The following is an 82264-nucleotide window of genomic DNA, read 5'->3' as shown; positions in this document are numbered from 1 at the left end:
AAATCCTGGCAAGTGGGCTACCAGAAAGTGTCAACCATGTCTCCGTACACGTGTCCACCATGTGTCCGGTCTCTACACCCTGTGAAAGGGGCACCAAGCGCCCCTGCCCATCACAGCCCCTCCAGTTCCGCCATCAGGTCACTGAGCCGGTCGACCTTGTCGTCATCCAGCGCACTGCCCTGCAACCCCTGCACATACTCGGCCAGCTCCTCCACCGTGCTGCACTCGAACATCGCCCGCAGCGGCACGTTCAGTTGCAGCTGCTTCTGCACCCGCGAAGCGATCTGCGTGGCCAGCAGCGAATGCCCGCCCAGCTCGAAGAAGTTGTCGTGCACCCCCACCCGCTCGGCTTTGAGCACATCGGCCCAGATACCCGCCAGCACCTCCTCCAGCTCATTGCGCGGCGCCTGATAGGCCTGACTGTGCTGGCCGCCGATGTCGATGACCGGCAGGGCCTTGCGGTCGAGTTTGCCGTTGGCGTTGTGCGGCAGGCTGTCGAACCAACCCCAGTGCAGCGGCACCATGTACTCCGGCAACTCGGCACGCAGGCGCTGCTTGATCTGCTCCAGCAATGCGGCATCGGCGGCGATACCCTGGTGTGCCACCAGGTAACCGACCAGGTGCTTGCCGTTGACGCCTTCCTGCACGCCCACCGCCGCATCACGAATCTCGGCCTGCTCGTGCAGGCGGGCTTCGATTTCGCCCAGTTCGATGCGGTAGCCGCGAATCTTCACCTGGTGGTCGATGCGCCCGACGTACTCCAGCACACCGTCCGGGCGCTGGCGCGCCAGGTCACCGGTGCGGTACAGGCGCTCGCCCGCGGCACCATGGGGGTGTGGGATGAACGCCAGGGCAGTGCGCACCGGATCGCCGACATAGCCACGGCCCACGCCGGTACCCGCCACGCACAGCTCGCCCACCGCGCCCAGCGGCACCAGCGCCTGCTCCTCGCCGAACAGGTATAGGCGGTTGTTGTCGGTCGGCGTGCCAATCGGCAGGTAGCTGCCTTGGGTCGATGCGGCATCGACGCGGAAGAACGCCACATCATCGGAGCATTCTGCCGGGCCGTAGGCGTTGACCAGGCCGATCTGCGGGTACCGCTGCAACCACTGCGAGGCCAGCTCAGGTGGCATGGCCTCGCCGGTCGGCAGCATCCAGCGCAGGCCGTCGAGGGCCTGGTGGTCGTTGGCCAGCATGCCCTGGATCAGCGACGGCACGCTTTCCAGCACGGTGATGCCGGTGGCTTGCACATGCGCCAGCAGGCCCTGCGGATCATGGGCGATGGCATTGGGCACGATCTCGACCCTGGCGCCGAACAGCGGCGCGGCAAGGAACTGCCACACCGAAATGTCGAAGCTTTGTGAAGCTGTCTGGGCAATGACGTCCTGATTGCTCAACGCCAGATACGGCACCTTGCTCAACTGGTTGTTGAGCATGCCGCGCTGCTCGACCATCACCCCTTTTGGCAGGCCGGTCGAGCCGGAGGTGTAGATCACATAGGCAAGGTTGTCCGGGCCACTGTGGATGCCTGGGTTGTGGCTGGCAACCTGGCTGGCCTGGGTGTCTTCCCACACCAGCAGTTGTGGCCGTACCGCAACGTCCAGCTCACCCAGCAACTGCCGGCCTTGCTCGGCACAGGCCGCGCTGCACACCAGCACCGGGGTACGGCTGAGCTGGATGATGCTTTGCAGGCGCGCAGCCGGCAGCCCCGGGTCCAGCGGCAGATAGCCGGCGCCCGCCTTGAAGCTGCCAACGATCATGCCCAGCAGCGGCAACCCGCGCTCGGCCAGCAACGCCACCGGCTGGTCCACCTTTACGCCGGCCGAGATCAAGGCGTGGCCCAGGCGGTTGGCCGCCAGGTTCAGCCCGGCGTAGTCATAGGAGGCCTCCAGGCAGCGGGCCACAGTACGTTCAGGGTGCGCAGCCACCTGCGCTTCGAACTGCGCGATGTAGCTCTGCTCCAGCGGATAAGCCCGCTCGGTGCGGTTGCAGTCTTCCAGCAGGAAGCGCTGTTCGTCTGCCCCCATCAGAGGCAGCGCACTCACCTCTCCATCGAAGCCCTGCACCAGCGCCAGCAGCAGGCGCTTGAACTCGGCCAGCAGGCGCTCGACGGTCGGGTAATCAAAGTAACGCTGGTCAAACGACAGGTGCAGGCCCAGGTCATCACCCGGGTAGCACACCGCCGTCAACGGGAAGTTGGTGTGGGTACGGCCCGAGTCGGAGCTGGCGTTCAGGTGCTGGGCGTGGTCGAGCACGGCGGTTTCCACCGGCGCGTTCTCGAACACGAACAGGCTGTCGAACAGCGGCTGGCCCTTGGGCAGCTCGCTGCACTCCTGGATCGCCACCAGCGGCAGGTACTCGTACTCGCGCAGCTCCATGTTGCTTTGCAGCAGGCCCTGCAACCACTGGCGCACACTGCAACGCTCACCCGATACGGGCAACTGCACACGCAGGGCAACGCTGTTGATGAACAGGCCAACGGTGCGCTGCATCTGCGGCATGCTCACCGGGCGCCCGGCCACGGTCACGCCAAAGGCCACATCGCGGTCGCCACTGTAGCGCGCCAGCACCAGCGCCCAGGCCGCCTGGGCGAAGGTGTTGACGGTAAGCTGGTGAGCCTGGGCCAGTTCGCGCAGGCGCACGCCATCACTTACCTCCAGGCGGGTGTAGCAATCGCCGACGATCATGCCGCTACCGGCGTGGTCATGGCGCAGCGGGCGGTCGCTGGGGATGGCCGTGGCGCGCTCGAAGCCGGCCAGGTTGGCCTGCCACCAGGCGCGTGCGTCGTCCAGGCCCTGGCGCTGCAACCAGCCGATGTAATCGCGGTAACGCGGCGGCACCGGCAACTGGGCCTGACGGCCTTCGCCGAGGGCCTGGTAGACCTCGAAGAAATCGTTCATCAGCAGCGAGCGGCACCAGGCATCGATCAGGATGTGGTGGTTGCTCATCATGAACCAGTAGCGCTCGTCGGCCACGCGTACCAGGCGCAGGTGGAACGGTGCTTCACTGAGCAGGGCAAACCCGGCCTCGCGCTCCTGCTTGTGCAGGGCTTGCAGGCGCTGCTCCTGGGCGTCGTCAGCAAGGCCGCGCCAGTCCTGGTAGTCCACCGCGAGGTTGCCCGGTTTGTGGATGATCTGCAGCATCGCCTCGCCGCTGTTCCAGCTGAACGAGGCGCGCAACGCTTCGTGGCGCGCCACTACCGCCTGCCAGGCCTGGGCGAAACGTTCAGGGTCCAGGGCGCTGTTGATGCGGTAGCGGTCCTGCATGTAGTAAAGGCCGGTGCCCGGCTCCAGCAGGGTGTGCAGCAACATGCCTTCCTGCATCGGCGTCAGCGGGAAAACGTCCTCGATCTGCGCAGCCGGAACCGGCAATGCGTCGATCTGCTCCTGGGTCAGGTGCGCCAGCGGGAAGTCCGACGGGGTGAAGCTGCCGTTGCCATCGGCCAGGCAATGCGCGACCAGCGCCAGCAACTCCTGGCGATAGGCCTCGGCCAGGCGGGCGATGGTCTGCGGGTCATAGCGCTCGGCGCTGAAGGTCCAGCGCAGTTGCAAGGCGCCGCCGTACACCTGGCCATCGACGCTCAGCCAGTTTGGCAGCGGTGCGTCGAGGTCATGCGCCAGACCGGCCGGTGCCTCCAGCGGCTGGAACAGCGCCGCACTGTCGAACTGCTGGTCGAACTGGCCCAGGTAGTTGAAGGTGATACGCGCCTGCGGCAAGGCTGCCATCTGTTCGCGCCAGGCCGGGTCGGCGAGGTAGCGCAGCACCCCGTAACCCAAGCCCTTGTGCGGCACCTGGCGCAGTTGTTCCTTGATGCGCTTGATCGAGCCGGCCCGCGCCGCGTCGTCCTCGCCCGGTAGCGGGCGCAGGCTCAGCGGATAGGCGTTGGTGAACCAGCCGACGCTGCGGGTCAGGTCCATGTCTTCGAACAGCCCGTCACGGCCGTGGCCTTCAAGCTGCACCAGCACTTCCTCATCGCCGCTCCAGCGGCACAGCGCCCGCGCCAGTGCAGTCAGCAGCAGGTCGTTGGCCTGGGTGTGGTAGGCGGCCGGGGCCTGTTGCAGCAGTTGCCGGGTCTGCTCCACGTCCAGGCCGATGGCCAGTGTCTGGGCGTGGCGGTGCAGGTTGCCACCCTGCGGATGATCGCACGGCAGTTCGCGGCGCACGCCGCCCAGCTGGCTTTGCCACCAGCCCAGTTCGTCCCGCAGCGAATCGCTGCCGGCGTAGCTGGCCAAGCGCGCGGCCCAGTCGCCCATGCTGTGAGTCTTGGCCGGTAGCGGTTGGCCACGGTAAAGCGCCTGCAGGTCTTCCAGCAGCACCCGCCAGGACACGCCATCGACCACCAGGTGATGGATCGCCACCAACAAACGCTGGCTGCCTTGCCCGTCCCGCACCAGCAAGGCGCGCAGCAGCGGGCCTTGCTGCAGGTCGAGGCTGCGCTGCAGGTCGGTGTACAGCGCCTGACAATCGGCAAAATCGGCCACGGTGGCGGTCCACAGCAATTGCCTCGCGTCAGGCTGGGCGTATTCGGCCTGCCAGCGGCCACGGGCCTCGTCGAAGCGCAGGCGCAGGCTGTCGTGGTGCTGCACCAGCGCAGCCAATGCCTGGCCAAGTGCGGCCTCATCCAATGGTTGGCGAGCTTCCAGCAGCACCGCCTGGTTCCAGTGCTGCGGCTGTGGCACTTCACTGTCGAAGAACCAGTGCTGGATCGGCGTCAGGCCGGTCTGGCCTTGGCGCAAGCCCTGCTCGATGCTGCTCGCGGCTTCGCTGTACCGAACCACGGCCGCCAGGGTCTGGATGGTCTGGTGCTGGAACAGGTCGCGCGGGGTGAATTGCAAGCCGGCCTGACGGGCCCGGCTGACCACCTGGATCGACAGGATCGAGTCGCCGCCCAGTTCGAAGAAGTTATCCTGCACCCCTACCCGGGCAACGTTGAGCACGTCGCGCCAGATCTGCGCCAGTTGCGCTTCCACCTCGTTGCCGGGGGGCTGGTACTGTTGACGCGCCTGCTCCAGGTCTGGCAGTGGCAGCGCACGGCGGTCGAGCTTGCCGTTACCCATCAGCGGCAAGCTGTCGAGCAACACCAGATGCGCCGGCACCATGTAATCCGGCAGGTGCTGGCGGGCATCAGCCTTCACGGCTTCACGCAGCTGGCTTTGCGCCTCGCTGCCAGCCGTGGCCTGCTTGCACAACAGGTAACCCACCAGCTGCTTGCCGCCCGGTAGATCCAAGGCCAGCACCACGGCCTCGTCGACATCGGCATGCGCCTGCAAGCGGCTCTCGATCTCGCCCAGTTCGATGCGGAAACCGCGAATTTTCACCTGCTGGTCGGCACGGCCGACGTACTCGACAAGGCCGTCAGTGCCCAGGCGCACCAGGTCGCCCGTGCGATACAAGCGGCCCCCTTCGGCGCTGAACGGGTCCGCGACGAATCGCTCGGCGCTCAGGCCCGGCCGGTCGTGATACCCCTGAGCCAGCCCGGCGCCGCCGACATACAGCTCACCGATGCCACCTTGCGGCAACAGGGCCAGGTCTTCGTCGAGGATGTAGGCCGAGCGGCTACCGATGACATGGCCAATCGGCACACTGCCAAGGTTTGCAGGCAACGCCTCTGGCGCCAGGCAGGCCAGCGGCATGACCACGGTTTCGGTCGGGCCGTAGGCGTTGAAGAACTGCTGCGGCGCAAAGGCCTGGCGAATACGCTGCAGGTGCTCACCGGTCAGCGCTTCGCCACCGGTGATCACCAGGCGCACCGGCAGTTGCTCGCCCTGCCCGCCCAGGTATTGCGCCAGCTGGCTACCGTAGCTGGGGGTAAAGCCCAGGATGCTCACCTGCTGCTCGCGCACCAGCTGGCAGATGTCCTCGGCGCCCCACTGCCCCTGGGCGCGCAGCACCACGCGGGCACCGCACAGCAACGGCACCCACAGGCGCTCGCTGGCAGCGTCGAAGTTGATCGAATAGAAATGCAGCTCGCAATCATCGCTGCGCATGCCGAACGCGGCGATGACCGCCTGGCAATGCATGGCGAACTCACCATGGCTGACCACCACGCCCTTGGGCTTGCCGGTGGAGCCGGATGTGTAGATCAGGTACGCCTGATGCTGCGGCAGGTTGAGGTTGTCCAGCGGCGCATCGCTGTAGGCCGACAGGCTGGCGGCATCGTCCTCCAGGCTCCAGCGGGCCACGCCCTCGGGCAGCTCGCCCAGGGTTTGCAACAGCTCACGCTGGCTGAGCAGCAGGCCGATGCGGCTGTCTTCGATCATGTAGCGCAAGCGGTCGAGCGGGTACTCGGGGTCAAGCGGCACGTAGGCGCCGCCGGCCTTGAGGATGGCCAGCAGGCCGACGACCATTTCCAGCGAGCGCTCCAGTGCCAGGCCCACGCGCACCTGCGGGCCGACGCCACGCTCACGCAGGGCACGGGCCAGGCGGTTGGCCTGCTGGTCGAGCTCGGCATAGCTCATGTGCTGGCCGGCGAAGGTCAGCGCGCCAGCCTGTGGTGTGCGGGCCGCCTGGGCGGCGAACAGGCCGTGCAGGGTCTGGTCGAGGTCGAAGTCCTGCTCGCCCTGCAACTGGCCCGCCAGCACCTGCTGTTCGGCGCTGCTCAGCATCGGCAGCTCGCACAGGCGCTGCTGCGGGTTGTCTAGCAGGCTGACCAGCAGCTGCTGCCAGTGCTCGGCCATGCGCGCTATGCGGGGTTCGTCGAACAGGTCGCGGCTGTAGGTCAGGCAGCAACCCAGGCGGCCGTCGAGGTCGGTGACCTCCAGGTACAGGTCGAACTTGGTGGCACTGGCGTCATTGAGCAGGTAATCCACCTGCATGCCGGCCAGTGTGCGGCTTTGCTGGAAAGCCCAGCGCTGCACGTTGCACATCACCTGGAACAGCGGGTTGTAAGCGCTGCTGCGCGGCGGTTGCAACGCCTCCACCAACTGGTCGAACGGCAGGTCCTGATGCGACTGGCCTTCGATGGCTGCCTGGCGCATCTGCTCCAGCAGTGCGTTGGCGGTCATCTGGCCATCCAGCTCGCAGCGCAGCACCTGGGTATTGAGAAATGCGCCAATCAGGCCTTCGCTTTCCGGGCGGATGCGGTTGGCCACCGGCGCGCCGATGCGCAGGTCACGCTGGCCGCTGTAGCGGTGCAGCAAGGCGGCCAGGGTGGCGGTCATGGTCATGAACAAGGTCAGGCCGCGCTGGCTGTTGAAGGCATGCACGCGGGCGACCAGCGCCGGGTCGAGTTCAAAGCGGTAGAGCTCGCCGCGGTGGCTCTGTACTGCCGGGCGCGGGCGGTCGGCAGGCAACGCCAGCACCGGGTGCTCGTCGCCCAGGCGGTCCTTCCAGTAGGCCAGTTGACGAGCGCCCTCGCCGCTTTCCAGCCATTGCCGTTGCCACACGCTGTAGTCCAGGTATTGCACCGGCAGCGGCGCCAGCGGCGACTCGCGGTCATCGACAAAGGCTTCGTACAGTTCGCCTAGCTCGCGGGCGAAAATGTCCATGGCCCAGCCTTCGGTGACGATGTGGTGCAGGGTGAGCACGAAGAAATGCTCGCGCTCGTCAGCCTTGACCAGGCAGGCGCGCAGCAGCGGGCCGCGCTCCAGGTCGAACGGCTGGTGCGCCTGGTCGTCGGCAAGTTGTTGCAGGTGTTGCTGGCGGGCATCAATGGGCAAGGCACTGAAGTCCTGCCAGTCGAGGTGCAGGCCACTGTCTTCGGCCACGCACTGGTACGGCACCCCGTCGACGCTGGGGAAGGTGGTGCGCAAGGTTTCATGGCGCACGATCAGCGCCTGCAGCGCACGCTCGAAAGCGTCCACATGCAGGGTGCCGCGCAGGCGTGCCATGCCGCCGACGTTGTACGCCGGGCTGTCCGGCTCCATTTGCCAGAGGAACCACATGCGCTGCTGTGAATACGACAGCGGCACCGCCTGACGGCGGTCGACGCGGGCGATTGCGCCTTGCAGGTTGCGCTCGCCGGCCGCGCGGATACGTGCGATCTCGGCACAGAAAGCGCCCAGTTCGCTGGCTTCGAACAGCGCCTTGAGCGGCAGCTCGACATCGCAGGCCTGGCGGCTGCGCGAGACGATCTGAGTGGCCAGCAGCGAGTGCCCGCCCAGGGCGAAGAAGTCGTCCTGCAGGCCGACGCGCGGCAGGTTCAGCACCTCACGCCAGATGGCGGCGACCTGTTGCTGCAACTCGGTGTGGGGCTCGACATGTTCGCGTTGCTGCCACACCGGGGCCGGCAGTGCCTTGCGGTCGACCTTGCCGCTGGGGCCCAGCGGCAGCTGTGCCAACGGGATAAGCTGGGCCGGCACCATGTACGCGGGCAGTTGCTCAGCCAGCACGGCCAGGACTTCGGCTGGCTGTGCACTGCCACTGTAGTAACCCACCAGCTGCGCGCCAACGGCGTCCTTGTGAATCTGCACCAGCGCCTGTTCCACACCCGGCTGTGCCAACAGGCAAGCCTGCACTTCTTCTGGCTCGACGCGGAAACCCCGCACTTTTACCTGCTGGTCGAGGCGACCGAGGTATTCCAGGGCCTCAAGCTGCACCTGCCAGCGGGCGCGGTCGCCGCTGCGGTACAGGCGCTCGCCATGGCCGTCGGCCTGGGGCACGAAGCGCTCGGCAGTGAGGCCGGGGCGGCCCAGATAGCCACGGGCCAGGCCCGCGCCACCGAGGTACAACTCGCCCGGTACACCGGGGGCGGCCAGTTCAAGCTCATCGTCCAGCACACGGCACAGCACATTGCCCAACGGGCGGCCGATGGGCGAGCGCTCGCCGTCCGCCGCCTGACAGTGCCAATGGGTGACGTTGATAGCGGTTTCGGTCGGGCCATAGCGGTTGTGCAACTGCACCTGCGGCAACACTTGCAGCACGCGGTCACGCAGCGCCGCAGGCAATGCTTCGCCACCGGAGAACACCCGGCGCAGGCTGCTGCAGGCGCCCGCCTGCGGCTCTTGGGCAAACACCTGCAATAGCGGCGGCACGAAGTGCAGCGTGGTCACGCCATGGGCCTGTACCAGCGCGGCGATGCGCTGCGGGTCGCGGTGTTCGCCGGGGCCGGCGAGTACAAGCTTGCAGCCGGTTACCAGCGGCCAGAAGCATTCCCACACTGACACATCGAAGCTGATCGGCGCCTTTTGCATCAGCACATCGCTGTCATTCAGCGCGTAGGTGGCCTGCATCCACTGCAGGCGCTCGGCCAGCGCCGCATGGGTATTGCCCACGCCCTTCGGCTGGCCGGTGGAGCCGGAGGTGTAGATCACGTAGGCCAGGTTGTCGCCGTGCAGGTGCAGGCCAGGCGCGTGGCTGGGCCAGCTGTCCAGGTGCAACTGGTCGAGGGCAATGGCGCTGACCCCGTCGACTTGCGGCAGCTTGCCCAGCAGGCTGCTGTGGCTCAGCAGCAGGCCGGCGTTGCAGTCGGCGAGCATGTAGGCCAGGCGTTCGGCCGGGTAGTCGACGTCCAGCGGCACGTAGGCGCCGCCGGCCTTGAGGATGGCCAGCAGGCCAACCAGCAACTGTGGCGAACGCTCGATGGCAATGGCTACGCAGGTGTCGGGGCCGACGCCTTTGTCGCGCAGGTAATGGGCCAGGCGGTTGGCCTGCTGGTGCAGTTCGGCGTAGTCGAGGCTGCCGCCGTCCCAGGCCAGTGCAGTGCGTTGAGGGGTCCGGCGGGCCTGTTCGTTGAGTTGTTCGACCAACAGGCTTGGCGGCGCGGCAGCCGGTGCGCGGCCCCAGCCCAACAGTTGCGCGCGGCCAGGCTCGTCGAGCAATTGCACTTCGCCCAGCGGCCGCTGCGGCGCGGCGCACACCTGCTCCAGCAGCGCCAGCAGGTGATGGGCCAGACGTTTGACGGTGCTGGCTTCGAACAGCTCTGCGGCATAGTCGAAGGCCAGGCTCAGGCGGCCCTGATGATCTTCTTCGCTGTGCAGCTGAAGGTCGAACTTGGCTTCGCGGCTGTGCCACGGCAGCTCCTCGGCCAACAGCCCCGGCAGGCGGCGCAGGGCCGACAGGTCGCGTTGCTGGTGGTTGAACATGACCTGGAACAAGCCTTGCTCACGGGCGTCAGGCAGGGCTTCGACCAGCTGTTCGAACGGCAGGTCCTGGTTAGCCTGCGCCGCGAGGGTGGCCTGGCGCACCTGGGCCAACAACTGCGCGAATGGCAGGCGGCCATCGAGCTGCGCGCACAGTACCTGGGTATTGATGAAGAAGCCGACCATGCCTTGGGCTTCCAGGCGCGGGCGGTTGGCGTTGGGCACACCGACGCGGATGTCAGCCTGGCCGCTGTAGCGGTGCAACAGCGCCTGCCAGCCGGCCAGCAGGACCATGAACAGGCTGGCCTGCTGTTCGCGGGCCAGGCCCTTGAGTGCTTCGGCAAGCTTGGCAGGCACCTTGAGGTTGAACCGCGCAGCACTGTACTCGCGCTGGCTGGCGCGGGGGTGGTCGGTGCACAGGTCAAGCACCGGCAGTTCATTGCCCAACTGTGCCTTCCAGTACTGCAGTTGGCGCTCGGCTTCACCGGCGGCCAGCCATTGTCGCTGCCAGGTGCCGTAGTCGGCGTAACCCAGGGTCAGCGGCGCCAGGTTGGCCTCAAGGCCTTGGCAGCGGGCGGCGTAAAGCTTGGCAAATTCATCCAGCAGGATATTCAGCGACCAACCGTCAGCGACGATATGGTGCAGGGTCACCCACAGCTGGTGGTGTTCGTCGTCCAGGCGTGCCAGGGTCACCCGCAGCAACGGGCCCTGGGTCAGGTCGAACGGCTGACGGGCTTCGGCTTCACGCTCGGCGCTGACCTGCTCGGGGGTTTGGCCTTCGAGACCCAGGCGGCGCAGGCTGAACGGCTGGTGCGGCAAAATGCGTTGCAGGGCCAGGCCGTTTTCTTCGCTGAATACGGTGCGTAGGGATTCGTGGCGCACCACCAGCATGTGGAAGGCGGCTTCCAGGGCGCTTTCATCCAGCTCGCCGCGCAGTTGCAGGCCGGCCGGGATGTTGTAGGCGGCCGATTGTGGCTGCAGCTGCCACATCAGCCACAAGCGGTTTTGCGCCAACGACTGGGGCAAGGCCTGGGCGCGTTCCAGCGTTGCGATGGTGGCGGTGCCGGCTGCGCCTTCAGCGATGATCGAGGCCACGGCGTTACTGTAATCAGCCAGCACTGGCACTTCGAACAGGGTGCGCAGGCTCAGGTTGATGCCCAGCTCATCGGCCAGGCGTGCGGTGGCCTGGGTGGCGGCGATGGAGTTGCCGCCCAGCAGCAGGAAGTGGTCGTCTGCTGCAACCGCCTCCAGCTTGAGGATGTCGCGCCACACGGCGGCGATGCGTGTTTGCAGTTCATCGCCAGCAGCCGCGCTTGCAGCGGCTTCGCTCACATCAGGAAAGCGGGCGTAGCAGTCCAGGCTGCCATCGTCCATGCGCAGGCGGCAGGCCGAGCGCTGCAGCTTGCCACTGGAGGTCTTGGGCAGCGCGCCCGGGTTCAGCAACAGGACCACAGCCGGGGCCTGGCGGCAGGCGTCGGCGATCACTTGGCGCAGGGTTTTGATCAGGTCCTGGGGCTTGATTGCCTTTTGCACGTTGCGGCTGATCTCCACCGCCACGCCGATGCCCTCCTCGCCCTGCTGCTCGACGGCAAACACGGCCACCCGGCCTTTGCGCAGCACCTCGACTTCGCGTTCGAGGGTTTTTTCCAGGTCCTGCGGGTACAGGTTCTGGCCGCGCACGATCAGCATGTCTTTCAGGCGCCCGGTGACAAACACCTCACCGTCGCGCATGAAGCCCAGGTCACCGGTGCGCAGCCAGGTCTGCCCGTCCATTTCAACGAAGGTGCGGGCACTGGCTTCGGGGTTGCGCCAGTAACCCAGGGCGATGCTCGGGCCACCGGCCCAGATTTCGCCGACCTGGTTGTCGCCCAGCACCTGCAAGTGCTGCGGCTCGACGACCCGTACCGCGTGACCGGGCTGCGGGTAGCCGCAGCTCATCAGCACGCTGCCTTTGCCCGGCTCGGCGCGGTTGGCGGCGAAGGCTTCGGCGTCCAGTTCCAGCGCGGCGATGCCCTGGCCACGGCGGCTGCCGCTGACGAACAGGGTGGCTTCGGCCAGGCCGTAGCTGGCGAAGTAGCTCTGCGGGTCGAAGCCGCAGGCCCGGAACTTGTCGGCGAACGTCGCCAGGCTGTCCTGGCGGATCGGCTCGGAGCCGGAATAGGCCACGCGCCAGCGGCTCAGGTCGAGACCGGCCAACGAGGCCTCGCTGACCCGCTCGCTGCACAGGCGGTAGGCAAAGTCGGGGCCACCGCTGATGGTACCGCCATACTCGCTGATGGCCTGCAACCAGCGCTGCGGCCGGGCCAGGAAATAACCCGGCGACATCAGCACGCACGGCACGCCGCTGAAGATCGGCTGCAGCAGGCCGCCAATCAGGCCCATGTCGTGGTACAGCGGCAACCAGCTGACGATCACGTCGTCGGGGTTGAGGTCGATGCCGAAGCCCTGGCGGATCAACTGCTCGTTGGCCACCAGGTTGCCATGGCTGACCTGCACGCCCTTGGGCAGCGCAGTGGAACCAGAGGTGTACTGCAGGAAGGCGATGTCATCACCTTGCAGCGCGGGCTCGCGCCAGTCCGCGGCCAGCGCCGGGTCCAGGCCGTCCACCGCCAGCAGTTCAGGGCCGTTGTCCGCCGCCAGCGCTTCCAGGCCTTGCAGGCTGCCGTGCAACGCCGCGACCGTCAGCAGCAGGCGCGGCTCGGCATCGTCGATGATCGACAGCAAACGCTCCTGATGGTGCTGACGCGCAGACTCCGGCGGGTAAGCCGGCACCGCGATCACCCCGGCATACAGGCAACCGAAGAACGCCGCCACGTATTCCGGACCACTGGGGAACAACAGCACCGCACGGTCGCCGAAGCCGGCACGGGCCTGCAAGGCGGCGGCGATGGTGCGTGCGCGCTGGTCGAGGTCCCGGTAGCTGAGCACGGCCTGCTCGCCGGGGGCGTCGGCCAGAAAGCGCAAGGCGATCTTGTCCGGGGTCTGCGCGGCGCGTTGCGCCAGTGCCTGGACCAGCGAGAGCGGGAGTTCGAAGGCGTCCGTCATGGGGTGTTCCTGCCAGTGTCTGTTGGGGCGTGCCGGCTGCTCCGCGAACGTGGGCGGACAGCGAGTGGCGACCGAGGATGTACACAGGAGAACGGATGGGCGGGGGCAGAAATTAGCGGGGATTACGCGGTGCCAGAAGGGGCCAAGGGTGAACCGTTTCACACTGCGGGCTTAGAACTGAAAGATACAGATACTAATTACGTTTCGTATTTGACAATCATTATCATTCTGAATAGCTTGTCGCACGTCGTAGGAAGCTTCCCAGCCTTGGGGGCCTCCTTTCCCCTCTGTGACAAGGTGATTTCCATGGCGGAACAACTATCCACAAGTAAGTGCGATTCACCATTACTGCAGGCCTTCGTCGACAATCGCAGCATCCTGGTCAAGATCGCCGCCCGCATCACCGGCTGCCGCTCGCGCGCCGAAGATGTGGTGCAGGATGCCTTTTTTCGGCTCAACGCCGCCCCGCAGATCACCTCGTCGTTCAAGGCGCAGCTCAGCTACCTGTTCCAGATTGTGCGCAACCTGGCGATTGACCACTACCGTAAGCAGGCGATGGAGCTGAAGTACTCCGGCAGCGAGGAGGAAGGCCTGAACGTGGTCCTCCAGAACGCCTCGCCCGAAGCGACCCACATCAACCTCGCCGCGCTGGATGACATTGCCGAGGCGCTGAACGAACTGCCGCAGCGTACCCGCTATGCGTTCGAGATGTACCGCCTGCATGGCGTACCGCAGAAGGACATTGCCAAGGAGCTGGGGGTGTCGCCGACACTGGTCAACTTCATGATCCGCGATGCGCTGGTGCACTGCCGCAAGACGGCCAACCGGCAGGTTTAAAACCAAGGCTCCTACCTACAGCCCCCCCCCGGCCCGAGGTAGGAGCAGCCTTGTGCTGCGAAGAGTCCCACCCCGACACAACATATCGCTTGTCTTGCCGACCCCTTCGCAGCACAAGGCTGCTCCTCCAAAAGGCCACCATCTCCTGCAGGAGCCACCAGAACCCTCAAGCCAGCTTGCAGCGATCGAAGAACCGTTCCCGCCCCAGAATCATCAGCGCCGCACGCTTGTGCGGGAAGTCGAACTCTTTGTCGCAATGGAAGCACTGGTCGTGCATGTAGCCGATCATCTTGCCGTTGTCAGCACGTGGCTCAGCCACCACCCGCTGGGTACGCGGGTCATCCAGGAACAGGTAGTGCACCAGCGCCGATAGCCAGCTGGCCACCTTGTGCGGCCCGCGATGGTTCTCCTCCCCTACCAGCATGTGAATGCCGCGGTCGTAGTCATCGGCCGCGTAGAACGGAGCAATGCGATCTTCCTTGGCCCAGTACGCCTCGAAGTAGGCAAACGGCTCATCATCAAAGCAGCCGATCAGTGTCAGGGTATGCGGGTCGGCCTCCAGCTTGCCCAGGTACTCGCGGTGCTGCGCCAGCGTGCCGCCCTCCTGCCAGAACGCATCCACCCGCGGGTTGTTCTGCCAGCGGTTGAAACGCTCCAGGTCGTGCTCGATCTCCAGCGTGCGCAGCGACACCCAGCTACCCAGGCGCGCATCGAAGCGCCGGTACACCTCACCACGGGGCTTGGGCGCGCGGCGCGGGTGACGCTTGCCGTTGCTGATCTGCATCTGCTGCGGGTACACCGAGGCCAGCGCATCACCCAGCCATGGCTGTGGCAGTTGCCAGAACAGCGCCCGCTCGCACAGGTACTGACCAGCTTGCTCAGCCACCAGCAGCAAGCCACTGGCCAGTGCCTGGGGCTGTACCTCGGGCAAGTGCCAGACCAGGCGCTGGCAGCCCGTATCGCGGGATAGCAGCCAGTAGCAGGCAGCCCACAAGGCTTGATAGGGGCGCTCATGGCAGACGCGCTCAAGGTGGACGTGCAAGCTAGCGACCGCCTCCAGGCGCACCTGGATCAGTGGGCGGCCTTCGAGGGTGAGGCTTAGCCAGCTGTCACCCTCCTCGGCACTGAGGCTGCGCCAGCGTGGCGGTGACTGAGGCTGCGAAGCGGCATCGAACGGCATGGGCTGGACTCACGAAAATGAAGAAAAGGCTCACTGTTGAGAACGTTGCCGCAGTGCGTGAATTTAGTCTTGGGGGACCGAGACGGTAATGCGGTAGGGCTCGAAGATCCGTGCCAGTTCACCGCTGTCACGCAGGTCACGCAGCAGGCCGGCAAACGACTGCTCGCCGATAGGGGCACCCGGGCGCAGCAAGGCGTAGTGGTGATAGACCTGGTCGATACGCTGCGAAGGCACCAGCTGCGCCTTGCTGGCCGGGTTGCGCGCCAGGAAATCACTGAGGTAGGAGCGCGTGACCAGGGCGATATCGGCGCGGCCGGCCTGCACCATCAGCAGGTTGCTGTCGTGGGAGTAGGTCAGGGTCGCGTTGTAGGCTTCGCGCAGGTAGTCGGGGTCGGAGTTGAAGCGGGCGAACGCGTAGTGGTAGCCGTTGAACAATGCCAAACGTTTGTCACTCAGGTCGTCGAAGTAATGCGGGTCGCTGCCATTGGCCTGGCGGGCAACGAACACTTCGGCATCCTCCAGGCCCATGTCGACGGTCTGGTGGGCAATCTGCTCCCAGCCCCATTGTGGGTTCTCGAAAATCGCCATGTCGGTGCGGCCTTGCTGGAAGTCACCAAAACGCCGCTGGATGGAAGTGGGCACCAGGACGAAGTGATAACCCTGCTGCAAGCGGTTGAGCGCGTCGACCAGTTGCGGCAACAGGCCGGTGTCGGCCCCCTGTTCAGGGCGGACCGTGTAGGGCGGGAAATGCGCCGCGCCAATCTTCACCTCCACGGCGTCGGCAGCCCATGCCGGCACCGCCAGCCAATACACGGCCAGCAACATCAGGGTGGGCAAGGCCTTGGGGCCGGGTGCAGGAGTCAAGACGGACGCTCATCACGGTTCATGCCTGGGTCCGCTTAAGCTAGGCGTTTTCCGGAAGCGGCACAACTGCCGGTGCGCGCTCTTTGTGACAAAGCAGGCGGCAATATGCCAGGGGGTGCCGTATGCGCGGAGTTTGGCTACGCTCTAGCAGGATCTGCAAGGGAGCCTGGTATGGGCCATTGGTTGGTGATCGACCTGGAAGCCACCACCGACGAGGGTGGGTGGCCGGTAACAGAAATGGAAGTCATTGAAATCGGCGCCAGCCTGGTTACCCGCGAAGGCCGCGAGGTCGACCACTTTCAGTGTTTCGTGCGGCCACGGCGGCGGCCACAGCTGACCCCTTTTTGCCGCGAACTGACGCACATAAGCCAGGCCGATGTGGACAGCGCTGCGCCGTTTCGCGAGGTGTGGGCAAGCTTCGAGCGCTGGCTCGGGCCCCACCGTGAGCAGATTCAGGCCTGGGTCAGCTGGGGCGACTACGACCGCCAGCAACTGCACCAGGAATGGCAGCTTCACGGACTCGACAGCCTGCTACGGACCTTGCCGCACATCAACCTCAAGCAACGCTTCGCCAAGGCCCGCCACCTGCAGCGCCCCACCGGCCTGAACGGTGCCCTGCACCTGGCCGGCATGCACTTTTGCGGGCAGCAGCACCGGGCCCTTGAAGATGCGCGCAACACGGCGCGGCTATTGCCGTTGACCCTGCCCGCCAACAGCCCCTGAAAGCAGATGACGAGGCCTGTGGGCTTGGGCATACTGGCCAGCCCTTTTTCATCCCCCTTTTCAGGAGTCGCCCATGTTCCAGGTCAACGAGTACTTCAACGGCACCGTCAAGTCGATCGCATTCGCGGGCGAAGAAGGCCCGGCCACTGTCGGCGTCATGGCCCCGGGCGAATACGAGTTCGGCACTGCCAAGCGCGAGATCATGCACGTGGTATCGGGCGCGCTGACCGTGAAGCTGCCAGGCAGCGACAACTGGGAAACCTTCAATGCGGGCGACAAGTTCAATGTTGCCGCCAACAGCAAGTTCCAGCTGCAGGTGAAGGTGGATACCGCTTACCTGTGCGAGTACCGCGACTAACTGTTCGCTATTGGCACGCTCGATGTAGGAGCGGCCTTGTGCCGCGAAAGGGCCGCACAGCGGCCTCCGCATTTCACGCTGCGAAGCTGAAAACCTGGGGCCGCTTCGCAGCCCTTTCGCGGCACAAGGCCGCTCCTACACGTCATATGCCTGCCAAGAAACTGGCCACACGCTGCGCCGCCGACTGCATATGCTGCTCATGGCTGAACCCCGAGGCCTTCAACGGCTTCAGGTCATGGTCCCCCGCCACTAGCCAGCTCACTTCGATTGCCGGCGACAACGCATACCCCGCCACCGCCTCGCGGTTACCCAGCGCATCCCGTTCGCCCTGCACGATCAATGTCGGGGTTTTCAGCCCGGCCAGGTGCTCCACACGTGGCTTCTCGGGTTTACCCACCGCATAGAACGGATAGCCCAGGCACACCAGCGCATCCGCGCCCAGTTCGTCGGCCAACAGGCTCGCCATGCGCCCGCCCATGGACTTGCCACCCACGGCCAGCCTGCCCGCGACCAAAGGTCGCACCTGCCGGTACACCTCGCGCCAGCATTCCAGCAGCACCTTCTGCGGGTTCGGCGGCCGTTTGCCGCCGGTAACCCTGCGCTCGGCCATGTACGGGAACTCGAAGCGCACTACCGCCACCCCAAGCGCCGCAAGCCTTTGCGCCATTTCGTCCATGAACCCGCTGTCCATCGGCGCACCTGCGCCGTGGGCCAGGATCAGGCAGCCCTTGTAGCCGTCCTTGCCCTGAGCCTGTGGAGGATCGCAGCGCAAGCCTGGGACATTTCCGACCTTCGCCCATTGATCCCCGTCAATACCGGCACTTTGCCCATTAATCATGCTTGCCTCGCTGTAAAGCCTGCCAAATAACCGTGGATGGGAACCCATACATGAACACAACCAGCAGTACCGCCTATAACTACAAGGTGGTCCGCCAATTCGCCATCATGACGGTGGTGTGGGGAATCGTCGGGATGGGGCTCGGCGTCTTCATCGCCGCCCAGCTCGCCTGGCCTTCCCTCAACTTCGACCTCCCCTGGACCAGCTTCGGCCGCCTGCGCCCCCTGCATACCAATGCGGTGATCTTCGCTTTCGGCGGCTGCGCGCTGTTCGCCACCTCCTATTATTCGGTGCAACGCACCTGCCAGACCACCCTGTTTGCACCGCGCCTGGCCGCGTTCACCTTCTGGGGCTGGCAACTGGTGATCCTGCTGGCGGCCATCAGCCTGCCACTGGGCTACACCAGCTCCAAGGAATACGCCGAACTGGAATGGCCGATCGACATCCTGATCACCATCGTCTGGGTGGGCTACGCCATCGTGTTCTTCGGCACGCTGATGAAGCGCAACACCAAGCACATCTACGTGGGTAACTGGTTCTTCGGTGCCTTCATCCTCACCGTGGCGTTACTGCACATCGTCAACAACCTGGAGCTGCCGGTCAGCCTGACCAAGTCGTACTCGGTGTACGCTGGCGCCACCGATGCCATGGTGCAGTGGTGGTACGGCCACAACGCAGTAGGCTTCTTCCTGACTGCGGGCTTCCTGGGGATGATGTACTACTACGTGCCCAAGCAGGCCGAACGCCCGGTGTATTCCTATCGCCTGTCGATCGTGCACTTCTGGGCGCTGATCACCCTGTACATCTGGGCCGGCCCGCACCACCTGCACTACACCGCACTGCCCGACTGGGCGCAGTCGCTGGGCATGGTGATGTCGCTGATCCTGCTGGCACCGAGCTGGGGCGGCATGATCAACGGCATGATGACCCTGTCGGGCGCCTGGCACAAACTGCGCAGCGACCCGATCCTGCGCTTTTTGGTGGTATCGCTGGCGTTCTACGGCATGTCCACCTTCGAAGGGCCGATGATGGCCATCAAGACGGTCAACGCCTTGTCCCACTACACCGACTGGACCATCGGCCACGTGCATGCCGGCGCCCTCGGCTGGGTGGCAATGATCTCGATCGGTGCGCTGTACCACACCATCCCGAAAGTGTTCGGCAAGGAACGCATGTACAGCCTTGGCCTGATCAACGCGCACTTCTGGCTGGCCACCATCGGCACCGTGCTGTACATCGCCTCGATGTGGGTCAACGGCATCGCCCAGGGCCTGATGTGGCGCGCAGTCAACAGCGACGGCACGCTCACCTATTCGTTCGTGGAAACCCTGGTAGCCAGCCACCCAGGCTTTGTCGTGCGCTTCGTCGGCGGCGCGATCTTCCTCAGCGGCATGTTCCTGATGGCCTGGAACACCTGGCGCACCGTGCGTTCGCCAGCGCTTGACGTCGCCCCTGCGAACGCCCAGTTGGCTTGAGGAGAAACGCCTGATGAAACATGAAGTCATCGAGAAAAACGTCGGCCTGATGGCCCTGCTGATGGTGTTCGCCGTCAGTATCGGCGGCCTGACCCAGATCGTCCCGCTGTTCTTCCAGGACGTCACCAACAAGCCGGTGGAAGGCATGAAACCCTACACCGCACTGCAACTGGAAGGCCGCGATATCTACATCCGCGAAGGCTGCGTGGGCTGCCACTCGCAGATGATCCGCCCGTTCCGCGCCGAAACCGAGCGCTACGGCCACTACTCGGTGGCCGGCGAGAGCGTGTGGGACCACCCGTTCCTGTGGGGCTCCAAGCGCACCGGGCCGGACCTGGCCCGTGTTGGCGGCCGCTACTCGGACGACTGGCACCGCGCGCACCTGTACAACCCGCGCAACGTGGTGCCGGAGTCGAAGATGCCGTCGTACCCGTGGCTGGTCGCCCAGCAGGTCGACAACAGCCACACCGACGTCAAGATGCGCACCTTGCGCACCTTGGGCGTGCCGTATTCCGACGACGACATTGCCGGCGCCCGCGACGCGGTCAAGGGCAAGACCGAGATGGATGCACTGGTCGCCTACCTGCAGGTGCTCGGCACCGCGATCAAGAACAAGAGGTGAGTGCGATGGAAATGGACATCGGCATGATCCGCGGCCTGGGCACCCTGGTGGTGATGATCGCCTTCATCGGCCTCTCCCTGTGGGTATTCAACCGCCGCCGCGACCGTGATTTCGCCGAAGCGCGCCTGCTGCCCTTCGTCGACGACCACCTGCCCACTAGCGGGCAGGAACCTGCTGCCACGACTGCTGCAAGGAGTAACGGGCAATGACCACCTTCTGGAGTACGTACATCAGCGTACTGACCATCGGTAGCCTGATCGGCCTGACCTGGCTGCTGCTCGCCACCCGCAAGGGCGAGAGCAAGAACACCACCGACCAGACCATGGGCCACAGCTTTGACGGCATCGAGGAGTACGACAACCCGCTGCCCAAGTGGTGGTTCTGGCTGTTCGTCGGCACCCTGGTGTTCTCGGTCGGCTATCTCATCCTCTACCCGGGCCTGGGCAACTGGAAAGGCATCCTGCCGGGTTATGAAAATGGCTGGACCGGCGTCAACGAATGGCAAAAGGAAATGGACAAGGCTGACGCCAGGTTCGGCCCGATCTTCGCCAAGTACGCCGCCATGCCCGTGGAAGAAGTGGCCAAGGACCCGCAGGCGCTGAAAATGGGCGGCCGCCTGTTTGCCTCCAACTGCTCGGTGTGCCACGGCTCGGACGCCAAGGGTGCCTTCGGTTTCCCCAACCTCACCGACAAGGATTGGCGCTGGGGCGGCGAAGCAGAAACCATCAAGGCTTCGATCATGAATGGCCGTCATGGCGTGATGCCAGCTTGGGCCGAGGTGATCGGTGATCAGGGCGTGGCCGATGTGGCCGCATTCGTGCTGACCAACCTTGACGGCCGCAGCCTGCCTGAAGGGAGCAAGGCCGACGTGATCAAGGGCAAGGAGATCTTCGCTGCCAACTGCGTGGCCTGCCACGGGCCTGAAGGCAAGGGCACTCCCGCCATGGGCGCACCCGACCTGACCCATCCGCAGGCGTTCATCTATGGCTCGAGCTTTGCCCAGCTGCAGCAGACCATTCGTTATGGTCGCCAGGGGCAGATGCCGGCGCAGGCCGATATCCAGGGCAACGACAAGGTGCACCTGCTGGCGGCTTACGTGTATAGCCTGTCGCAAGATAGCGCTGCTGAAACGGTGACCTCCAAGTAGTACCCCGGGGCCGCTTTGCGGCCCATTCGCAGCACAAGGCTGCTCCTACAGGGATCGCGTAACAACTGTAGGAGCAGCCTTGTGCTGCGAATGGGCTGCAAAGCAGCCCCTCTCCCCGCTCTACCCCCTCCTTGCACCCCCTCCGAACACAACTAAGCTTGTTGCCTCAGTGGGCTTCGCTCCGAAAGGACTGAAGCAGACGCGGCGCATAGCCTGTCGCCGCCCCAAAAAAAGCTTGACCGATCGATCAGAAAAAGGTGAAAAACGGTACACATTACAAATATTTATTTGTGTACAATCGTCCAGACCCGATCACTGCGGGACATCAGTGAACGGGCCCGGACACGGGTCGGCGTACCAAAGTTGCGTTGCAGTAGCCTTGCTGGTTATCAATACTGGCGCCGATTTTTCGACCAACAAGAACATTAAAACCGTGGAACCTTAGAATGAGCACAGCAATCAGTCCGACTGCTTATAACTATAAGGTCGTCCGCCAGTTCGCCATCATGACGGTGGTCTGGGGGATCCTTGGCATGGGCCTCGGCGTCTTCATCGCCTCGCAGCTGGTATGGCCGCAACTGAACCTGGACCTGCCCTGGACCAGCTTCGGCCGCCTGCGCCCGCTGCACACCAACCTGGTGATCTTCGCCTTCGGGGGCTGTGCGCTGTTCGGCACCAGCTACTACGTGGTGCAGCGCACCTGCCAGACCCGGCTGATCTCCGACAGCATGGCCGCCTTCACCTTCTGGGGTTGGCAGGCGGTGATCCTCGGCGCGCTGATCACCCTGCCGATGGGCTACACCACCACCAAGGAATACGCCGAGCTCGAATGGCCGCTGGCGATCCTGCTGGCCATCGTCTGGGTCACCTATGGGCTGGTGTTCTTCGGCACCATCGTCAAGCGCAAGACCAAGCACATTTATGTCGGCAACTGGTTCTACGGCGCCTTCATCGTGGTCACCGCGATGCTGCACATCGTCAACCACATCTCGCTGCCGGTGAGCCTGTTCAAGTCGTACTCGGCCTACGCTGGCGCCACCGACGCGATGATCCAGTGGTGGTATGGCCACAACGCCGTGGGCTTCTTCCTCACCACCGGCTTTCTGGGGATGATGTACTACTTCGTGCCCAAGCAGGCCGAGCGGCCGATCTACTCGTATCGCCTGTCCATCGTGCACTTCTGGGCGCTGATCACCCTGTATATCTGGGCTGGCCCGCACCACCTGCACTACACCGCACTGCCCGACTGGGCGCAGTCGCTGGGCATGGTGATGTCGATCATCCTGCTGGCACCCAGCTGGGGCGGCATGATCAACGGCATGATGACCCTGTCCGGTGCCTGGCACAAACTGCGCACCGACCCGATCCTGCGCTTCTTGGTCGTTTCGCTGGCGTTCTACGGCATGTCCACCTTCGAAGGCCCGATGATGGCCATCAAGACCGTGAACTCCCTGTCGCACTACACCGACTGGACCATCGGCCACGTCCACGCCGGCGCGCTCGGCTGGGTGGCAATGATCTCGATCGGCGCCGTGTACCACATGATCCCGAAACTCTACGGACGCGAGCAGATGCACAGCATCGGCCTGATCAACGCGCACTTCTGGCTGGCCACCATCGGCACCGTGCTGTACATCGCCTCGATGTGGGTCAACGGCATCACCCAAGGCCTGATGTGGCGCGCCATCAACGATGACGGCACCCTCACCTACTCCTTCGTCGAAGCCCTGCAGGCCAGCCACCCTGGCTATATCGTCCGCGCCCTGGGCGGTGCGTTCTTCGCCAGCGGCATGCTGCTGATGGCCTACAACGTGTTCCGTACCGTACGTGCCGCCAACCCGGCACAGGCTGAGGAAGCCGCCAAGATCGTCGTTGTGGGAGCGCACTGATGAAGCATGAAGCCGTCGAGAAGAACATAGGCCTGCTGGCCTTCTTCATGGTCATCGCCGTCAGCGTCGGTGGCCTGACCCAGATCGTCCCGCTGTTTTTCCAGGACGTCACCAACAAGCCGGTCGAAGGCATGAAGCCGCGCACCGCGTTGGAGGTGGAAGGCCGTGATATCTACATCCGCGAGGGCTGCGTAGGCTGCCATTCGCAGATGATCCGCCCGTTCCGCGCCGAAACCGAGCGCTACGGCCACTACTCGGTGGCCGGTGAGAGCGTGTGGGACCACCCGTTCCTGTGGGGCTCCAAGCGTACGGGGCCGGACCTGGCCCGTGTTGGCGGCCGCTACTCGGACGACTGGCACCGCGCGCACCTCTACAACCCGCGCAACGTGGTGCCGGAATCGAAGATGCCGTCCTACCCGTGGCTGGTCGAGAACAAGCTCGATGGCAAGGACACCGCGAAGAAGCTGGAGGTGCTGCGCACACTCGGTACCCCGTACACCGATGCCGACATTGCCGGCGCGAGTGACGCGGTCAAGGGCAAGACCGAAATGGACGCCATCGTCGCGTACCTGCAAGGTCTTGGCACCATCATCAAGAGCAAACGGTGACGCTGATGGATATCGGGATGATTCGCGGCCTGGGCACCGTCGTGGTGATGGTGGCCTTCGTGGGCCTGGCGCTGTGGGTGTTCAACCCACGGCGTAAAAAGGACTTCGACGAAGCGACCCAACTGCCCTTCGCGGATGACCCCGAGGCCACCCGGCACGTCGAGCAAGCAAAAGCTTCTGGGAGCAAAAAACAATGACAACCTTCTGGAGTCTGTACGTTACCGTCCTGACCCTGGGCACCATCTTCTCGTTGACCTGGCTGTTGCTGTCGACCCGCAAGGGCCAGCGCGAAGAGGTCACCGACGAAACCGTCGGGCATGCCTTCGATGGCATCGAGGAATATGACAACCCGCTGCCAAAATGGTGGTTCTGGCTGTTCGTCGGCACCATCATCTTTGCCCTCGGCTACCTGGTGCTGTACCCGGGCCTGGGCAACTGGAAAGGCATCCTGCCGGGCTACTCGTACCTGGATAACGACAAGCAGACCGAGTTTTCCAACGGCCAGCCGGGCTGGACCGGCGTGCACGAGTGGGAAAAGGAAATGGCCAAGGCCGACGCCCGCTTCGGGCCGATCTTCGCCAAGTTCGCCGCCATGCCCATCGAAGAGGTTGCCAAGGACCCGCAGGCACTGAAAATGGGCGCGCGGCTGTTCGCTTCCAACTGCTCGGTATGCCACGGTTCCGACGCCAAGGGCGCCTTCGGCTTCCCCAACCTGACCGACAACGACTGGCGCTGGGGCGGCGAGCCGGAAACCATCAAGACCACCATCATGGGCGGCCGCCACGGCGTGATGCCAGCCTGGGCCGAAGTAATCGGTGATCAGGGCGTGGCCGACGTGGCTGCCTTCGTAGTCAGCAAGCTCGATGGCCGCACCCTGCCTGAGGGCGCGAAGGCCGACGCCGAGAACGGCCAGAAGATCTTCGCCGCCAACTGCGTGGCCTGCCACGGGCCAGAAGGCAAAGGAACCCCAGCCATGGGTGCACCGAACCTGACCCACCCACAGGCGTTCATCTACGGTTCGAGCTTTGCCCAGCTGCAGCAGACCATTCGCTATGGTCGCCAAGGGCAGATGCCGGCGCAAGAACAGCTGCAGGGTAATGACAAAGTGCACTTGCTGGCGGCTTATGTTTACAGCCTGTCGCAACGGGACCAGGCGCAGGCCAAGGCTGAGTAAGCAGGCCTGGCCTCTTCGCGGGCAAGCCCGCTCCCACAGGTACACCACCGAATCCGGAACAATGGGTTACTTGTGGGAGCGGGCTTGCCCCGCGAAAGGGCCGGCAAATGCCACCCAGGATGACCTGGATCAATTGACACCCGCCATAACACGATTCATACCACGAACCCAACGCGACTAAAGGTCGCAGTGCGGCCCCATACCGCCATCAGCGGCGTATCATGGACCGCAGAGCGCTAGCAGATTGCGCGAGACTGCGGCCGGCACGCACTGGCCGCGGCGTTTCTCCACTGCCGTGGGACTTGATGATGAGCAAGCAAATTCCGGTACATGATGTGACCCCGCCTGCCAGCAAAGGGAAGGATTCCGTCGACCTCTACGCCTCCCGGGAAAAAATCTACACCCGCGCCTTCACCGGCCTGTTCCGTCGCCTGCGCATGGTCGGCGGTGCGGTGCTGTTTTTGCTGTACTTCGGCACCGTGTGGCTGAACTGGGGCGGCCACCAGGCCGTATGGTGGAACCTGCCCGAGCGCAAGTTCTACATCTTCGGCGCCACCATCTGGCCGCAGGACTTCATCCTGCTGTCGGGCATCCTGATCGTCGCCGCCTTCGGCCTGTTCTTCGTCACCGTGTACGCAGGCCGCGTATGGTGCGGCTACACCTGCCCGCAAAGCGTGTGGACGTGGATTTTCATGTGGTGCGAAAAGGTCACCGAAGGCGACCGCAACCAGCGCATGAAGCTCGACAAAGCCCCCATGAGCGGCAACAAGTTCCTGCGCAAGTTTGCCAAGCACAGCCTGTGGCTGCTGATCGGTTTTGTCACCGGCATGACCTTTGTCGGCTATTTCTCGCCCATCCGCGAGCTGGTCATCGAATTCTTCACAGGCCAGGCCGATGGCTGGGCCTACTTCTGGGTCGGCTTCTTCACCCTCGCCACCTACGGCAACGCCGGCTGGCTGCGCGAGCAGGTGTGCGTGTACATGTGCCCCTATGCACGCTTCCAGAGCGTGATGTTCGACAAGGACACGCTGATCGTGTCCTACGACCCGCGCCGTGGCGAAACCCGCGGGCCACGTAAAAAAGACACCGACTACAAGGCCCAAGGCCTTGGCGACTGCATCGACTGCACAATGTGCGTTCAAGTCTGCCCCACCGGCATCGACATCCGTGACGGCCTGCAGATCGAGTGCATCGGTTGCGCCGCTTGCATCGATGCCTGCGACAGCATCATGGACAAGATGAACTACCCCAAGGGGCTGATCAGCTACACCACCGAACACAACCTGTCCGGGCAGAAAACCCACATGCTGCGCCCACGCCTGATCGGCTATGCCGCAGTGCTGCTGGTTATGATCATTGGCCTTGCGACTGCCTTCGCCACCCGCTCGCTGGTTGGCTTCGACGTGAGCAAAGACCGCGTGCTGTACCGCGAGAACGCCCAGGGCCGGATCGAAAACGTGTACAGCCTGAAAGTGATGAACAAGGACCAGCGCGACCACGTCTACGTACTGGACGCTGCCGGCCTGCCGGACCTCAAGCTTGAAGGCCAGCGCGAGATCCGCGTGGCTGCCGGTGATATCGTCAGCCTGCCGGTGCAGCTGTCGGTCGCGCCTGAGAAACTGCCATCGACCACCAACGAAATCACCTTCACCCTCAAAAGCGCCGACGACAGCGACGCCCAGGTTGAAGCCAAGAGCCGCTTCATCGGCCCACAGATCCGCTGAGAGAGATAACGCACAATGCCTGCCGCCACCGCTGCCAGCCCTTGGTACAAGCACCTCTGGCCCTGGATCATCATCGGCATCCTCACCACCTCGGTGTGCCTGAGCCTGACAATGGTCAGCATTGCCGTGCGCAACCCGGACAACCTGGTGAACGACAACTACTACGAGGCCGGCAAAGGCATCAACCGCTCGCTGGACCGCGAACTGCTGGCGCAGCAACTGAGCCTGAAGGCCGCCGTGCACCTGGACGAGTTGACCGGCGAAGTGGACCTGCGCCTTACTGGCAGCAGTGGCCCGCAAAACCTGGAGCTGAACCTGATTTCGCCCACCCAGCCGGAGAAGGACCGCAAGGTACTGCTCACCAGGGTCGACGCGGGGCGCTATGTGGGGCAGCTGGAGGACAAGGTCGACGGGCGCCGCTTTGTCGAGCTGCTGGGCAGTGAAGGTGGCCAGGTGTGGCGCTTGTTCGAAGAGGAAAAAGTGGAGCATGGTGTGACCTTGCAGCTGGGTGACGAAGCCCTGCAAGGTGCCGAGCACCAACGGTAGCAACATCGCAAATCCCTGTGGGAGCGGGCATGCCCGCGAATGCGGTAGCTCAGGCAAAGGTGTTTTCAGGCCTGACGCTTTCGCGGGCACGCCCGCTCCCACAGGGTTTCATCTCTGCTTGAGCAGTCGTGCTTACCTTATGACCCAGCCCACCCCCTGCTACCACTGCGCCCTGCCCGTTCCCGCCGGCAGCCGCTTCACCGCCGTGGTCCTCGGCCAGCCGCGGCAGTTCTGCTGCCCCGGCTGCCAGGCGGTGGCAGAGTCGATCGTCGCCGGTGGCCTGGAGCACTACTACCAGCACCGCAGTGACAACAGCGCCAACCCCGAGGCCCTGCCCAGGCAGTTGCAAGACGAACTGGCCCTGTACGACCGCAGCGATGTGCAGCAAACCTTCGTCCGCCACCAGGGCGAGCTGGCCGAAACTACCCTGCTGGTCGAAGGCATCAGCTGCGCCGCCTGCGGCTGGCTGATCGAGAAGCACCTGCGCAACCTGCCCGGCGTCGCCGAGGCGCGCCTTAACCTGTCCAACCACCGCCTGCTGCTGAGCTGGGACGACAAGCAACTGCCGCTGTCACACCTGCTCGCCGAGTTGCGCCAGATCGGTTACGCCGCCCACCCCTACCAGCCCGACAAGGCCGCCGAGCAACTGGCCCAAGAGAACCGTAGCGCTTTGCGCCGCCTCGGCGTGGCCGGGCTGCTGTGGTTCCAGGCAATGATGGCGACCATGGCCACCTGGCCGGAATTCAACATCGACCTGTCACCGGAACTGCACACCATCCTGCGCTGGGTGGCCCTGTTCCTGACCATCCCCATCGTATTCTACAGCTGCGCGCCGTTCTTCAAAGGCGCAGCACGCGACCTGCGCACACGCCACCTGACCATGGACGTTTCGGTGTCACTGGCCATCGCCCTGGCTTTCGGCGCCGGCATCTGGACCGCGATCACCGGCAGCGGTGAGCTGTATTTCGACACCGTGGGCATGTTCGCCCTGTTCCTGCTTACCGGCCGCTACCTGGAGCGCCGTGCCCGCGAACGCACGGCTGCGGCCACCGCGCAGCTGGTCAACCTGCTGCCGGCCTCGTGCCTGCGCCTGGACGCCCTTGGCCGCAGCGAGCGCATTCTGCTCAGCGAGCTGCACTGCGGTGACACGGTGCAGGTGCTGCCCGGCGCGGTTATCCCCGCCGACGGGCGCATCGTCGAAGGCCGCTCCAGCATCGACGAGTCGCTGCTGACCGGCGAATACCTGCCGCAACCGCGCCGCGTGGGCGAGCGGGTCACCGGCGGTACGCTGAATGTCGAAAGCACCCTGAACGTGGAAGTCGAAGCCCTCGGCCACGATTCCAGGCTCTCGGCCATCGTCCGCCTGCTGGAACGCGCCCAGACCGAAAAACCGCGCCTGGCCGAAATCGCCGACCGGGCCTCGCAGTGGTTTCTGCTGTTCTCGCTGGTGGCTGCCATGGCCATCGGCCTGTGGTGGTGGTACCTGGACCCTGCACGGGCGTTCTGGATCGTGCTGGCCATGCTGGTAGCCACCTGCCCCTGCGCGCTGTCCCTGGCCACGCCTACGGCACTGACTGCCGCCACCGGCACCCTGCACAAGCTAGGCCTGCTGATAACCCGCGGCCATGTCCTCGAAGGCCTTAACCAGATCGACACGGTAATCTTCGACAAAACCGGCACACTGACCGAAGGCCGCCTGACTTTGCGCAGCATCCGCCCGCTCGGCAGCGTACCCGCTGACCGCTGCCTGGCCCTGGCCGCCGCCCTGGAAAACCGCTCCGAACACCCCATCGCCCGCGCATTCGGCCGTAACGCGATACCCGCCGACGATGTACAGACCGTGCCAGGCCTGGGCCTGGAAGGACTGGTCGACGGCCAACGCCTGCGTATCGGCCAGGCCACCTTCGTCTGCGCCCTGAGCGGTGCGGAGATCCCCGGCGTGCCGGAGCCCCGCGGCCAGTGGCTGCTACTGGGTGACCGCCAGGGGCCGCTGGCCTGGTTTGGCCTGGACGACCGCCTGCGCGAGGACGCCCCGGCCCTGCTCGCCGCCTGCAAGGCGCGAGGCTGGCGCACGCTGCTGCTGTCGGGCGACAGTTCGCCGATGGTCGCCGAAGTGGCCGCGCAACTGGGCATCGACCAGGCCATTGGTGGCCTGCGCCCGGACGACAAGCTGGACCGGCTGAAGGCGCTACAGGCGGCCGGGCGCAAGGTGCTGATGCTCGGCGACGGGGTCAACGACGTGCCTGTGCTGGCCGCCGCCGACATCAGCATCGCCATGGGCAGCGCCACCGACCTTGCCAAGACCAGCGCCGACGCCGTGCTGCTGTCCAACCGCCTGCCAGCCCTGGTGCAGGCCTTCGACCTGGCCCGCCGCACCCGCCGCAACATCCTCGAGAACCTGCTGTGGGCCACCCTGTATAATGGCCTGATGTTGCCGTTTGCCGCGCTCGGCTGGATCACCCCGGTGTGGGCCGCCATCGGCATGTCGGTCAGCTCGCTGATCGTGGTGCTCAATGCCCTGCGCCTTACCCGCATGCCGATGGCATCGAGCCTGCCGAAAACCGAAGCACCCCTGCCCGGGAGGAAGTCGCCATGCCCGCCCTCTATGTCATGATCCCCGCAGCCCTGCTGCTGGTCGGCGTGGCCGTGTATATCTTCTTCTGGGCGGTGGACAGCGGCCAGTACGACGACCTCGAAGGCCCCGCCCACAGCATTCTGTTCGACGACCAGGACCCGCGCCACCAGGCTGCGGTGAAGCCTGACGACACCCCGGCCGACGCCGACAAGGAACCACCACCCCGTGCCTGATCTGCTTCCCCTGCTTGGCTCGGCACTGGTCCTTGGCCTGCTTGGCGGCGGCCACTGCCTGGGCATGTGCGGCGGCCTGATGGGCGCGCTGACCCTGGCCATCCCGCCAGAGCAGCGTGGCCGGCGCTTGCGCCTGCTGCTGGCGTACAACCTTGGGCGCATTCTCAGTTATGCCAGCGCCGGCCTGTTGCTGGGCCTGGCCGGCTGGGCCGTGGCCAGCAGCCCGGCAGCATTGGCGCTGCGGGTGGTGGCTGCGCTGCTGTTGATCGCCATGGGGCTGTACCTGGCCGGCTGGTGGAGCGGCCTGACCCGTATCGAAGCCTTGGGGCGCGGGCTGTGGCGGCATATCCAGCCGCTGGCGTCGCGCTTGCTGCCGGTGTCCAGCCTGCCCCGGGCATTGCTGCTGGGCGCCCTGTGGGGCTGGCTGCCCTGCGGGTTGGTGTACAGCACCCTGCTGTGGGCAGCCAGCCAAGGCAACGCCGGGTACAGCGCGGCGTTGATGCTGGCGTTCGGGCTTGGAACCTGGCCGGTGCTGCTGGCCACCGGGCTGGCGGCCGAACGGGTAAACGCCCTGTTGCGGCGACGGAGCGTGCGGGTGGCGGGCGGTGTGCTGGTGATGCTATTCGGTATCTGGACCCTGCCGGGCCCACACCAGCACTGGTTGATGGGGCATTGACGGGGGCCTCTCTGCGGCCCCAATGCCCTTGATGCAAATCAACACCCATCCCTACAGACAGCCATAGACTTCGGAACACTGCTGCTCTTTCCGGGGACCGCCCTCATGCTCGACGACCTTCGTTGGGATACCGACCTGATCCGCCGCTACGATCTTGCCGGGCCACGCTACACCTCCTACCCGACCGCCGTGCAACTGCACAGCGAGGTGGGCTCGTTCGACCTGCTCCACGCCCTGCGCGAGAGCCGTCGTGCCGTGCGCCCGCTGTCGTTGTACGTGCACGTGCCGTTTTGCGCCAACATCTGCTACTACTGCGCCTGCAACAAGGTCATCACCAAGGACCGTGCCCGCGCCGCGCCGTACCTGCAGCGCCTGGAGCAGGAAATCCAGCTGATCGCCTGCCACCTGGGCCCCAAGCAACGGGTTGAACAGCTGCATTTCGGCGGCGGCACGCCAACCTTCCTCAGCCATGTGGAACTGCGCCAGCTGATGGCCACCCTGCGCCAGCATTTCCACCTGCTGGACGATGACTCCGGCGACTACGGCATCGAGATCGACCCCCGCGAGGCTGACTGGTCGACCATGGGCCTGCTCCGTGAGCTGGGCTTCAACCGCGTCAGCCTGGGCGTGCAGGACCTCGACCCGGCCGTGCAGCGTGCGGTCAACCGCCTGCAGAGCCTGGAACAGACCCGCACACTGATCGAAGCTGCGCGCACCCTGCAGTTCCGCTCGGTCAACCTGGACCTGATCTACGGCCTGCCCAAGCAAACCCCGGAAGGCTTTGCGCGCACCGTCGAAGAAGTGATCCGCCTGCAGCCCGACCGCCTGTCGGTGTTCAACTACGCCCACCTGCCCGAGCGCTTCATGCCCCAGCGGCGCATCGACAACAACGACCTGCCCAGCCCGGCCGCCAAGCTGGAGATGCTGCACGCTACCATCGACCAGTTGACCGCCGCCGGCTACCGCTACATCGGCATGGACCACTTCGCCCTGCCCGACGACGAACTGGCCGTCGCCCAGGAAGAAGGCACCCTGCAGCGCAACTTCCAGGGCTACACCACGCACGGGCACTGCGACCTGATTGGCCTGGGGGTGTCGGCCATCAGCCAGATCGGTGACCTGTACTGCCAGAACAGCAGCGACCTCAATACCTACCAGGAGAGCCTGTCCAACGCCCAGCTGGCCACCCAGCGCGGCCTGGTGTGCAACCACGACGACCGGATACGCCGCGCGGTGATCCAGCAGCTGATCTGCCACTTCGAGCTGGACTTCGAACCGATCGAGCAGGCCTTCACCATCGATTTTCGCGGTTACTTCAACGACCTCTGGCCAGAGCTGCTGACCTTGCAGCGCGACGGCCTGATCAGCCTGGATGCCAAGGGCATCCGCATCCTGCCGGCCGGCCGCCTGCTGGCGCGCTCGGTATGCATGGTGTTCGACGCCTACCTGGCGATGCACAACCGCCAGCGCTTCTCGCGGGTTATCTGAAAACCGAGTCGTTCAACCGCATGGACAAGCTTCCTTGCCAGGCACAATATGGGCACACAAGGACTCCCGGCAGGACGTCTGCCGGGGTTTCGCCAGGGCGCACCATCAACGCGCATGCTGGCCTACACCCTGTGTCGTGGGTTACCCTTACGACTTATGTGTGCTTTCCCACAAGGATCGATTCAAATGTCCGAGCCAGTCAAACTGCGCCCACACAACCAGGCCCATTGCAAGGATTGCAGCCTGGCCCCCCTGTGCCTGCCTCTTTCGCTGAACCTGGAAGACATGGATGCACTGGATGAAATCGTCAAGCGTGGCCGGCCGCTGAAAAAAGGCGAGTTCCTGTTCCGCCAGGGTGACAATTTCGGCTCGGTCTACGCCGTACGTTCCGGTGCCCTGAAAACTTTCAGCCTCAGCGACAGCGGCGAAGAGCAGATCACCGGCTTCCACCTGCCCAGCGAGCTGGTCGGCCTGTCGGGCATGGACACAGAAGCTTACCCGGTGTCGGCCCAGGCTCAGGAAACCACGTCGGTGTGCGAAATCCCCTTCGAGCGGCTTGACGAGCTGTCGGTACAACTGCCGCAGCTACGTCGCCAGCTGATGCGGGTGATGAGCCGGGAAATCCGCGACGACCAGCAAATGATGCTGCTGCTGTCGAAGAAGACTGCCGACGAGCGCATTGCCACCTTCCTGGTCAACCTGTCGGCGCGCTTCCGCGCCCGCGGCTATTCGGCCAACCAGTTCCGCCTGAGCATGTCGCGCAACGAAATCGGCAACTACCTGGGCCTGGCAGTTGAAACCGTGTCGCGGGTGTTCACCCGCTTCCAGCAGAACGGCCTGCTGCGCGCCGAAGGCAAGGAAGTGCACATCCTTGACCCGATCCAGCTGTGCGCGCTGGCCGGTGGCGCAATCGAGGCCTGAGGCCTGCGTTTAGCGGGTATACTTGGGCATTCGTTTTCCCAGGATACCCGCACCAATGCACAGCGACGCCTTCGACCTCAAAGCCCTGATCCGCCCGGTAGTGGACTTCCCCAAACCGGGCGTGATCTTCCGCGACATCACCCCGCTGTTCCAATCGCCGCGCGGGCTGCGCTATGTGGCCGACCAGTTCATCGAGCGCTATGTCGAGGCTGAGTTCAGCCACATTGGTGCCATGGACGCGCGGGGCTTTTTGATTGGCTCGATCATCGCCCACCAGCTGAACAAGCCGCTGATCCTGTTCCGCAAGCAGGGCAAGCTGCCGGCTGACGTGCTGAGCGAGGGTTACCAGACCGAATACGGCGAAGCCTTCCTGGAAGTGCATGCCGACAGCCTGTGCGAAGGCGATTCGGTGCTGATCTTCGATGACCTGATTGCCACGGGCGGTACGCTGCTGGCGGCGGCCAACCTTGTGCGCCGCACCGGGGCGCAGGTGTTCGAGGCGGCGGCTATCATTGATCTGCCGGAACTGGAGGGGTCGCGCCGGCTTCAGGCCGCGGGTGTGCCAACCTTCTGCCTGACCGAGTTTACCCTCAGCGAATACTGAGTTGGCTTTTGGGGCTGCTTTGCAGCCCCCTCAATACCAAGTCAGAGCGAAATTGGCCGGCGCCCTGCAAAGGCATGGGCCAAGGTCCCGCCATCCACCATCTCCAGCTCGCCGCCCAGCGGCACGCCATGGGCAATCCGCGACGCCATCAACCCCTTCTCGCTCAGCAACTGCGCGATGTAATGCGCCGTCGCCTCCCCTTCCACCGTCGGGTTGGTCGCCAGGATCACCTCGGTGAAGGTGCCCTGCTCCTCGATGCGCGCCATCAGCTGCGGAATGCCAATGGCCTCCGGCCCCAGGCCGTCCAACGGCGACAGGTGCCCCTTGAGCACAAAGTAGCGGCCACGGTAGCCGGTCTGCTCCACCGCATACACATCGGTCGGCCCCTCGACCACGCACAGCTGGGTGTCGTCACGGCGCGTGTCGGCGCATTGCGGGCACAGCTCTTGCTCGGTCAGGGTGCGGCACTGCCGGCAATGGCCCACCCCTTCCATGGCCTGGGTAAGGGCCTGCGCCAGGCGCAGGCCGCCGCTGCGGTCACGCTCGAGCAGTTGCAAGGCCATGCGCTGGGCGGTTTTCTGACCGACACCTGGCAGGATGCGCAGGCCGTCGATCAGTTGGCGGATGAGGGGGCTGAAGCTCATGGGGATGGCCTGACAAATCAATAAGAGGCGGTTTATACCCAGCGTGGGCAGTGGCGTCAAATCACGTCATCCCAAGTCTACGCGGCCTGCAGTTATGTGAGAGCAACTGCCTTGCACAAAACTGGAAAGCTCCCACATTTATCGTGCAAAATTTCAAAGTTTGAGCAAAACCGTTGCTCCCACATGAAAGCAGACCGCGCCAAGGCTGAAATCTGGGCAAAAAAAACCGCCGCTGACATCAGCGGCGGTTTTAGGTATCGCAATGCCCTTAGAACGGCATCTTGAAGCCCGGTGGCAGTTGCATGCCGGCGGTCATGCCGCCCATCTTGTCCTGGCTGCTCTGCTCGATCTTGCGCACGGCATCGTTCAGCGCGGCGGCAATCAGGTCTTCCAGCACTTCCTTGTCGTCCTCGTCAGTCGACATCAGGCTTTGGTCGATGCTGACGCGCTTGACGTCGTGACGACCGGTCATCACCACGCTCACCAGGCCGCCACCAGACTGGCCGGTGACTTCGGCGTTGGCCAGCTCTTCCTGCATTTTCTGCATTTTTTCCTGCATCTGCTGGGCCTGCTTCATCAGGCCGGCCATGCCACCTTTCATCATGGGGTATACCTCGATTGGGTCATGTGATGCGGCCCGGCGCAGGGCCAGCCGCATGGTTATCCGTTACTGGCTCTGTTTGGCCAGGGCCTCTACAGGCTCAATAGTATCCTGCCGCACCTTGGCACCGAACAACTTGATCATCTGCTGGATCAACGGATCCTGCTCGATCGAGGTTACGGCGTCCTGCTGGCGCTCTGCGCGCTTGCGCGACGCCGCCTGGGCCGGGGTTTCCTGCTCGGGCAGGATCAGCTCGATCCGCAGGTTCAGCGTGCGCCCCAGGTGCTGGTTGAGCGCTTCGTTCAGGCGCCGCTGCTGGGTCGTGTTGAACAGCGCGCCCTGGCCAGGGTCCAGGTGCAGCAGCCAATCGTCGCCATCGGCGGCAATCAGCGTACAGTTTGCCGCGATGTTGCCTGTCATCCCGGACACAGGCAACTGTGGGAATAATTCCAGCCATTGCAGGGCCAGCCCGGTGGCCGGCTTGGCCGCCGGCAGCGGTTCGGCCGCAGGCTTGGACACGTCCTCCTGAACATGTTCGGCCAACTCGTCCAGGTAGCTGAAACCGACCGGGTCGCTTTCACCACCGTAATAGTCTTCGTCCAGCGGCGGCTCATCGTCGCGATCCATGCCTACGGCTGCGTAGGCGGAGGGGTCGAAAGGCGGCTCGTCGTGGGTCGGGGTGGCCTGTGGTGCCGGCGCAGGGGCTACAGGCTCGGGCGCTGGTACGGGCACAGGCGCAGGTTCAGCGGCTACCGGTGCGGGTGCAGTTGCCGGCTCTTCCCACGGCAGGTCGACCACCTCCGCAACTGGCTCGGGTACGGAAATGGCCTCGATCTCGGCCTGCAGCTCAACGTCTGGCTCGGCCTCCGGCTCATGGTCAGCTGTCGCAGGTGCAGGCACCTCCAGCAGTGGGGCGGCCGCTACAGGCTCTGCCGGTACGGCCGCGACAGACGATGAGGGCTCGGCCGACGCCGAGGCTGCCACCGGCGCTGCAGGATCAGCTGTGGCCTGGCTGATCCCCACTGGCTTTAGCACCGGTTTCGGCGCATCGTCGGTATCGGCCGGGCGGAACGCCAGCATGCGCAGCAGGACCATCTCGAAGCCACCACGCGGGTCTGGCGCCAACGGCAGGTCTCGGCGACCGATCAGGCCCATCTGGTAATAGAACTGCACGTCTTCGGCCGGCAAGGCCGAAGCCAGCGCCAGCACCCGCTCACGGTCGCCCTGGCCGTTGTCCACCGCTTCAGGCAGCGCCTGGGCAATGGCCACACGGTGCAGCACGTTAAGCATTTCGGCCAGCACCCCAGCCCAGTCCGGGCCCTGTTCGGCCAGGTTGCGCACGGCCTCCAGCAATGCCCGGGCATCGCCTTCGAGCAACGCCTGCAACACACCATAGACCTGGCCATGATCAAGGCTACCAAGCATGGCCCGCACATCCGCGGCCAGCACCTTGCCTTCGCCAAAGGCGATGGCCTGGTCGGTAAGGCTCATGGCGTCACGCATCGAGCCATCGGCCGCACGGCCCAGCAGCCACAGGGCATCCGGCTCGAACGGCACGTTTTCGGCAGCCAGTACGTGGCTGAGGTGTTCAACCACCCGCTCCGGGCTCATGTTCTTCAGCGAGAACTGCAGGCAACGCGACAGGATGGTGGCCGGCAGCTTCTGCGGGTCGGTGGTGGCGAGGATGAACTTGACGTAGGGCGGCGGCTCTTCCAGCGTCTTGAGCAAGGCGTTGAACGAGTGGGTCGAGAGCATGTGCACTTCGTCGATCAGGTAGACCTTGAAGCGCCCACGGCTCGGGGCGTACTGCACGTTGTCCAGCAGTTCGCGGGTGTCCTCGACCTTGGTGCGGCTGGCGGCGTCGATCTCGATCAGGTCAACGAAGCGGCCTTCGTCGATTTCACGGCACACCGAACAGGTGCCACATGGCGTGGAGGTGATGCCGGTCTCACAGTTCAGGCACTTGGCGATAATACGGGCGATGGTGGTCTTGCCCACGCCCCGGGTACCGGTGAACAGGTAGGCATGGTGCAGGCGCTGATTGTCCAAGGCATTGATCAAGGCCTTCAGCACATGGGCCTGGCCGACCATTTCGCGGAACGAGCGCGGACGCCATTTACGTGCAAGAACCTGATAACTCATCGAAAAACCATCGTAGCCTGATAGAGCGGAAGATCGCTAATGCTAGCGGAGCGGGGGCAAAATTGCACCCTGCGCGCGTCGTCTACGCTTTGAGACAGGCGCGTTGTTCAGGGAGGATACGCCTTTGCCAATTCTGCTGGCGCTTCTGATGCTCTGGTCCGCTTACAGCCTGGCGGAACAGCCGGTGCTGCGTTTCTCGGTGGCAGAGAGCTGGAGCATGCCACTGGTGCGCCTCGAAGGCGACCAGCCAGTGGAGGGGTTGCTTTACGACCTGACACAGGCCGTTGCCAAGGAAGTGGGCGCTCGTCCCGAGTATCACGTCATGGCCCGCCTGCGCCTGGAGGAGGCCATGAGCAGCGGCGACATTGATGTGCGTTGCTACGTCAGCACCCGATGGCTCAATGACCGCCCGGGGAATTTTGTGTGGAGTATCCCGCTGATTCACCAGCGCGACGTGCTGGTTGGCCGCGCCAGTGACAGCACCCCGATGCCGCCAGAGCAGCTGCCACCCCAGGCTATCGGCACGGTGCTGGGCTACACCTATTCAACCCTGCAACCGCTGCTGGACAAGGGCCAGCTGCACCGTGAGGACAGCCGCAGCCAGTTGCTGGTGCTGCAAAAGCTTCAGGCCGGGCGGTATCGGCATGCGGTGAGCAACCAGCTGTCTTTGCAGTGGTTCAACCAAGGCTTGCCAGCCGAGCAGCAATTGCAGGCGCTGGCGGTGCTGGAAGAACAGGATTTGGGGTGCATGGTGCGCAACGATCCATCGATACCGACACAAGCGCTGTTGCGGGCGCTGGTAAGAATGAAGCAGTCGGGGGAGATCGAGCGGATTGTGCAGCGGTATGGGGGAGCGGGCGACCCGGACAATATGTCTGTAGCCCGGCCCTGAAATGCCCAGCAAAATGCCGCCACAACTTACTGCCCTGCTCAATTAGTGAAAGCTTGTGCAAACCCTGTGGGAGCGGGCATGCCCGCGAACACCGGCATCGCCGGTGCCATCCACCGAGTAATGTTCTTCGCGGGCATGCCCGCTCCCACAGAGTTGTGCGGCACCCTCAAAATCTCTATTGCAAACGCAACATCACTGGCCTTTGCGTTCAAACGCCAAGCTGACAGCATCCGCCTGCCCCCAGGCAATCTGCATGGCCCGCAACCCATGCTCCAGCAATTGCCTGGTTTCTTCGTCCTGAATGCGCTCAAGCGCCCGACGGCTATCGCTGTAGGCGAACATCAGGTAGTGGGAAACATTCATCAGCGCGAACTCCATCGGCACGATGCCTTCGCTGATGGCGCGGGAAAGGGATTTGCCTTGGGGAAGATCGAAGACGTGGGGCGGATCGGGGACCAGCTTTTTCATGACAGCTCCGTGTTGGCTGTGTTGTCCCCTTCTGCTTCCACGCATTAGGGTGGCAACTGTACGCGGGGTGGAAGACCAGGCACACGGTAGACCCGGCAGGTACGAATACCTCCCGCGCACAGCCGCCATAAATGACAACTGTCCCGTGTGCCGCCCAGGCTTCCACACCCGATCGCTGAGCTGACAGCGACCGCGAAAGCCTAGTGGGCGAGGTTGACCGGGACAATCAGACGGGAGTCGACGGAGATCGTAGGATAATTCGCTATACCTACCTGACGTGTAGGAGCTTTCTTCGATTGATATCAGATCCGTCTAAAATTACTCCGACGTGACGTGCCTGACGAACTTGATCGCAATTGGACTACAACACTCAATGGAAAACGGCGGTTTCGCGGCCGAACCAAACCACACACAATCAAGCCCGCCCCTGGCACCTTCGCCGCAACAGAATAGACAGCCCGATGCATCAGGATGATCGTGAACATCTCGAACTTGAGAAGTTACAAAATGAAGGCCGCAAGTTAAGGGCCGAGGCACAGAAATTTGTAGCAGAAGCGCGTAAGCTCCGGCTGGAGGCGTTCTGGTACCCAATCGCAACGGGTTCAGCAGTTGTTACAACCATAGTTGGCGTAATGGCAGTGGCCAGCAAGCTCTGAGCTTCGATTAAACCAGCACAAGGAGTAACACATGCACCGCGCCGCCCAGGATCACACCAGAACAGCACTGAATGAAGCAGAAGCGTTCGCCGAAGAAATGCGCAACCTTCGAGCGTCTTCGCCATGGACGGGTGTGCTCCTTTTTTACATCGGCGCAATCTCTACAGGGGTACTGCTGTTAGCAGGCATGCTGATTTTGCGCTCGCTCTGACCCAACTCCCTGCCGTCACACTAAAGCAAGTAAACCCGCACTCAAGAACAACCCCACACCAAACACAAAATGCGTGGCCAGGCTCTTCAGGCAGTTACGCGCAGGTGTCGGCGTTCTGGACGCAAAGAACCCCGCCCCCATCGCCGGCTGCATGAAGCACAGCGGTGCCACGACTGTACCCACACCCACAGCTACTGCTGGCAAAAGAGTAGGTGACCGCAACCAGCTCTCCCCTGCGATCAAAACCAGCAGCAACGCGAAAAGCACGCCAGTGGCGTAATGAATCACCCATCCCCACGCCAACTCATTTCGCACCGGTTCCGCTTTGGCAATCGCTTGGTGCGACACACGCCCGCCTAGCAAATGTCCTGCCCAACGCCCGACCATGGCAAAGTTCAGCGTTGCCACACCCAACCGCCTCAGCAGCAGCCCCCACAGGTCCATCACCACAGTGGCACCGATGCCAATCGGCAAAGCAGCTAGAAACATCGCAGTTAACGTCATTGAACAAGCCCTCGAAGGTTGACGGTCAATACCCATGCCGCGCAGCATAGAAGTTGAAGTCAACTTCAAGTCAAGGACCGGAAATGGACATTGCCGACGTCGCCAAACGCACAGGCGTACCCGCATCGACACTGCGTTACTACGAGAAGAAAGGCTTGCTCAAGTCGCTGGCCGGGCGCGGCCAGCGGCGGCAGTTTGCGGCTGATGTGGCAGACCGGCTGGCACTGATCGCCTTGGGGCAGGCTGCGGGGTTTTCGCTGGATGAAGTGGGGGCGATGCTGGTGGACCTGCAGGTCGACCGGCAGATGCTGATCGCCAAGGCGGACGAACTGGATGCGCGAATCAGGCGGATGCAAGCGATGAGCAAGGGATTGCGGCATGCGGCGCAGTGTCCTGAACAAGATCATCTGGCATGCCCGAAATTCCAGCGGCTGATGAAGCTCTCGGCGGCCGGAGCATTGGGCGAGAAGCAGGCAAGAACGAAGGCGTTCGTTGCAGATTGAGGTTTTCCGACCCCAGAAATGGAGGCGGCCCCACCAGCCACACCCCGGCACTCGATGTTCCCGCTATGGCTGCTCCCTTCCGGGCCTGACCAGGTTAACGGGTAATCAATGCGGGGGGACCGACGGGGCCACCACTACATGCCTCGCTGAGCAGCGAGTGGCGCCATTGTACCGGTCTTGAGGGCAGATACAACCTCTGAGGCAGAAAAAGTCATCATTTCTCAATGACTTGTCAGGCGCATGGTCGCTGAACTGGCCCGCAAACCTGTGGGAGCGGGCGCGCCCGCGAAGAAGGCAGCGCCGTGGATGGCACCGGCTTTGCCGGTGATCGCCGGCAAGCCTGCTCCTACAGGGACCGTACAAGCTTCTGGTTCTTGGTATCGGGCCAGAATGTTGGGGCCGGGGATAGCGCAGGGCTTCAGATAGTAATGCCCTGTCCGGCCAGGAATGTGACGAAGGCATCTTCGTCCAGCACCTTCACGCCCAGCTCAGCGGCCTTGGCAAGCTTGGACCCTGCCCCCGGCCCTGCCACCACGCAGTGGGTCTTGCCAGACACCGAACCGGCCACCTTGGCGCCCAGGTTTTCCAGCTTGTCCTTGGCGATGTCGCGGCTCATGCGTTCCAGGGTGCCGGTCAGCACCCAGGTCTGGCCAGCCAGCGGCAAGCCTTCGGCCACCTTCTTCTCGCTGCTCCAATGCATGCCGAACGCCAGCAACTGGGCTTCGATATCCCGCGCCAGCTTTTGATTCGCTTCATCCTTGAAGAACTCACGCACTGCGTCAGCCTGCTTGGCCGCCAGGGCCTGGCGCAGGTCGATGCCGTCGGCGGCGATGATCTTGTCCAGGCTGTCGAGCTTGGCCACCAGCTTCTCGGCACCGGTCGGGCCGACCGAGGCGATGTCGAGCTTGGCGATCATCCCGGCCAAGGTGGTGCTGGCAGCGAATTCGGCAGCCAGTTCGCCTTCGTCCTGTAATTGCATGCCGCTGGCCAGAAGCTGCTCAATGACCTTCTGGTTGTGCTCGTCTTCGAAGAAGTTGTGAATCTCGTAGGCCACTTCCAGGCCGATGTCCGGCAGGTAGGTAAGCACCTGCGGCAGCGCCTGCTGCACGCGCGCCAGGCTACCCAGCGAGCGGGCCAGTACCTTGGCGGTCTCTTCGCCTACGTCCGGAATGCCCAGGGCGTAGATGAAGCGTGCCAGGCTCGGGCGCTTGCTGGCTTCGATGGCATCGAGCAACTTCTTGCTGGACACCTCGGCAAAGCCTTCAAGCCCGACAACCTGCTCGAATTCCAGTTTGTACAGGTCTGCCGGCGAGCCGATCAGGCCTTCATCCACCAACTGCTCGACGCTTTTCTCACCCAGGCCGTCAATGTCCATGGCACGGCGCGACACGTAGTGAATGATCGCCTGCTTGAGCTGGGCACCACAGGCCAGGCGACCGACACAGCGGTACACCGCACCTTCGCTGGTAGTTGCCTTGCCTTTGCTGCGCTTGACCAGCTGGGTGCGTTCGACCTGCGAGCCACACACCGGGCACTCGCTCGGCACTTGTACCGGGCGGGCATCTTCCGGGCGGCGCTCCAGCACGACTTGCATCACCTGCGGGATCACGTCACCGGCACGGCGGATGATCACCGTGTCACCAATGCGCAGGCCCAGGCGGGCGATTTCGTCCATGTTGTGCAACGTGGCGTTGGACACGGTCACACCGGCCACCTTGACCGGCTTCAGGCGCGCCACAGGCGTTACGGCACCTGTGCGGCCAACCTGGAACTCGACGTCCAGCACCTCGGTCAGCTCTTCCATGGCCGGGAACTTGTGGGCAATCGCCCAGCGTGGCTCACGGGCACGGAAACCCAGCTCGCGCTGGGCCGCCAGGCTGTTGACCTTGAACACCACGCCGTCGATTTCGTAAGGCAGGCTATTGCGCCGCTCGCCAATGTCGCGGTAGTAGGCCAGGCATTCATCGATGCCGGCAGCGTGCCTGAGCTCGCGACTGATCGGCAGGCCCCAGGCCTTGAGCTGCTCGAGGGTGCCGATGTGGCTGTCGCCGATGCTCTCGGACACCTGGCCAACGCCATAGCAGCAGAACTCCAGGGGGCGGCTGGCGGTAATCTTCGAGTCCAGCTGACGCAGGCTGCCGGCGGCGGCGTTGCGCGGGTTGGCGAAGGTCTTGCCGCCGGCTTCGGCCTGGGCCGCATTGAGCCGGTCGAAACCAGCCTTGCTCATGTACACCTCACCGCGTACCTCCAGCACCGCCGGCCAGCCCTGGCCCTGCAGTTTGAGCGGGATGTTGCGCACGGTGCGCACGTTGGCGCTGATATCCTCGCCGGTGGTGCCGTCACCACGGGTGGCGCCCTGCACCAGCTGGCCGTCGCGGTACAGCAGGCTCACCGCCAGGCCGTCGAGCTTGGGCTCGCAGCTGTAGTCGACCGCGCCGGGCTGGTCGAGGCCTTCTACCACGCGGCGACCGAACTCACGCAGGTCGGTTTCTTCGAAGGCGTTGCCCAGGCTGAGCATGGGCACTTCGTGGCGCACCTGGCTGAAGGCGGACAAAGCCTGGCCGCCGACGCGCTGGGTTGGCGAATCGGGGGTTACCAGGTGGGGGTTTTCAGCCTCAAGCGCCTTCAGTTCGTTGAACAGGCGGTCGTACTCGGCATCGGGCACGCTGGGTTCGTCGAGCACGTAGTAGCGGTAGTTGTGCTGGTCGAGTTCGGCACGCAGTTCGTGGATACGGGTTTCGGCGGTCATTTTCAGGGTCTCTTGCAAAGCAAAAAGAGCAGCCTGGGGTGGTGCCTGGGGCCTGGATTGGTAACTGCCTGACCCGGCCCTGTCGCCGGCAAGCCAGCTCCCACAGGTACACCACGAGCCTGGAAGGCAGTGATACACCTGTGGGAGCTGGCTTGCCGGCGATAGGGCCGGGTCGGGCAGTAACTCCCGAACCGACCAGCACGCCCTCAGGCTGCTCTTTCGTCTGGATCTGTCAGCGCTTCTGGGTCAGCGCACGGCGCTCGAACTCGACGATGCGCTGGCGGTAGTGCTCGATGGTCTGGGCCGTCAGCACGCTGCGCTGGTCGTCCTTGAGCTCGCCGTTGAGTTCGTGGGCCAGTTTGCGCGCCGCGGCGACCATCACGTCGAAGGCCTGCTTCGGATGACGCGGGCCCGGCAGGCCAAGGAAGAAGCTCACCGCACGGGTGCTGAAGTGGTCGATATCGTCCAGGTCGAACACGCCAGGTTTCACCGCGTTGGCCATGGAGAACAGCACTTCGCCGTGGCCGGCCATGCTCTCGTGGCGGTGGAAGATGTCCATTTCGCCGAAGCGCAGGCCGCTTTCCAGAATGTTCTGCAGCAGTGCCGGGCCTTTGAAGCCGCCTTCGTCACGGGAGATCACGCTGATCACCAGCACTTCCTCGGCCGGTGGCAGCTCCTTGAGGCTGGTGGCAGGCGCCGGGCTGCTGCTGCGGGTGTTGTCGGCGGCAAAGTCGTCATCGCTGTCGGCAAACAGGTCCGGCTCGCGCGTGTCGGCACTCAGGTTCAGGTCACCCTGCTGCACATCCGCCGCTGCGGTGGCGCGCTTGTTGCGCTTGCTGGCCTTGGCCGGCTTGGGCTCGCGTTCGCGATCACGCGAAGAAGCGCTGAGCGACGGCAGGTCGCTTTCGTCCAGCTCAGGCTCCTTGTGGGTGTCCAGCACACGCGACGGGCCGAGCACTTCGGCGCTGCCACCCTCTTCGTCCGGCTGGTTGGAATAACTGCGATCCAGACGGAATTTCAACTTGCCTTTCCCGCCGCGCATGCGGCGCCAGCCGTCGAAAAGAATCCCGGCAATGACAATGATGCCGATGACGATCAGCCACTCGCGCAGACCGATTTCCATGTAATCCCGTGCCTCTATAAAAATATGCTTGAAAACAAAGGGTTCAAAGCCCTTTAACACGTGGCGCCAACTCTATGTTCTGACAGGCGTTTTACCCACGCAAAAAACGAGTGACATTAAGCTAGCACGACCAAAGACAACTTTACACCGTCTGTCGCACATGACGGGGGCATTTCGTTCCAGAATGTGCCCCCATCGTCGCACATCAAGCGTCGACCATGGCCATGGCCGCCTCCACATCAACAGCAACAAGACGTGAACAACCTGGTTCATGCATGGTCACCCCCATCAATTGGTCCGCCATCTCCATGGCAATCTTGTTATGCGTGATGTAGATGAACTGCACGCTTTCACTCATTTCCTTGACCAGGCGCGCATAGCGCCCGACGTTGGCATCGTCCAGCGGTGCGTCGACCTCGTCGAGCATGCAGAACGGTGCGGGGTTCAACTTGAAGATGGCAAACACCAGCGCCAAAGCGGTCAGTGCCTTCTCGCCACCGGACAGCAGATGGATGGTGCTGTTCTTCTTGCCCGGTGGTCGCGCCATGATCGTCACCCCTGTATCGAGTAGATCTTCGCCCGTCAGTTCCAGATAAGCGCTGCCACCACCGAAAACTTTTGGGAAAAGTGCCTGTAATCCGGCATTTATCTGATCAAAGGTATCCTTGAAGCGGTTGCGCGTTTCCTTGTCGATCTTGCGGATGACGTTTTCCAGGGTCTCCAGGGCTTCGACCAGGTCGGCGTCCTGCGCGTCCAGGTAGCGCTTGCGCTCGGACTGCTGTTCATATTCCTCGATGGCGGCCAGGTTGATCGCGCCCAGGCGCTGGATGCGTGCTTCAAGCTGCTCCAGTTCCTGTTCGGTGCCCTGCTCGCTGGCCTCGGCCTCCAGGGTGGCGAGCACGCCTTGCAGGTCGTAGCCATCGGCCAGCAACTGCTCCTGCAGGGTTTTGCGTCGTACATCCAGGCCCTGGCACTCCAGGCGCAGTGTTTCCAGCTGGCCGCGCAGCAGTTGGGCTTGCTGCTCGGCCTGGGTGCGGCGTTTTTCGGCATCACGCAGTTCGCGGTCGGCTTCGTCCATGTGCAGGCGGGCCTTGCGCATTTCCTCGTCAACGCTCATGCGCCGCTCCAGCAGCTCTTCGAGCTTCAGGCGCAGTTCTTCCTGGGGGGCCTCGCCCTCTTCCAGGTTCAGGCTCAGTTGCTCCTGGCGCTCGGTAAGGCGCGCAGCCTGCTGCTCCAGGCGCTCCAGAGCCTGACGGGTGGAGTCGTGCTGGGCACGCAACGAGCCTAGGCGCACGGCCAACTGGTGGGCGTGGTCCTTGTGCTGGCGAGCCTCCTGGCGCACCCGGTCGAGGCCTTCGCGCAGGGTGTCGCGGCGGGCCATCAACTGCTCACGCTGCTCAGTATCCTGGGCCATCAGCTCCAGGGCTTCCTGCAGCAGCAAGCGCGCTTCACCTAGCTGCTCATGCTCCAGGGCGCGCTGCTCTTCGAGCTCGGCCAGTTCTTCAAGCAGCCGTCGACGGCGCAACTCGACCTGCTCGGCGCGGGCACGGCTGGCCGACAGGCTGGCGTTCAGTTCGCCATGCAGACGGTTTTCTTCCTGGGTGCGGCGGCGCAGCTGTTCGCGCTGCTCTTCCTGGTCCAGCTGCTGCTCGCGCAGGGCCTGCAGCTGTTGCTCCAACTGCTCCAGTGCCGCTTCCTGCTCATGTTGCTCCAGGCCCAGGCGCTCGATCTCCTGGCCGCGCGCCAGCACGCCGCCTTCAGCTTCACCACCGCGGCGCACCCGCAGGAAGTGCCGGCCTACCCAGTAGCCATCGCGGCTGACCAGGCTCTGCCCTTCGCCAAGCGACGCGCGCTGCGCCAGCGCCTGGGCCAGGTCGTCCACAGGTTTGACCTGGCCCAGCCAGGGCGCCAGGTCGATACGGCCCTCGACCTTTTCCAGCAGGCTGCCGGGCAACGACGCACACTTGCCGCTGGCCTGCAGCAAGCGCAGTTCACCTTGCTCAAGGCCTGTGAAATCGAGCGTATCGAAATCATCCACCAGCACGGCCTGCAGATCGGCGCCAAGCACCGTTTCTACTGCCAACTCCCAACCCGGCTCTACCCGCAAGCCTTCAGCCAGGCGTGGCTGTTGTTCCAGGCCTTGGCCTTGCAGCCAGTCTGCAGCACCGGCGCCCGGTTCCAGGGCGGCCTGCTGCAAGGCTTCAAGCGAGGCCAGTCGACCACCCAGGCGCTGCAGGTCGCCCTGCGCCTGCTGCTGGGCCTGGGTGGCCTGTTGCAGTTGCTCGCGCGCGCCTTCCAGGCGCTCCACTACCTGCTCTTCGGACAGCTGCAGTTCTTCCAGCAGCATTTCACTGCTGGCCAGTTGCTCGGCCAATTCGAGCATGGCCGCGTCCTGCGGGTCGCTACCCAGCTGCTCGCGCTCCTCGCCCAGCTTGCGCTGGCGCTCGGCCAAACGCTCCAGGCTGGCTTCCAGCTGTTGCAGGCGCGCCTGCTGTACTTCGGCCTGGCGGCGTGGCTCGGCGGAGCGGCTGTTGAAGCTGTCCCACTGCTCCTGCCAGCCATGCATGCCCGACTCGGCTTCTTCAAGGGCCGCAGCGGCCTCTTCAGCGGCAGCCAGGGTCATTTCCTGCTCAGGTTCGAGCATGGCCAGCTCTTCGCCCAGGGTGGCCAGCAAGGTGCGGTCGTGGCCCAGGTGCGATTCGGTCTCCAGGCGCGTGCGCTCGGCTTCCTTGAAGTCGTCCTGCAACTGGCGCAGGCGCTGCTGGCCGTGCTGGATACTCTGTTCGACCCGGGCAATGTCACCGGCTACCGAGTAGAAGCGGCCCTGCACCTGGTTGAAGCGTTCGGACAATTCATGGTGGCCATCGCGCAGGCGCTCGATGCTGGCATCGGCGTTGCGCTGCTCGGCCACCAACGCCTCATGAGAGACATCCTGGTCGCCAATCACCGACTCGCGCTGGCGCACCTGCTCGTCCAGGCCGCGCCAGCGCAAGGCCGACAGGCGTGCCTTCGACTGGCGCTCCTGGGCCTTGTACTCGCGGTACTTCTCCGCCGCCTGGGCCTGGCGGTGCAGGCGCTCCAGCTGGCGTTCCAGCTCTTCGCGCAGGTCGGTCAGGCGTGCCAGGTTTTCCTGGGTGCGGCGGATGCGGTTCTCGGTTTCGCGGCGGCGCTCCTTGTACTTGGAGATGCCAGCGGCTTCCTCGATAAAGTTGCGCAGCTCCTCGGGCTTGGCCTCGATCAGCTTGGAGATCATCCCCTGCTCGATGATCGAATAGCTGCGCGGCCCCAGGCCGGTACCGAGGAAAATATCAGTGATGTCGCGTCGACGGCACTTGGTGCCGTTGAGGTAATAGCTGTTCTGCCCGTCGCGCGTGACCTTGCGGCGGATCGAAATTTCGGCGTAAGCGGCGTACTCGCCTACCAGGGTGGTTTCGCTGTTGTCGAACACCAGCTCGATGCTGGCCTGGCTGACCGGCTTGCGGCCGCTGGAGCCGTTGAAGATGACATCGGTCATCGACTCGCCGCGCAGGTTTTTTGCCGAGCTCTCGCCCATCACCCAGCGCACCGCGTCGATGATGTTGGACTTGCCGCAGCCATTGGGGCCGACCACGGCCGCCATGTTGCTGGGGAAATTGACCGTGGTCGGGTCGACGAACGACTTGAAGCCGGCCAGGCGAATGCACTTCAGGCGCATCGGTCAGCCTCGGGCCAGCGCCGCCAGCACCAGTTCGCAGCTGCGCTGGCCATAGGCGGTAAGCACCTCGCGAATGCGCGGCAGGTCGCGTGCGACAACGGCGTCGAGCAGGCGGGCGAACAGGTCGAGGTAGTCGATCATGTTGGCCTGGCGCTGGTCCAGCGACAGGTAGTAGGCACGGCTCATGGCCGGCTGCAGGTTTTCCACGGTTTCCTGCAGGAACGGGTTGTCGGCGAACGGATAGGCTGCGCGCATCACCGCGAAGCTATCGGCGACAAACGTCTTGATGTCGAGCTGGTCATGGGCACGCTGCAGGCGCTGCTGAATATCCAGAAACGGGCGCAGGTCGGCGTCGGTGCGCCATTTTTGCGCAACCGCATTGCCCAGCAGGATGTAGAACTCGCCCATCAAGGAACAGAGGCTGCGCACGCTGCGCTCGTCCAGCACGGTCACGTGGGCACCCCGACGCGGCAAGATCGCCACCAAGTGCCGGCGCTCGAGGATCAACAACGCTTCGCGCACCGAGCCACGGCTGACATTCAGGGCCAGGGTCACCTTCTGCTCCTGGATACGCTCGCCTGGCGCCAGCTCGCCGCGGATGATGCGTTCGGCCAGGTAATCGGCAATCTGCTCGGAGAGGCTGTCCGGGGCCTTGAACGTCATGGTTTTCCTTCAAAATCATTGAACTGGGCACAAGGGGCGGATTGTAGCGTATTTGGGCGGTAATCGCGCAGAGGGGCCTGGCGGTTTATTTGACCAGCCAGACAGCCGTGCGCCCGGCGCGATCTATGCTTGTTGTATGGGCAATGTATTCGGCCGGGCGGTGGCATGAGCAATTTCTTGACCTTTGAGTCAGAAAAATATTGACCTGCTGGACAGGTGTTGCTTAGAGTCCGCCCAACAACAATAAAACCATTGCGAGGCCATCCCCGTGATCCAGTTTCTCGTCAACCAGGAGCTGCGTAGTGAGCACGCCCTGGACCCGAACATGACGGTGCTGCAGTACCTGCGCGAGCACTTGGGCAAACCCGGCACCAAGGAGGGCTGCGCCAGTGGTGACTGCGGCGCCTGCACCGTGGTCGTCGGCGAATTGGCCCAGGACGAACAAGGCAACGACAGCCTGCGCTACCGCAGCCTCAACTCGTGCCTCACCTTTGTCTCGTCGCTGCACGGCAAGCAACTGATCAGCGTCGAAGGCCTCAAGCATCAGGGCCAACTGCACAGCGTGCAACAGGCCATGGCCGATTGCCATGGCTCGCAATGCGGCTTCTGCACCCCAGGCTTTGTCATGTCGCTGTTCGCCCTGCAAAAGAACAGCAGCGGCCCTGACCTGCACCAGGCCCAGGAAGCCCTGGCCGGCAACCTGTGCCGCTGCACCGGTTACCGCCCGATCCTCGACGCCGCCGAGCAGAGCTGCCGCCAGCCCTGCCGCGACCAGTTCGATGCCCAGCAGGCGCACACCATCAGCCGCCTCAAGGCCATTACGCCGACCCAGACGGGCGAGCTGAACAGCGGCGACAAGCGTTGCCTGGTGCCGCTGACCGTGGCCGACCTGGCCGACCTGTACAGCTCACACCCCGAAGCCCGCCTGCTGGCCGGCGGTACCGACCTGGCCCTGGAAGTGACCCAGTTCCACAAGACCTTGCCGGTGATGATTTATGTCGGCCACGTGGCCGAGCTCAAGCGCATCGAAAAAACCCCCAGCCACCTGGAAATCGGCGCGGCCACCCCGCTTACCGACTGCTACGGCGCACTCCACGAGGAGTACCCGGACTTCGGCGACCTGCTGCACCGCTTCGCCTCGCTGCAGATTCGCAACCAGGGCACCCTGGGCGGCAATATCGGCAACGCCTCGCCCATCGGCGACTCGCCTCCCTTGCTGATTGCCCTGGACGCGCAGATCGTCCTGCGCCAAGGCGAGCGCCAGCGCACCATGGCACTGGAAGACTACTTCATCGACTACCGCATCACTGCCCGCCAGGACAGCGAGTTCATCGAGAAGATCATCGTGCCTCGCGCCACCAGCGACTGGGCGTTCCGCGCCTACAAAGTGTCCAAGCGCCTGGACGACGACATTTCTGCCGTATGCGCGGCCTTCAACCTGAGTATCGAAAACGGCGTGGTCAGTGGTGTGCGCATCGCCTTCGGCGGCATGGCGGCCATCCCTAAACGGGCCCGCGCCTGCGAAGCCGCATTGCGCGGCAAGCCGTGGAACCAGGCCGCCATCAAGCGTGCCTGCCAGGCCCTTGCCGAGGACTTCACACCGCTCAGCGACTTCCGCGCCAGCAAGGAATACCGCCTGCTGACCGCGCAGAACCTGCTGCGCAAGTACTTCATCGAACAGCAAACGCCGCACATCGAAACCCGGGTGACCGCTTATGTCTAACCATCACGTAGCCAAGAGCCAGGCCGAGATGGCCGAGCTGTTCAGCCAGGACCTGACCACCGGGGTGGGCCGCAGCGTCAAGCACGACAGCGCCGACAAGCATGTATCCGGCGAGGCGCTGTACATCGACGACCGCCTGGAATTCCCCAACCAGCTGCACGTCTATGCGCGCACCGCCGACCGCGCCCATGCGCGCATCCTGCGCATCGACACCACGCCGTGCTATGCCTTCGAGGGTGTGCGCATCGCCATCACCCACGAAGACATCCCCGGCCTGAAAGACATCGGCCCAGTGGTGGCCGGCGACCCGCTGCTGGCCATCGACAAGGTCGAGTTCTTCGGCCAGCCGGTGCTTGCCGTTGCCGCCCGCGACCTTGAAACCGCACGCCGCGCGGCCATGGCCGCGATCGTCGAATACGAAGACCTGGAGCCGGTGCTGGATGTGGTCGAGGCGCTGCGCAAGAAGCACTTCGTGCTTGACAGCCACACCCACCAGCGCGGCGATTCCGCTACCGCCCTGGCCAGCGCCCCACACCGCATTCAGGGCACGCTGCACATTGGCGGCCAAGAACACTTCTACCTGGAAACGCAGATTTCCTCGGTGATGCCTACCGAAGACGGCGGCATGATCGTCTACTGCTCCACGCAGAACCCCACCGAAGTGCAGAAACTGGTCGCCGAAGTGCTCGACGTGCCGATGAACAAGGTGGTGCTGGACATGCGCCGCATGGGTGGCGGTTTTGGCGGCAAGGAAACCCAGGCCGCCAGCCCGGCGTGCCTGTGCGCGGTAATTGCGCGCCTGACCGGCCAGCCCACCAAGATGCGCCTGCCGCGGGTCGAAGACATGACCATGACCGGCAAGCGCCACCCGTTCTACGTCGAGTACGACGTGGGCTTTGACGACACCGGCCGGCTGCACGGCATCAATTTCGACCTGGCCGGCAACTGCGGCTACTCGCCCGACCTGTCCGGTTCCATCGTTGACCGCGCCATGTTCCACTCCGACAACGCCTACTACCTGGGCGATGCCACCGTGCACGGCCACCGCTGCAAGACCAACACCGCCTCCAACACCGCCTACCGCGGCTTTGGCGGCCCGCAGGGCATGGTCGCCATCGAGCAGGTGATGGACCATATCGCCCGCCACCTGGGCCGCGACCCGCTGGCCGTGCGCAAGGCCAACTACTACGGCAAGACCGAACGCAACGTTACCCACTACTACCAGACCGTCGAGCACAACATGCTCGAAGAGATGACCGCCGACCTGGAAGCCAGCAGCGACTACGCCGAGCGCCGCGAGTCGATCCGCCGCTTCAACGCCAACAGCCCGGTGCTGAAGAAGGGCCTGGCGTTGACGCCTGTCAAGTTCGGCATTTCGTTCACCGCCACCTTCCTCAACCAGGCCGGTGCGCTGATCCACATCTACACCGATGGCAGCATTCACCTGAACCACGGCGGCACCGAGATGGGCCAGGGCCTGAACACCAAGGTGGCCCAGGTAGTGGCGCAGATCTTCCAGGTGGACTTCAGCCGCATACAGATCACCGCCACCAACACCGACAAGGTACCCAACACCTCGCCGACCGCAGCCTCCAGTGGCGCCGACCTGAATGGCAAGGCAGCGCAGAACGCTGCCGAAATCCTCAAGCGGCGCCTGACCGAGTTTGCCGCACGGCACTATCAGGTGACCGAGGAAGACGTCGAGTTCCGCAACGGCCATGTGCGTATGCGCGACCAGATCGTCAGCTTCGAGCAACTGGTGCAGCAGGCCTACTTCGCGCAGGTGTCGCTGTCCAGCACCGGGTTCTATCGCACGCCGAAAATCTTCTACGACCGCAGCCAGGCACGCGGCCGGCCGTTCTACTACTACGCCTTCGGCGCTGCCTGCGTGGAGGTGATCGTGGATACCCTGACCGGCGAATACAAGATGCTGCGCGCCGACATCCTGCACGACGTGGGTGACTCGCTTAACCCGGCCATCGACATTGGCCAGGTGGAGGGCGGCTTCATCCAGGGCATGGGCTGGCTGACCACCGAAGAACTGGTGTGGAACGCCAAGGGCAAACTGATGACCAACGGCCCGGCCAGCTACAAGATCCCGGCCGTCGCCGACATGCCGCTGGACCTGCGGGTGAAGCTGGTGGAAAACCGCAAGAACCCGGAAGACACCGTGTTCCATTCCAAGGCCGTGGGCGAGCCGCCGTTCATGCTCGGCATTGCGGCCTGGTGTGCGATCAAGGATGCCGTGGCCAGCCTGGCCGACTACCGCGTGCAGCCGAACATTGACGCGCCGGCGACACCGGAGCGGGTGCTGTGGGGTTGTGAGCAGATGCGCAAGGCGGTGGCTGCAGCGCAACCTGAAGCCCCAGAGTTGGAAACTGTGACTCAGTAACGCCGCGGTCCTTGTAGGAGCGGCCTTGTGCCGCGAAAGGGGCGCGCAGCGGCCCCAGGATCGGCACAGGAATGAAGATTTTGGGGGCTGCCATGCAGCCCTTTCGCGGCACAAGGCCGCTCCTACACAAAGCCGACCGCGTTGCACTGAAGAGGATTTGCATCATGCACCAATGGATCAACGCCCTCGCCGACCACCAGTCCCGTGGCGAAGCCTGCGTGCTGGTGACCATCATCGAGGAGCGCGGCTCGACCCCGCGCAACGCTGGCTCGAAGATGGTGGTCAGCGCCAGTGGCCTGTTCGACACCATCGGCGGCGGCCACCTGGAATACAAGGCCCTGCACATCGCCCGGCAAATGCTTGAAGAGCAGCGCACCACCCCGCACCTGGAGCGCTTCAGCCTCGGCGCCAGCCTTGGCCAGTGCTGCGGCGGCGTCACCGTGCTGCTGTTCGAGCCAATGGCCGCCGTGCAGGCGCAGATCGCCGTGTTCGGCGCGGGCCATGTCGGCCGGGCTCTGGTACCCTTGCTCGCCGCGCTGCCCTGCCGGGTGCGCTGGATCGATTCGCGTGAACAGGAATTCCCCGAGCTCATCCCCAACGGGGTGACCAAGGTCGTCAGTGAGGAACCGGTCGACGAAGTCGCGGGCCTGCCGCCAGGCTGCTACTGCATCGTCATGACCCACAACCACCAGCTCGACCTGGAGCTGACCGCTGCCATTCTCAAGCGCAACGATTTCACCTGGTTCGGCCTGATCGGCTCGAAGACCAAACGGGTCAAGTTCGAGCACCGCCTGCGCGAGCGCGGCTATGACGAGGCCGTAATGGCCCGCATGCGCTGCCCCATGGGCCTGGCCGAGGTCAAGGGCAAGCTGCCCATCGAGATCGCCGTGTCCATCGCCGGCGAGATCATCGCCACCTACAACGCCTGCTTCGGCCAGCACGACGCTGCGGCCAATGCCGGCCCCATTGCCCAGTTGCTGCCGCCCTCCCGGCGCAGCCAAGCTATTTGACGAGTGTGTTATGACCGTTACCCGTAAAGCCTACCGTGCCGCCATCCTGCACAGCATCGCCGACCCGGCCGAGGTGGGCCTGGAGGCTTCCCATGAGTACTTCGAAGACGGCCTGCTGGTGGTCGACGATGGCCGCATCAGCGCCATTGGCCACGCCAGCGAACTGCTGCCGACCCTGGACGCAGGCATCCCGGTGGAGCACTACCAGGACGCGCTGATCACCCCGGGTTTTATCGACACCCACATCCATTTCCCGCAAACCGGCATGATCGGCTCTTACGGCGAGCAACTGCTGGACTGGCTGAACACCTACACCTTCCCCTGCGAAAAGCAGTTCGCCGACAAAGCGCACGCCGACCAGGTGGCGAAAATCTTCCTCAAGGAACTGCTGCGCAACGGCACCACCACCGCATTGGTGTTCGGTAGCGTGCACCCGGAATCGGTCAACGCCCTGTTCGAAGAGGCCGAGCGCCTGGACCTGCGCCTGATTGCCGGCAAGGTGATGATGGACCGCAACGCCCCGGACTACCTGACCGACACCGCCGAATCCGGCTATGCCGAGAGCAAGGCGCTGATCGAGCGCTGGCATGGCAAGGGCCGCCTGCATTACGCAGTTACCCCGCGCTTCGCCCCGACCAGCACACCCGAACAGCTGACCCTGGCCGGCCAGTTACTCAAGGAACACCCGGGCGTGTACATGCACACGCACCTGTCGGAAAACCTCAAGGAAATCGACTGGGTCAAGTCGCTGTTCCCTGAGCAGAAGGGTTACCTGGACGTGTACGACCACTTCGAGCTGTTGGGCGAGCGCTCAGTGTTTGCCCACGGCGTGCACCTGTGCGACGACGAATGCCAGCGCCTGGCCGAAACCGGCTCGGCCGTGGCCTTCTGCCCCACCTCCAACCTGTTCCTCGGCAGCGGCCTGTTCAACCTGCCCCAGGCTGAGCGCTTCAAGGTCAACGTAGGCCTGGGTACCGACGTCGGCGCCGGCACCAGCTTCTCGCTGCTCAACACCCTGAACGAAGCGTACAAGGTGATGCAGCTGCAAGGCGCGCGCCTGCACCCGTACAAGTCGCTGTACCTGGCCACCCTCGGCGGCGCCCGCGCGCTACGCCTGGACGAGCGCATCGGCAGCCTGCGCCCGGGCAACGATGCCGACTTCGTGGTGCTGGACTACAAGGCCACGCCGCTGCTGGACTACCGTATTCAGCAGTCCAACAGCATCGAAGAGACCCTGTTCGTGCTCACCACCCTGGGCGATGACCGCACTGTGCGCGAAACCTACGCTGCCGGGCGTTGCGTGCACCAGCGCTAAGGCTCTTTTGCAAGGCCCCGGTACAGCGCGCCGCCGATTGCAGCGCCGATCAGCGGCGCCACCCAGAACAGCCACAGTTGCTGCAGGGCCCAGCCCCCGACGAACAAGGCCGGCCCCGTGCTACGCGCGGGGTTGACCGAGGTGTTGGTGATCGGGATCGATATCAGGTGGATCAGGGTCAGGGCCAGGCCGATGGCTATCGGCGCAAAACCTGCCGGCGCCCGGGAATCGGTCGCCCCCATGATCACCACCAGGAACATCGCCGTCATCACCACTTCACTGATGAAACCCGCACCCAGCGTATAACCACCGGGCGAGTGGTCGGCATAGCCGTTTGAAGCCAATCCCGACGACAACTCGAAACCGGCCTTGCCGCTGGCGATGAGGTAGATCACACCCGCTGCCAGGATGGCGCCAATCACTTGTGCGATCACGTAGGGCAACAGCTCTTTGGCCGGAAACCGCCCGCCCACCACTAGCCCGAACGACACGGCGGGGTTCAAATGGCAACCCGAGATATGGCCGATGGCGAACGCCATGGTCAGTACGGTGAGGCCGAAGGCGAAAGCGACACCGAGCACACCGATGCCGAGAGGGGAACTGGCTGCGAGTACTGCACTGCCACAGCCGCCAAGGACCAGCCAGAAGGTGCCGATCAGTTCGGCACCCATGCGTTTACCGAGGGACATGCTCATGAATCCATTCCTCAAGAAGTTGAACGCAGCGAATGCGCAAGCCCAACTGCTTGATGAAGGTTTGCTCACAAGAATTTAGCAGACGTTTGGCTTAGGGCCAGAAATGACTGGGGGGCGCTTCGCGCCCCATTCGCAGCACAAGGCTGCTCCTACAGGGATCGCGTAACGCCTGTAGGAGCAGCTTGGTGCTGCGAATGGGCTGCAAAGCAGCCCCCTTCACTTACCTTGGCAAACGATCAACCCTTGGCAGAAACCTTGGGCTTTTTCAGCAAATGCGAGAACACCGCATGCAGATCGTCCGAGGCGCTCTCCTCGTCCAGGTTCAGCTTGCTGTCGATGTGGTCCATGTGGTGCATCATCAGGCTCACGGCCTGCTCGGCATCACGCGCCTCGATGGCATCGATCAGCTGCATGTGCTCGTCATACGAGCAATGCGAGCGGTTGCCGCTTTCGTACTGGGCAATGATCAGCGAAGTCTGCGACACCAGGCTGCGCTGGAAGCTCACCAGCGGCGCATTGCCCGCGGCTTCCGCAAGCTTGAGGTGGAACTCGCCGGAAAGACGAATGCCGGCACCGCGATCACCGCGAGAGAAGCTGTCGCGCTCTTCGCGCACCATCTGGCGCAGTTCGTTGAGCTGATCCAGGGTGGCATGCTGCACGGCCAGTTCGGTAATGGCCCGCTCCACCATGCGCCGCGAGAAGAACACCTGGCGCGCCTCTTCTACCGTGGGGCTGGCCACCACTGCACCGCGGTTCGGCCGCAGCAGCACCACGCTTTCGTGGGCCAGGCGCGACAGGGCGCGGCGGATGATGGTGCGGCTGACGCCGAAGATTTCGCCCAGCGCTTCCTCGCTCAACTTGGTGCCCGGCGCCAGGCGCTGCTCGAGGATCGCCTCGAAAATGTGCGCGTAGACGATGTCGTCCTGGGTACCACTGCGGCCGGCCTTGCCGACACGTGCAGGTTTCTTCAGAGGTTGCAGCTGTTCGTTCATGGGCTCTCGAGGCACGAAGAGAAAGTATGGCGCCATTGTACACAGGCTGAGGCGATTCCGCAGGTGGCGTTTTACCTATATAGCCGTTGTACGACGCATTGCGCACACAAAACATAAAACATTATTTGCATTTTTTGTACACAAAAGCATAATCCACCGAGCAACTTCTTGACCCGCGAGTCAATAAAACGGTCAGACGTCTGCCTTCCCTCGCGGAGCCGCCAAGTGCATTGCGCAGGAAACTGGCTCCATAACAACAAGAAAGACTTGAGGAGTACTCGCTGTGGAAAGCCGCAAATCCGAAGCCCCTACGCTGGATCTCGCCCCACCGCTCGAAACAAGCTGGCTGGAGCGGATTTTCAAACTCAAGCAACATGGCAGCACCGTCAAAACCGAAATGATCGCCGGGGTGACCACCTTCATCACCATGGCCTACATCATCTTCGTCAACCCCAACATCATGGCCGACGCCGGCATCGACCATGGTGCCGCTTTCGTCGCCACCTGCATCGCCGCCGCGCTGGGCTGCCTGCTGATGGGCCTGTACGCCAACTGGCCGGTGGGCCTGGCGCCGGGCATGGGGCTTAACGCCTTCTTCACCTACACCGTGGTCGGCACCATGGGCTACAACTGGGAAACGGCACTGGGGGCGGTGTTCGTCTCGGGCGTGCTGTTCATGTTCCTGACCTTGTCGAAAGTGCGCGAATGGTTGCTCAACAGCATCCCGGTCAGCCTGCGCCATGCCATGGGGGCCGGCGTCGGATTGTTTCTCGGGCTGATCGGCCTGAAAACGGCAGGCATCATCGTCGACAGCCCCGCCACCCTGATCAAGCTGGGCTCGCTGCATGAGCCGGGGCCGCTGCTGGCGGCCGTGTGCTTCCTGCTGATTGCCATCCTCAGCTACAAGCGGGTATTTGGCGCGATCCTGATCAGCATCATTGGCGTCACCCTGGCGGGTTGGGGCCTGGGCCTGGTCAAGTTTGGCGGGGTGATGTCGATGCCGCCAAGCCTGGCACCGACCTGGATGGCCATGGACGTGGCCGGGGTGTTCAACGTCAGCATGATCAGCGTGGTACTGGCGTTCCTGTTCGTGCACATGTTCGACACCGCTGGCACGCTGATGGGGGTTGCCCAGCGAGCGAACCTGGTAGCGCCGGACGGGCGTATCGAAGGCCTGTCACGCGCATTGAAGGCCGACAGTGCTTCCAGCGTATTCGGTGCTGTGGTCGGCGTGCCTCCAGTGACCAGTTATGTGGAGAGTGCCGCAGGTGTGGCCGCAGGTGGTCGTACCGGCCTGACTGCGGTGGTGGTTGGCCTGCTGTTCATCGCCGCGATGTTCTTCGCCCCACTGGCCGGGATGATTCCGGCCTACGCAACGGCGGGTGCGTTGATCTACGTGGCAATGCTGATGATGGGCAGCATGGCGCACATCCATTGGGACGAAGCCACCGACAGCATTCCGGCGATTGTCACGGTCATCATGATGCCGCTGACCTTCTCCGTTGCCGATGGTATCGCGCTGGGTTTCATCACCTACGTCGCGTTGAAGGCAGGCACCGGCAAGTACAAGGAAATCTCGGCCAGCCTGTGGGTGCTGTGCGCCATCTTCATTGCCAAGTTCGTGTTCCTCTAAGCACCGGTAGCCTGGCTATAGAGTTTTAGTGTGTTCGAGATCGAGCGCCGCGCGAGCGGCGCTCGATTTCATTTCGGCTATAAAACCCACGCCGAACACCCCGCATCACCCACCACTTTCCTGCAGACGAAAAAAAGCCCGCCAGTGTGAGAGCGGGCCAAAGGACCTACGAAGATTCTTCTAGCGACCAACTAGCTTCCACGATAGGTCGAATAGCTGTACGGCGAGATCAGCAGCGGCACGTGGTAGTGCTCCTGCGACTCGTCGATGCCAAAGCGCAGCACAACAACATCCAGAAACGCCTGGGCCGGCAACTGCACGCCACGGGCGCGGTAGTAATCGCCAGCGCTGAACTGCAACTGGTAAACACCGGTGCGGTAGTCGTCACCCTGCAGCAGCGGCGCGTCGACACGGCCATCGCTGTTGGTCAGGGCGGTGTTCACCAGCTCCAGCTGCTGGCCTTCGACGCGGTACAGCTCGACCTTGATCGAGCTGCCCGGACAGCCATGCGCGGCATCCAGTACGTGTGTGGTCAAACGTCCCATTGCGTGTCGCCTCTTGTTCAATCTGTGGGCAAAAAATACTCAGCCATCGCACCAGCATAGCGCCTGCGGCAGGCGGGAATGACGCCATTAAGACATTCCATCGCCGGATTGTACACAATTTTTTAAACCCATCTGTCGCACCCGGCATTTCCTGCCCCTAAACGACCCATCGGTCGCAAATACAGGCAGCATAACGAGGCAAACGTCATTAGCTGACCAATCAGGCAGGTTTCTTGCACTGTATTTCCAAGTCGCCGCGCGGCGACAAAAGGGAAGAAATGCGGAAAAACAGGCTTACAAAAGATTTCAGAAGTTGTATACAATCAGCCCATCCGGTGGTGCGACATACCGACGCGGCCCGCCCACCACCCGCACTAACGCACAAGAAGGAAGACTGCAGTGAGCGCTGACTACCCTCGCGACCTGATCGGTTACGGCAACAACCCTCCTCACCCGCAATGGCCGGGCAACGCTCGCATCGCGCTGTCTTTCGTCCTCAATTACGAGGAAGGCGGCGAACGCAACATCCTGCACGGTGACAAAGAGTCCGAAGCCTTCCTGTCCGAGATGGTCGCTGCCCAGCCGCTGCAGGGCCAGCGCAACATGAGCATGGAGTCACTCTACGAATACGGCAGCCGTGCTGGCGTGTGGCGCCTGCTGAAGCTGTTCAAGGACAGCGGCGTGCCATTGACCGTCTTCGCCGTGGCCATGGCCGCCCAGCGCCACCCCGACGTGATCCGCGCCATGGCCGAAGCCGGCCACGAGATTTGCAGCCACGGCTACCGCTGGATCGACTACCAGAACATGGACGAGGCCCAGGAGCGCGAGCACATGCTCGAAGCCATCCGCATCCTCACCGAACTCACCGGCGAGCGCCCGGTGGGCTGGTACACCGGCCGCACCGGCCCGAACACCCGCCGCCTGGTGATGGAAGAAGGCGGGTTCCTGTACGACAGCGACACCTACGACGACGACCTGCCCTACTGGGAGCCGAACAACCCCACCGGCAAGCCGCACCTGGTGATCCCCTACACCCTGGACACCAACGATATGCGTTTCACCCAGGTACAGGGTTTCAACTGCGGCGAGCAGTTCTTCCAGTACCTGAAAGACGCCTTTGATGTGCTGTACGCCGAAGGCGCCGAAGCGCCGAAAATGCTCTCCATCGGCCTGCACTGCCGCCTGGTCGGCCGCCCGGCACGGCTGGCTGCACTCAAGCGCTTCGTCGATTACGCAAAAAGCCATGACCAGGTCTGGTTCGCCCGTCGCGTGGATATCGCCCGCCACTGGCACGCCACCCACCCGTACAAGAAAGAGAACGCCTGATGACCGCCTTCAACACCCTCAAGCCCTCCGCCCTGAGCCGTGACGCCTTCGTCGAGGCCTTCGCCGACATCTACGAGCACTCGCCGTGGGTTGCCGAAAAAGCCTACGACCTGGGCCAGTTGGGCGAGCTGGACGAGATCGAGGCGCTGCACCAGCGCATGAGCGACATCCTGCTCAGCGCCAACCACGCCGACCAGCTGGCGCTGATCAATGCTCACCCGGACCTGGCCGGCAAGGCCGCCATCCAGGGCGAGCTGACCGAATCGAGCACCAACGAACAAGCCGGCGCCGGTATCCACCAGTGCACCGCCGAAGAGTTCGCCCGCTTCACCGAGCTGAACGACGCCTACAAAGCCAAGTTCCAGTTCCCGTTCATCATGGCGGTCAAGGGCAGCAACCGGCACCAGATCCTCGCCGCCTTTGAAAAGCGCATCCACAACGATGCAGATGCCGAATTCAAGGAAGCCCTGGCGCAGATCAACCTGATCGCCCTGTTCCGCCTGCTGCAGTTGTAAGCGACAGCCGAACCTTTTTCAGTACAACGAACATATAAGAGAGACCCGCATGCGCACCCTGATGATCGAGCCCCTGACCAAAGAAGCCTTCGCCCAGTTCGGAGACGTGATCGAAACCGACGGCAGCGACCACTTCATGATCAACAACGGCTCGACCATGCGCTTCCACAAGCTCGCCACGGTCGAGACCGCCGAGCCCGAAGACAAGGCGATCATCAGCATCTTCCGCGCCGACGCGCTGGACATGCCGCTGACCGTACGCATGCTGGAACGCCATCCGCTGGGCAGCCAGGCTTTCATCCCGCTGCTCGGCAACCCCTTTCTGATCGTGGTCGCGCCCGTTGGCGATGCACCTGTATCAGGCTTGGTCCGCGCCTTCCGCAGTAATGGCAGGCAGGGCATCAATTACCATCGCGGCGTTTGGCACCACCCGGTGCTCACGATCGAAAAGCGGGATGATTTCCTGGTGGTTGATCGCAGTGGTTCTGGCAACAACTGCGATGAGCATTACTTCACCGAGGAACAGATGCTGATCCTCAATCCCCACCAATAAGAAAAGGTCGATCATCATCAGGTGATCGGCAGAGGTACATACTGTGGAAGCACACCTTCACGAATGGCTGAACCTGAGCATTCGCTGGGTTCACATGATCACCGGTGTCGCCTGGATCGGTGCATCGTTCTACTTCGTCTGGCTGGAGAACCACCTGAACCGAAGCAACCCGCGCGATGGGTTGTCGGGTGATCTCTGGGCAATTCACGGCGGTGGTATCTACCACCTGGAGAAATACAAGCTCGCACCCCCGAAAATGCCCGAGAACCTGCACTGGTTCAAATGGGAAGCCTACTTCACCTGGATGTCCGGTATCGCCCTGCTGTGCGTGGTGTTCTACTGGAACCCGGCCCTTTACCTGCTGGCCCCTGGCAGCAGCCTGAGCGGTGCCGAAGGCGTGGCCATCGGTATCGGCTCGCTGATCGCTGGCTGGTTCATCTACGACTTCCTGTGCGACTCGCCCCTGGGCAAGAAGCCAGCGCTGCTCGGCGGTGTACTGTTCGTGCTGATCATCGCCGCCTGCTGGGGCTTCAGCCTGGTGTTCAGCGGCCGTGGTGCATACCTGCACACCGGCGCGATCATCGGCACCATCATGGTCGGTAACGTGTTCCGCATCATCATGCCGGCCCAGCGCCAGCTGGTGGCGGCGATCGAGAACAACCAGACGCCCGACCCGGTGCTGCCGGCCAAGGGCCTGCTGCGCTCGCGCCACAACAACTACTTCACCCTGCCGGTGCTGTTCATCATGATCAGCAACCATTTCCCGAGCACCTACGGTAGCCAGTACAACTGGCTGATCCTGGCCGGTATCGCAGTAGCCGCGGTTCTGATCCGCCACTACTTCAACACCCGCCACGACAGCAACAAGTACGCCTGGACCCTGCCGGTCGGCGCCTTGGCGATGATCTGCCTGGCCTACGTCACCGGTCCGAAACCGATGGCCGTAAGCCCTGAGCAAGCGGCAGCGAAGGTCGAGTACCAGCCGCTGCCTGCGACTGCCGTCGGTGGCAAGACCGCTGCCGAGCAGCGCGCCGAGGACGCCGCCAAGGCTGCCGAAGCGCCGGCTGCACCCGCGCAAGCACCGGCCCAGGCCGCTGCCCAGGCCGGCGGTGGCGACTTCGACAAGATCCACAATGTCATCCAGGAACGCTGCACCGTGTGCCACTCGTCCAAGCCGACCAGCCCACTGTTCAGCGCCGCCCCTGCCGGCGTGATGTTCGACACCCCGCAGCAGATCCAGGCCCAGGCCGCGCGCATCCAGGCGCAAGCGGTCGCCAGCCAGATCATGCCGCTGGGCAACATCACCCAGATGACCACCGAAGAACGCAAGCTCGTCGGCGACTGGATCGCCAAAGGCGCCCAGGTCAATTGAAACACCCTCCTACAAGGCGACTGAGTCCCCTGTAGGAGCGGCCTTGCGCCGCGAAGAGGCCGGTTAACCCGGCCTCAAACTTGAAGATTCACGCAACAAGCAAGCATCGAGCGTTCAACTGCAAGCGGGAACCCCGGTCTCTCTTCACCGAGAAACTGCCGCTTGGAGCTTGCCGCTTGGATCCGAGAATAAAAACAAAACTCGAGGTGCTGCATGTCCGAGTCACGCAAGGCGTATATCCCCATTGCGCCGCCGCGCGAACCCTTGCCCTTGTTCCAACTGATCCTGGTTGGCCTGCAACACGTTCTGCTGATGTACGGTGGCGCGATTGCCGTGCCGTTGATCATCGGCCAGGCCGCTGGGTTGTCCCGTGAAGAAGTCGCTTTCCTGATCAACGCCGACCTGCTGGTCGCTGGCGTCGCCACCATCATCCAGTCGTTCGGTATCGGCCCGGTGGGCATCCGCATGCCGGTGATGATGGGTGCCAGTTTCGCTGCCGTCGGCAGCATGGTCGCCATGGCCGGCATGCCCGGCGTGGGCCTGCAGGGGATCTTCGGGGCGACCATCGCCGCCGGGTTCTTCGGCATGCTGATCGCGCCGTTCATGTCCAAGGTCGTACGTTTCTTCCCGCCGCTGGTCACCGGTACGGTGATCACCTCGATTGGCCTGTCGCTGTTCCCGGTGGCGGTCAACTGGGCCGGTGGCGGCCATGAAGCTGAAACCTTCGGCTCGCCGATCTACCTGCTGGTGGCCGGCCTGGTGCTGGCGGTCATCCTGCTGATCAACCGCTTCATGCGTGGCTTCTGGGTCAACGTATCGGTGCTGGTGGGCATGGGCCTTGGCTACATCCTGGCCGGCTCCATCGGCATGGTCGACCTGTCTGGCCTGAAAGACGCGCCGTGGTTGCAGGTGGTAACCCCACTGCACTTCGGCATGCCGACCTTCAGCCTGGCGCCGATCCTGTCCATGTGCCTGGTGGTGGTGATCATCTTCGTCGAGTCCACCGGCATGTTCCTGGCCCTGGGCAAGGTGACTGATCGCGAAGTTACGCCAGGGATGCTGCGTCGCGGCCTGCTGTGCGATGCCGGTGCATCGTTCATTGCCGGCTTCTTCAACACCTTTACCCACTCCTCGTTCGCCCAGAACATCGGCCTGGTGCAGATGACCGGGGTGCGCTGCCGCTTTGTCACCATCGTGGCCGGTGCACTGCTGATCCTGCTGAGCCTGCTGCCCAAGGCGGCCTTCCTGATTGCCTCGATCCCGCCTGCAGTACTGGGCGGCGCGTCCATTGCCATGTTCGGCATGGTCACCGCCACCGGGATCAAGATTCTTCAGGAGGCGGACATCGGCGACCGCCGCAACCAGCTGCTGGTGGCGGTGAGCGTCGGCTTCGGGTTGATCCCCGTGGTGCGTCCGGAGTTCTTTGCCCAGATGCCGCAGTGGATGGAACCCATCACCCACAGTGGTATCGCCATGGCCACGGTCAGTGCCCTGGTGTTGAACGTGCTGTTCAACATCCTTGGTGGCGCCGACCGCGCGGTGCACAACGACGCGTGTCACCAGCATTGAGCCAAACGGGGCGGCGCATTGCCGCCCCTTACTCACATCTGCAGTAACCGCTACGCCGTCGACCCGCCGGAATGGGTCGCCCGGGGCGCCTGCGCGCCAAAAAAACCGCCAACAAAAACAATAAGTCCGGGAATCACAACATGAAGCGCATCACCACGTCCCTGTTGTTGGGCAGCAGCCTGCTGGCCACCCTACCCTCGCATGCAGGCGAATGGCTGCAATGGCATGGCGAAAGCCTGACCTACCTGTATGGCAAGGACTTCAAGGTCAACCCTGATATCCAGCAGACCATCACGTTCGAGCACGCCAACAAATGGAAGTACGGCGACACCTTCATGTTCGTCGACAAGATCTTCTACAACGGCAAGGCCGACGCCAGCAAAGGCGTGACCACCTACTACGGCGAGTTCAGCCCGCGCCTGTCGTTCGGCAAGATCTTCGACCAGAAGCTTGCCTTCGGCCCTATCAAGGACGTGCTGCTGGCGATGACCTACGAGCGTGGCGAAGGCGACAACGAAGCCTACCTGATCGGCCCCGGCTTTGACCTGAACATCCCCGGCTTCAACTATTTCACCCTCAACTTCTACGTGCGCAACACCGAGGGCAGCCGCCCCGGCGACAACGTCTGGCAGATCACCCCTGGCTGGTCGTACACCATCCCCGTGGGCAGGTCTGACATTCTGATCGACGGTTACATGGACTGGGTCCCCGACAACGACCAGACCCGCCGTGGCACCTATCACGCCAACCTGCACTTCAACCCGCAGGTCAAATACGACTTGGGCAAGGCGCTGAACCTGGGCGCCAAGCAGCTCTACGTGGGCTTTGAGTACAGCTACTGGAAGGACAAATACGGCATCGACAGCCGCGGCAACCTGGAAAGCAACCAGAGCGTCGCCAGTGCCCTGATCAAAGTGCATTTCTAAGAAACTGACCAAACGCACAAGTTTGAACCACCCCGCTCCAGGACGGAGCACTTGAGGCGCGGCGCGCAAGCCAGTAATCTGCGCGCCCCCTCGATCAGGGCAGAACGGATTCTGCCTGCGTTTACTGACCGCTCAGTCAATGAATACGGGCGGTTGGCCAACGTGTTGCCAGCCTGAAAGACCCTTTTCATCCGTTCAGAACGAAGTCGAGCAGGAAGGTTTTGCCAACCCGGAAAAGTTGGCTCAACCCTTGCCAAACAGCTGTGGCCTATCGAAAAAAGCTGACTCGCAAGACAACAAAAAAGCGCCAATACCGAGCGCTGACAACAGATCAATCAAGGGAGCGACACTCGCAATGCGTACCATCAACAGCCTGATCCTCGCCGGCGGCCTGCTGGCCTGTGGCACGACCTACGCCGACGACCTGCTGCAATGGCAGAACAACAGCCTGACCTACCTGTGGGGCAAGAACTTCAAGGTCAACCCGGCGATTCAGCAAACCGTCACGTTTGAACACGCCGATGGCTGGAAGTACGGCGACAACTTCGTCTTCGTCGACAAGATCTTCTACCAAGGCCAGAAAGACGCCGGCAATGGCCCGAATACCTATTACGGTGAAATCAGCCCACGCCTGTCGTTCAACAAGATCTTCGACCAGAAGGTGGAGTTCGGCCCGGTCAAGGACGTGCTGCTGGCGATGACCTACGAGTTTGGCGAGGGTGACACCGAGTCGTACCTGATCGGCCCAGGGTTCGACCTGGCCATTCCCGGCTTCGACTACTTCCAGCTGAACTTCTACAACCGCACCACCGACGGCAGCCGCGCCGGCGACAACGTATGGCAGATCACCCCGGTATGGTCGTACACCATCCCGGTGGGCGATTCCGACGTGCTGATCGACGGCTTCATGGACTGGGTGGTGGACAACGACGAGAACCGCCGCGGCACCTACCACGCCAACCTGCACTTCAACCCGCAGATCAAGTATGACCTGGGCAAGGCATTGCACCTGGGCGAGAAGCAGCTGTATGTGGGTGTGGAGTACGACTACTGGAAGAACAAGTACGGCATCAAGGACAGCGATGCCTTTACGACTGACCAGAACACCATGAGTTTCCTGGTCAAGGTTCACTTCTGACCTAAGCAGGCCCCGTGGGAGCGGGCTTGTCCCGCGAACACCGGCGCAGCCGGTGCCATGCACCGCGAGGCCCCCTTCGCGGGACTAGCCCGCTCCCACAATGATCACCGTTTCCTACGCGAACCGGGGCAAAGCCCCGGCCATGCAACCTTATGTGGCAGGCCGGATCGCCCGCCACAATTTGCCGGCAACCTCCACCACCGCCAGCACCACGCCACCGGCCAGCACCCCTGCCACGCCGTTGAGCAGTGCTCCGGTCAGCGCGCCACCGCGCCCTTCGCTGAACGCCTCGATGGCATGATGCAGCGGCTCGATCCCATGCACCAGAATCCCACCGCCGACCAGGAACATCGCCGCAGTACCAATCACCGACAGGCTCTTCATCATGTAGGGCGCAGCCCGCAGGATGCCGTTGCCGACGGCCTGGGTCAGGCTCGATGCCTTTTGGGTCATCCACAACCCCAGATCATCGAGCTTGACGATGCCCGCCACCAGCCCGTAAACGCCAATGGTCATGACGATGGCGATGCCCGACAGCACGATGATCTGCTGGCTCAGCGGCGCATCGGCCACGGTACCCAAGGTGATGGCGATGATTTCCGCTGACAGGATGAAGTCGGTGCGCACCGCGCCCTTGATCTTGGTTTTCTCGAACGCCACCAGGTCGACATTGGCGTCAGCCACGGCTTCCTTACGGGCATTGTGCTGCGCGTCGTCCTCTTCCTTGCTGTGCAGGAACTTGTGCGCCAGCTTCTCGAAGCCTTCGAAACACAGGTAGGCGCCACCGATCATCAACAATGGCGTAACCGCCCACGGAATGAACGCACTGATCAGCAGCGCTGCCGGCACCAGGATTGCCTTGTTGACGAACGACCCCTTGGCCACCGCCCACACCACCGGTATTTCGCGCTCGGCACGCACACCGGTAACCTGCTGGGCGTTCAGCGCCAGGTCATCGCCCAGCACACCTGCTGTTTTTTTTGCCGCGACCTTGGTCATTAGCGAGACGTCATCAAGCACCGTGGCGATGTCGTCGATCAGTACCAGTAGACTGCTTCCTGCCATGTTTGCCTGTATCCAGATAGGTGTGTGCCACGGATTCTAGCCCAAAGCCGCTGCCTTGAGCGCCCGTCGAGCGCGGTGCTACCATGCCCGATCCCTCTTAGAGGTGGCCAGACACGAGGAAGATCCCTGACCATGAGCACCATTCGCGAGCGCAACAAGGAATTGATCCTGCGCGCGGCCAGCGAGGAATTCGCCGACAAGGGCTTCGCCGCCACCAAGACCAGCGATATCGCGGCCAAGGCCGGCCTGCCCAAGCCGAACGTGTATTACTACTTCAAGTCCAAGGACAACCTCTACCGCGAAGTCCTGGAAAGCATCATCGCGCCAATCATGCAGGCGTCGACGCCATTCAATGCCGACGGCGACCCCAAGGAAGTGCTGAGTGCGTACATTCGTTCGAAGATCCGCATTTCGCGCGACCTGCCGCACGCCTCCAAGGTGTTTGCCAGCGAGATCATGCACGGCGCCCCGCACCTGTCGCCCAACCAGGTGGAGCAGCTGAACGAGCAGGCCCGGCACAACATCGAATGCATCCAGCGCTGGATCGACCGTGGGCAGATTGCCCATGTGGACGCGCATCACCTGATGTTCAGCATCTGGGCGGCGACCCAGACGTATGCCGACTTTGACTGGCAGATTTCTGCGGTGACCGGCAAGGCCAAGCTGGCCGACAGCGATTATGACGCGGCGGCCGAGACCATCATTCGCATGGTCTTGAAAGGCTGTGAGCCTGAAGCAGCCTGACAGGGCCAGTAGGGCTGCTTCGCAGCCCATTCGCGGCACAAGGCCGCTCCTACAGGACATCGCGATCGCAGGTCAAACGCGATCCCCTGTAGGAGCGGCCTTGTGCCGCGAATGGGCCGCAAAGCGGCCCCGGCTATCTTGAGCGTTACGCCGCTACCCCGGCATCCGCCTTCAACCCCACCTCCTCGATCGCACTGATCGCACACTGCTCGTCGATATCCGACGTATCGCCGCTGATCCCCACCGCACCCAGCACCTTGCCGTCCTGATCACGGATCAGCACACCACCCGGTGCCGGCACCACCGGCCGTTCACCCATCCCGTTCAACGCGGCAAAAAACGCCGGACGCTGCTGCGCGTCCAGCGCCAGCAGCCGCGATCCCTTGCCCAGGGCAATCGCGCCCCAGGCTTTGCCAGTGGCAACCTCAGGGCGGATAAGGCTTGCGCCATCCTCACGCTGTAGCGCCAGCAGATGCCCGCCGGCATCCAGCACCGCCACGGTCAGTGGCGCGGCATTGATGTTGCGGCCCGCCGCCAGTGCGGCATTTACCAGGCTGACAGCGACTTTCAGGTTCAAGACGTTCATGGAAAGGTCCTCTTCTTGTTGTGAGAAGCCCTGAGGGCAGTTGAAAACTGATAGAGCAAATAGAACACAACGAAAGGCACTTTTGTATACAATATTTTGAAACGATCGTATGCAATGGCGCAAATAGCCGTTTTCACGGCCGCTTTGACGAAACCCGGCCTACCCGATGAAAACCCATTGACCTGAGCCGCCAGCCGTGAATACACTCTGTCGCAAAGCAAGTTGTATACAATTACAAAATCGATGAGGCACAACCCATGAGCAAAATGAGAGCAATCGATGCAGCCGTTCTGGTCATGCGCCGTGAAGGTGTAGATACCGCGTTCGGCATCCCAGGGGCTGCCATCAACCCGTTGTACTCGGCCCTGAAGAAAGTCGGTGGCATCGATCACGTCCTCGCTCGCCACGTCGAAGGTGCCTCGCACATGGCCGAGGGCTACACCCGTGCCAACCCGGGCAACATCGGCGTGTGCATCGGCACTTCCGGCCCAGCCGGCACCGACATGGTCACCGGCCTGTACAGCGCCTCGGCCGACTCCATCCCGATCCTCTGCATCACCGGCCAGGCCCCGCGTGCACGCCTGCACAAAGAAGACTTCCAGGCCGTCGACATCACTAGCATCGTCAAGCCGGTGACCAAGTGGGCGACCACCGTTCTGGAGCCAGGCCAGGTGCCTTACGCCTTCCAGAAGGCCTTCTATGAAATGCGCACCGGCCGCCCAGGCCCGGTACTGATCGACCTGCCGTTCGACGTACAGATGGCCGAAATCGAATTCGACATCGACGCCTACGAGCCGCTGGCCGTCAACAAGCCGTCCGCCACTCGCGTACAGGCTGAAAAAGCCCTGGCCCTGCTCAACGACGCCGAGCGCCCGCTGCTGGTCGCCGGTGGCGGCATCATCAACGCCGATGCCAGCGACAAGCTGGTCGAGTTCGCCGAACTGACCGGCGTGCCGGTAATCCCGACCCTGATGGGCTGGGGCACCATCCCGGACGACCACGCCCAAATGGTCGGCATGGTCGGCCTGCAGACTTCGCACCGCTACGGCAACGCCACCCTGCTGAAATCCGACCTGGTGTTCGGTATCGGTAACCGCTGGGCCAACCGCCACACCGGCTCCGTCGATGTCTACACCGAAGGCCGCAAGTTCGTGCACGTCGACATCGAACCGACCCAGATCGGCCGCGTATTCACCCCGGACCTGGGTATCGTTTCAGACGCCGGCAAGGCACTGGACGTGTTCCTGGAAGTGGCCCGCGAGTGGAAAGCCGCTGGCAAGCTGAAAGACCGTGCTGCCTGGCTGGAAGATTGCCAACAGCGCAAAGCCACCCTGCAGCGCAAGACCCACTTCGACAACGTGCCGGTCAAGCCGCAGCGCGTATACGAAGAAATGAACCAGGTATTCGGCAAGGACACCACCTACGTCAGCACCATCGGCCTGTCGCAGATTGCCGGCGCGCAGTTCCTGCACGTGTACAAGCCACGCCACTGGATCAACTGTGGCCAGGCCGGCCCGCTGGGCTGGACCATCCCTGCCGCACTGGGTGTTGTCAAAGCAGACCCTAAACGCAAGGTTGTGGCGCTGTCGGGTGACTACGACTTCCAGTTCATGATTGAAGAACTGGCAGTGGGTGCGCAGTTCAACCTGCCGTACGTCCACGTGCTGGTGAACAACGCCTACCTGGGCCTGATCCGTCAGGCGCAGCGTGGCTTCGACATGGATTACTGTGTACAACTGGCGTTCGAGAACATCAACTCGACCGACGCCGCCACCTACGGTGTCGACCACGTTGCAGTGGTCGAAGGCCTGGGCTGCAAAGCCATTCGCGTGTTCGAACCGGCCGAGATCGCCCCAGCCCTGCTCAAGGCGCAGAAGATGGCCGAAGAGTTCCGCGTGCCGGTGGTGGTCGAAGTGATTCTCGAGCGTGTGACCAACATTTCCATGGGCACCGAGATCAACGCGGTCAACGAGTTCGAAGACCTGGCGCTGGTCGGCAACGACGCGCCAACCGCCATCTCGATGCTGGACTGATCGCCTGACGCCCCCAGGCACGCCCTGGGGGCCTTCATCGCAAGGAGACAACTCATGCCTCGCTTCGCTGCCAACCTGTCCATGCTGTTCACCGAACAGGACTTCCTGGCCCGCTTCAAGGCTGCCGCCGACGCCGGTTTCAGTGGCGTCGAATACCTGTTCCCCTACGACTTCAGCGCTGCAGAAATCAAGCAGCAGCTGGAAGCCAACGGCCTGACCCAGGTGCTGTTCAACCTGCCTGCCGGCGACTGGGCCAAAGGTGAGCGCGGTATCACCTGCCACCCCGACCGTATCGAAGAATTCCGCGCCGGTGTCGACAAGGCCATCGAGTACGCCAAGGTGCTGGGCAACACCCAGGTCAACGCCCTGGCCGGCATTCGCCCACAAGGCCCGGACTGCGCCACCGTGCGCAAGACCTTCGTGGAGAACCTTCGCTACGCCGCCGACAAGCTCAAGGCCGCCGGTATCCGCCTGGTCATGGAAATGATCAACACCCGCGACATCCCGGGCTTTTACCTGAACACCACCCAGCAGGCCCTGGAAATCCAGGCCGAAGTGGGCAGTGACAACCTGTTCCTGCAGTACGACATCTACCACATGCAGATCATGGAAGGTGACCTGGCTCGCACCATGGAAACCAACCTGCAGCTGATCAACCACATCCAGCTGGCCGACAACCCCGGCCGTAACGAGCCTGGTACTGGCGAGATCAACTACCGCTTCCTGTTCGAGCACCTGGACCGCATTGGCTACCAAGGCTGGGTGGGCGCGGAGTACAAGCCCAAGACCACCACCGAAGCGGGTCTGGGCTGGCTGAAAACCCACAACGCAATCTGAGGAACAACTCGGGACCCTGTGGGAGCGGGCATGCCCGCGAACACCGGCATAGCCGGTGCCATCCACCGAGTCGCCTGTTTCGCGGGCATGCCCGCTCCCACAGGGGCCGCGGCTTGCTTGAGACATCACAAATACAAAGAGGCACATTCTCATGGCTAAAATCGGTTTCATCGGCACCGGCATCATGGGCAAGCCCATGGCCCAAAACCTGCAAAAAGCAGGTCACAGCCTGTTCGTTTCCACCCACCACGACGCCGCGCCAGCTGACCTGATCGCCGCCGGTGCAGTGGCCCTGGCCAACCCGAAAGAGGTTGCCCAGGAAGCCGAATTCATCATCGTCATGGTGCCGGACACCCCGCAGGTGGAAGCCGTACTGTTCGGTGAAAACGGCGTGGCTGAGGGCGTAGGCCCGAACAAGATCGTGATCGACATGAGTTCGATCTCGCCTACCGCCACCAAAGCGTTCGCTGAAAAAATCAAGGCAACCGGCGCAGCCTACCTGGACGCCCCGGTGTCCGGTGGTGAAGTCGGCGCCAAGGCCGCGACCCTGAGCATCATGGTCGGTGGCTGCCCTAAAGCCTTCGAGCGCACCCTGCCGCTGTTCGAAGCCATGGGCAAGAACATCACCCGCGTGGGTGGCAACGGTGACGGCCAGACCGCCAAGGTCGCCAACCAGATCATCGTCGCCCTGAACATCCAGGCCGTCAGCGAAGCACTGCTGTTCGCCGCCAAGAACGGCGCCGACCCGGCCAAGGTGCGTGAAGCACTGATGGGCGGCTTTGCTTCGTCGAAAATCCTCGAAGTACACGCCGAGCGCATGATCAAGGGCACCTTCGACCCAGGCTTCCGCATCAACCTGCACCAGAAAGACCTGAACCTGGCCCTGCAAGGCGCCAAGGAACTGGGCATCAACCTGCCCAACACCTCCAATGCCCAGCAAGTGTTCAACACCTGCCAGGCCCTGGGTGGCGGCAACTGGGACCACTCGGCGCTGATCAAAGGCCTGGAACACATGGCCAACTTCTCGATCCGCGGCGACAAGTAAGTAGTAGACCTTACCGGCCTCTTCGCGGCGGTTCGGCGCGAAGAAGCCAACACCGCTGAACCTGCGACCACAGGTTCAGCGGTAGCACCGAGCAACACCCGCCCCTGGTTCGGCCTGCACGGAGGCAGTTCCAGGGGCGTTTTTGGTTTTGCAGAACAACAATAACTGGGAGCCTGCCATGTCGGTCGATCCGCAAAAAATTCTCCGCGAGCTGTTCGACACAGCCATCGCTGCCGCCCACCCCCGCCAAGTCCTCGAACCCTACCTGCCCGCCGACCGTAGCGGCCGGGTCATCGTCATCGGCGCCGGCAAGGCCGCAGCCGCCATGGCCGAAGTGGTCGAAAAAAGCTGGCAGGGCGAAGTTTCCGGCCTGGTCGTGACCCGTTACGGCCACGGCGCCAACTGCCAGAAGATCGAAGTGGTCGAAGCCGCCCACCCGGTACCGGATGCCGCCGGCCTGGCCGTGGCCAAGCGCGTGCTGGAACTGGTCAGCAACCTCAATGAAGACGACCGCGTCATCTTCCTGCTGTCTGGCGGTGGTTCCGCCCTGCTGGCGCTGCCGGCCGAGGGCCTGACCCTGGCCGACAAGCAACATATCAACAAGGCACTGCTCAAGTCCGGCGCCACCATCGGCGAGATGAACTGCGTGCGCAAGCACCTCTCGGCGATCAAGGGCGGCCGCCTGGCCAAGGCCTGCTGGCCGGCCACGGTCTACACCTATGCCATTTCCGATGTGCCGGGCGACCTCGCCACCGTGATCGCCTCCGGCCCCACCGTGGCCGACCCGAGCACGTCGGCTGATGCCCTGGCCATTCTGAAACGCTACAACATCGAAGCGCCCAAAGCAGTCATCGACTGGCTGAACAACCCGGCCTCGGAAACCGTCAAGGCCGATGACCCGGCCCTGGCCCGCAGCCACTTCCAGCTGATCGCCAAACCCCAGCAGTCGCTCGAGGCCGCCGCAGTCAAAGCGCGACAGGCTGGTTTCAGCCCGCTGATTCTCGGCGACCTGGAAGGCGAGTCGCGCGAAGTGGCCAAGGTACACGCCGGTATTGCCCGGCAGATCGTCCAGCACGGCCAGCCATTGAAGGCACCCTGCGTGATCCTGTCCGGCGGCGAAACCACCGTGACCGTACGCGGCAATGGCCGTGGCGGGCGCAACGCCGAGTTCCTGCTCAGCCTCACTGAAAGCCTGAAAGGCCTGCCGGGCGTATACGCGCTGGCCGGCGACACCGACGGCATCGACGGCTCGGAAGAAAACGCCGGTGCCTTCATGACCCCGGGCAGCTACGCCCGTGCCGAGGCCCTGGGCCTGTCGGCCAGCGACGAGCTGGACAACAACAACGGCTATGGCTATTTCGCCGCGCTGGATGCGCTGATCGTCACCGAGCCGACCCGCACCAACGTCAACGACTTCCGCGCCATCCTGATCCTCGAGACTGCCCAACCATGACGCCTGATAAAAAAGTAAAGATCCTCGCCACCCTCGGCCCTGCGATCAACGGCATCGACGACATCCGCCAGCTGGTCGAAGCCGGGGTGAACATCTTCCGCCTCAACTTCAGCCACGGCGAACACGCTGACCACGCCCTGCGCTACCAGTGGATCCGCGAAGTGGAGCAGCAACTGAACTACCCGCTGGGCATTCTCATGGACCTGCAAGGGCCGAAGCTGCGCGTGGGCCGCTTTGCCGAAGGCAAGGTGCAGTTGCAACGCGGCCAGGCGCTGCGCCTGGACCTGGACAAGACCCCGGGCGACAGCCGCCGGGTCAACCTGCCACACCCTGAAATCATCGCAGCCCTCGAGCCCGGCATGGACCTGCTGCTGGACGATGGCAAGCTGCGCCTGCGCGTCACCGCCAAGCACAACGACGCCATCGACACAGAAGTGCTGAACGGTGGCGAGCTTTCCGACCGCAAGGGTGTCAACGTACCGCAAGCGGTACTCGACCTCTCCCCGCTCACCGAAAAAGATCGCCGCGACCTGGCCTTTGGCCTGGAACTGGGCGTGGACTGGGTGGCCCTGTCGTTTGTACAGCGCCCTGAGGACATCGTCGAAGCGCGCCAGCTGATTGGCGATCGCGCCTACCTGATGGCCAAGATCGAGAAACCCTCGGCGGTCGAACAACTGCAAGCCATTGCCGAACTGGCAGACGCGATCATGGTGGCGCGTGGTGACCTCGGCGTGGAAGTGCCGGCCGAAAGCGTGCCGCAAATCCAGAAGCGCATCATCAACACCTGCCGCCAGCTGGGCAAACCGGTGGTGGTTGCCACGCAGATGCTCGAGTCGATGCGCTTCTCGCCGGCGCCGACCCGTGCCGAAGTCACTGACGTGGCCAACGCCGTGGCCGAAGGTGCCGACGCGGTCATGTTGTCGGCCGAGACTGCCTCGGGTGACTACCCGCTGGAAGCCGTGCAGATGATGAGCAAGATCATCCGCCAGGTGGAAAACGGCCCTGACTACCAGGCCCAGCTCGACGTTGGCCGGCCGAAGGCCGAGGCCACCGTGTCGGACGCCATCAGCTGCGCCATCCGCCGCATCAGCGGCATCCTGCCGGTGGCGGTGCTGGTCAACTACAGCGAGTCGGGCGCCTCGACCCTGCGCGCTGCACGCGAGCGGCCACGGGCACCGATCCTCAACCTGACGCCGAACCTGAACACCGCGCGCCGCCTGAGCGTGGCCTGGGGCGTGCATTCGGTGGTCAACGACCGCCTGCGCCAGGTGGACGAGGTGGTTTCCACCGCCCTGGAGATTGCCCAGGCGCAAGGCATGGCCAGCCGTGGCGACACGCTGCTGATCACCGCCGGTGTGCCTTTCGGCAAACCAGGGTCGACTAACACGCTGCGGATCGAGACTTTGATCTGAGATTGCCGGGGGCGCTTTGCGCCCCATTCGCAGCACAAGGCTGCTCCTACAGGGACCGCGTAGCCTGAGAAGCTCGCGATTCCTTTGTAGGAGCAGCCTTGTGCTGCGAATGGAGGGCGCAGCCCTCCCCGTACACCGATCTACCTGCACTGCGGAAAACCGAGGCCCAAAGAGGCCCACCGCTCCCCCATCAACCTCACTGACTGCCCCATGTACACCAAAAATTTCGTCAACCCGTGCCCTGACTGGGCCACGGCGTTACTCAACGGCTTCAGCCAGGTGCTGCTGCTGCGCAACCCCCTGTGCGGCCTGTGCTGCCTGCTGGCCATTCTGCTGACCGCGCCCAACCTGGTCGGCGGCGCCCTGCTCGGCGCCCTGGCCGGCCTGCTCACCGCCCAGGCCCGTGGCTACGACCGCACCGACCGCCAAGCCGGGCTGTACTGCTACAACGGCGTGCTGATCGGCATCCTGATCAGCGCCGTGCTGCCCTGGTCGGTCATATTGCCCCCCCTGATCATCGCCGCCGGCGGCCTGTCCAGCATCATCACCCACCAGTGGCGCAAGCGCGGCGGCAAGTTGCTGGTCGCCTACACCGCGCCATTCGTGCTGCTGGGCTGGGGCACCCTGCTAGTCGTCAGCCCCTCGCCCAGCGGCTTCGTCGAAGCCGACCCGCTGTACGCATTGGCCCGCGGCGTGGGCCAGATCTTCCTGCTCGACCAGCCTCTGGCCGGCTTGCTGATCATCCTCGGCATGTTCATCGCCAACCCCTATGCCGCTATGTGGGCGGTGATCGGCTCGGCCATCGGTGGAGGCGTGGCGTTGATTGCCGACCAAGCGCAGGCAGCATGGCTGGGTTTGTATGGTTTCAACGCCGCGCTGGCGGCAGTGGCCTTCAGCAGGCAAGGTGAAAAACCCTGGGTGACGCTGCTGGCCATCGCCCTGGCCCTGTTGCTGCAACCGCTGTTCAAGCTGCTGCCCGTGCCGGGCCTGACCGCGCCCTTCGTCGCCGCCTGCTGGCTGATGCACCTGGGCAGCCACCTGGCTCAGCCCAGGCAGCGCAACGCCAGCCGCTTGCACAGCTGAAATGCAACCCCTAGGCTCAGCCCATCGCTTTTTTGGAATGAGCCAATGAATAATCCTGCGAGCCTGCGCGAGCGGCTCTTCGTCATCGTCTTCCAGTCCGATACCGTGGCAGGAAGACGCTTCGACAAAATCCTCCTGCTGATAATCCTGGCCAGCTTGGTCACCGTCATCCTCGACAGCATCGACGAAGTGCACCAAGGCTACGCCGGCCTGCTGGCCGGCATCGAGTGGGGCTTTACCGCGATATTCCTGGCCGAGTACATCACCCGCCTGTACTGCTCGCCGAAGCCCTTGCGCTACGCCTTCAGCTTCTACGGCCTGGTCGACTTGCTGGCGATTGTGCCGGGGATCATCGCCCTGTACTACAGCGACGCCCAGTACCTGCTGATCATCCGGGTGATACGGATGCTGCGGATCTTCCGCGTGCTCAAGCTCAGCCCCTATCTCAAGCAGGCTCACTACCTGATGGAGGCGCTGCGCGGTAGCAAGCAGAAGATCATCGTGTTCCTGGTGACGGTATCGACCCTGGTGACGGTGTTCGGCACGCTGATGTACGTGATCGAAGGGCCGGAGCACGGCTTTACCAGCATCCCCAAAGGCATCTACTGGGCCATCGTTACCCTGACCACGGTGGGCTTTGGCGACATCGTGCCAAAGACGCCGCTTGGGCAGGTGCTGTCGTCGCTGGTGATGATTACCGGTTACTCGATCATTGCCGTGCCGACCGGCATCTTTACCGCCGAACTGGCCAATGCCATGCGCGGGGAGCAGTTGCAGCATGATTGCCCGACGTGTCACAAAAAGACGCATGAGCATGGCGCGGCGTTCTGTTCGCGCTGTGGAAATGGGTTGTTTCCCAAGCAATGATGCTGCCTGTGCCGGCCCTTTCGCGGGTGAACCCGCTCCCACAGGATCACCACAGGCCTTGGCAGTGCGCGGTCCCTGTGGGAGCGGGTTTACCCGCGAAAGGGCCAGCACAGGCGACGGCATAACCAAAGTCATTTTTGTTCTTTAACCGCCACAAACCCACCCGCTATAGTCGCAGGCAAAATGCCAACACCTCGATAACAAGGAAGCAACGTGAAAAAACTCTTCACCGCCTCGCTGCTCGCCGCAGGCCTGGCCCTGGGCAACCTCGCCCAGGCCGCCCCTACCCTGCTGAACGTTTCCTACGACGTGATGCGCGACTTCTACAAGGACTACAACCCGGCCTTCCAGAAGCACTGGGAAGCCGAGCACAAAGAGAAGGTCAACGTGCAGATGTCCTTCGGCGGTTCGAGCAAACAGGCGCGTGCAGTGATCGATGGCCTGCCGGCCGATGTCATCACCATGAACATGGCCACCGACATCAACGCCCTGGTCGACAATGGCAAGCTGGTGCCGGACAACTGGGTAACCCGCCTGCCGAACAACAGCGCGCCGTTCACCTCGGCCACTGTGTTCATCGTGCGCAAGGGCAACCCGAAAGCCCTGAAAGACTGGCCCGACCTGCTCAAGGACGGCGTGCAAGTGATCGTGCCCAACCCGAAAACGTCGGGTAACGGGCGCTACACGTACCTGTCGGCCTGGGGCTATGTGCTCAAGCAAGGCGGTGACGAGACCAAGGCCCGCGATTTCGTCGGCAAGCTGTTCAAGCAGGCCCCGGTGCTGGACACCGGTGGCCGTGCCGCCACCACCACCTTCATGACCAACCAGATTGGTGATGTGCTGGTCACCTTCGAGAACGAAGCCGAGATGATCGCCCGCGAGTTCGGCCGCGACCAGTTCGAAGTGGTTTACCCAAGCGTGTCGGCCGAAGCCGAACCCCCTGTCAGCGTGGTCGACAAGGTCGTGGCGAAGAAAGGTACCCAGGCTGTGGCCGAGGAATACCTGAAGTACCTGTGGTCCCCAGAAGCTCAGGAGATCGCCGCCAACAACTACCTGCGCCCGCGTGATGCAGCAGTACTGGCCAAGTACACTGACCGCTTCCCGAAAGTGGACTTCCTGTCAGTGGAGAAAACCTTTGGTGACTGGCGCACCGTGCAGAAGACCCACTTCAACGATGGTGGGGTGTTTGACCAGATCTATACCGGTCAGTAACTGATGCAGGCAGGTACTGCACAATCCATTAGGCGTGTGCAGTACCTGTGGGAGCTGGCTTGCCGGCGATAGCGCCAGTGGTTTTGACACACCTCTTCGAACTTTCTCCATCAACCTGCAATCAGTTCCTTGAGTAACCCTGCCCGCTCACCCCGGCCCAAGGAGTACTCCAGTGCTGCGTTTTCTCTCTACCCTGCTGCTCGGCTGCCTGCTGAGCACCCACCTGTTGGCCGCTGACCCCACCCCTACTGAAGAACAACCCGCCGAACCCGAACCGGTATTGCAAGGCGGACTGCTTGGGGCCCTGGCCGACGGCCTGGACAGCGCCGCCCAGGAGCTCGACCTCGATGCCCATCTGGTCGATGCCTGGCGCCTGCGCACCGACCGCGCCGCCAAGGAAGTCGAGCGCCTGGTCGACCGGCACTCGTCCGACGATTCGCTGCAACTGGTCGGCAACTTCCTCCTGCTCACCCTGACCTGGGCCGCCAGCTTCGCGGCACTCACCAGCCTCGGCCGCTGGGTCGCCAAGCGCACTTCCGGCACGCCCTGGCTACGCGTACGCAAACGCGCCAGCAGCCTGCTCGGTTACCTGCTGCCCTATACCCTGCCGGCCCTGGCCAGCTTGCCGCTGACGCTGTACGCCAGCCGCTTTCTCGACCCGTCAGTGGCCCGCGCCCTGGGCCTGAGCCTGGCTTACGCCACCAGCAGCGGCCTGTTCTCGACTTCGATCATCCTCTGCCTGGTGACCCTGTTCGATGCCGGGCACAAACGCGACGCCGTGGCGGTCATCAAACGCCTGGCCCCCCGTCCGCTGTTCATGATCGGCTTCCTCGCGGCCTGGAGCGACGCCCTGACCAGCCCACAGATCGCCCGCCAGCTGGGCGGCAACATCACCGCCAGCATCGCGGTGGCCACCGGCCTGATTGCCACCTTCATCTTCGCCAGCCTGGTGATCCGCCTGCGCCGCCCGGTGGCGCACCTGATCCGCAACCGCGCCTTCAAGGACCGCGTGCAGCATCGCGCCGTGCAGGAGACCCTGCGGATCTTTTCGGTGCTGTGGTATCTGCCGATCCTGCTGATGATCCTGGTGTCGGCCATTCACCTGATCGGCGCCGGCGAAGAAAGCCAGAAGGCCCTGCAGAAAGCCTTGCTGACCACTGTACTGCTGGTCTGTACCGTGTTCCTCAGCACCTTGCTGCAACACTTGCTGGCCCAGCGCGAAACCGACCCGGCACAGCGGGTACGCCCTTACAAGGAGCTGCTGCGTAGCCTCGCCCATGCGCTACTGCGCATCGCCATGGCGGTGACGTTCATCGAACTGCTGGGGCGCATCTGGGGCTTCTCGGTGGTCGATTTCGCCCTGAGCAACAGCCTGGGCCAGGCGATCAGCAATTCGCTGTCGAGCATTGGCCTGATCCTGCTGGTCACCTGGCTGCTGTGGGTGGTACTCGACACGGCCATCCAGGAAGCACTCAAGCCACCCGTGGGCCGCCGCAGCGCACGCCAGCCGAGCACCCGGGTACGGACCATCCTGCCGATGCTGCGCAATGCGATCAAAGTGATCCTGATCGTCATCTGCACCATCACCACCATGGCCAACCTGGGCATCAACGTCGCGCCACTGCTGGCCGGTGCCGGAGTGATCGGCCTGGCCATCGGCTTTGGCTCGCAGCAACTGGTGCAGGATGTGATTACCGGGCTGTTCATCCTGATCGAGGACACCATTTCAATCGGCGACTGGGTGGTGCTTGATTCCGGCCATGCCGGTACCGTCGAAAGCCTGACGATCCGTACCTTGCGCCTGCGCGATGGCAAAGGCTTTGTGCACTCGGTGCCGTTCGGCCAGATCAAGGCGGTTACCAACCAGTCGCGGCAGTTCGCCTATGCGTTCTTCTCGGTGCAGTTCACCTACGACAGTGATGTGGATGCGTCACTGGCGCTGATCCATGAGGTGGGCAAGTCGATCAGCGAAGACCCGCTGCTGCGCATCAACCTGCAAGGGCCGCTGCAAGTGTTCGGGGTGGACCGCATGGACTTGAACGGGTTTGTGCTGACGGCGCAGTTCCGCACCATCTCCGGCGGGCAATATGCGGTGAGCCGAGCGTTCAACGAGCGGCTGAAGAAGCGGGTGGACCAGACCGACAACGTGAGTTTTGCCCAGGTGTACCCGCTGCCGCTGCAGGCCCTGGGGGCTTGATGCTGTCAGCACCGGCCCTATCGCCGGCAAGCCAGCTCCCACAGGCCCCCACAACATTCAGGGTTGTGCTGAGCCCTGTGGGAGCTGGCTTGCCGGCGATAAGGCCGGTACTGGCAACCTCAGGTCTGACGGAATACCAAGGCCTTCAGCCCCCCGGCCGGGTCCACATCCGGAAACTCCGGCGGGTTCTCCAGCCGCTCGACAAACGCCAACGACGGCGCCTGCTCAGCCATCCCCTCGATCAGAAACTCCGGCCCGACACCCGGGTCGTTGACACAGGCCAGCACCGTCCCACCCGCGCTCAGCAACTCCGGCAAACGCCGCAGGATCTTCGCGTAATCCTGGGTCAGCACAAAGCTGCCACGCTGGAAGGTCGGCGGGTCGATGATGATCAGGTCGTAAGGCCCGTACTTGCGCACCTTGCCCCATGACTTGAACAGCTCATGCCCCAGGTAGGCCACACGCGATGCATCGTGGCCATTCAGGCGATGGTTATCGCGCCCGCGGGACAACGCCGATTTGGCCATGTCCAGGTTCACCACCTGCTCGGCGCCTCCGGCAATCGCTGCCACCGAGAAGCCGCAGGTGTAGGCGAACAGGTTCAGCACGCGCTTGCCCGCCGCCTGCTCGCGCACCCAGCGCCGGCCGTAGCGCATGTCGAGAAACAGGCCATTGTTCTGCCGCACGCCCAGGTCCAGCAGGTAAGTCAGGCCGTCTTCGACCACCTCGCGTTGCTGGCACGGCTCGCCCAGCAGCCACAGGCCCGGGCTGTCGGGCAAATAGCGGTGCTGGATGAGAATGGCCTGGCCGGCCCATTGCGGGGACTGGGCCAGGTTGCGCAGCATGGCTTCCAGTTCGGCCAGTTGGCCCTCGGGCAGCTCACGGAACAGGGCTACCGAGAGCACGCCTTGCAACCAGTCGACAGTGACCTGCTCCAGGCCTGCCCAGCAACGGCCACGGCCATGGAACAGGCGGCGGGTTTCCTGCGGGGCAGGGTCGAGGGCGGCGAGCAGGTGCTGCTCCAAGGTGTGAATCGGGGAAGTCATGGTGGGTCGCAGGCTGGCAAAAGCGGCATTCTACCTTGCCGGCCTCTTCGCGGGTAAACCCGCTCCCACAGGGACCCCACAGTATTCAGAGCTACGGTGATCCTGTGAGAGCGGGTTTACCCGCGAAGAGGCCCACAAGGTCACTTCAATTCTTGACTGCAAGCCGCGCCGGCCGGAACCACCACCCCTGCTGCATCCCCGCCGCTGCCAGCAGAATCAGCCCTACCCCCAGCCATTGCAGCGGCGCCAGCCGATGACCGAACGCCACCCAGTCCACCAGAATCGCCGCAATCGGGTAAATGAACGACAGCGCCCCGGTCAACGCCGTGGGCAAACGCTGGATGGCACTGTACAGCAGCACATACATGAGGCCGGTGTGGACCATGCCCAGCGTCAACAGGCTGGCCAGCGCTGGCGCTTCACCCGGCAATCCGCCGAGCTTGACCCACGGCGCCAGCAACAGCACACCCGTCGCTACCTGGATCAACGCGATCAGGTGAGGTGGGGTGCCTTTCAGCCGCTTGATGATCAACGCCGCAATGGCATACAAAAACGCCGCGCCCAGTGCCAGGCCAATGCCCAGC

65 protein-coding genes and 1 other RNA gene (1 of these 66 cut by a window edge) are annotated in these 82264 nt (G+C 63.5%); 45 read left to right on the top strand and 21 right to left on the bottom strand.

The features are described from left to right. Nucleotides 1–110 precede the first annotated feature (110 nt). Nucleotides 111–13064 carry a non-ribosomal peptide synthetase gene (locus SB765_RS23505; RefSeq protein WP_410932015.1) on the bottom strand — a complete coding sequence of 4318 codons (12954 nt, stop codon included), beginning with the start codon at nt 13062–13064 and terminating at the stop codon, nt 111–113. Nucleotides 13065–13370: 306 nt separating this feature from the next. On the opposite strand from SB765_RS23505, the gene SB765_RS23500 reads away from it, so the two are divergent. Continuing rightward, a complete protein-coding gene (locus SB765_RS23500) occupies nt 13371–13901 on the top strand; it encodes an RNA polymerase factor sigma-70 (protein WP_341796368.1) in 531 nt (176 codons plus the stop codon). A 166-nt stretch (nt 13902–14067) separates the two neighbouring features. On the opposite strand, the gene SB765_RS23495 is transcribed toward SB765_RS23500, so the two are convergent. Both SB765_RS23495 and SB765_RS23490 read right to left on the bottom strand, forming a co-directional pair. After that, nucleotides 14068–15081, bottom strand: coding sequence for a GNAT family N-acetyltransferase (locus SB765_RS23495; protein WP_410932014.1), 1014 nt, complete (start codon nt 15079–15081; stop codon nt 14068–14070). 63 nt (nt 15082–15144) lie between these two features. Then, entirely contained in the window at nt 15145–15945 is an 801-nt protein-coding gene (locus tag SB765_RS23490) for a substrate-binding periplasmic protein (protein WP_410932013.1), read from the bottom strand. Between the two features lie 171 nt (nt 15946–16116). Between SB765_RS23490 and SB765_RS23485 the strand changes: the two genes are divergently transcribed. Together SB765_RS23485 and SB765_RS23480 are read left to right on the top strand one after the other, a co-directional pair. Then, nucleotides 16117–16668: an exonuclease domain-containing protein gene (locus tag SB765_RS23485; protein ID WP_341796371.1), complete on the top strand. Its 552-nt coding sequence runs from the start codon at nt 16117–16119 to the stop codon at nt 16666–16668. A gap of 73 nt (nt 16669–16741) precedes the next feature. Beyond that, on the top strand, nt 16742–17026 hold the full coding sequence (locus SB765_RS23480; RefSeq protein WP_016498651.1) for a pyrimidine/purine nucleoside phosphorylase: 285 nt from the start codon (nt 16742–16744) through the stop codon (nt 17024–17026). A gap of 142 nt (nt 17027–17168) precedes the next feature. On the opposite strand, the gene SB765_RS23475 is transcribed toward SB765_RS23480, so the two are convergent. Further along, nucleotides 17169–17864 carry an alpha/beta family hydrolase gene (locus tag SB765_RS23475; protein WP_410932012.1) on the bottom strand — a complete coding sequence of 232 codons (696 nt, stop codon included), beginning with the start codon at nt 17862–17864 and terminating at the stop codon, nt 17169–17171. Nucleotides 17865–17914: 50 nt separating this feature from the next. Between SB765_RS23475 and ccoN (SB765_RS23470) the strand changes: the two genes are divergently transcribed. The 16 genes from ccoN (SB765_RS23470) (at nt 17915) to SB765_RS23395 (ending at nt 33546) form a co-directional block, all read left to right on the top strand. Then, nucleotides 17915–19339, top strand: a complete 1425-nt coding sequence (gene ccoN / locus SB765_RS23470) for a cytochrome-c oxidase, cbb3-type subunit I (protein ID WP_016498649.1) — start codon at nt 17915–17917, stop codon at nt 19337–19339. 13 nt (nt 19340–19352) lie between these two features. Continuing rightward, nucleotides 19353–19961 carry a cytochrome-c oxidase, cbb3-type subunit II gene (gene ccoO / locus SB765_RS23465; protein ID WP_016498648.1) on the top strand — a complete coding sequence of 203 codons (609 nt, stop codon included), beginning with the start codon at nt 19353–19355 and terminating at the stop codon, nt 19959–19961. Between the two features lie 5 nt (nt 19962–19966). Further along, nucleotides 19967–20170 (top strand): cbb3-type cytochrome oxidase subunit 3, encoded by a 204-nt coding sequence (locus tag SB765_RS23460; RefSeq protein ID WP_016498647.1) that lies wholly within the window; start codon nt 19967–19969, stop codon nt 20168–20170. Beyond that, nucleotides 20167–21108, top strand: a complete 942-nt coding sequence (ccoP, locus tag SB765_RS23455; RefSeq protein ID WP_410932011.1) for a cytochrome-c oxidase, cbb3-type subunit III — start codon at nt 20167–20169, stop codon at nt 21106–21108. Before SB765_RS23460 ends, ccoP (SB765_RS23455) begins: the two co-directional genes overlap by 4 nt. 446 nt (nt 21109–21554) lie before the next feature. After that, entirely contained in the window at nt 21555–22997 is a 1443-nt protein-coding gene (ccoN, locus tag SB765_RS23450; RefSeq protein ID WP_016498645.1) for a cytochrome-c oxidase, cbb3-type subunit I, read from the top strand. Next, entirely contained in the window at nt 22997–23605 is a 609-nt protein-coding gene (ccoO, locus tag SB765_RS23445) for a cytochrome-c oxidase, cbb3-type subunit II (RefSeq protein WP_341796374.1), read from the top strand. The genes ccoN (SB765_RS23450) and ccoO (SB765_RS23445) overlap by 1 nt, the downstream gene beginning before the upstream one ends. Before the next feature lie 5 nt (nt 23606–23610). Next, on the top strand, nt 23611–23802 hold the full coding sequence (locus SB765_RS23440; RefSeq protein ID WP_024718181.1) for a CcoQ/FixQ family Cbb3-type cytochrome c oxidase assembly chaperone: 192 nt from the start codon (nt 23611–23613) through the stop codon (nt 23800–23802). Beyond that, complete coding sequence (gene ccoP, locus SB765_RS23435) at nt 23799–24779, top strand: cytochrome-c oxidase, cbb3-type subunit III (protein ID WP_016498644.1); 981 nt, start codon at nt 23799–23801, stop codon at nt 24777–24779. Before SB765_RS23440 ends, ccoP (SB765_RS23435) begins: the two co-directional genes overlap by 4 nt. A 308-nt stretch (nt 24780–25087) precedes the next feature. Then, the gene (ccoG, locus tag SB765_RS23430) at nt 25088–26503 is read left to right on the top strand and encodes a cytochrome c oxidase accessory protein CcoG (RefSeq protein ID WP_063423132.1); all 1416 of its coding nucleotides are present in this window, start codon (nt 25088–25090) and stop codon (nt 26501–26503) included. Nucleotides 26504–26518: 15 nt separating this feature from the next. After that, a complete protein-coding gene (locus tag SB765_RS23425) occupies nt 26519–27049 on the top strand; it encodes a FixH family protein (protein WP_410932010.1) in 531 nt (176 codons plus the stop codon). Between the two features lie 139 nt (nt 27050–27188). Then, on the top strand, nt 27189–29663 hold the full coding sequence (locus SB765_RS23420) for a heavy metal translocating P-type ATPase (protein WP_341796376.1): 2475 nt from the start codon (nt 27189–27191) through the stop codon (nt 29661–29663). Then, nucleotides 29642–29857: a cbb3-type cytochrome oxidase assembly protein CcoS gene (gene ccoS / locus SB765_RS23415; protein WP_016498640.1), complete on the top strand. Its 216-nt coding sequence runs from the start codon at nt 29642–29644 to the stop codon at nt 29855–29857. The genes SB765_RS23420 and ccoS overlap by 22 nt, the downstream gene beginning before the upstream one ends. Beyond that, on the top strand, nt 29850–30533 hold the full coding sequence (locus tag SB765_RS23410; RefSeq protein WP_410932009.1) for a sulfite exporter TauE/SafE family protein: 684 nt from the start codon (nt 29850–29852) through the stop codon (nt 30531–30533). Before ccoS ends, SB765_RS23410 begins: the two co-directional genes overlap by 8 nt. A gap of 105 nt (nt 30534–30638) precedes the next feature. Further along, nucleotides 30639–32021, top strand: a complete 1383-nt coding sequence (gene hemN / locus SB765_RS23405) for an oxygen-independent coproporphyrinogen III oxidase (RefSeq protein WP_410932008.1) — start codon at nt 30639–30641, stop codon at nt 32019–32021. 186 nt (nt 32022–32207) lie between these two features. Continuing rightward, nucleotides 32208–32942 carry a Crp/Fnr family transcriptional regulator FnrA gene (fnrA, locus tag SB765_RS23400; protein ID WP_012273416.1) on the top strand — a complete coding sequence of 245 codons (735 nt, stop codon included), beginning with the start codon at nt 32208–32210 and terminating at the stop codon, nt 32940–32942. Nucleotides 32943–32997: 55 nt separating this feature from the next. Continuing rightward, on the top strand, nt 32998–33546 hold the full coding sequence (locus SB765_RS23395) for an adenine phosphoribosyltransferase (protein ID WP_019473383.1): 549 nt from the start codon (nt 32998–33000) through the stop codon (nt 33544–33546). Between the two features lie 41 nt (nt 33547–33587). On the opposite strand, the gene recR is transcribed toward SB765_RS23395, so the two are convergent. The 3 genes from recR to dnaX form a co-directional block, all read right to left on the bottom strand. Continuing rightward, nucleotides 33588–34190, bottom strand: coding sequence for a recombination mediator RecR (gene recR / locus SB765_RS23390; protein WP_016498636.1), 603 nt, complete (start codon nt 34188–34190; stop codon nt 33588–33590). 268 nt (nt 34191–34458) lie between these two features. Then, a complete protein-coding gene (locus tag SB765_RS23385) occupies nt 34459–34794 on the bottom strand; it encodes a YbaB/EbfC family nucleoid-associated protein (protein ID WP_041167979.1) in 336 nt (111 codons plus the stop codon). A 63-nt stretch (nt 34795–34857) separates the two neighbouring features. Next, nucleotides 34858–36933 carry a DNA polymerase III subunit gamma/tau gene (gene dnaX, locus SB765_RS23380; RefSeq protein ID WP_410932007.1) on the bottom strand — a complete coding sequence of 692 codons (2076 nt, stop codon included), beginning with the start codon at nt 36931–36933 and terminating at the stop codon, nt 34858–34860. Nucleotides 36934–37081: 148 nt separating this feature from the next. On the opposite strand from dnaX, the gene SB765_RS23375 reads away from it, so the two are divergent. Next, nucleotides 37082–37825, top strand: coding sequence for a substrate-binding periplasmic protein (locus SB765_RS23375; RefSeq protein ID WP_410932006.1), 744 nt, complete (start codon nt 37082–37084; stop codon nt 37823–37825). A gap of 192 nt (nt 37826–38017) precedes the next feature. On the opposite strand, the gene SB765_RS23370 is transcribed toward SB765_RS23375, so the two are convergent. Then, nucleotides 38018–38293 (bottom strand): hypothetical protein, encoded by a 276-nt coding sequence (locus tag SB765_RS23370; RefSeq protein ID WP_145913902.1) that lies wholly within the window; start codon nt 38291–38293, stop codon nt 38018–38020. Nucleotides 38294–38649: 356 nt separating this feature from the next. Here SB765_RS23370 and SB765_RS23365 point away from each other — a divergent pair, with 356 nt between their 5' ends. Continuing rightward, complete coding sequence (locus tag SB765_RS23365) at nt 38650–38949, top strand: hypothetical protein (RefSeq protein WP_410909983.1); 300 nt, start codon at nt 38650–38652, stop codon at nt 38947–38949. Nucleotides 38950–38980: 31 nt separating this feature from the next. After that, entirely contained in the window at nt 38981–39160 is a 180-nt protein-coding gene (locus SB765_RS23360) for a hypothetical protein (protein WP_010955016.1), read from the top strand. 15 nt (nt 39161–39175) lie between these two features. Here SB765_RS23360 and SB765_RS23355 read toward each other — a convergent pair whose 3' ends face one another. Continuing rightward, complete coding sequence (locus tag SB765_RS23355; protein WP_410910408.1) at nt 39176–39664, bottom strand: DUF2938 domain-containing protein; 489 nt, start codon at nt 39662–39664, stop codon at nt 39176–39178. An 83-nt stretch (nt 39665–39747) separates the two neighbouring features. Here SB765_RS23355 and SB765_RS23350 point away from each other — a divergent pair, with 83 nt between their 5' ends. Then, nucleotides 39748–40167 carry a helix-turn-helix domain-containing protein gene (locus SB765_RS23350; RefSeq protein ID WP_341796382.1) on the top strand — a complete coding sequence of 140 codons (420 nt, stop codon included), beginning with the start codon at nt 39748–39750 and terminating at the stop codon, nt 40165–40167. Nucleotides 40168–40195: 28 nt separating this feature from the next. Here SB765_RS23350 and ffs read toward each other — a convergent pair. The 5 genes from ffs to SB765_RS23325 form a co-directional block, all read right to left on the bottom strand. Beyond that, nucleotides 40196–40292: signal recognition particle sRNA small type (gene ffs, locus SB765_RS23345), an RNA gene on the bottom strand. Between the two features lie 293 nt (nt 40293–40585). Beyond that, a complete protein-coding gene (ligA, locus tag SB765_RS23340) occupies nt 40586–42916 on the bottom strand; it encodes an NAD-dependent DNA ligase LigA (protein WP_410932005.1) in 2331 nt (776 codons plus the stop codon). A 232-nt stretch (nt 42917–43148) separates the two neighbouring features. Next, a complete protein-coding gene (gene zipA, locus SB765_RS23335) occupies nt 43149–44039 on the bottom strand; it encodes a cell division protein ZipA (RefSeq protein WP_049272885.1) in 891 nt (296 codons plus the stop codon). A gap of 205 nt (nt 44040–44244) precedes the next feature. Beyond that, the gene (gene smc, locus SB765_RS23330; protein ID WP_410932004.1) at nt 44245–47733 is read right to left on the bottom strand and encodes a chromosome segregation protein SMC; all 3489 of its coding nucleotides are present in this window, start codon (nt 47731–47733) and stop codon (nt 44245–44247) included. 3 nt (nt 47734–47736) lie between these two features. Next, nucleotides 47737–48396 carry a GntR family transcriptional regulator gene (locus tag SB765_RS23325; RefSeq protein WP_016498621.1) on the bottom strand — a complete coding sequence of 220 codons (660 nt, stop codon included), beginning with the start codon at nt 48394–48396 and terminating at the stop codon, nt 47737–47739. Between the two features lie 268 nt (nt 48397–48664). Here SB765_RS23325 and xdhA point away from each other — a divergent pair, with 268 nt between their 5' ends. The 4 genes from xdhA (at nt 48665) to guaD (ending at nt 54836) form a co-directional block, all read left to right on the top strand. Then, nucleotides 48665–50119 carry a xanthine dehydrogenase small subunit gene (gene xdhA / locus SB765_RS23320; RefSeq protein WP_410932003.1) on the top strand — a complete coding sequence of 485 codons (1455 nt, stop codon included), beginning with the start codon at nt 48665–48667 and terminating at the stop codon, nt 50117–50119. Continuing rightward, complete coding sequence (gene xdhB, locus SB765_RS23315) at nt 50112–52511, top strand: xanthine dehydrogenase molybdopterin binding subunit (RefSeq protein ID WP_341796386.1); 2400 nt, start codon at nt 50112–50114, stop codon at nt 52509–52511. Before xdhA ends, xdhB begins: the two co-directional genes overlap by 8 nt. A 164-nt stretch (nt 52512–52675) precedes the next feature. Further along, nucleotides 52676–53521 carry a xanthine dehydrogenase accessory protein XdhC gene (xdhC, locus tag SB765_RS23310; protein ID WP_410909979.1) on the top strand — a complete coding sequence of 282 codons (846 nt, stop codon included), beginning with the start codon at nt 52676–52678 and terminating at the stop codon, nt 53519–53521. Between the two features lie 10 nt (nt 53522–53531). Continuing rightward, nucleotides 53532–54836, top strand: coding sequence for a guanine deaminase (gene guaD, locus SB765_RS23305; RefSeq protein ID WP_174370607.1), 1305 nt, complete (start codon nt 53532–53534; stop codon nt 54834–54836). Here guaD and aqpZ read toward each other — a convergent pair. Both aqpZ and SB765_RS23295 read right to left on the bottom strand, forming a co-directional pair. After that, nucleotides 54833–55531 carry an aquaporin Z gene (aqpZ, locus tag SB765_RS23300; RefSeq protein ID WP_059395748.1) on the bottom strand — a complete coding sequence of 233 codons (699 nt, stop codon included), beginning with the start codon at nt 55529–55531 and terminating at the stop codon, nt 54833–54835. The genes guaD and aqpZ overlap by 4 nt on opposite strands. Nucleotides 55532–55767: 236 nt before the next feature. Beyond that, entirely contained in the window at nt 55768–56523 is a 756-nt protein-coding gene (locus SB765_RS23295) for a GntR family transcriptional regulator (RefSeq protein ID WP_012273431.1), read from the bottom strand. A 283-nt stretch (nt 56524–56806) separates the two neighbouring features. Between SB765_RS23295 and SB765_RS23290 the strand changes: the two genes are divergently transcribed. Continuing rightward, nucleotides 56807–58156 (top strand): NCS2 family permease, encoded by a 1350-nt coding sequence (locus SB765_RS23290; protein WP_410909978.1) that lies wholly within the window; start codon nt 56807–56809, stop codon nt 58154–58156. A gap of 191 nt (nt 58157–58347) precedes the next feature. Here the strand turns inward: SB765_RS23290 and uraH are convergent, their stop codons facing one another. Beyond that, nucleotides 58348–58701: a hydroxyisourate hydrolase gene (uraH, locus tag SB765_RS23285; protein ID WP_003254328.1), complete on the bottom strand. Its 354-nt coding sequence runs from the start codon at nt 58699–58701 to the stop codon at nt 58348–58350. Between the two features lie 399 nt (nt 58702–59100). Between uraH and puuE the strand changes: the two genes are divergently transcribed. The 7 genes from puuE to SB765_RS23250 all read left to right on the top strand — a co-directional run bounded on the left by puuE (nt 59101) and on the right by SB765_RS23250 (nt 66100). After that, entirely contained in the window at nt 59101–60027 is a 927-nt protein-coding gene (puuE, locus tag SB765_RS23280; protein ID WP_016488363.1) for an allantoinase PuuE, read from the top strand. Then, the gene (uraD, locus tag SB765_RS23275; protein ID WP_016498613.1) at nt 60027–60542 is read left to right on the top strand and encodes a 2-oxo-4-hydroxy-4-carboxy-5-ureidoimidazoline decarboxylase; all 516 of its coding nucleotides are present in this window, start codon (nt 60027–60029) and stop codon (nt 60540–60542) included. Before puuE ends, uraD begins: the two co-directional genes overlap by 1 nt. A 49-nt stretch (nt 60543–60591) precedes the next feature. After that, nucleotides 60592–61095, top strand: coding sequence for an ureidoglycolate lyase (locus SB765_RS23270; protein WP_016488365.1), 504 nt, complete (start codon nt 60592–60594; stop codon nt 61093–61095). A gap of 43 nt (nt 61096–61138) precedes the next feature. Beyond that, nucleotides 61139–62467 (top strand): urate hydroxylase PuuD, encoded by a 1329-nt coding sequence (locus tag SB765_RS23265; protein ID WP_341796388.1) that lies wholly within the window; start codon nt 61139–61141, stop codon nt 62465–62467. A 213-nt stretch (nt 62468–62680) separates the two neighbouring features. Then, the gene (locus tag SB765_RS23260) at nt 62681–64036 is read left to right on the top strand and encodes a nucleobase:cation symporter-2 family protein (RefSeq protein ID WP_012273436.1); all 1356 of its coding nucleotides are present in this window, start codon (nt 62681–62683) and stop codon (nt 64034–64036) included. A gap of 140 nt (nt 64037–64176) precedes the next feature. Continuing rightward, nucleotides 64177–64962: an outer membrane protein OmpK gene (locus tag SB765_RS23255; protein ID WP_023047851.1), complete on the top strand. Its 786-nt coding sequence runs from the start codon at nt 64177–64179 to the stop codon at nt 64960–64962. Nucleotides 64963–65317: 355 nt separating this feature from the next. Further along, nucleotides 65318–66100: an outer membrane protein OmpK gene (locus SB765_RS23250; protein ID WP_341796389.1), complete on the top strand. Its 783-nt coding sequence runs from the start codon at nt 65318–65320 to the stop codon at nt 66098–66100. A gap of 150 nt (nt 66101–66250) precedes the next feature. Here the strand turns inward: SB765_RS23250 and SB765_RS23245 are convergent, their stop codons facing one another. After that, nucleotides 66251–67165: a DUF808 domain-containing protein gene (locus SB765_RS23245; protein WP_410932002.1), complete on the bottom strand. Its 915-nt coding sequence runs from the start codon at nt 67163–67165 to the stop codon at nt 66251–66253. Nucleotides 67166–67297: 132 nt separating this feature from the next. Between SB765_RS23245 and SB765_RS23240 the strand changes: the two genes are divergently transcribed. Beyond that, nucleotides 67298–67909 carry a TetR/AcrR family transcriptional regulator gene (locus SB765_RS23240; protein WP_010955036.1) on the top strand — a complete coding sequence of 204 codons (612 nt, stop codon included), beginning with the start codon at nt 67298–67300 and terminating at the stop codon, nt 67907–67909. A gap of 145 nt (nt 67910–68054) precedes the next feature. Here the strand turns inward: SB765_RS23240 and SB765_RS23235 are convergent, their stop codons facing one another. Continuing rightward, nucleotides 68055–68495: a GlcG/HbpS family heme-binding protein gene (locus SB765_RS23235; RefSeq protein WP_063423152.1), complete on the bottom strand. Its 441-nt coding sequence runs from the start codon at nt 68493–68495 to the stop codon at nt 68055–68057. 257 nt (nt 68496–68752) lie between these two features. Here SB765_RS23235 and gcl point away from each other — a divergent pair, with 257 nt between their 5' ends. The 9 genes from gcl (at nt 68753) to SB765_RS23190 (ending at nt 80634) form a co-directional block, all read left to right on the top strand. Further along, the gene (gene gcl / locus SB765_RS23230; RefSeq protein WP_016498605.1) at nt 68753–70528 is read left to right on the top strand and encodes a glyoxylate carboligase; all 1776 of its coding nucleotides are present in this window, start codon (nt 68753–68755) and stop codon (nt 70526–70528) included. Nucleotides 70529–70582: 54 nt separating this feature from the next. After that, complete coding sequence (gene hyi / locus SB765_RS23225) at nt 70583–71365, top strand: hydroxypyruvate isomerase (protein WP_049273327.1); 783 nt, start codon at nt 70583–70585, stop codon at nt 71363–71365. A 151-nt stretch (nt 71366–71516) separates the two neighbouring features. Then, a complete protein-coding gene (locus tag SB765_RS23220) occupies nt 71517–72410 on the top strand; it encodes a 2-hydroxy-3-oxopropionate reductase (RefSeq protein WP_016498603.1) in 894 nt (297 codons plus the stop codon). A 178-nt stretch (nt 72411–72588) separates the two neighbouring features. Beyond that, nucleotides 72589–73863: a glycerate kinase gene (locus tag SB765_RS23215; protein WP_016498602.1), complete on the top strand. Its 1275-nt coding sequence runs from the start codon at nt 72589–72591 to the stop codon at nt 73861–73863. Next, on the top strand, nt 73860–75275 hold the full coding sequence (gene pyk / locus SB765_RS23210; protein WP_016498601.1) for a pyruvate kinase: 1416 nt from the start codon (nt 73860–73862) through the stop codon (nt 75273–75275). Before SB765_RS23215 ends, pyk begins: the two co-directional genes overlap by 4 nt. A gap of 210 nt (nt 75276–75485) precedes the next feature. Further along, nucleotides 75486–76358, top strand: a complete 873-nt coding sequence (locus tag SB765_RS23205; protein ID WP_341796393.1) for an urea transporter — start codon at nt 75486–75488, stop codon at nt 76356–76358. A gap of 45 nt (nt 76359–76403) precedes the next feature. Beyond that, on the top strand, nt 76404–77225 hold the full coding sequence (locus SB765_RS23200) for an ion transporter (RefSeq protein WP_016498599.1): 822 nt from the start codon (nt 76404–76406) through the stop codon (nt 77223–77225). Nucleotides 77226–77438: 213 nt separating this feature from the next. Then, nucleotides 77439–78437 carry a sulfate ABC transporter substrate-binding protein gene (locus SB765_RS23195; RefSeq protein ID WP_019471468.1) on the top strand — a complete coding sequence of 333 codons (999 nt, stop codon included), beginning with the start codon at nt 77439–77441 and terminating at the stop codon, nt 78435–78437. Nucleotides 78438–78609: 172 nt separating this feature from the next. After that, nucleotides 78610–80634 carry a mechanosensitive ion channel family protein gene (locus tag SB765_RS23190; RefSeq protein ID WP_410932001.1) on the top strand — a complete coding sequence of 675 codons (2025 nt, stop codon included), beginning with the start codon at nt 78610–78612 and terminating at the stop codon, nt 80632–80634. 119 nt (nt 80635–80753) lie between these two features. On the opposite strand, the gene SB765_RS23185 is transcribed toward SB765_RS23190, so the two are convergent. Together SB765_RS23185 and SB765_RS23180 are read right to left on the bottom strand one after the other, a co-directional pair. Next, complete coding sequence (locus tag SB765_RS23185) at nt 80754–81680, bottom strand: class I SAM-dependent methyltransferase (protein WP_410932000.1); 927 nt, start codon at nt 81678–81680, stop codon at nt 80754–80756. A gap of 145 nt (nt 81681–81825) precedes the next feature. Beyond that, a protein-coding gene (locus tag SB765_RS23180) for a DMT family transporter (protein WP_410931999.1) crosses the window boundary here: on the bottom strand, nt 81826–82264 show its final stretch. It continues 458 nt past the right edge of the window; only the last 439 of its 897 coding nucleotides appear in the window; its start codon lies off the right edge, out of view; its stop codon occupies nt 81826–81828.

Origin of the sequence: Pseudomonas sp. SIMBA_067 (genome assembly GCF_046534675.1) — a bacterium.
GTDB lineage: Bacteria > Pseudomonadota > Gammaproteobacteria > Pseudomonadales > Pseudomonadaceae > Aquipseudomonas > Aquipseudomonas putida.
Note: the sequence above shows the minus strand (reverse complement) of the source record. Positions and strands in the feature narration are given on the sequence as shown.

What these genes read in the sequence shown, in the direction of transcription:
- SB765_RS23250 (WP_341796389.1), top strand. Translation starts at nt 65,318, where the DNA reads ATGCGTACCATCAACAGCCTGATCCTCGCCGGCGGCCTGCTGGCCTGT.
- uraH (WP_003254328.1), bottom strand. Translation starts at nt 58,701, where the DNA reads ATGGGACGTTTGACCACACACGTACTGGATGCCGCGCATGGCTGTCCG.
- smc (WP_410932004.1), bottom strand. Translation starts at nt 47,733, where the DNA reads ATGCGCCTGAAGTGCATTCGCCTGGCCGGCTTCAAGTCGTTCGTCGAC.
- SB765_RS23495 (WP_410932014.1), bottom strand. Translation starts at nt 15,081, where the DNA reads ATGCCGTTCGATGCCGCTTCGCAGCCTCAGTCACCGCCACGCTGGCGC.
- SB765_RS23480 (WP_016498651.1), top strand. Translation starts at nt 16,742, where the DNA reads ATGTTCCAGGTCAACGAGTACTTCAACGGCACCGTCAAGTCGATCGCA.
- SB765_RS23385 (WP_041167979.1), bottom strand. Translation starts at nt 34,794, where the DNA reads ATGATGAAAGGTGGCATGGCCGGCCTGATGAAGCAGGCCCAGCAGATG.
- SB765_RS23360 (WP_010955016.1), top strand. Translation starts at nt 38,981, where the DNA reads ATGCACCGCGCCGCCCAGGATCACACCAGAACAGCACTGAATGAAGCA.
- SB765_RS23420 (WP_341796376.1), top strand. Translation starts at nt 27,189, where the DNA reads ATGACCCAGCCCACCCCCTGCTACCACTGCGCCCTGCCCGTTCCCGCC.
- hyi (WP_049273327.1), top strand. Translation starts at nt 70,583, where the DNA reads ATGCCTCGCTTCGCTGCCAACCTGTCCATGCTGTTCACCGAACAGGAC.
- SB765_RS23235 (WP_063423152.1), bottom strand. Translation starts at nt 68,495, where the DNA reads ATGAACGTCTTGAACCTGAAAGTCGCTGTCAGCCTGGTAAATGCCGCA.
- ccoN (WP_016498645.1), top strand. Translation starts at nt 21,555, where the DNA reads ATGAGCACAGCAATCAGTCCGACTGCTTATAACTATAAGGTCGTCCGC.
- ccoO (WP_016498648.1), top strand. Translation starts at nt 19,353, where the DNA reads ATGAAACATGAAGTCATCGAGAAAAACGTCGGCCTGATGGCCCTGCTG.
- SB765_RS23475 (WP_410932012.1), bottom strand. Translation starts at nt 17,864, where the DNA reads ATGATTAATGGGCAAAGTGCCGGTATTGACGGGGATCAATGGGCGAAG.
- SB765_RS23255 (WP_023047851.1), top strand. Translation starts at nt 64,177, where the DNA reads ATGAAGCGCATCACCACGTCCCTGTTGTTGGGCAGCAGCCTGCTGGCC.
- SB765_RS23200 (WP_016498599.1), top strand. Translation starts at nt 76,404, where the DNA reads ATGAATAATCCTGCGAGCCTGCGCGAGCGGCTCTTCGTCATCGTCTTC.
- ligA (WP_410932005.1), bottom strand. Translation starts at nt 42,916, where the DNA reads ATGACCGCCGAAACCCGTATCCACGAACTGCGTGCCGAACTCGACCAG.
- ccoP (WP_410932011.1), top strand. Translation starts at nt 20,167, where the DNA reads ATGACCACCTTCTGGAGTACGTACATCAGCGTACTGACCATCGGTAGC.
- SB765_RS23375 (WP_410932006.1), top strand. Translation starts at nt 37,082, where the DNA reads ATGCTCTGGTCCGCTTACAGCCTGGCGGAACAGCCGGTGCTGCGTTTC.
- hemN (WP_410932008.1), top strand. Translation starts at nt 30,639, where the DNA reads ATGCTCGACGACCTTCGTTGGGATACCGACCTGATCCGCCGCTACGAT.
- ccoO (WP_341796374.1), top strand. Translation starts at nt 22,997, where the DNA reads ATGAAGCATGAAGCCGTCGAGAAGAACATAGGCCTGCTGGCCTTCTTC.
- ccoP (WP_016498644.1), top strand. Translation starts at nt 23,799, where the DNA reads ATGACAACCTTCTGGAGTCTGTACGTTACCGTCCTGACCCTGGGCACC.
- ccoS (WP_016498640.1), top strand. Translation starts at nt 29,642, where the DNA reads ATGCCCGCCCTCTATGTCATGATCCCCGCAGCCCTGCTGCTGGTCGGC.
- aqpZ (WP_059395748.1), bottom strand. Translation starts at nt 55,531, where the DNA reads ATGAGCATGTCCCTCGGTAAACGCATGGGTGCCGAACTGATCGGCACC.
- ccoG (WP_063423132.1), top strand. Translation starts at nt 25,088, where the DNA reads ATGAGCAAGCAAATTCCGGTACATGATGTGACCCCGCCTGCCAGCAAA.
- pyk (WP_016498601.1), top strand. Translation starts at nt 73,860, where the DNA reads ATGACGCCTGATAAAAAAGTAAAGATCCTCGCCACCCTCGGCCCTGCG.
- SB765_RS23500 (WP_341796368.1), top strand. Translation starts at nt 13,371, where the DNA reads ATGGCGGAACAACTATCCACAAGTAAGTGCGATTCACCATTACTGCAG.
- SB765_RS23245 (WP_410932002.1), bottom strand. Translation starts at nt 67,165, where the DNA reads ATGGCAGGAAGCAGTCTACTGGTACTGATCGACGACATCGCCACGGTG.
- SB765_RS23370 (WP_145913902.1), bottom strand. Translation starts at nt 38,293, where the DNA reads ATGAAAAAGCTGGTCCCCGATCCGCCCCACGTCTTCGATCTTCCCCAA.
- SB765_RS23215 (WP_016498602.1), top strand. Translation starts at nt 72,589, where the DNA reads ATGTCGGTCGATCCGCAAAAAATTCTCCGCGAGCTGTTCGACACAGCC.
- SB765_RS23485 (WP_341796371.1), top strand. Translation starts at nt 16,117, where the DNA reads ATGGGCCATTGGTTGGTGATCGACCTGGAAGCCACCACCGACGAGGGT.
- dnaX (WP_410932007.1), bottom strand. Translation starts at nt 36,933, where the DNA reads ATGAGTTATCAGGTTCTTGCACGTAAATGGCGTCCGCGCTCGTTCCGC.
- uraD (WP_016498613.1), top strand. Translation starts at nt 60,027, where the DNA reads ATGACCGCCTTCAACACCCTCAAGCCCTCCGCCCTGAGCCGTGACGCC.
- SB765_RS23270 (WP_016488365.1), top strand. Translation starts at nt 60,592, where the DNA reads ATGCGCACCCTGATGATCGAGCCCCTGACCAAAGAAGCCTTCGCCCAG.
- ccoN (WP_016498649.1), top strand. Translation starts at nt 17,915, where the DNA reads ATGAACACAACCAGCAGTACCGCCTATAACTACAAGGTGGTCCGCCAA.
- xdhB (WP_341796386.1), top strand. Translation starts at nt 50,112, where the DNA reads ATGTCTAACCATCACGTAGCCAAGAGCCAGGCCGAGATGGCCGAGCTG.
- SB765_RS23295 (WP_012273431.1), bottom strand. Translation starts at nt 56,523, where the DNA reads ATGAACGAACAGCTGCAACCTCTGAAGAAACCTGCACGTGTCGGCAAG.
- SB765_RS23325 (WP_016498621.1), bottom strand. Translation starts at nt 48,396, where the DNA reads ATGACGTTCAAGGCCCCGGACAGCCTCTCCGAGCAGATTGCCGATTAC.
- recR (WP_016498636.1), bottom strand. Translation starts at nt 34,190, where the DNA reads ATGAGCTTCAGCCCCCTCATCCGCCAACTGATCGACGGCCTGCGCATC.
- SB765_RS23440 (WP_024718181.1), top strand. Translation starts at nt 23,611, where the DNA reads ATGGATATCGGGATGATTCGCGGCCTGGGCACCGTCGTGGTGATGGTG.
- fnrA (WP_012273416.1), top strand. Translation starts at nt 32,208, where the DNA reads ATGTCCGAGCCAGTCAAACTGCGCCCACACAACCAGGCCCATTGCAAG.
- SB765_RS23205 (WP_341796393.1), top strand. Translation starts at nt 75,486, where the DNA reads ATGTACACCAAAAATTTCGTCAACCCGTGCCCTGACTGGGCCACGGCG.
- xdhC (WP_410909979.1), top strand. Translation starts at nt 52,676, where the DNA reads ATGCACCAATGGATCAACGCCCTCGCCGACCACCAGTCCCGTGGCGAA.
- SB765_RS23395 (WP_019473383.1), top strand. Translation starts at nt 32,998, where the DNA reads ATGCACAGCGACGCCTTCGACCTCAAAGCCCTGATCCGCCCGGTAGTG.
- zipA (WP_049272885.1), bottom strand. Translation starts at nt 44,039, where the DNA reads ATGGAAATCGGTCTGCGCGAGTGGCTGATCGTCATCGGCATCATTGTC.
- SB765_RS23460 (WP_016498647.1), top strand. Translation starts at nt 19,967, where the DNA reads ATGGAAATGGACATCGGCATGATCCGCGGCCTGGGCACCCTGGTGGTG.
- SB765_RS23505 (WP_410932015.1), bottom strand. Translation starts at nt 13,064, where the DNA reads ATGACGGACGCCTTCGAACTCCCGCTCTCGCTGGTCCAGGCACTGGCG.
- guaD (WP_174370607.1), top strand. Translation starts at nt 53,532, where the DNA reads ATGACCGTTACCCGTAAAGCCTACCGTGCCGCCATCCTGCACAGCATC.
- SB765_RS23350 (WP_341796382.1), top strand. Translation starts at nt 39,748, where the DNA reads ATGGACATTGCCGACGTCGCCAAACGCACAGGCGTACCCGCATCGACA.
- SB765_RS23240 (WP_010955036.1), top strand. Translation starts at nt 67,298, where the DNA reads ATGAGCACCATTCGCGAGCGCAACAAGGAATTGATCCTGCGCGCGGCC.
- SB765_RS23355 (WP_410910408.1), bottom strand. Translation starts at nt 39,664, where the DNA reads ATGACGTTAACTGCGATGTTTCTAGCTGCTTTGCCGATTGGCATCGGT.
- SB765_RS23425 (WP_410932010.1), top strand. Translation starts at nt 26,519, where the DNA reads ATGCCTGCCGCCACCGCTGCCAGCCCTTGGTACAAGCACCTCTGGCCC.
- SB765_RS23220 (WP_016498603.1), top strand. Translation starts at nt 71,517, where the DNA reads ATGGCTAAAATCGGTTTCATCGGCACCGGCATCATGGGCAAGCCCATG.
- SB765_RS23260 (WP_012273436.1), top strand. Translation starts at nt 62,681, where the DNA reads ATGTCCGAGTCACGCAAGGCGTATATCCCCATTGCGCCGCCGCGCGAA.
- gcl (WP_016498605.1), top strand. Translation starts at nt 68,753, where the DNA reads ATGAGCAAAATGAGAGCAATCGATGCAGCCGTTCTGGTCATGCGCCGT.
- SB765_RS23185 (WP_410932000.1), bottom strand. Translation starts at nt 81,680, where the DNA reads ATGACTTCCCCGATTCACACCTTGGAGCAGCACCTGCTCGCCGCCCTC.